This is a genomic window from Shigella flexneri 2a str. 301 (assembly GCF_000006925.2).
Classification (GTDB): domain Bacteria; phylum Pseudomonadota; class Gammaproteobacteria; order Enterobacterales; family Enterobacteriaceae; genus ECMA0423.
The window spans coordinates 979,601-1,094,943 of the sequence record NC_004337.2; the positions used below are offsets into that span (position 1 = coordinate 979,601).

Genomic DNA, 115,343 nt, shown 5'->3' on the forward strand with positions numbered 1-115,343 from the left:
GCCGGAATTGGCAGAAATGGTTTCGGCAACAATCAGCGTCAGCCACATCAGGCCCAACGCAAAACGCACGCCGACCATAATTGAGGGCAGGGCATCGGGCAGGATCACATGGATAAACAGCGGTATGCCGGATAATCCATAGCTACGCGCCATCTCCACCAGCCCGCGATCGATATTACGGATGCCATGCCAGGTGTTGATATAAATGGGGAACAGCGTACCGAGCGCCACCAGAAAGATTTTCGCGGATTCATCAATGCCAAACCACAAAATCACCAGCGGGATCAGCGCCAGATGCGGCACGTTGCGCAACATCTGAATTGAGGTATCCAGCAGCCTTTCTCCCCAGCGCGACAGTCCGCTAATCAGTCCCAGAATCAGGCCCAGCGATCCGCCAATTGAAAAGCCAATCAGCGCCCGCCAGGAACTGATCGCCAGATGCTGCCTGGATTTGCCCCTATATTTCCAGACATCTGTTATCACTTAACCCATTACAAGCCCGCTGCCGCAGATATTCCCGTGGCGAGCGATAACCCAGCGCACTATGCGGATGCCATTCGTTATAATGCTCGAACGCCTCTGCAAGGTTCTTTGCTGCCGTTAACCCGTCTGGTTTGGGCATGATACTGATGTAGTCACGCTTTATCGTTTTCACGAAGCTCTCTGCTATTCCGTTACTCTCCGGACTCCGCACCGCCGTGTTCTTCGGTTCAAGTCCCAACATCCGGGCGAACTGGCGTGTTTCATTAGCCCGGTAGCATGAACCATTATCCGTCAGCCACTCCACTGGAGACGACGGAAGATCGTTGCCGAAGCGGCGTTCCACCGCTCCCAGCATGACGTCCTGTACTGTTTCACTGTTGAAGCCGCCGGTAGTCACCGCCCAGTGCAGTGCCTCACGATCACAGCAGTCCAGCGCGAACGTGACACGCAGTCTCTCTCCGTTATCACAGCAGAACTCGAACCCGTCAGAGCACCATCGCTGATTGCTTTCTTTCACGGCTACTCTGCCTGTATGTGCCCGTTTCGATGGCGGTACAGCAGGTTTTCGCTCAAGCAACAGCGCATTCTGGCGCATGAGCCGGTAAACACGTTTGGCATTGATCGCAGGCATACCATCAAGTTCTGCCTGTCTGCGAAGCAGCGCCCATACCCGACGATAACCATACGTGGGCAGCTCTCCGATAACATGGTGTATACGGAGAAGCACATCCGTATCATCAGTGTGACGACTGCGGGGGCCATCCATCCAGTCATCGGTTCGTCTGAGAATGACGTGCAACTGCGCACGCGACACCCGGAGACAACGGCTGACTAAGCTTACTCCCCATCCCCGGGCAATAAGGGCGCGTGCGCTATCCACTTTTTTGCCCGTCCATATTCAACGGCTTCTTTGAGGAGTTCATTTTCCATCGTTTTCTTGCCGAGCAGGCGCTGGAGTTCTTTAATCTGCTTCATGGCGGCAGCAAGTTCAGAGGCAGGAACAACCTGTTCTCCGGCGGCCACAGCAGTAAGACTTCCTTCCTGGTATTGCTTACGCCAGAGAAATAACTGGCTGGCTGCTACACCATGTTGCCGGGCAACGAGGGAGACCGTCATCCCCGGTTCAAAGCTCTGCTGAACAATTGCGATCTTTTCCTGTGTGGTACGCCGTCTGCGTTTCTCCGGCCCTAAGACATCAATCATCTGTTCTCCAATGACTAGTCTAAAAACTAGTATTAAGACTATCACTTAAATAAGTGATACTGGTTGTCTGGAGATTCAGGGGGCCAGTCTACTGCCACAGTTCGCCGCTGGCGGAGAGCGTCCAGAACGCCGTCACCACTCCTTCCGGTGAAGGCAAAATACGCGTCGACAGCCAGCCAACCGAGGAGGCCAGTTGCCACACCGCCACGATGCCCACCGGTAAAAACCAGGGGGCAACGCGCAATAACCACTTCTTCACTGGCGTTGCCATCATCGTGTTCCTTAGCTTTGCGCGACTTTACGGGGGATAAAATCATTTGCCACCGCTTCGCCTTGCGGATTCAGCGGCTGCGGCTGGGGAATTTCCGGAATGGCGACATCCAGATGTGGGAACAGCAACTCGCCAACCCGATACGCTTCTTCCAGATGCGGGTAGCCCGAAAGCACAAAGCTGTCGATGCCAAGCGCGGCGTATTCGTTGATTCGCGCGGCGACCGTAGGACCATCGCCCACCAGCGCCGTTCCGGCACCGCCGCGCACTAAGCCAACGCCCGCCCATAAATTGGGGCTGATCTCCAGATTGTCGCGCTTGCCGTTATGTAGCGCCGCCATTCGCTGTTGTCCTACGGAATCCGTCCGGGCGAATGCGGCTTGTGCTTTGGCGATAGTCTCATCATCAAGATGCGAGATTAACCGCTCGGCGGCCTGCCACGCTTCGTCGTTAGTTTCACGAACAATCACATGCAGACGAATACCGAAACGAATTTTGCGCCCATACGCGGCAGCTTTCGCCCGCACTTGTTCGATTTTCTCTTTAACAAGTTCCGGCGGTTCGCCCCAGGTGAGGTAGAGATCAACTTGTTCTGCCGCCAGCTCCTGGGCGACATCTGACGATCCGCCAAAGTAAAGCGGAGGATAAGGCTGTTGAATCGGCGGGAAGAGCAGTTTTGCTCCGCGCACATGAATATGTTTACCGTTGAAATTGACGGTTTCCCCCAGCAATAAGCGCCGCCAGACCTGGGTAAATTCCGCCGAGGCTTCGTAGCGCTCGCTATGATCAAGGAACACGCCGTCGCCTGCCAGCTCTTGTGGATCGCTGCCTGTGACCAGATTAAACAACGCACGACCATTTGAGAGACGGTCAAGCGTGGCGGCCTGGCGGGCGGCAACAGTAGGTGAGGTTACGCTGGGACGCAGGGCGACAAGAAACTTCAGCCGCTGCGTCACCGGGATCATCGACGCTGCAACCAGCCACGCATCTTCACACGATCGCCCCGTTGGGATCAGCACACCGGTATAGCCCAGACGATCCGCCGCTTGCGCAATTTGTTGCAGATAACCGTGATCAACCGGGCGTGAACCTTCTTCCGTTCCCAGATAGTGCCCGTCACCGTGGGTCGGTAAAAACCAGAACATATTCAGACTCATAATTGTTTTCCTTCCAGTTGAGTGGGCTGCCAGATGCGCTGGCGAATATCGACTTTTTTCGGCACCAGACGGTTTTCATAAAACAGATCTGCCGTTTGCTGCTGTAAGGCGGCAACCTCGGCGTTAACCGGTTTGATGGTGGTAGGAGGGCGATGATCTAAGTAAGAGGCAATCACCGGTGCCGGTAAGCCCATCGTTTTTGCCAGTAAAGCGATGCTTTGTTCGCGCTGGCTGCGGGTTAACGCATCGGCCTCACTAAAGGTTGCCAGTACGCCCTGAATAAAAGCGCCGTTTTTTTCTGCATAGGGACGAGCTGCCAGATAAAACGATCCAGTTTGATTGAGATCGGTGCCGTCTTTCAGCACCCGCACGCCGCCCTGTAATAACGCAGCGGAGTAGTAGGGATCCCAGATAGCCCAGGCGTCAACGTTACCTTGCTGGAACGCGGCGCGGGCATCGGCAGGCGTCAGGTAAGTGGGCTGGATATCGGTGAATTTAAGTCCGGCCTGACGCAGTGCACGCAGTAAAAGGTTGTGTGAACTGGAACCTTTCTGAAAGGCAACTTTGTGACCTTTAAGATCGGCTACGGTTTTGATCGGGCTGTTTTCTGCCACCAGAATCACTTCGGCTTTGGGCTTCGGTGGCTCGACGCCCACATATACCAAATCAGCCCCGGCAGCCTGGGCAAAGATTGGCGGAATATCCCCGGTACTGCCGAGATCAATACTGCCAACGTTTAACGCTTCCAACATTTGCGGACCCGCGGGGAACTCCACCCAGGAGATTTTTGATTGCGGATAGCGTTTTTCCAGTAACTGGTGGCTTTTTGCCAGCACCATACCAATACTGCCTTTCTGATAGCCTATACGTAACGCTTCAGGCGAGGATTCTGCAGCAACCGCAAAAGTAGAGACGCTAAGCAATCCCGCCAGCGCCAGTTTAATGATGTTACGCATGGGCATTACCTCGCAGAGACAGAAGGTCAGGAACCTGAACATCGCGGCGGTGCAATGCCTGCCAGAAAGTTTCTAGCGCGGTATCAAGATGGGTTTGCAGATTTGGCGTGAACTGGGGTCTGTGATGGTAATCAATTAATTGTGAGTCATCGGCAAACACGCCGTGCAGGATCTCCTGAGCTTTCAGTGCGCTTAAAACTGGTTTAAGGGCATAATCGACCGCCAGCAGATGGGCCACGGTACCGCCCGTCGCCAGCGGTAGCACCACTTTGCCTTGCAAAGCGCGCTCTGGCAGCAGGTCGAGCAGGGTTTTCAGCGCGCCGGAATAGGCGGCTTTATACACAGGCGTGGCGACAATCAGCCCATCAGCCTGTTGCAGCTGTTCGGTGAAGGTCTTGAGTGCCGGACTATCGAAACGAGCATAAAGCAGATCTTCCGGGGCGAAGTTTTGCAGATTCCAGTGATAAACCTCTACATCTAGGCCATTTAGTTTTTCCCGCGCATATTCCAGCAAGGAGCTGGAGCGAGAAGGAAAGCGAGGACTACCCGCCAGGGTGATGACACGCATACTCTCTCCTTATAACCAATTGTTCTTTTTTTTGTTAACATTGATAACAATTCGGTCAGTCTGTCGGAGAGACAAGAAAATGTTAATGGTAAAGTTATTGCTCCAGCTTGTACCCTGGTAGCTGCGACGAAAGATTCAGTAGTCACATTGCCAAATGTCAGCGCCACCAAGTTGCAAACTAATGGAGCAGTCTCTGGCGTTAAAACTGATGTACCAATTGCCTTAGAAGGCTGTGATGTTACTGTAACTAAAAATGCGACGTTTACCTTTAGTGGTACGGCTGACGGCGTGCAACCTACAGCATTTGCCAACCAGGCTACCACCGATGCCACGCAAGCACCTTAAAATCACCATCAGGGTAATGCTGCCAACTTACTGATTTAGTGTATGATGGTGATTTTAAGGTGCTTGCGTGGCTTCCATTTCCATCAGATGTCCTTCCTGCTCCGCTACTGAAGGCGTGGTGCGTAACGGCAAAAGCACTGCCGGACATCAGCGCTATCTCTGCTCTCATTGCCGTAAAACATGGCAACTACAGTTCACTTACACCGCCTCTCAGCCCGGTACGCACCAGAAAATCATTGATATGGCCATGAATGGCGTCGGATGTCGCGCCAGTGCACGCATTATGGGCGTTGGCCTCAACACGGTTTTACGTCACTTAAAAAACTCAGGCCGCAGTCGGTAACCTCGCGCATACAACCGGGCAGTGATGTGATTGTCTGCGCTGAAATGGACGAACATTGGGGCTACGTCGGGTGCTAAATCACGTCAGCGCTGGCTGTTTTACGCGTATGACAGGATACGGAGGACGGTTGTGCCGCACGTCTTCGGTGAACGCACTCTGGCCACACTGGAGCGTCTTCTGAGCCTGCTGTCGGCCTTTGAGGTCGTGGTATGGATGACGGATGGCTGGCCGCTGTATGAATCACGCCTGAAGGGAAAGCTGCACGTTATCAGCAAGCGTTACACTCAGCGCATTGAGCGACATAATCTGAATCTGAGACAACATCTGGCAAGGCTGGGACGGAAGTCACTGTCGTTCTCAAAATCGGTGGAGCTGCATGACAAGGTCATCGGGCATTATCTGAACATAAGCAGCGACGAATGTTGCTCTACAAATGTATCTGCCAGATGGTTCTACATCGGTAACTCCCGGTACCGAAACGTCGAATATTCAGTTAGCGGATTCGGTAATGACTCCAACTTACTGATAGTGTTTTATGTTCAGATAATGCCCGATGGCCTTGTCATGCAGCTCCACCGATTTTGAGAACGACAGTGACTTCCGTCCCAGCCTTGCCAGATGTTGTCTCAGATTCAGATTATGTCGCTCAATGCGCTGAGTGTAACGCTTGCTGATAACGTGCAGCTTTCCCTTCAGGCGTGATTCATACAGCGGCCAGCCATCCGTCATCCATACCACGACCTCAAAGGCCGACAGCAGGCTCAGAAGACGCTCCAGTGTGGCCAGAGTGCGTTCACCGAAGACGTGCGCCACAACCGTCCTCCGTATCCTGTCATACGCGTAAAACAGCCAGCGCTGACGTGATTTAGCACCGACGTAGCCCCAATGTTCGTCCATTTCAGCGCAGACAATCACATCACTGCCCGGTTGTATGCGCGAGGTTACCGACTGCGGCCTGAGTTTTTTAAGTGACGTAAAACCGTGTTGAGGCCAACGCCCATAATGCGTGCACTGGCGCGACATCCGACGCCATTCATGGCCATATCAATGATTTTCTGGTGCGTACCGGGCTGAGAGGCGGTGTAAGTGAACTGTAGTTGCCATGTTTTACGGCAATGAGAGCAGAGATAGCGCTGATGTCCGGCAGTGCTTTTGCCGTTACGCACCACGCCTTCAGTAGCGGAGCAGGAAGGACATCTGATGGAAATGGAAGCCACGCAAGCACCTTAAAATCACCATCATACACTAAATCAGTAAGTTGGCAGCATTACCCACGTATCGAACCATCAATGACTACGGGGCGGAAACGCCGCAACTCAACTGTAAATCGTAAGCCGTCTTCAGTTAAGAGAGCGAGATGTATAGAACTCATCGACAACACAGCCTGTTAAGCTCTGGTGGAGTGCCATCGTTTATTGGTGGGCTGGTGGTGTTTGTGTCGGCAGCGTTCAATGCACAAGCTGAAACCTGGTTCGATCCTGCTTTTTTCAAAGATGATCCCTCAATGGTGGCCGATTTGTCTCGTTTCGAAAAAGGACAAAAAATAACGCCAGGGGTTTATCGTGTCGATATTGTTCTGAATCAGACAATTGTAGATACGCGCAACGTCAATTTTGTTGAGATAACGCCAGAGAAGGGGATTGCCGCCTGTTTGACGACTGAAAGCCTGGATGCAATGGGTGTTAATACTGATGCGTTTCCGGCTTTTAAACAACTGGACAAACAAGTGTGTGTGCCATTGGCGGAGATTATTCCGGATGCCAGCGTAACGTTTAATGTGAATAAACTCCGTCTGGAAATTTCAGTACCGCAAATCGCCATCAAAAGTAATGCCCGTGGTTATGTCCCCCCTGAACGTTGGGATGAAGGGATCAACGCGCTATTACTGGGATATTCGTTTAGCGGGGCTAACAGTATTCATAGCAGCGCAGACAGTGATTCTGGCGACAGCTATTTTCTGAATTTAAACAGTGGCGTTAATTTAGGCCCATGGAGATTACGCAACAATTCAACATGGAGTCGCAGTAGTGGCCAAACCGCAGAATGGAAGAATCTCAGCAGCTATTTGCAGCGGGCGGTTATTCCACTAAAAGGCGAACTGACCGTAGGTGATGATTATACTGCAGGCGATTTTTTCGATAGTGTCAGCTTTCGTGGTGTGCAGCTGGCGTCAGATGACAACATGCTGCCAGACAGCCTGAAAGGGTTTGCGCCTGTGGTGCGTGGTATCGCCAAAAGCAATGCCCAGATAACGATTAAGCAAAATGGTTACACCATTTACCAAACTTATGTATCGCCTGGTGCTTTTGAAATTAGTGATCTCTATTCCACGTCGTCGAGCGGTGATTTGTTAGTTGAAATCAAAGAAGCGGACGGCAGCGTCAATAGCTACAGCGTACCGTTTTCCAGCGTGCCATTACTCCAGCGTCAGGGGCGAATCAAATACGCGGTGACACTGGCGAAATACAGAACCAATAGTAATGAACAGCAGGAGAGCAAATTTGCCCAGACCACGTTGCAGTGGGGCGGACCGTGGGGAACGACATGGTATGGTGGTGGACAATATGCTGAATATTACCGTGCCGCCATGTTTGGTCTGGGATTTAACCTTGGCGATTTCGGAGCAATTTCGTTCGATGCGACCCAGGCGAAGAGTACGCTGGCAGACCAAAGCGAACATAAAGGTCAGTCATATCGTTTTCTGTATGCCAAAACGCTCAACCAATTGGGCACTAATTTTCAATTGATGGGCTATCGCTATTCGACGTCGGGTTTCTACACCCTTTCCGACACCATGTATAAACATATGGATGGCTACGAATTTAATGACGGTGATGATGAAGATACGCCGATGTGGTCGCGTTATTACAATTTGTTTTACACCAAACGTGGCAAACTGCAGGTCAATATCTCCCAGCAATTAGGCGAGTACGGTTCGTTTTATTTAAGTGGTAGCCAGCAAACTTACTGGCATACCGATCAACAGGATCGGCTATTACAGTTTGGCTACAACACGCAAATTAAAGATCTCTCGCTGGGGGTTTCCTGGAACTACAGTAAGTCCCGTGGTCAACCTGATGCTGATCAGGTGTTTGCACTAAATTTTTCCCTGCCGCTCAATCTGTTGCTCCCCAGAAGTAATGATAGCTATACCAGGAAAAAAAATTACGCCTGGATGACCTCTAACACCAGTATCGATAACGAAGGGCACATTACACAAAACCTGGGTTTAACGGAGACACTACTCGATGACGGTAACCTGAGCTACAGCGTGCAACAGGGATATAACAGCGAGGGGAAAACGGCTAATGGTAGCGCCAGCATGGACTACAAAGGGGCGTTTGCAGATGCCCGAGTGGGCTACAACTACAGCGATAACGGCAGTCAACAACAACTGAACTACGCTCTTTCAGGCAGTTTAGTTGCCCATTCACAGGGCATTACCCTGGGGCAATCGCTGGGGGAAACTAACGTGCTGATTGCAGCACCAGGCGCAGAGAATACTCGTGTGGCGAACAGCACCGGGCTGAAAACTGACTGGCGCGGATATACCGTTGTCCCCTATGCCACTTCTTATCGGGAAAATCGAATCGCACTTGATGCGGCATCGTTAAAACGTAACGTGGATCTTGAAAATGCAGTAGTCAACGTGGTTCCCACCAAAGGGGCGTTGGTTCTGGCGGAGTTCAATGCCCATGCGGGAGCAAGGGTATTAATGAAAACATCAAAGCAGGGTATACCGCTGCGTTTTGGCGCGATAGCGACGCTGGACGGCATACAGACTAATAGCGGCATTATTGATGATGATGGCTCGCTCTATATGTCCGGTTTGCCCGCTCAGGGAGCGATAACTGTACGCTGGGGCGAAGCTCCCGATCAAATTTGTCATATCAGTTACCAGCTTACCGAACAACAAATTAACTCTGCGATTACGCGAATGGATGCCATATGCAGATAATCTTTGGAGAAAAATGCGTGTTATTACTACGACTATTTTTTGCCGCCGTCTTAATGCTATGGTGCGCTCAAACTGCTGCTTATATCGGGCAGTGTCATACCACTCAGGGGAATCCGTATATTGGCGTCAATTTTGGCGTTAAAACTCTGGATGAAGAAGAAAATACGGCTGGAGTAGTTAAAGACAAATTTTATCAGTGGAACGAATCGAATGATTATTATGTTTCCTGTGATTGCGATAAAGACAATGTCAGAAGTGGCCGATGGGCATTCGCCGCGGATTCACCGTTAGTCTATTTAGGCGACAACTGGTACAAAATTAATGACTATCTTGCCGCCAAAGTTTTATTGCAGGTTAAAGGCAGTTCTCCTACTGCGGTTCCTTTCGAAAACGTGGGCACAGGGGCAGATACACGATGGCATATTTGCGATCCCGGCGGTCAACGTTTAGGTGGCCAGGGGGCTAGCGGTAATAGCGGTAGCTTTTCCCTGAAAATATTGCAGCCGTTCGTTGGTTCGGTCGTCATTCCTCCTATGGCGCTGGCGCGATTATTTGAATGCTACAACATACCCGCAGGTGATTCCTGCACGACTACTGGTACACCGGTTTTAGTGTATTACCTGTCTGGTACGATCAATTCACTTGGCTCATGTTCCGTCAATGCCGGAGAAACAATCGAGGTTGATCTGGGCGACGTATTTGCGGCTAACTTTCGTGTTGTAGGGCATAAGCCTCTTGGGGCCAGAACGGCAGAACTTGCAATTCCGGTCAGGTGTAACACGGGAAACGCAGGGTTAGTTAACGTCAATCTGAGTCTGACGGCAACCTCAGACCCCAGCTATCCCCAGGCGATTAAGACGTCACGTCCTGGCGTGGGCGTGGTGGTGACCGATAGCCAGCACAACATTATTTCCCCTGCTGGTGGGACACTACCGCTCTCTATTCCTGATGATGCAGACAGTATCCGCGAATGAATGTCTATCCAGTCAGCACGACAGGCGTACCACCAGAAACCGGGCGATTTGAAGCCACGGCAACGGTGAGAATAAATTTTGATTAACGCGTGAACGTATGAAGAAAAAAACGATATATCAGTGCGTTATTTTGTTCTTTAGCCTTCTTAACATCCATGTCGGGATGGCTGGGCCTGAACAAGTCAGTATGCATATTTATGGGAATGTGGTCGATCAGGGCTGTGATGTCGCCACCAAAAGTGCATTACAAAATATTCATATTGGTGATTTTAATATCAGTGATTTTCAGGCCGCGAATACCGTAAGCACTGCTGCTGATTTGAATATTGATATCACCGGTTGTGCCGCTGGTATTACTGGCGCGGACGTCCTTTTTAGCGGCGAGGCTGACACCCTTGCGCCGACACTGCTCAAACTAACTGACACAGGCGGAAGCGGTGGTATGGCAACGGGGATTGCCGTGCAAATTCTTGATGCGCAAAGTCAGCAAGAAATCCCGCTCAATCAGGTCCAGCCTCTTACGCCCTTAAAAGCCGGGGATAACACACTCAAATATCAACTTCGTTATAAGTCCACAAAGGCGGGAGCAACGGGCGGTAATGCGACGGCGGTTCTCTATTTTGATCTGGTTTACCAGTGAAGGAGTGATGTTGAAACGGATAATCTGGATTCTGTTCTTACTGGGATTAACGGGGGGCTGTGAGCTATTTGCCCATGATGGCACGGTCAACATTAGCGGATCGTTTCGCCGTAATACATGCGTGCTGGCACAGGATAGCAAGCAAATCAATGTGCAGTTAGGCGATGTCTCGCTGACACGTTTTTTTCATGGGAATTATGGCCCGGAGAAATCTTTCATCATTAATTTGCAGGATTGCGGAACAGATGTCAGCACGGTTGATGTCACCTTTTCAGGAACCCCCGACGGAGTGCAGAGCGAAATGCTGTCCATTGAAAGTGGTACGGATGCAGCCAGTGGGCTGGCAATTGCGATTCTGGATGATGCGAAGATATTGATTCCGCTTAACCAGGCGAGTAAAGACTACAGCCTACATAGCGGTAAGGTGCCATTAACTTTTTATGCGCAATTGCGACCTGTCAATAGCGATGTGCAGTCGGGTAAAGTGAATGCCAGCGCGACATTTGTACTTCATTATGACTAATACGTGGAACAGATTAGCGCTCTTGATTTTCGCCGTTTTATCGCTGCTGGTGGCGGGTGAATTGCAGGCAGGAGTGGTGGTCGGCGGAACGCGATTTATCTTTCCGGCAGACAGAGAATCGATATCTATTTTACTGACTAATACCAGTCAGGAATCTTGGCTTATTAACAGCAAAATCAATCGCCCAACGCGTTGGGCCGGGGGGGAAGCGTCGACAGTGCCAGCACTATTACTGGCCGCTCCGCCACTTATTCTCCTGAAGCCCGGTACTACAGGCACGTTGCGCTTGCTGAGAACGGAAAGCGACATCTTGCCTGTGGATCGCGAAACGCTATTTGAGTTAAGCATTGCCAGCGTGCCATCCGGCAAAGTTGAAAATCAGAGCGTAAAAGTGGCGATGCGCTCGGTATTTAAACTGTTCTGGCGACCCGAAGGTTTGCCGGGCGACCCGCTGGAAGCTTATCAACAATTACGCTGGACACGGAATTCGCAGGGTGTACAACTCACTAACCCAACGCCTTACTACATTAACCTGATTCAGGTGAGCGTAAATGGTAAAGCGTTAAGTAATGCGGGAGTCGTGCCGCCTAAAAGCCAGCGTCAGACAAACTGGTGTCAGGTAATAGCACCGTGTCATGTCGCCTGGCGGACGATAAATGATTACGGCGGGTTGAGTGCAAAGAAGGAGCAAAATCTGCCCTGAAACAGGTTCTGAAAACGTTTGCGTTTTTTTTGCCGCAGGTCAATTCCCTTTTGGTCCGAACTCGCACATAATACGCCCCCGGTTTGCACACCGGGAATCCAGGAGAGTTCATGTACTACCCCTTCGTTCGTAAAGCCCTTTTCCAGCTCGATCCAGAGCGCGCTCATGAGTTTACTTTTCAGCAATTACGCCGCATTACCGGAACACCGTTTGAAGCACTGGTGCGGCAGAAAGTGCCTGCGAAACCTGTTAACTGCATGGGCCTGACGTTTAAAAATCCGCTTGGTCTGGCAGCCGGTCTTGATAAAGACGGGGAGTGCATTGATGCGTTAGGCGCGATGGGATTTGGATCGATCGAGATCGGTACCGTCACGCCACGTCCACAGCCTGGTAATGACAAGCCGCGTCTCTTTCGTCTGGTAGATGCCGAAGGTTTGATCAACCGTATGGGCTTTAATAATCTTGGCGTTGATAACCTCGTAGAGAACGTAAAAAAGGCCCATTATGACGGCGTCTTGGGTATTAATATCGGCAAAAATAAAGATACGCCAGTGGAGCAGGGCAAAGATGACTATCTGATTTGTATGGAAAAAATCTATGCCTATGCGGGATATATCGCCATCAATATTTCATCGCCGAATACCCCAGGATTACGCACGCTGCAATATGGTGAAGCGCTGGATGATCTCTTAACCGCGATTAAAAATAAGCAAAATGATTTGCAAGCGATGCACCATAAATATGTGCCGATCGCAGTGAAGATCGCGCCGGATCTTTCTGAAGACGAATTGATCCAGGTTGCCGATAGTTTAGTTCGCCATAATATTGATGGCGTTATTGCAACCAATACCACTCTCGATCGTTCTCTGGTTCAGGGAATGAAAAATTGCGATCAAACCGGTGGCTTAAGTGGTCGTCCGCTTCAGTTAAAAAGCACAGAAATTATTCGCCGCTTGTCACTAGAATTAAACGGTCGCTTACCGATCATCGGTGTTGGCGGCATCGACTCGGTTATCGCTGCGCGTGAAAAGATTGCTGCGGGTGCCTCACTGGTGCAAATTTATTCTGGTTTTATTTTTAAAGGTCCGCCGCTGATTAAAGAAATCGTTACCCATATCTAATTATTTCTTCGAATTCCTCTTTATAAGATAATCAGGGCTTTATTTTCAGACCTGGTTGTTTTATATTCATCGTTGTTGCTTATTTAGACATTTTGTACTTTTATTGTTGAGGTTATTAAGCGAAGCGACAATGGATTGTGTTGCTGCGGTTTTATAGGGTAGGGGAGAGGCAGATGCGAATTAAACCAGACGATAACTGGCGTTGGTATTACGATGAAGAGCACGATCGAATGATGCTCGATTTAGCCAATGGTATGCTATTTCGCTCACGTTTTGCGCGCAAAATGTTGACTCCAGATGCCTTTTCTCCCGCAGGCTTTTGTGTTGATGATGCCGCGCTCTATTTCTCTTTTGAAGAAAAGTGCCGCGATTTTAATTTATCTAAAGACCAAAAAGCCGAACTGGTGCTGAATGCACTGGTAGCAATTCGTTATCTCAAACCGCAAATGCCGAAAAGCTGGCATTTTGTCTCCCATGGTGAAATGTGGGTGCCCATGCCGGGCGATGCGGCCTGCGTTTGGTTGAGCGATACTCACGAGCAGGTCAATTTGCTGGTCGTTGAATCTGGCGAAAATGCCGCGCTATGCCTGCTGGCACAACCCTGCGTTGTTATTGCGGGTCGCGCGATGCAGTTGGGCGACGCCATTAAAATCATGAACGACAGGCTGAAACCGCAGGTGAATGTTGACAGCTTCAGCCTCGAACAGGCAGTCTAACGCGTCAGCTTAAGGGCAGTCTTCGGTACACAGCTACAGCAAAGAATGGTGCCATCATCGCCCATTGCTGATTTTTTCAGCGGCGTGACTTCGCCTTCTAAAAGCTGAACACGGCAACTTCCACAAATGCCCGCGCGGCAAGAATAAGGGATACGAATTCCCTGATTTTCTAATTGCTCCAGCAACACTTGTTGGTTATTTCCACGAAATGCCTGTCCCTGCCAGTCAATATCTACATTTGCGTCCGGTTGTTGCGTGATGTTGGCGGTATCATCAGCGGCAGCTGCGCCGTAAATTTTTGCCGGAGCCGTTGCCAGAATTTCCACCTCATCGCCAACGCGAATCACGCCGCTATTACGGGCAATTAAATTCTGACCAAAATCGACATCGCCGTTATCCTGGGCAGTGCGGAAAGATTGCAATGTTTTTAATGGTTCGCCTGCCGGATGTTTTTGCCCTTTTTCTGGGCTGACGGTGGTGAAAATACAGCGGCTACAAGGTTTAACCACATCAAACACCACATCACCAATGCGAATCACTTTCCAGCTATCTTCTTCCCAGGCTGACGCGCCGGAAACCACCAGATTGGGGCGGAATTGCTCCATTTTTACACTGGCCGGACAACGTTGTTGGAGATCACGTAACGAGGCTTCGTTAGCAAGAAGGTAAGGATAGCCATCAGCAAATGACAGAGGTACAGTGTTGTGGCGTTTCACGCGCCGGGTCATTTGTGGCCCCACCCAGCGTAATTGCACTTCGCGGGAGAAAAATCCACTTAGCCATTTGTTGATCGCGTCTGGCGCAATTCGCGCGGTAAAATGTGTGCCCCAAACTTCGGTTGGTGCGTCTTGTGTGGCGAAATCAGCAAAACGAACATATGCGCTACTGCCATCTGGTGCGGTGAGATGCAAGCCATCATGCACAGGTGAAGGAGTAAACCGTACCATCTGGGGAAACTGGCGAGCGGTAATAAACGTACCGTCAGGTTCCGTGATCATAAAGATGCGATCGAAGGCCAGACCACTGACATCAGCCAGAGCATGTGTAAGACCAATGCCGCGCATCGATTTAACAGGATGAATAAAAAGCCGGGTTAATGTCGCCACGGTGCGGTCCTCAAATGAAAATAAGCCCTCAACTTTATGACATGACGCGCTTATTAGCTATAATGCGCAACAATTTTCTTAGCGCCTGTCCCGTTAGGCTATTTTATTTGTCAGTTTGGCCCTGGGTTGTGCTCGAAATCCTCACGTACTTGTGTACGCTCCGGTTTCTCCGCGCTCTCCATGTCCAGACTGACTGCAACAATTACGCCTACTGCGGTAGGCTCTTAGAGTAAAAGTGACGATATGAATTCTCTGTTTGCCAGTACGGCCCGTGGGCTGGAAGAGCTGTTAAAAACTGAACTGGAAAATCTGGGGGCCGTTGAATGCCAGGTGGTTCAGGGTGGGGTCCATTTCAAGGGCGACACACGGCTTGTTTACCAGAGCCTGATGTGGAGCCGCCTGGCCTCGCGTATTATGTTGCCGCTGGGCGAGTGTAAGGTTTACAGCGATTTAGACCTCTATCTCGGTGTTCAGGCGATCAACTGGACAGAGATGTTTAATCCTGGCGCGACCTTCGCTGTCCACTTCAGTGGTTTGAATGACACCATCCGCAACAGTCAGTACGGCGCGATGAAAGTGAAAGACGCGATCGTCGATGCTTTCACACGGAAAAATCTGCCGCGTCCAAATGTTGATCGCGATGCGCCGGATATCCGCGTTAACGTCTGGCTGCATAAAGAAACCGCCAGTATCGCTCTTGATCTGAGTGGTGATGGTTTACATCTGCGTGGCTATCGCGATCGTGCTGGTATTGCGCCGATCAAAGAAACCCTGGCAGCCGCTATTGTGATGCGATCCGGCTGGCAGTCAGGAACACCGCTGCTCGATCCGATGTGTGGTTCCGGTACGTTGCTGATTGAAGCGGCGATGCTGGCGACCGATCGCGCACCAGGCTTGCACCGTGGGCGTTGGGGCTTTAGCGGCTGGGCGCAGCATGATGAAGCTATCTGGCAGGAAGTGAAAGCGGAAGCGCAAACTCGCGCCCGTAAAGGCCTAGCTGAGTATAGCTCTCATTTTTACGGTTCGGACAGCGACGCACGGGTGATTCAACGTGCGCGCACTAACGCCCGTCTTGCGGGGATTGGTGAACTGATCACCTTTGAGGTGAAAGATGTCGCGCAACTGACCAATCCGCTGCCGAAAGGGCCGTACGGTACAGTGTTGAGCAACCCGCCATACGGTGAACGTCTGGACAGCGAACCGGCGCTGATTGCGCTGCATAGTCTGCTGGGCCGAATCATGAAAAACCAGTTCGGTGGCTGGAATCTCTCTTTGTTTAGTGCCTCGCCGGATCTGCTAAGCTGCCTGCAGCTGCGTGCAGACAAACAGTACAAGGCGAAAAACGGCCCGCTGGACTGCGTACAGAAAAATTACCACGTTGCCGAAAGCACACCAGACAGTAAACCGGCAATGGTAGCGGAAGATTACGCCAACCGCCTGCGTAAGAACCTCAAAAAATTCGAGAAGTGGGCACGCCAGGAAGGGATTGAATGTTACCGCCTGTATGACGCCGATCTGCCGGAATATAACGTTGCCGTTGACCGTTATGCCGACTGGGTGGTGGTGCAGGAGTATGCGCCGCCAAAAACTATTGATGCGCACAAAGCGCGTCAGCGTCTGTTCGATATTATCGCTGCAACCATTTCGGTACTGGGGATTGCGCCAAACAAACTGGTGCTGAAAACCCGTGAACGCCATAAGGGCAAAAACCAGTACCAGAAACTGGGCGAGAAGGGCGAGTTTCTTGAAGTTACCGAATATAACGCTCACTTGTGGGTGAACCTGACGGATTATCTCGATACTGGTCTGTTCCTCGATCACCGTATCGCCCGCCGTATGCTCGGTCAGATGAGCAAAGGCAAAGATTTCCTCAACCTGTTTTCTTATACCGGCAGCGCCACCGTGCATGCGGGATTAGGCGGTGCACGCAGCACCACCACCGTGGATATGTCGCGTACTTATCTGGAATGGGCAGAACGCAACCTGCGTCTGAATGGCCTGACTAGGCGTGCGCATCGCCTGATTCAGGCCGATTGCCTGGCGTGGCTGCGTGAGGCAAATGAACAGTTCGATCTGATCTTTATCGATCCGCCAACCTTCTCTAACTCAAAACGAATGGAAGATGCGTTTGATGTTCAGCGCGATCATCTGGCGCTGATGAAAGATTTGAAACGTCTGCTGCGTGCAGGTGGGACGATCATGTTCTCGAACAACAAACGTGGCTTCCGTATGGATCTCGACGGCCTGGCAAAACTGGGACTGAAAGCACAAGAAATTACGCAAAAAACGCTCTCCCAGGATTTCGCCCGTAACCGCCAGATCCACAACTGCTGGCTGATTACCGCAGCCTGAAAGGAATAGTAATGTCATTAATCAGTATGCATGGCGCATGGCTGTCGTTCAGCGACGCGCCGCTTCTCGATAACGCAGAACTGCATATCGAAGATAACGAACGTGTTTGTCTGGTGGGCCGCAACGGCGCAGGAAAATCGACGTTAATGAAAATCCTCAACCGTGAACAAGGGCTGGATGACGGTCGCATTATTTATGAGCAAGATTTGATTGTAGCTCGTCTGCAACAGGATCCGCCGCGTAACGTTGAGGGTAGCGTTTATGATTTCGTTGCCGAAGGCATTGAAGAACAAGCGGAATATCTGAAACGCTATCACGATATTTCGCGCCTGGTGATGAACGACCCGAGCGAGAAAAATCTCAACGAACTGGCGAAGGTTCAGGAACAGCTGGATCACCACAACCTGTGGCAGCTGGAAAACCGCATCAACGAAGTGCTGGCGCAACTGGGGTTAGATCCTAACGTTGCGCTGTCGTCGCTTTCCGGCGGCTGGTTGCGTAAAGCGGCATTAGGACGCGCGCTGGTGAGCAATCCGCGCGTATTGCTGCTGGACGAACCGACTAACCATCTGGATATCGAAACCATCGACTGGCTGGAGGGGTTCCTTAAAACCTTCAATGGGACGATTATTTTCATCTCCCACGACCGTTCGTTTATCCGCAATATGGCGACGCGCATTGTTGATCTCGATCGCGGCAAGCTGGTGACCTATCCAGGGAATTACGACCAGTACCTGCAGGAAAAAGAAGAAGCCCTGCGCGTGGAAGAACTACAAAATGCCGAGTTCGATCTCAAACTGGCGCAGGAAGAAGTGTGGATTCGCCAGGGGATCAAAGCACGCCGTACCCGTAATGAAGGCCGCGTACGCGCCCTGAAAGCGATGCGTCGCGAACGTGGTGAACGTCGCGAAGTGATGGGTACCGCAAAGATGCAGGTGGAAGAGGCCAGCCGCTCCGGTAAGATCGTTTTCGAAATGGAAGACGTTTGCTACCAGGTTAACGGTAAGCAACTGGTGAAAGATTTTTCTGCCCAGGTTCTACGTGGCGACAAAATTGCCCTGATTGGTCCGAATGGGTGCGGCAAAACCACGCTGCTGAAACTGATGCTCGGTCAGCTTCAAGCGGACAGCGGGCGTATTCACGTTGGCACCAAACTGGAAGTGGCTTATTTCGATCAGCACCGCGCGGAACTGGATCCCGATAAAACGGTGATGGATAACCTTGCCGAAGGTAAGCAAGAGGTGATGGTTAATGGCAAGCCACGCCACGTATTGGGCTATTTGCAGGACTTTCTGTTCCATCCGAAACGGGCGATGACGCCAGTACGTGCGTTTTCTGGCGGTGAGCGGAACCGCTTGCTGCTGGCGCGTTTGTTCCTCAAACCAAGCAACTTATTGATTCTTGACGAACCGACCAACGATCTTGATGTCGAAACGCTGGAACTGCTGGAAGAACTGATCGACAGCTATCAGGGCACGGTATTGCTGGTTAGCCACGATCGTCAGTTTGTCGATAACACCGTTACAGAATGCTGGATCTTCGAAGGCGGCGGTAAAATTGGTCGTTATGTTGGCGGTTATCATGATGCCCGTGGTCAGCAAGAACAATATGTGGCACTCAAACAGCCTGCGGTGAAAAAAAGCGAAGAAGCCGCCGCGCCAAAAGCAGAAACTGTAAAACGCAGCAGTAGCAAACTAAGCTATAAATTGCAGCGCGAACTGGAGCAGCTACCGCAATTGCTCGAAGATCTGGAGGCGAAGCTGGAAGCCCTACAGACGCAAGTGGCGGATGCTTCCTTCTTCAGTCAGCCGCATGAGCAGACGCAAAAAGTGCTTGCTGATATGGCTGCTGCAGAGCAGGAGCTGGAGCAAGCCTTTGAACGCTGGGAGTATCTTGAAGCGTTAAAAAATGGTGGCTGATCGCAAAATAGTCGATTTAAACAGAGACAGCTGACAACGGTAAAATTGCCTGATGAACTGGGTTTATCAGGCATGAAAACCAACACTTTGTTAGTCATCTGTAAAATAGCGCATCATTAAGGAGTACCAATGTGCGAACATCATCATGCCGCGAAGCACATCCTGTGCTCGCAGTGTGACATGCTGGTGGCGTTACCGCGCCTTGAGCATGGTCAGAAAGCGGCATGTCCCCGGTGTGGCACAACGTTAACCGTGGCGTGGGATGCCCCTCGGCAGCGTCCCACCGCCTATGCGTTGGCTGCACTGTTCATGCTGTTGCTGTCCAACTTGTTTCCTTTTGTGAATATGAACGTTGCAGGAGTTACCAGTGAAATTACATTACTGGAAATTCCCGGCGTGCTTTTTTCTGAGGACTACGCCAGCCTCGGCACCTTTTTCCTGTTGTTTGTGCAACTGGTTCCCGCGTTTTGTCTGATAACCATTCTGTTACTGGTGAATCGCGCGGAATTACCGGTCCGTTTAAAAGAGCAACTGGCACGGGTGCTTTTTCAACTCAAAACCTGGGGAATGGCGGAGATTTTCCTCGCGGGTGTGCTGGTCAGTTTCGTTAAACTGATGGCTTACGGCAGCATTGGGGTAGGCAGCAGCTTTCTCCCCTGGTGTTTATTTTGTGTCCTGCAACTGCGCGCTTTTCAGTGCGTTGATCGTCGCTGGTTATGGGACGACATCGCCCCGATGCCAGAACTGCGCCAGCCGCTAAAACCAGGCGTCACGGGGATACGTCAGGGGCTGCGTTCGTGCTCCTGTTGTACGGCAATCCTTCCTGCTGATGAACCCGTGTGCCCGCGTTGTAGTACCAAAGGGTACGTTCGGCGTAGAAACAGCCTGCAGTGGACACTCGCGCTGCTTGTAACGTCCATCATGCTGTATCTTCCGGCTAATATTTTGCCCATCATGGTGACGGATTTATTAGGCTCGAAGATGCCGTCGACGATTCTCGCTGGGGTCATTCTGTTATGGAGCGAAGGCTCTTATCCCGTCGCTGCGGTGATCTTTCTGGCCAGTATTATGGTGCCAACGTTAAAGATGATCGCCATCGCGTGGCTGTGTTGGGATGCCAAAGGGCATGGCAAGCGCGACAGTGAAAGAATGCATTTGATTTATGAAGTTGTTGAGTTTGTAGGCCGCTGGTCGATGATTGACGTTTTCGTTATCGCGGTGCTCTCGGCGCTGGTGCGTATGGGAGGTTTAATGAGTATTTATCCGGCAATGGGTGCATTAATGTTTGCTTTAGTCGTCATAATGACAATGTTTTCTGCTATGACGTTTGACCCGCGTTTGTCGTGGGATCGTCAACCTGAATCAGAGCATGAGGAGTCCTGACAGTATGGAATCTAATAATGGGGAAGCCAAAATCCAGAAAGTGAAGAACTGGTCTCCCGTGTGGATATTTCCTATCGTCACGGCGCTCATTGGGGCCTGGGTTCTTTTTTATCATTACAGCCATCAGGGACCGGAAGTGACCCTGATCACCGCGAATGCGGAAGGAATTGAAGGTGGCAAAACCACCATTAAAAGCCGTAGCGTTGACGTCGGCGTGGTTGAAAGCGCCACACTGGCTGATGATTTGACGCACGTTGAAATCAAAGCGCGGCTGAATTCCGGTATGGAAAAATTGCTGCATAAAGACACCGTCTTTTGGGTGGTGAAACCGCAGATTGGTCGCGAAGGGATTAGCGGCCTGGGAACGCTGCTGTCTGGAGTTTATATCGAACTGCAGCCAGGCGCGAAAGGCAGCAAAATGGATAAATACGATTTGCTGGACTCACCACCGTTGGCCCCGCCTGATGCGAAAGGTATCCGTGTGATTCTCGATAGCAAAAAAGCCGGGCAGCTCTCGCCAGGAGATCCGGTGCTGTTCCGTGGCTATCGGGTAGGTTCGGTTGAAACCAGCACCTTCGATACGCAAAAACGCAATATCAGTTATCAACTGTTCATCAATGCACCTTATGACCGACTGGTGACCAGCAATGTTCGCTTCTGGAAAGATAGTGGCATTGCGGTTGATCTGACGTCAGCGGGGATGCGTGTGGAGATGGGCTCATTGACAACGCTGCTTAGTGGCGGTGTTAGCTTTGATGTGCCGGAAGGTCTGGATTTAGGGCAGCCAGTGGCACCGAAAACAGCTTTCGTTTTGTATGATGATCAGAAGAGCATTCAGGATTCGTTGTACACCGATCACATTGATTATCTGATGTTCTTTAAAGATTCGGTACGCGGTCTGCAACCGGGAGCTCCGGTAGAATTCCGGGGTATTCGCCTGGGTACCGTAAGCAAAGTGCCATTCTTTGCGCCGAATATGCGTCAGACATTTAACGATGATTACCGTATTCCGGTACTGATTCGTATCGAGCCAGAGCGGCTGAAAATGCAGCTTGGCGAAAATGCGGATGTTGTTGAGCACCTTGGCGAATTGTTGAAACGTGGTTTACGCGGATCGCTGAAAACCGGAAACCTGGTCACTGGTGCACTGTATGTTGATCTCGATTTCTATCCAAATACGCCTGCAATAACCGGTATTCGTGAATTTAATGGTTATCAGATTATCCCGACTGTTAGCGGCGGCTTGGCGCAAATCCAGCAACGACTGATGGAAGCGTTGGATAAGATCAACAAACTGCCATTGAATCCGATGATTGAACAGGCAACCAGTACGCTTTCTGAAAGTCAGCGCACAATGAAAAACCTGCAAACGACGCTGGATAGCATGAACAAGATCCTCGCCAGCCAGTCGATGCAGCAGTTGCCGACGGATATGCAGTCAACGTTGCGTGAATTGAATCGCAGCATGCAGGGCTTCCAGCCTGGCTCCGCAGCCTACAACAAGATGGTGGCGGATATGCAGCGCCTTGATCAGGTGTTGCGAGAACTGCAACCGGTGCTGAAAACGCTCAATGAGAAGAGTAACGCGCTGGTATTTGAAGCGAAGGACAAAAAAGATCCAGAGCCGAAGAGGGCGAAACAATGAAAAAGTGGCTAGTGACGATTGCAGCACTGTGGCTGGCCGGATGCAGCTCCGGCGAAATTAATAAAAACTATTACCAGTTACCTGTGGTGCAGAGCGGTACACAAAGTACCGCCAGCCAGGGCAATCGTCTGTTATGGGTAGAGCAGGTCACTGTTCCTGACTATCTGGCGGGGAATGGTGTGGTTTATCAAACCAGTGATGTGAAGTATGTGATTGCCAACAACAACTTGTGGGCCAGCCCGTTGGATCAACAGTTGCGCAACACCCTGGTTGCCAACCTGAGTACGCAACTGCCCGGCTGGGTGGTTGCCTCCCAGCCTCTGGGAAGCGCCCAGGACACGCTCAATGTTACCGTAACGGAGTTTAACGGTCGCTATGATGGCAAGGTCATTGTCAGTGGTGAGTGGCTGTTGAACCACCAGGGACAACTGATCAAACGTCCGTTCCGTCTGGAAGGAGTGCAAACTCAGGATGGTTACGATGAGATGGTTAAAGTGCTGGCCGGTGTCTGGAGTCAGGAAGCCGCTTCTATTGCACAAGAGATAAAGCGTCTACCTTAATTATAAAGATTTGTAAATATAACCGTCTCCGGTATGTTGCCTGAGGCGGTTTTTTTGTTTCTAACGTGCGGAAAAATTTGTTCCTCTTCACATTTTTTGTACAACCGACATGCCCGTGTAGCTCACAAATATGACAGTGGCGTGAATTTTGCGCATTGACGGCAGTTATGATTCGCGGTATTGCTTAACTGTGATTGCACATTTAGTAATCACTGTTTTCTTTTCCACCAGAAACCAGTATGAGGGAAACGAGGCATGAAGAGACAAAAACGAGATCGCCTGGAACGGGCACATCAACGTGGTTATCAGGCCGGCATCGCCGGACGCTCAAAAGAAATGTGTCCCTATCAGACGCTGAGTCAAAGGTCACAATGGCTGGGAGGCTGGCGAGAAGCCATGGCGGACAGGGTAGTAATGGCCTGATTCTGTCTCTTTAAAAAGAAACCTCCGCATTGCGGAGGTTTCGCCTTTTGATACTCTGTCTGATGATAATCAGAAGGCAGACGTATCCTGGAACAGACCGACTTTCAGGTCGCTGGCGGTATAGATCAGACGACCATCAACCAGCACTTCGCCATCCGCCAGGCCCATAATCAGACGACGGTTAACAATGCGTTTAAAGTGAATACGGTAGGTCACTTTTTTCGCTGTCGGCAGTACCTGACCAGTGAATTTCACTTCGCCAACGCCCAGCGCGCGGCCTTTACCTTCGCCGCCCAGCCAGCCGAGGTAGAACCCTACCAGCTGCCACATTGCGTCCAGGCCCAGGCATCCCGGCATAACCGGATCGCCAATAAAGTGGCATCCGAAGAACCACAGATCCGGATTGATATCCAGTTCTGCTTCAACATACCCTTTGTCGAAGTTACCACCCGTTTCGGTCATTTTGACCACACGGTCCATCATCAGCATGTTCGGTGCTGGCAATTGCGGGCCTTTAGCGCCAAACAGTTCACCGCGACCAGAGGCAAGAAGGTCTTCTTTTGTATAGGATTCGCGTTTATCTACCATGTTCTCTTGTAAGCCTTATTTTATTGAAGCACGCAGGATAGCTAACACGTGTACGCTGAACAAGTCCGATCAGTTCGGAATAAACCAGTTCAGCCAACGTAATGGCCATGGAAAACGGTGACGTCCTTCCTGTTGCGATGCTTGCGCGATACGTTCCTGGATGGTTTGCATCAGCGTCGTTTGGCCTTCGCCATCCCACACCAGATTTAATAATAACGGCAGTGCGTCAGTCACATCGTCTACTGCCCAGATGGTGAATTTGCCTTCTTCTACCGCTTTCACCAGTTCACTGTGAAGACTTAAATGGCGAACGTTAGCAGTGGGGATAATGACACCTTGTTTCCCCGTTAACTCACGTTGCTGGCAAATAGCAAAGAAGCCTTCGATTTTCTCATTTAAACCACCGACCGGCTGGACGCGGCCGAACTGATCGACTGAACCTGTGATAGCGATACTCTGATTCACTGGCACATCAGCGAGGGCGCTTATCAGGGCGCAGAGTTCAGCCATCGAGGCACTATCGCCATCCACTTCACTGTATGACTGCTCAAATGTCAGCGATGCTGAGAAGGGGATCTGTTGCTCAAGCTGTAGTTCCGACATCAGGAACGCCTGCATGATCATCATCCCTTTCGCATGGATATTGCCGCCAAGCTCCGCTTTGCGTTCGATGTCGGTGAATTCACCATCGCCAATATGCACAACGCAGCTAATGCGAGAAGGTTCGCCAAAAGCGCGTGGATGACCCGGAAATTCAATGACCGAAAGGGCGTTAATTTGCCCGATGCGTTCGCCTTCGGTTTCAATCAGGATTTGCTCCTGAAGGATCTCATCCTGCATACGTTCAGCGAGGAAACCTTCGCGCCATTCACGCTGCTGCAGCATTAAGTTTAGCTGCTCGCCGGAGAAGGTGTCGCCATCACACAGGGAGGCGACCTCTTTACACTGGCGGAGGATCCACTGCGGGCTAAGCGGAAGTGTTTCTTGTTCACCGGTGTAGCGTGCTGCTTCGCGGATAAGTACCGGCCAAGCATCCGCTCCCGGGGCAGGTAAGTGATTATGTCTGGCGGTAAATGTCACCCAGCGACACCACTGGCTTACTGACTCCGCATCGACAATCTGCAGAGTATCTTCAAATTCGCTATAAATAGCCTGCTCTGAAAGCTCTGGCTCCATCTCCTGGAAATCAGCCAATGATTCGCGTTCGCCTACCAGAATGACTTTCAGCTTCAATGGCATTGAAGGCACAGAGACGGGGAGAGGGCGCGAAACATCAAACGCAACCCAGTCAAAACGCTCGCGGTTAACGATATTTTTCAGCCGCATCCACAGCAGAGGTTGCGCCAGCAGTGTACGCAAAGAGATGATGAGAATACCGCCATTTGCGTGATGCACCAGACCAGGCTGCAGGGTAATGTCGCCATTAAACTGGCGCAGGCAGCCAAAGAGTTGCTCCGCTTCTACCCAGTCGGCAGCGACAACTTGCGTTAAAGTCGCAAAATTATCATCTGCACTCACTGCGTGACGTAAGCGGATGGAGTGGCCGGAAACCTCATAGTGATCGCCCACCAGTTGGCCTGCATCGCTTTGTAGCGTACGCGCGGCATCGGCAATAAGATTCAGATACTCAGACTCTTCCGGGGCCTTAGCCAGCATAAAAGAGGAGGATGCTCGCGTATGCAGCAACTGCTCCAGCGCAAATTGCAGTCGCGGTTGAGTATCACTGAATAAAGGATCGTTTTCGTCAATCAAATGTGGCTGAGCAAATATTTCCTGATAGCTATCGGTATCAGGAACCAGGTCACGCCATGCAAGTTTCGTAATGGTCAAAGTTGATGTTTTTTAGTCTGTTGTCAAAGCCGCGATTATACCGTAACCGGCACTACAGCACACGTAGAAAGCACCGACAATACTCCTGGCTGGGCGTTAAAGCTCACAGGATGGAGATTCTTTTCTTCACTGGCCTAAAAAGCTGATATTCTGTAAAGAGTTACACGGTAACATTGAGATCGCTATGAAATATCAACAACTTGAAAATCTTGAAAGCGGTTGGAAATGGAAGTATCTGGTGAAGAAGCATCGCGAAGGGGAGTTAATTACCCGTTACATAGAAGCCAGTGCCGCCCAGGAAGCCGTCGATGTGTTGCTCTCGCTCGAAAATGAACCCGTGCTGGTAAATGGCTGGATTGACAAGCATATGAATCCGGAACTGGTCAATCGCATGAAGCAGACCATTCGGGCCAGACGGAAGCGCCATTTTAATGCGGAACACCAGCATACGCGCAAAAAATCGATCGATCTGGAATTTATTGTCTGGCAACGTCTGGCTGGTCTTGCACAGCGTCGCGGTAAAACGCTTTCTGAAACGATTGTTCAGCTGATTGAAGATGCGGAAAACAAAGAGAAAGTACGCGAATAAAATGTTCTTCTCTTAAGCAGGATCTGCAGGCATTGCTGGGTAAGGAATAACTGACGAAAGTCAGTTCAATTTACTAAAGGCAAAAAAAACCCCGCAGCAGCGGGGTTTTTCTACCAGACGATAACTTAAGCCTGCGGCTGAGTTACAACGTCTTTGATACCTTTAACTTCGATCTCTACGCGACGATCCGGAGCCAAGCAGTCGATCAGTGCAGCACGCTGTTTCACGTTGTCACAGGTGTTGCCAGTAACCGGGTTGGATTCGCCCATACCACGTGCGGAGATCTTGTCTGCCGGGATACCTTTGGAGATCAGGTAATCAACAACAGACTGAGCACGGCGCTCGGACAGACCCTGGTTGTAAGCGTCAGAACCGATGCGGTCAGTGTAACCCAGAACAACTACGGAACCGTCTTTCGGATCTAGGTTGCTCAGCTGGCTGTACAGCTGATCCAGAGCAGCCTGACCTTCCGGTTTCAGGGTTGCTTTGTTGAAGTTGAACAGAACGTCAGACTTCAGAGTGAAGTGCTTGGTCTGTACTTCCGGTGCCGGAGCTGGAGCAACTACCGGAGCTGCTTCGCCCTGACCGAAACGGTAGGAAACACCCAGGCTCAGCAGACCGTTGTCCGGACGAGTACCGATGGTGTTTGCGTCACCGATGTTGTTGGTCCACTGGTATTCCAGACGGGTAGCGATTTCAGGAGTGATCGCGTACTCAACACCACCTGCGAAAACCGGAGAAACGCCAGTGTCGTGGTCTTTAAAGGATGCGCCACCAGGTACGTTAGCCTTGGTGTCTGCACGCCATACCATACCACCCAGACGAGTGTAGATGTCCAGATCGTCAGTGATTGGGTAACCCAGTTTAGCGGTCAGCTGAACGCCCTGAGCTTTGTATGCGCCGTTGATGTTGTCGCCTTTGTACGGCATACGACCTAACCAGTCGTAACCCATTTCAAAACCAACATACGGGTTAACCTGGTAACCACCAAAAGCACCTGCACCCAGTTGGTTTTCGTGGGTCGGACCATTGTTAGGAATAAAACCAGTGTCATGGTACTGGGACCAGCCCAGTTTAGCACCAGTGTACCAGGTGTTATCTTTCGGAGCGGCCTGCGCTACGGTAGCGAAACCAGCCAGTGCCACTGCAATCGCGATAGCTGTCTTTTTCATTTTTTGCGCCTCGTTATCATCCAAAATACGCCATGAATATCTCCAACGAGATAACACGGTTAAATCCTTCACCGGGGGATCTGCTCAATATTAACTCTACCGATATCTTCGGCTTATGCCGAGCACCCCTGGCGATGTAAAGTCTACAACGTAGTTGAAAACTTACAAGTGTGAACTCCGTCAGGCATATGGAAAAAAAAGTCTTGTATAAGGTATGTTTAATCTTTTTGTCAGCGACAATTTACAGAAAAAAAACGCGGAAACCGCTTCAGACAAGCCTTCGCAAGGAAAATTAGTCACGACTGAAAGCATTGGCTGGGCGACAAAAAAAGTTCTAGGATTAATCCTAAATTTACTTAATGATACAAATTAGAGTGAATTTTTAGCCCGGAAAGTTGTCTCGTTGTGTGAGAGGATGCGCTTACCGGACGCATAATAAACCCCATAGCGTTACCTTCATTTGCCGCATCAACAAGTTCAGCATGCTCTTCTTCAGTCAAATCATCTGTCAACCAACCGATCACCACACTGTAATTGCCCGTGCGTAAAGCGCGAACCATTGACTCCACTGTGTGGCAAGGGGAGAGCTGGCTAATCTGCATTACTTTCGTTAAGGGTAGCCCAGATGCCTGAACCCATTCCCGACTCAGTTTTTGTTGCGGTGTTAACCAGAGTTGCCAGCGCGATTGCTGACCGAGTTGCTGTAACAATGGCAACAGTAGAAGTTGCGTCATCATGGGCTGATCTTCGCGATAGACAACTTCACTGATAAGCCCGGCTGTAGTGTTTTCCGTAGAGACACGCGCAATTTTACTTGCTGCGGATGAGAACGACGAAGAACGATGTGCATAGCCTGAAGTGTACATAATCAATCCAGCCCCTGTGAGTTACTGTATGGATGTGCAGTACATCCAGTGACAACAAAGATCAACCCTATTTTCGGAAAGAGCCTCGCAAATTTTGTCGTTGGTGACGGGAAAACATAAATTAATCTTGCCCCTTAAGAATAAGTTGCCTATTTTCGTAGTTAACGGATCCGTTAATGTGAATCATTCTTTTATGTTATGATTTTAAAAGGAATTTTATGAAAAGCCTCTCCTATAAGCGGATCTATAAATCACAAGAATACCTGGCAACGTTGGGCACAATTGAATACCGATCATTGTTTGGCAGTTACAGCCTGACCGTTGACGACACGGTGTTTGCGATGGTTTCTGATGGTGAGTTGTATCTTCGGGCTTGTGAGCAAAGTGCACAGTACTGTGTAAAACATCCGCCTGTCTGGCTGACATATAAAAAGTGTGGCCGATCCGTTACCCTCAATTACTATCGGGTTGATGAAAGTCTATGGCGAAATCAACTGAAGCTGGTGCGTCTGTCGAAATATTCTCTCGATGCAGCGCTGAAAGAGAAAAGCACGCGCAATACCCGGGAAAGACTGAAAGATTTGCCCAATATGTCTTTTCATCTGGAAGCGATTCTCGATGAGGTGGGTAGACTGGCCCCCTGAATCTCCAGACAACCAGTATCACTTATTTAAGTGATAGTCTTAATACTAGTTTTTAGACTAGTCATTGGAGAACAGATGATTGATGTCTTAGGGCCGGAGAAACGCAGACGGCGTACCACACAGGAAAAGATCGCAATTGTTCAGCAGAGCTTTGAACCGGGGATGACGGTCTCCCTCGTTGCCCGGCAACATGGTGTAGCAGCCAGCCAGTTATTTCTCTGGCGTAAGCAATACCAGGAAGGAAGTCTTACTGCTGTGGCCGCCGGAGAACAGGTTGTTCCTGCCTCTGAACTTGCTGCCGCCATGAAGCAGATTAAAGAACTCCAGCGCCTGCTCGGCAAGAAAACGATGGAAAATGAACTCCTCAAAGAAGCCGTTGAATATGGACGGGCAAAAAAGTGGATAGCGCACGCGCCCTTATTGCCCGGGGATGGGGAGTAAGCTTAGTCAGCCGTTGTCTCCGGGTGTCGCGTGCGCAGTTGCACGTCATTCTCAGACGAACCGATGACTGGATGGATGGCCGCCGCAGTCGTCACACTGATGATACGGATGTGCTTCTCCGTATACACCATGTTATCGGAGAGCTGCCCACGTATGGTTATCGTCGGGTATGGGCGCTGCTTCGCAGACAGGCAGAACTTGATGGTATGCCTGCGATCAATGCCAAACGTGTTTACCGGCTCATGCGCCAGAATGCGCTGTTGCTTGAGCGAAAACCTGCTGTACCGCCATCGAAACGGGCACATACAGGCAGAGTGGCCGTGAAAGAAAGCAATCAGCGATGGTGCTCTGACGGGTTCGAGTTCTGCTGTGATAACGGAGAGAGACTGCGTGTCACGTTCGCGCTGGACTGCTGTGATCGTGAGGCACTGCACTGGGCGGTGACTACCGGCGGCTTCAACAGTGAAACAGTACAGGACGTCATGCTGGGAGCGGTGGAACGCCGCTTCGGCAACGATCTTCCGTCGTCTCCAGTGGAGTGGCTGACGGATAATGGTTCATGCTACCGGGCTAATGAAACACGCCAGTTCGCCCGGATGTTGGGACTGTAATCTGGCGTTGCAGACGACCAATCTCTGGCAGTAATGCAATCAATAACCCAACTTGTTGTACGACCAGAGGTTCTTTGCTATCTGCCCGTGGTTCAAGTTGCTGCATCCGCTGTTTCAGGCCAGCTAATGCCTGATTGACGCGTTCTTCATCAGCAGGTTGATGATGTAACGCGTCATCAACATAGCAAACTGCGTCATCAAGAAACGCCAGAATTTCAGGATTAGTTAACTGCTCCCGGTGAGCACCGAGGGCTGAGATATAGCTGGTAAACGTATGGTTAAGGCACAGCAAGCGAAACGCGGCTTCGCGAATTTGCGGGGTAACGTTCGGTTCGCTGGACATATTTGATACCACCGACGCCAGTTCAGCATCACGGTTGTGTGCATCGCGGCGGGCAATACGATACGCCAGACGGTTATCACGCCCCTGATGGTATTGCTCCAGTATGGCATCGAGATAGCGACAGTTGGCCTCTGTGGCGCGTTCGAGCATTCGCGGCAGATTGCGAAACTTCCAGTCAGGCCAGATGTAGCTCACTGCCGCCCACGCAATGGCACAACCAATCAGCGTATCGATTACGCGAGGTAACGCTACTTCAAAACCTTCACCCAGTAAGTTAAAACACAGTAGCACCAAAAGTGTGATGAACATCGTTGCATGAGCGTATTGCACGTTACGGAAGGCAAAAAAGAGCACGCCGGTAATAACCAGCAGCACCAGCTGCCCTTCCAGTGATGGCACAAACCACAGCACAGGAATGCCAATCGCGATACCTACCAGCGTACCAATAATCCTTAACTTCAGGCGGTGGCGCGTGGCGTTATAGTTTGGCTGGCAGACAAACAAACTTGTCAGCAAGATCCAATACCCGTGATGCATTCCGGTTATTTGAATGATGGCGTAGCCGAAGCACAACACCAGCGACATTCTTACCGCATGACGGAAGAGGGCGGATTCCGGCGTGAAGTGACGGCTAAGACGCAGCCAGATATCACTCAATCCGTGCGGGCTGTCATCAGCGAGCTCATTTTCGTCATTATTACGGGGTAGTGCCTGGGCCTGTTCTGATTCAATTGTTGCCAGTTGGGCATCAATGGCGCGTAAATTGTTCAGCAAAAATCCCAGTGTTTTGAGTAAATCGGCGGGTGCGCCGTTATCGCGTATCCGCTCCAGCGCAGCATCAATATGCGTAAAAGCGCGCTCAAAATGCGGATCATGTTGATAAGACTGACGCAACAAAATACAGCGTGACAGTTGCTGGCACGCCTGGCCCTGCATCGACATCAGCCGCTGAAAACGGAACAGCACGTCGCTGTGGCGAAAATGTTCACGCAATGTTTGATACTGAATATGAGAAGAGCTGGCACGCTCGTGAATATCCTGTGCGACAAAGTAATAATGCAGCGTGCGACGCGTTCCCCGTTGACCACGATCGCCACGTAAGCGGGTCAGCAGCGAGAGTTTCGTCTGATTCAATGTCGCCATCAGCTGACCGTTGGCGAGAGCCAAATCGTACAGCGGTGCCTGGCTTTCATCTTCAATATCAGGATCAAACATGCGCGACTTGAGCTCAAGATAACGCGCCAGTTGTTCATAGCAACGCGCCAGGTTGTCCTGCAGCGGGCGGACCGGGAACAGCAGATGACCAATAAGTGTCAGGACGTTGTACCAGACGGCACCGGCCAGCAGATACATCGGCTGCTGATACCAGTGCTCATACAGTGATGTTCCCAACATAGTGTAAATGGCGATCAGCAATGCACCGAAGGCAATTGTTGCATAGCGTTGACCCAGACCGCCGAGCAAAATGAAGCCGCTGGTAGAGAGCGTTAAGCCAATCGCAAATAGCCAGGGCCAGGGAAACAGCAATTCTACTGAGGCCGAGGCGATAAAAAAGCAGAACAGCGTAATGATGAGGTTACGCAAACGTCCCGCCAGTCGGTCATCGAGATCGGTCAGCGCCGCTGCCACCATCCCCAGCGTTAGCGGAATCGTCAGTTTTACATCACCCAGCCACCACGGAAACGCTGTGGTTCCACAAAGCGCAATAAAAATACGCGCGTAATACAGCCAGGCGCTGTTCCAGGTATAGCGTTTGAGCAAAGGACTTAGCATAAAGGCCATATTAGTGGATTATTCAAAACGACGACGTGCATTGGCTTCACGCGCAGCTTGCGCTGTTTCTACCGATACCACGCGACGACCAACCGGCCATAGTGCAATAGCGGCAATTTTAAAGTTCGCAATGCCGACAGGAATGCCAATGATTGAAATACATTGTGCGATGCCCGTTGCAATGTGCATCAGGCATAACCACCAGCCAAAGAAAATCAGCCAGAAAATATTCAATACCGTACCGCCAGTATTCAGCAACACATTTTTGCCAGCCGGGTTCAGTTCATCGACATGAATAGCTTCATTGCCATAAGGCACCAGAGACAGTTTAGTGATCTCCCAGCAGGATCGTGTCAGCGGTAAGGTAAAAATCAGCACAATACTGACCAGAGTCGCCAACAGCCAGCCCAGAGTGGTGGCAAATCCGCCAAGCACAAAGTTCAGAATGTTCAAAACGGTACGCATAAAACCTCGCTTTACTGTGGTTTTCAGTAATGGGCGGCAATTGTAACGTTTTTTTGGGCTGGAGCACGTTTTCTCTGACGGTTACACTGATAAGAAATAATTTCGTGTGGATCTACAGAGTCATGGAACTGAAAGCGACAACGCTTGGAAAACGTCTGGCACAGCACCCTTACGATCGGGCGGTGATCCTCAATGCCGGGATTAAAGTCTCCGGCGATCGCCACGAATACCTTATTCCTTTCAATCAATTACTGGCGATTCACTGTAAGCGCGGTCTGGTATGGGGCGAGCTGGAATTTGTACTGCCGGACGAAAAAGTGGTGCGTCTGCACGGCACAGAATGGGGCGAGACGCAGCGTTTTTACCATCATCTTGATGCTCACTGGCGGCGGTGGAGTGGCGAGATGAGCGAAATTGCGTCTGGTGTTTTACGCCAGCAACTGGATTTGATTGCCACGCGCACTGGAGAAAATAAATGGCTGACGCGTGAGCAAACCTCTGGCGTTCAGCAACAAATCCGCCAGGCTTTGTCGGCGTTGCCGTTGCCGGTTAACCGACTGGAAGAATTCGATAACTGCCGTGAGGCGTGGCGTAAATGTCAGGCTTGGTTGAAAGATATTGAAAGCGCTCGGTTGCAGCATAACCAGGCGTATACCGAAGCCATGCTTACCGAGTATGCGGATTTTTTCCGCCAGGTCGAGTCTTCACCGCTGAATCCGGCGCAGGCCCGGGCAGTCGTTAATGGCGAGCATTCTCTGTTAGTGCTGGCTGGTGCAGGAAGCGGAAAAACGTCGGTGCTGGTGGCCCGTGCAGGCTGGTTGCTGGCGCGTGGTGAAGCGTCCCCTGAGCAAATTTTATTGCTGGCGTTTGGTCGCAAAGCCGCTGAAGAGATGGACGAGCGGATTCGCGAACGGCTACATACCGAAGACATTACCGCACGCACGTTTCATGCGTTGGCGCTGCATATTATTCAGCAGGGCAGCAAAAAAGTTCCGATAGTCAGCAAACTGGAAAATGATACCGCTGCCCGTCATGAACTCTTTATTGCTGAGTGGCGCAAGCAATGCAGCGAAAAGAAAGCGCAGGCGAAGGGCTGGCGGCAATGGCTGACGGAAGAAATGCAGTGGTCAGTGCCAGAAGGTAACTTCTGGGATGATGAAAAATTACAGCGTCGCCTTGCCTCTCGCCTCGATCGCTGGGTAAGTCTGATGCGGATGCACGGTGGTGCACAGGCAGAAATGATTGCCAGTGCACCCGAAGAGATTCGCGATCTGTTCAGTAAACGTATCAAGTTGATGGCCCCGTTATTAAAAGCCTGGAAAGGTGCGCTGAAGGCAGAAAACGCTGTCGATTTTTCGGGCCTTATTCATCAGGCGATTGTGATTCTGGAGAAAGGCCGCTTTATCAGCCCGTGGAAGCATATTCTGGTTGATGAATTTCAGGATATCTCGCCGCAGCGCGCAGCGTTGTTAGCGGCATTACGCAAGCAAAACAGTCAGACGACGTTGTTCGCCGTTGGTGATGACTGGCAGGCGATTTACCGATTCAGCGGTGCGCAAATGTCGCTCACCACCGCTTTCCATGAAAACTTTGGTGAAGGCGATCGCTGTGATTTAGACACGACTTACCGTTTTAACAGTCGTATCGGTGAGGTGGCAAACCGGTTTATTCAGCAGAACCCAGGCCAGCTGAAAAAGCCGCTAAACAGCTTAACCAATGGAGACAAAAAAGCCGTCACGTTATTGGATGAGAGTCAACTTGACGCTTTGCTGGATAAGCTCTCTGGTTATGCCAAACCGGAAGAGCGCATTCTGATCCTGGCGCGTTACCATCACATGAGGCCTGCCAGCCTGGAAAAAGCGGCAACACGCTGGCCGAAGTTGCAAATCGACTTTATGACCATTCATGCCAGCAAAGGGCAACAGGCGGATTACGTCATCATCGTTGGCTTGCAGGAGGGGAGTGGTGGTTTTCCGGCTGCGGCGCGGGAGTCGATTATGGAAGAGGCGCTACTGCCACCGGTTGAGGATTTCCCGGACGCTGAAGAACGGCGTTTAATGTACGTGGCGCTGACCCGGGCACGCCATCGGGTATGGGCACTGTTTAACAAAGAGAATCCCTCTCCCTTTGTGGAAATACTGAAAAATCTGGATGTGCCGGTGGCGAGAAAACCGTAAGAAACAGGTGGCGTTTGCCACCTGTGCAATATTACTTCAGACGGTCAGCGAGATAACGCTGATAATCGGGGATAAGAATATCGACCGCGTCGTTGAAATGCGGCGACTGGATAATGAAGTCTGCCGTTGCCACGTTGGTGGCGACCGGAATGTTCCATACCGTCGCCAGACGCAGCAAGGCTTTCACGTCAGGATCGTGCGGCACGGCATTTAGTGGATCCCAGAAGAATATCAATACATCAATTTTCCCTTCTGAGATCAATGCGCCAACCTGCTGGTCACCCCCCATTGGGCCACTCAACATCGCGTTGACGTTCATGCCGGTCGCGCGGGAAATCAAGTTACCGGTAGTGCCTGTTGCATACAGTACGTGTTGTTCCAGTAACGGTTGATGCCGTTCCACCCAGCTCATCAGCATTTGTTTGCAGTGATCGTGTGCCACCAGCGCAATATGTTTCCGCGCAGGTAAAGTGCGAGTCGTCAGTTCCATAATGTACATCCGTAGTTAACTTTCCTACAGATTACTGTAAGCACTTATCGCTGCAAGATAAAGACCGAAAAAGCCTGCGCACAGGCACAAAAATCTCAGGAAGATGGTTGTTTTTCCGCCCATTGCAGGAAAGTATTTCGCGTTTGTGGGTCAGCCAGTTTAAACCAATACTTCAGCCGTTGTTCTGTGAGCACCTGAGACTGCGGTGGAATAGCATCCAGCTCGGAAACACCCGAAAGCAGCGTACTGTCATCTGCCATCATCGTGGCAAATTGCGGTAGTGAAGCGCGTTTCGCGGATTTGTTATAGCGTTCAACCTCGACCTCATAATCAATCGTTTTTGCCGTTGAGGTAATGGCGAGAATATCCAGCTTTACCGGAATCGGCGTCGCATCGCCATCCAACAATTCAAGGCGCGGCGCGGCATCAAAATGGTTAGCTTCCCGCTCATTCTCCAGGCGAGGCAGGCGAAAATTGACCTGGTTGATGAGCTGGGTATTAAAACTGACCACCAGCGGTGGGGAGATATACAGCCGTTCTTCACTATTGGAAAGATGAATCGTCTTCTCAACGCGAAACACTAACTGATGCGGTCCATTGTCCAGTTCAATGCTGTCCGCACCGCGCAGCAGAGAGCTGGAAACCTTCTTGCCGTCGAGTACCAGAAGATCGACATCGGTTGAAAGCCGCAGCGTGGTGGCAAAAACGGATACCGGCAAACATAATGCAATCAAGGTGGTCACGATGCCGGTTTTCATAGGTAGCTCCTGTCAAAAGACCGCCCGAATAATAATGTGTCAAAATTTTTCTTTAATCATACTTACTAACATATAGACATATTTCCCGCTTTTGCTCTCATTCATTCGTATTAGCTGCATGGTTGGCATGTCGGCTTTGTCGTACACTTTGTTAAACAGTCTGGAGGAAATAATGAAAGAAACCGATATTGCAGGCATTTTAACGTCCACTCACACCATTGCGCTGGTGGGGGCAAGCGACAAACCCGATCGCCCCAGCTATCGCGTGATGAAATATCTACTCGACCAGGGGTATCACGTCATTCCGGTTTCGCCAAAAGTTGCCGGCAAAACGCTGCTGGGCCAGCAGGGGTATGGCACGCTGGCAGACGTTCCGGAAAAGGTCGATATGGTCGATGTTTTCCGTAATTCAGAAGCGGCGTGGGGCGTGGCACAGGAAGCTATTGCCATTGGCGCGAAAACCCTCTGGATGCAACTGGGGGTGATTAATGAGCAAGCGGCAGTACTGGCACGGGATGCCGGGTTAAATGTGGTGATGGATCGCTGCCCGGCTATTGAGATCCCTCGCCTGGGTCTGGCCAAATAAAAAATCCCCGGAAGGCAAAAACCTTCCGGGGATTTGTTCAGGGATTAGTTACGCAGACGCGGGGCCTGGAGTTGTTTGCGGATGGTCTGCGCCAGCTCATCCATGGATGGCTGTTCAGGATGTTCATCCTGCAATTCGCTACTTAGCTGGGCTTCAGCCAGGTAGGTATGAACCGGTAGGCCGTTATCGTCCTCCATCACCACGTGATACCACGGAGCGGCGCGAAGCTCGTCATTCACCGCCAGCTCATCGGGCGACGGTTCAGAGAGCGAATAAACCGGGTCGATATCCACGACCACTCCGAGATAACCTAACAGGGAATGGCGGACCTGCTGGCCGATACCGAATTTGCTGGCAATCATAGTCACCTCCCGGGAAATCTTTACCTTTGATATAAGGGTAAAATTCCACATTTCAAGTTACATGACGCGACAGGCAAACCCTTTCAGATATAGCCCTTCCGGGTAGGTAGCGATCACCGGATGATCGGCTGCCTGACGGAACTGCTCTATAAATTGTACATCACGACCGGCATCAATTGCGGCATCCGCGATGATTTTCTGAAATAAATCGCTGGTCATCAGACCGGAACAGGAGAAAGTCAGGAGAATACCGCCTTCATTCAGCAACTGAATCGCCAGCATGTTGATGTCTTTATAACCACGACACGCGCCCATCAACTGGCTTTTATTCTCAACAAACTTCGGCGGGTCCATCACGATAACGTCAAATTTTTCACCGCGATCGCGATAAGTACGCAGCAATTTAAAGACATCATCACGGACAAACTCAGCCTTGCTCAGATCCAGTTTGTTCAGCTCAACGTTCTGCCGTGCAATATCCAGCGCTTCCTGGGAGGTATCAACGCTGACAACCTGGCTGCAACCGCCCATCAGTGCCGATACGGCGAAACCACCGGTATAGGAGAAACAGTTCAGCACACGTTTATTTTCAACGTAGCGGCGGGTAGCCAGGCGGCTGTCTCGCTGGTCCAGATAGTAGGCCGTTTTGTGTCCGTGGTGAATATCCACCAGCAGGTTCATGCCGTGTTCTTCAATCGGCAGCAGGGCAGGCGGCAACTCGCCGGTGAGGAGGCCGTGGGTCAGCTCCATCCCTTCTTTTTTACGTACCGCAACATCGCTGCGATCGTAAATCGCACATTCCGGGTACAGCGTTTGCAGGGCAGTAATTAATGCCGCGCGCTGATATTCTGCGCCAGCACTCAGCAGTTGCAGCACCAGAAAATTACCGAAACGATCGATAGTAATACCCGGCAGGCCATCAGATTCTCCGGCGATTAAACGATAGCTGTCGAGGCCATCTTTTTGCGCCAGCCAGTCACGCCATTTTTGTGCTTGTTGCAAACGGCGGGAAAAAAAAGCAATGTCGATAGACTCAGACGGGTCAAACGTCCAGACGCGCGCCCGGATTTGCGAAGCTGGCGAATAAGCGCCGCGTGCTAACCATTTTCCCTGATGATCAACAATATCGATGGTTTCACCGAGGCTGGCTTTACCTTCCATGCGGGCAACGGCCCCGGAAAAGACCCACGGATGGCGACGAAGTAATGATTTTTCGCGCCCTTTGGCTAACACTAAACGTACACTCATAATTTACTTTTCTGTCGATGCAAAGAAATGGGCGTCATTGTCCGGAGTTTTCCATGGATTTGCAACGCGTCCATTAAGGATAAGGAGAGCAGCAATGTCGAAAATCTGCATAATTGCCTGGATTTACGGGCGAGTTCAGGGCGTAGGATTTCGCTACACCACACAGTACGAAGCGAAAAGACTGGGCTTAACCGGGTACGCCAAAAATCTTGACGATGGCAGCGTGGAAGTGGTTGCCTGCGGTGAAGAAGGGCAGGTAGAAAAATTAATGCAGTGGTTAAAGAGTGGCGGCCCGCGTTCTGCGCGTGTAGAACGGGTGCTCAGCGAGCCGCATCATCCCTCGGGGGAATTAACCGATTTTCGTATCCGTTAAATACATTTTACCGGTTTTGGCAGGCCAGCAATTTTGGTGGCTTGCTTAGCCGGGCCTTTCGGGAACAGTCGGTATAAATAGCGGCTGTTACCTTTTTCTTCACCAAATTTATTCGCCATCGCTTTTACCAGCATACGAATCGCCGGAGACGTATTAAATTCCAGGTAGAAGTCACGTACAAAACGCACCACTTCCCAGTGTTCTGGCGACAGCGAAATCCCTTCGTTCTCTGCAATCACCACTGCCAGCGGTTCACTCCACTGGCTGCTTTCTTTGAGATAGCCTTCGGTATCCGTTTCTATCTCTTTACCTTCGAAGATCAGCATAATTATTACTACCTTAATCAGACTGGCGGCAGTGTAACAAAAAACAAAGCCCCGCATAAAGCGAGGCTATGAAAGTGTTAGCGGGTGAGATTAATCGCGGCTGGCGAAGCCCAGAATGCTCAGTAGGCTGACGAAGATGTTGTACAGCGAAACATACAGGCTAACCGTGGCACGAATATAGTTCGTTTCACCGCCATGAATGATGTTGCTGGTTTCAAACAAGATAGCGCCAGAGGAGATCAGAATGAAGACCGCGCTGATCGCCAGATGCAGAGCAGGCAGTTGCAGGAAGATATTAGCAATCATACCAATCAGTACCACCACAATACCCGCCATCAGCATACCGCCGAGGAACGACATATCTTTGCGGGTGGTCAGCACATATGCAGAGCAGCAGAAGAACACTAACGCCGTTCCGCCCAGTGCCATAGCGATTACGTCACCCATTCCGGCAGACAGATAGGTGTTCAGAATTGGTCCGAGGATATAACCCAGAAAACCGGTAAAGGCGAATGCGGAGATAATCCCGGTCGGCTTATTCGCCGTTTTATAGGTCAGGAACATCAAACCATACATACCCACCAGAGTCAGAATCAGACCCGGAGATGGCAGCATCAGCACCGTACTGGCAGTTGCGGTAATCGCCGAAAAGGCCAGCGTCAGGCTCAGCAGAAAATAGGTATTACGCAGCACCTTATGGGTGCTAAGCAGTGATGTACGGTCATGTGAAGAACTAACAATACGATCCATTGAGTCACTCTCTATTACAGATGTAATTAATTAAGCAGCATAATGATAATGCGTAAGGGCACCCAGAAGTTTTACCCATCTTTACGCATTTGATCTGGAACAGGTTTAACAGCGGATTATCAGGTCATTAAGCAAATATAACGCCCTGAGAATTTCGACAGGCAAAAGAAAAAGGGGTTAGCATTTAGCTAACCCCTTATCTTATTTGGCGGAAGCGCAGAGATTCGAACTCTGGAACCCTTTCGGGTCGCCGGTTTTCAAGACCGGTGCCTTCAACCGCTCGGCCACACTTCCGGAATGACGCGCACTATAAACATCCCGATGCGGCGTGTAAACCCCTAATTTGTTTGTTTGCCTGAAAAACAGCCAAAAGTGCATTGATAGCGCGAAATAACAGCAGATTGATCATTTCATCACCATGAATTCCTTCTCTTTTACTCGTTTAGCAACCGGCTAAACATCCCCATCGCCCGGCTAAAGAAAAATAGGTCCATTTTTATCGCTAAAAGATAAATCCACACAGTTTGTATTGTTTTGTGCAAAAGTTTCACTACGCTTTATTAACAATACTTTCTGGCGACGTGTGCCAGTGCAGAAGGATGAGCTTTCGTTTTCAGCATCTCACGTGAAGCGATGGTTTGCCTTGCTACAGGGACGTCGCTTGCCGACCATAAGCGCCCGGTGTCCTGCCGGTGTTGCTAGGAGAAGAGACGTGCGATATGAATAACGAGGAAACATTTTACCAGGCCATGCGGCGTCAGGGCGTTACCCGGCGCAGCTTTCTCAAATATTGTAGTCTGGCTGCCACGTCGCTGGGATTAGGCGCGGGAATGGCACCAAAGATTGCCTGGGCGCTGGAGAACAAACCGCGCATTCCGGTGGTATGGATCCACGGTCTGGAATGTACCTGCTGTACCGAATCTTTTATCCGCTCCGCTCACCCACTGGCGAAGGACGTCATCCTTTCCCTGATTTCCCTCGATTACGACGATACCCTGATGGCTGCCGCCGGAACCCAGGCGGAAGAAGTCTTTGAAGACATCATCACGCAATATAATGGCAAATATATCCTCGCAGTAGAAGGTAATCCGCCGCTGGGCGAGCAGGGGATGTTCTGTATCAGCAGCGGTCGACCGTTTATTGAGAAACTCAAACGTGCCGCTGCCGGAGCCAGCGCGATTATCGCCTGGGGAACCTGCGCGTCCTGGGGCTGCGTGCAGGCCGCGCGACCTAATCCGACACAGGCAACGCCTATCGACAAAGTCATCACCGACAAACCCATTATCAAAGTACCTGGCTGCCCGCCGATCCCGGATGTGATGAGCGCCATCATTACTTACATGGTGACCTTTGATCGCTTGCCAGATGTCGACAGAATGGGTCGTCCACTGATGTTTTATGGTCAGCGTATCCACGATAAATGCTATCGCCGCGCTCACTTCGACGCCGGAGAGTTCGTCCAGAGTTGGGATGATGACGCTGCCCGCAAAGGTTATTGCCTGTACAAAATGGGCTGCAAAGGGCCTACCACCTATAACGCCTGTTCCTCCACACGCTGGAATGATGGCGTTTCTTTCCCAATCCAGTCTGGTCACGGCTGCCTGGGCTGTGCGGAAAATGGTTTCTGGGATCGCGGTTCGTTCTACAGCCGCGTGGTCGATATTCCGCAAATGGGTACTCATTCCACCGCCGATACCGTCGGTTTAACCGCGCTTGGCGTGGTGGCAGCAGCTGTTGGTGTGCACGCAGTTGCCAGCTCCGTTGACCAACGCAGACGTCATAACCAGCAACCTACAGAAACCGAACATCAGCCAGGCAATGAGGATAAACAGGCATGAGCACTCAGTACGAAACTCAGGGATACACCATCAATAATGCCGGACGCCGCCTGGTGGTCGACCCGATTACGCGCATCGAAGGCCACATGCGCTGTGAAGTGAATATTAACGATCAGAATGTGATCACCAATGCCGTCTCCTGCGGCACCATGTTTCGCGGGCTGGAGATCATCCTGCAAGGGCGCGACCCGCGCGATGCGTGGGCGTTCGTTGAACGTATCTGCGGCGTCTGTACTGGCGTACACGCCCTGGCTTCGGTTTACGCCATCGAAGATGCCATCGGTATTAAAGTGCCGGACAACGCCAATATCATCCGCAACATTATGCTGGCAACGCTCTGGTGCCACGATCATCTGGTGCACTTCTATCAGCTTGCCGGGATGGACTGGATCGACGTGTTAGATGCGCTGAAAGCCGACCCGCGAAAAACCTCCGAACTGGCGCAAAGTCTCTCCTCTTGGCCGAAATCATCCCCTGGCTATTTCTTCGACGTACAAAATCGCCTGAAGAAATTCGTTGAAGGCGGGCAGTTGGGGATCTTCCGCAATGGCTACTGGGGGCACCCGCAGTACAAACTGCCGCCAGAAGCCAACCTGATGGGCTTTGCCCACTATCTCGAAGCTCTCGATTTCCAACGTGAAATTGTCAAAATTCACGCGGTCTTTGGCGGTAAAAACCCGCATCCAAACTGGATTGTCGGTGGGATGCCTTGCGCCATTAACATTGACGAAAGCGGCGCGGTCGGGGCGGTCAATATGGAACGCCTGAACCTGGTGCAGTCGATTATCACCCGCACGGCAGACTTCATTAACAACGTGATGATCCCCGACGCCTTAGCCATCGGTCAGTTCAACAAACCGTGGAGCGAAATCGGCACGGGTCTTTCTGATAAATGTGTCCTCAGCTACGGCGCATTCCCGGATATTGCCAACGACTTTGGTGAGAAAAGTCTGCTGATGCCTGGCGGCGCGGTGATTAACGGCGACTTCAACAATGTGCTGCCAGTGGATTTGGTTGATCCGCAGCAGGTGCAGGAGTTTGTCGATCACGCCTGGTATCGTTATCCCAACGATCAGGTCGGGCGTCATCCATTCGATGGCATTACCGACCCGTGGTACAACCCCGGCGATGTCAAAGGCAGCGATACCAACATTCAGCAGCTGAATGAACAGGAACGCTACTCGTGGATCAAAGCGCCACGCTGGCGCGGTAACGCGATGGAAGTGGGGCCGCTGGCACGCACGTTAATCGCTTATCACAAAGGCGATGCTGCGACCGTTGAGTCGGTCGATCGCATGATGTCGGCGTTGAACCTGCCGCTTTCCGGTATCCAGTCAACGTTGGGCCGCATTTTGTGCCGCGCGCACGAAGCGCAGTGGGCCGCAGGTAAGTTGCAGTATTTCTTCGACAAGCTGATGACCAACCTGAAAAACGGCAATCTCGCCACTGCTTCCACTGAAAAATGGGAACCTGCAACCTGGCCGACAGAGTGCCGTGGCGTCGGCTTTACCGAAGCGCCGCGCGGAGCGTTAGGCCACTGGGCCGCCATTCGCGATGGCAAGATTGATCTCTACCAGTGCGTGGTGCCGACCACCTGGAACGCCAGTCCGCGCGATCCCAAAGGGCAGATTGGCGCTTATGAAGCGGCGCTGATGAACACCAAAATGGCGATCCCCGAGCAACCGCTGGAGATACTGCGTACTCTGCACAGCTTTGATCCGTGCCTCGCCTGTTCAACTCATGTGCTGGGCGACGACGGTAGCGAGCTGATCTCCGTGCAGGTGCGTTAACAGCGAAGGAGAATCATCATGCAACAGAAAAGCGACAACGTTGTCAGCCACTATGTCTTTGAAGCACCAGTTCGTATCTGGCACTGGCTGACGGTGTTATGCATGGCGGTGTTGATGGTCACCGGTTACTTTATCGGCAAGCCGCTACCTTCCGTCAGTGGCGAGGCGACGTATCTGTTCTATATGGGTTACATCAGGTTAATTCACTTCAGCGCCGGGATGATTTTTACCGTGGTCTTGCTGATGCGGATCTACTGGGCTTTTGTTGGCAATCGTTACTCCCGCGAGCTGTTTATCGTGCCGGTATGGCGTAAAAGCTGGTGGCAGGGCGTGTGGTATGAAATCCGCTGGTATCTGTTTCTGGCAAAACGTCCGAGTGCCGATATAGGCCATAACCCCATCGCCCAGGCGGCGATGTTCGGCTATTTCCTGATGTCGGTCTTTATGATCATCACCGGTTTTGCGCTGTACAGCGAACACAGCCAGTACGCTATTTTTGCGCCGTTCCGTTATGTGGTGGAATTTTTCTACTGGACGGGTGGCAACTCAATGGACATTCACAGCTGGCATCGGCTGGGGATGTGGCTGATTGGGGCGTTTGTGATCGGTCATGTCTACATGGCGCTGCGTGAAGACATCATGTCCGACGACACGGTGATCTCCACCATGGTCAACGGCTACCGTAGCCACAAATTTGGCAAAATAAGTAACAAGGAGCGTTCATGAGCGAGCAACACGTGGTGGTCATGGGGCTGGGCAACCTGCTGTGGGCCGATGAAGGCTTCGGCGTGCGGGTGGCGGAACGGCTGTATGCCCATTACCACTGGCCCGAGTATGTGGAGATTGTCGATGGCGGTACTCAGGGACTGAACTTGCTGGGGTATGTCGAAAGCGCCAGCCATCTGTTGATTCTCGATGCCATTGACTACGGGCTGGAACCTGGAACGCTGCGAACCTATGCCGGAGAACGCATTCCGGCCTATCTCAGCGCGAAGAAAATGAGCCTGCATCAGAACAGTTTCTCCGAAGTGCTGGCGCTGGCAGATATCCGCGGACATCTGCCAGCACATATTGCCCTCGTCGGGCTGCAACCCGCGATGCTCGACGACTACGGCGGCAGCCTGAGCGAACTGGCACGGGAGCAACTGCCCGCTGCGGAACAATCGGCGCTGGCGCAGTTGGCTGCGTGGGGAAGTGTGCCGCAACCGGCTAATGAATCGCGTTGTCTCAATTATGACTGTCTGTCGATGGAAAATTACGAAGGCGTTCGCTTGCGCCAGTACCGGATGACACAGGAGGAGCAGGGATGAGCAACGACACGCCATTTGATGCGTTGTGGCAACGAATGCTGGCGCGCGGCTGGACGCCGGTCAGTGAATCCCGTCTTGACGACTGGCTTACGCAAGCGCCAGACGGCGTGGTGTTATTAAGCAGTGACCCGAAACGCACGCCAGAGGTCAGCGATAATCCGGTAATGATTGGCGAATTACTGCACGAGTTTCCCGACTATACATGGCAGGTGGCGATTGCTGACCTTGAGCAGAGCGAAGCCATCGGCGATCGCTTTGGCGCCTTTCGCTTTCCTGCCACTTTAGTGTTTACCGGCGGAAACTATCGCGGCGTGCTGAATGGTATTCACCCGTGGGCGGAACTGATAAACCTGATGCGCGGGCTTGTCGAACCGCAGCAGGAGCGTGCCTCATGAGCGAAACTTTTTTCCATCTGCTGGGGCCAGGAACGCAACCGAACGATGACAGTTTCAGCATGAATCCACTGCCGATCACCTGTCAGGTGAATGATGAACCGAGTATGGCGGCCTTGGAGCAATGTGCTCACAGCCCGCAGGTGATTGCGCTGTTAAACGAGTTACAACATCAACTAAGCGAACGCCAGCCGCCGTTGGGCGAGGTGCTGGCAGTCGATCTGTTAAATCTCAACGCCGACGATCGTCACTTTATCAATACGCTTCTCGGGGAAGGGGAAGTGTCAGTGCGCATTCAGCAGGCTGACGACAGTAAAAGTGAAATACAGGAGGCGATCTTCTGCGGATTATGGCGGGTGCGCAGACGTCGCGGCGAAAAGTTGCTGGAGGACAAACTGGAAGCTGGCTGCGCGCCGCTGGCGTTGTGGCAGGCGGCAACGCAAAATCTCTTGCCGACAGATTCGCTGTTACCGCCGCCCATTGATGGCCTGATGAATGGCCTACCGTTGGCGCATGAGTTACTGGCACATGTACGTAACCCCGACGCGCAGCCGGACAGCATTAATCTGACGCAATTACCCATCAGCGAGGCTGATCGGCTTTTTCTCTCGCGTCTCAATGGGCCGGGAAATATTCAAATTCGTACCATTGGCTATGGCGAGAGCTATATCAACGCCACGGGGTTACGCCATGTCTGGCATTTACGCTGTACGGACACCTTAAAAGGCCCGTTACTGGAAAGTTATGAAATCTGCCCAATACCGGAAGTGGTGCTGGCAGCGCCAGAAGATTTGGTCGACTGTGCCATCAGGTTAACGAGGTATGTCAATGGCTGGCGGGAGCTGCACCCACGAAAAACGGGTGCGCAGACGTCGCGGCGAAAAGTTGCTGGAGGACAAACTGGAGGCTGGCTGCGCGCCGCTGGCGTTGTGGCAGGCGGCAACGCAAAATCTCTTGCCGACAGATTCGCTGTTACCGCCGCCCATTGATGGCCTGATGAATGGCCTACCGTTGGCGCATGAGTTACTGGCACATGTACGTAACCCCGACGCGCAGCCGCACAGCATTAATCTGACGCAATTACCCATCAGCGAGGCTGATCGGCTTTTTCTCTCGCGTCTCAATGGGCCGGGAAATATTCAGATTCGTACCATTGGCTATGGCGAGAGCTATATCAACGCCACGGGGTTACGCCATGTCTGGCATTTACGCTGTACGGACACCTTAAAAGGCCCGTTACTGGAAAGTTATGAAATCTGCCCAATACCGGAAGTGGTGCTGGCAGCGCCAGAAGATTTGGTCGACTCTGCGCAGCGGCTTAGCGAGGTATGTCAGTGGCTGGCGGAAGCTGCACCGACGTAAAAAGACGGTAAGTATCGCTTTCAGTCTTATGAATATCGCAATCGGCGAATACCTCTGGTCGTAGAGTTTCAGGATAAAGAGGGAGATCTAACATTATCGGGTTATTTTTCTCTCTTCGCCTACAGGAGTGCGCATGTGGGATGTCATTGATTTATCGCGCTGGCAGTTTGCTCTGACCGCGCTGTATCACTTTTTATTTGTACCCCTTACCCTGGGGCTGATTTTTTTGCTGGCTATCATGGAAACCATTTACGTGGTTACCGGCAAAACAATCTACCGCGATATGACGCGCTTCTGGGGTAAGCTCTTCGGTATCAATTTTGCTCTTGGCGTGGCTACCGGCCTGACCATGGAGTTTCAGTTTGGTACTAACTGGTCATTCTATTCCAACTATGTGGGCGATATTTTTGGCGCACCACTGGCGATGGAAGCATTAATGGCCTTCTTCCTCGAATCCACCTTTGTCGGGCTGTTCTTCTTCGGCTGGCAACGGCTGAATAAATACCAGCACCTGCTGGTGACGTGGCTGGTGGCGTTCGGTTCAAATCTCTCTGCATTGTGGATATTGAATGCCAACGGTTGGATGCAATACCCGACCGGTGCGCATTTTGATATCGACACCCTGCGTATGGAGATGACCAGCTTCAGCGAGCTGGTCTTTAACCCGGTCAGCCAGGTGAAATTTGTGCACACCGTCATGGCGGGCTACGTGACCGGGGCCATGTTTATTATGGCGATCAGCGCCTGGTATTTACTGCGCGGACGGGAGCGCGATGTCGCATTACGCTCGTTTGCCATCGGTTCCGTCTTCGGTACTCTGGCGATTATCGGTACCCTGCAACTCGGAGACAGTTCTGCGTATGAAGTCGCGCAAGTACAACCGGTAAAACTGGCGGCGATGGAAGGGGAGTGGCAAACGGAACCTGCTCCTGCACCGTTCCATGTGGTTGCCTGGCCGGAACAGGATCAAGAGCGTAACGCCTTTGCCATCAAAATTCCCGCGCTGCTAGGGATCCTCGCCACTCACTCATTAGATAAACCCGTGCCGGGTCTGAAGAATTTGATGGCTGAAACCTACCCACGCTTGCAACGCGGACGTATGGCCTGGCTGTTAATGCAGGAAATATCTCAAGGCAATCGTGAGCCGCATGTGTTGCAGGCATTCCGGGAGCTGGAAGGCGACCTTGGTTACGGCATGTTGCTCTCCCGCTATGCGCCGGATATGAATCATGTCACAGCCGCACAGTACCAGGCGGCGATGCGTGGCGCGATACCTCAGGTTGCGCCGGTATTCTGGAGTTTCCGCATCATGGTGGGCTGTGGTTCCCTGCTGCTACTGGTGATGCTGATTGCGCTTGTCCAGACGCTGCGTGGCAAAATCGACCAGCATCGCTGGGTGCTGAAAATGGCGCTCTGGAGTTTGCCGTTGCCGTGGATTGCGATTGAAGCCGGGTGGTTTATGACCGAGTTTGGTCGTCAGCCGTGGGCGATACAGGACATCTTACCGACATACTCCGCGCACTCCGCTTTAACCACAGGACAACTGGCTTTCTCACTGATCATGATCGTAGGGCTTTACACCCTGTTCTTAATCGCCGAAGTCTACCTGATGCAGAAATATGCCCGTCTGGGGCCGAGCGCGATGCAGAGTGAACAACCGACGCAGCAACAGGGGTAAAGGAGAAAATCATGTTTGATTATGAAACATTGCGCTTCATCTGGTGGCTGCTGATTGGCGTGATCCTGGTGGTCTTTATGATCTCCGACGGATTTGACATGGGGATCGGCTGTTTGCTGCCGCTGGTGGCGCGTAATGATGATGAACGCCGGATAGTGATTAATAGCGTTGGTGCGCACTGGGAAGGCAATCAGGTCTGGTTGATCCTCGCAGGTGGGGCATTATTTGCAGCCTGGCCCAGAGTGTATGCAGCGGCGTTTTCCGGCTTTTATGTGGCGATGATCCTGGTGCTGTGCTCGCTGTTCTTCCGTCCGCTGGCCTTTGATTATCGCGGAAAAATTGCCGATGCACGCTGGCGTAAAATGTGGGATGCCGGTCTGGTCATCGGCAGTCTGGTGCCGCCGGTAGTCTTCGGTATCGCCTTCGGCAACTTGTTGCTCGGCGTGCCGTTTGCCTTCACACCGCAATTACGCGTGGAGTATCTCGGCAGCTTCTGGCAACTGCTGACGCCATTCCCTTTATTGTGTGGTTTGCTCAGCCTTGGGATGGTGATTTTGCAAGGTGGCGTCTGGTTACAACTGAAAACTGTTGGTGTGATTCATCTGCGTTCACAGCTGGCGACTAAACGCGCTGCACTGTTGGTGATGCTGTGCTTTTTGCTGGCAGGTTACTGGCTGTGGGTCGGTATTGATGGCTTTGTACTGCTCGCCCAGGATGCTAACGGTCCTTCCCATCCGTTAATGAAACTGGTGGCAGTGCTACCTGGTGCCTGGATGAATAATTTCGTCGAATCGCCCGTTTTGTGGATCTTCCCGCTGCTGGGGTTCTTCTGCCCATTGCTGACGGTGATGGCGATTTATCGTGGTCGCCCGGGTTGGGGATTTTTGATGGCATCATTGATGCAATTTGGCGTGATTTTCACGGCAGGCATCACGCTGTTCCCCTTTGTCATGCCGTCAAGTGTGAGTCCAATCTCCAGCCTGACGTTGTGGGACAGCACTTCCAGTCAGCTGACGCTGAGCATTATGTTGGTAATCGTGCTGATATTTTTGCCCATTGTGTTGCTCTACACTCTCTGGAGCTACTACAAAATGTGGGGACGCATGACAACAGAAACTCTCCGCCGTAACAAAAACGAGTTGTACTAAGGAGCAGGAACATGTGGTATTTACTTTGGTTCGTCGGCATTTTGTTGATGTGTTCGCTCTCCACCCTTGTGTTGGTATGGCTGGACCCGCGTCTGAAAAGTTAACGAACGTAGGCCTGATGCGGCGCATTAGCATCGCATCAGGCAATCAATAATGTTAGATATGAAAAGCGGAAACATATCGATGAAAGCGATCTTAATCCCATTTTTATCTCTTCTGATTCCGTTAACCCCGCAATCTGCATTCGCTCAGAGTGAGCCGGAGCTGAAGCTGGAAAGTATGGTGATTGTCAGTCGTCATGGTGTGCGTGCTCCAACCAAGGCCACGCAACTGATGCAGGATGTCACCCCAGACGCATGGCCAACCTGGCCGGTAAAACTGGGTTGGCTGACACCGCGCGGTGGTGAGCTAATCGCCTATCTCGGACATTACCAACGCCAGCGTCTGGTAGCCGACGGATTGCTGGCGAAAAAGGGCTGCCCGCAGTCTGCTCAGGTCGCGATTATTGCTGATGTCGACGAGCGTACCCGTAAAACAGGCGAAGCCTTCGCCGCCGGGCTGGCACCTGACTGTGCAATAACCGTACATACCCAGGCAGATACGTCCAGTCCCGATCCGTTATTTAATCCTCTAAAAACTGGTGTTTGCCAACTGGATAACGCGAACGTGACTGACGCGATCCTCTGCAGGGCAGGAGGGTCAATTGCTGACTTTACCGGGCATCGGCAAACGGTGTTTCGCGAACTGGAACGGGTGCTTAATTTCCCGCAATCAAACTTGTGCCTTAACCGTGAGAAACAGGACGAAAGCTGTTCATTAACGCAGGCATTACCATCGGAACTCAAGGTGAGCGCCGACAATGTCTCATTAACCGGTGCGGTAAGCCTCGCATCAATGCTGACGGAGATATTTCTCCTGCAACAGGCACAAGGAATGCCGGAGCCGGGGTGGGGAAGGATCACCGATTCACACCAGTGGAACACCTTGCTAAGTTTGCATAACGCGCAATTTTATTTACTACAACGCACGCCGGAGGTTGCCCGCAGTCGCGCCACCCCGTTATTGGATTTGATCATGGCAGCGTTGACGCCCCATCCACCGCAAAAACAGGCGTATGGTGTGACATTACCCACTTCAGTGCTGTTTATTGCCGGACACGATACTAATCTGGCAAATCTCGGCGGCGCACTGGAGCTCAACTGGACGCTTCCAGGTCAGCCGGATAACACGCCGCCAGGTGGTGAACTGGTGTTTGAACGCTGGCGTCGGCTAAGCGATAACAGCCAGTGGATTCAGGTTTCGCTGGTCTTCCAGACTTTACAGCAGATGCGTGATAAAACGCCGCTGTCATTAAATACGCCGCCCGGAGAGGTGAAACTGACCCTGGCAGGATGTGAAGAGCGAAATGCGCAGGGCATGTGTTCGTTGGCAGGTTTTACGCAAATCGTGAATGAAGCACGCATACCGGCGTGCAGTTTGTAATGCATAAAAAAGAGCATTCAGTTACCTGAATGCTCTGAGGCTGATGACAAACGAAGAACTGTCTAATGCGTAGACCGGAAAAGGCGTTCACGCCGCATCCGGTCACTTTCAGTTTTACTCTTTCTCGGAGTAACTATAACCGTAATAGTTATAGCCGTAACTGTAAGCGGTGCTGGCGCGTTTAATCACACCATTGAGGATTGCGCCTTTAATATTAACGCCAGCCTGTTCCAGACGCTGCATTGACAAGCTCACCTCTTTGGCGGTGTTCAAGCCAAAACGCGCAACCAGCAGGCTGGTGCCGACAGAGCGTCCCACGACCGCAGCATTGCTCACCGCCAGCATCGGCGGCGTATCGACAATCACCAGATCGTAATGGTCGTTCGCCCATTCCAGTAATTGACGCATCCGATCGCGCATCAGCAGTTCAGACGGGTTAGGTGGCACCTGACCGCGAGTAATCACATCAAAGTCTCCTTTGCCAAAATGCTGGATCACTTTGTTGAGCTCATCTTTACCTGCCAGATATTCCGACAAGCCATGTTCATTACTCACGGTAAACAGGTTATGCGAATAACCACGGCGTAAGTCGGCATCAATAAATAACACTTTTTGATCGGACTGGGCGATCACCGCTGCCAGAGTTGAACTGACAAACGTTTTACCACTGTCTGGCGTCGCACCGGTGATCATCAGAATGTTATTCTCAGTCTCCATCATAGCGAAATGCAGACTGGTTCGTAGCGCACGTACGGCTTCCACAGCAGAATCCGCCGGGTTATCCACCGCCAGGAAGGGGATATTTTTAGTACGATGGCGCTGCTGATTAGAAAATAAATTTTTCTTACGCAGACGGGTGCGTTTATCCAGCCACTCGGACATTGGGATAGTGGAATAAACGCTGATGCCGTGCTCTTCCAGTTGTTCCGGGGCTTCTACACCACGACGCAACATCGCACGCGCCAGCACGGCACTCACCGAAATAAACAGGCCAAGAATAAAACCAAGCACCACATTCAACGCTTTTTTCGGTTTCACTGGCTGCGGCTGAGTGACTGCCGGGTCGATAATCCGCACGTTACCAATGGCACTGGATTTCGAAATACTCAACTCCTGCTGGCGGTTAAGTAATTGCAGATATACCGCACGGCCCGCTTCTACGTCACGACTTAAACGCAACACTTCCTGTTGGGTGGAAGGCATTGCCGATACCCGCTTATTCAGGCGTTTGCGTTCTTGCTCCAGCGTCTGGCGTTTTTCCAGCAGCGCACGATAAGTTGGGTGATCTTTCTTATACAGCTGGGAGATCTCTGCCTCGCGGAAGGTCAGCTCATTGAGTTGATTATCAACGTTCACAATCTGCTCAAGAACGGCTTTGGCTTCCAGGTTAAGGTCAACCGAATCGCGCTGCTGGCGATAAACGTTGAGTTTTTCTTCCGCCTGGTCCAGCTCGCTGCGCACTTCAGGTAACTGGCGCTGTAAGAATTCAAGGCTTTGTGAATCCTGCGCCGCCTGGCGAGCGATATTCTGTTGCAAATAGTTGTTAGCGATGCTGTTCAGAATACGAGTAATCAACTGGGGATCATCACCAGTCATGGTAAGTTCCAGCATCCCGCTTTCTTTACTGCGTTCGCTAACGGTAAAGGTTTCCTGCAATGCGTTAATCGCTTCCAGTTCGGTACGCTGGCTCAGGACAAACTGTGTTCCTGGTTTGGCCTTAATGTCCGCGATAGTCAGCGCAACGCCATCTTTTTCCAGACGCTGGCCGACCATACCATTGACGGTGAACTCTTCACCTTCCAGTGTATAGTGGCCGTTTTCCCCAACCGTGAGTGTCAGTTGCTGATCCTGACCATTCAGTTGTGGAATATGCATCCAGCTGATCGCCAGCTCACCTAGTTTTTCTTTGGTTAATCTCGCCCAGCCGCGACCCACAATCGGAAAATACTTCTGCTCAACTATGTCGCGCAGATTCAGTTCAGCAATGGTTTTACCGAGAATCATGCGCGATTGCAGCAGTTGGATCTCCGGTGCAGACTCGGGCGATGAGTTAGGGATCATATCGCTCAGGCCGCTGAGAATGGCGTTGCCCTGTTTTTGCTCAACCTGGACCAGAGTATCTGCCTGATAAATTGGTGTGCTTAACAGCGATCAGCGTGAATAACGCGGTCACGCTGATAATAAACTTACGGTGATCCCATAACTCGCCGACCAGACGAAGCAGATCGATCTCATTTTCCTGAGTGCTGCCTGGTGGCGTATTCATATTTTTAGTTGTCATCGTATTTTATAAACTCAAATTACCGGCTGAGGCGCTTCGCCCATTCCTGACTGGCGCGCTCCAACATACTGTAGACATGTTCAAATGCGTCCTGACTTTTACGATAGGGATCCGGGATCTCTTTCTGTTCCAGCCATTGCCCAAACAGCATTGTCTTCCCGCGGACCTCGGGAGCAATTGCGGTAACCTGAGCAATATGTTCCGACTCCATTGCCAGAATCAGATCGTAATTTCGTGCCATCTCAGCAGTGAGCTTACGTCCGGCATGTCCTTCAAGAGATACGCCATGATTAGCGGCAACATCTGCCGCTGTCGCATCTGCAGGGTGTTTTACCAGACCATGAACACCTGCCGATTTGACTTTTACGCCCGGCAGACGTTTACGCAGCAAGCGCTCGCCAATGGGCGAACGGCAAATGTTGCCGGTACAAACCACTAGGATTGAGTTAAATTTTAGTTGGGCCATGTTTGAATCCACCGTGAAGTCTCTGTCAGGTCATGCACCCCGGAAATCGTCGGTACCAGCAGAGAAATCACACGGTTCCAACGAGCCAGCGGCGCGGTAGTGACATAAACAATGTCGTAAGGTTCAAGCTGGAATTCCGTTCCGAGTATCATTGCCGATGCGTCCTTCGCATTCAGCTGATAAATATTGGCGATTTTGCCATTCTGCTTGTTTTGCGTTGCACGAATAACAAAAATCCCCGTCGCATCAGCGACATCCTGATTCATACCCTCAGCGTTACCCAGCGCTTCTGCCAGGGTCATACCGCTGCGGTCCATTTTCAGCGTGCTCTGTTTACCCACTTCACCCATCACGAAGACTTTCAGATCATCGTTGCGCGGAATAAATAAAATATCGCCCGGGTGCAGCAGTTTGTTCTGGCGCAAGTCGCCACGCTGCATCAGCGCATAGAGGTTCACTTTGGTCTTTACGCCATTCTGGGTGAGCACCACGTTGCGCCAGTCTGCATCTGCGGTCAGACCGCCCGCGGCGTTAATCGCATCCATGATGGTCAGAGGAATATTGGTAATCGGCTGCTGACCCGATTTGCTGACTTCGCCGGTGACGTACGCTTTTTGCGATCGGAACGCCGCGACGCTGACATCGACTTGCGGGCTTTCAATGACTGAATCGAGACGCGCTGTAATCTCGTTGCGTACCTGGGTAAGTGTTTTCCCGGCCACTTTCAGGCGACCAATATAGGGGTAGAAAATCGCACCATCGGCGTTAACCCAGTTGCCGGTATCACTGGCGCTACGGTATTGCCCTGCGGGGGTGGTTAGTTCCGGGTGATCCCAGACCGTAACCATCAACACATCACCAATCCCGATACGATATTCATAGTTTGCGATTTGCTGCTCCAGCTCCGGGTTAGCCTGCGACATAATCGGTTTGGCGCGCAGCTGATCAATCAATCCTGGCGTGACGGGATAGATATTGACCATTTTGTCCAGGTCATACTGATTGTCAGGTAGTTCAATGACATCCTTGTTACTGGTCGATAAATTCTGACCAGGAACAAGGGTACATGCTGTCAAAGACAGAACAGCCAATGTCAGTACCGAAAACTTAAAAATGTTCTTTTTCATTGGTTTATATTTATCAGTCAATGTAATGTTATGAATTACGTCAGGTTATTGTCCAACCGGTACTTCTCGCTCTGCCGTCATTGGATCGAGCTGGTATTTGCGTGACAGCATTTGTCCACCATCACGCGTCAATGGTGTCCACGAAACCACCGCGCGGTTGCGGTTAGGTCCAATGGTCATCAAGTCGAACGGAATCGAGATATAAAAACCTTTACTAAAGCCGCCTTCGCCGTAGTCATCTTTAGATACGTTACTGATTGCCGCCCATACCCCTACCGCCACGCCGCTGTCAAAGAGTTTGGCGACGTCGATCGTTGCGCCTTTATCTTTTGCCAGATATTGCCCAACGCTAAGTTTCATCAGTACGCCATTGAGCGTCGGCGGGTTCCAGTAAGCCGTCACGAAACCTGTGGGCGTGGAATAATCGGTGAAGCGCATCATGTTGTCCCAGTCACGCTGCTTCACGTAGTTAACGTCCACACCCAGCGCCCAGCTGGCATCTAGCGGGCGATAAAGAAGCTCGGAACCGACACCGGCATACATCGTTTCCAGATAACCGCCATACACCTGGCCATAGAAACCATTGCCTAAGTCGGCAAAGTAATTCGCTTGCAAGTTGTTGAGATAAACGTCATTGCGAACGTAATCACGGATATGCGTGCGCACGCGGGGCAGGGTAGAGTCCGCGGGTAACAGTGAAGACTTAAACTTGTCGTAGTTGTTGTAAATATTGGTGAAAATACCGTCATCAAGCAGCAGGTGGTCGGTAAACCAGTAGCGGGCGCTGGACATCAGCCCCAGCTGGAACATATAGAAATCTTCCGGGCCGCCCAGCGACTGTGAAAGTGTTGGGTTGAAAGAGTAGCTAAAGCGATCTTCACGAATACGGTAGCACCGACCAAAGGCAGAAAGATCTTCTGCTTCAACACGTTGTTGTTGCAGTTGCTCTGATTTACCAGGCGCTGTGCCGGCCAGCTGTTTGCGCAGGCTGGCTACGTCGGTTTCGGTAGTCACCATCGCCATATGCTCGCGCTTTTGCGTCACGCTAATCTTCTCAACGCCTTGCGGCAGGTTATTCACCAGAATCCGGTTGGCACGATCGACCGCTTCGCGAGAGTCACGGTATTTGTATTGCTGACCAGACATATACAGCGTCTTATCGCGTAGCTGAATTTCTGGCGCGTCAAAGCCCGCGTTATACTTCAGGGCGGTAAGTTGGTTTGCTACCGTGGTGTACTGCAAACCTTCAGACTCTGGCGCAGGCTGCCAGGCCGGTTTTGGCGTATCGCGTAGGGCAGGGCGCAGATCGTTGAAATTGGTCCGTAAAGTGAAACCAAACATCAACGTGTTTCCGCGTTCATAACTGAGGTTGAGGTCTGCCCAGCTGGCAGCGCGATAAACTGCACCGACGTTGAAATGGCTTGCCTGAGGCAGTTTGCCAGCGAAATCATTCTGGTAATTGTTGCCGTCGTATTCGAGTTTCAGACGCAGGGGATTCCACGGCGTTTGATACTCAATGCCGCCAAAGATGGAAGCCGGGCCACGAAAGATATCGCTAAAGCTGATATCGCCCGCATCGTGAGACTCTGCGCGATGACAATATTTATCGCTCACCCGGCAAAACGGGTTGGTAATATTGCCCGCATTACCGGCGTAGCCCCATGCCATCCCGAGGGTGAAATCAAATGGCCCCGCTTGCTTGCTGGCCACCAGATATTCACCGTCAAACAAACCCGTACCAGCAATATCACGTTTACCAAACGCCACTTGCGGTAGCCAGTAACCTTCTTCCCACAGGCGAAGTTTAAAATCGAATGATTTGTCTTTGTATGACTGATCGCCGCTGAAATCTTCCCACTGGCTATATTTGCGTGTGCGCACATCCGTATAACGAATGGTGCCTTCCAGCCATGGGAACAGCGCCACGGAGGTGGAGTAGAACCGGTATTGATCGTTATCCCGGTAGTTGACGCTGAATTCACCTTCCGGTGCGATGCGCGCATTTGGCATCTGCAACAATCCTGTGCCGCCAAAGTCTGATTGCGACGAACCCAGCGGATCCGGGTAGGTTAATACTTCAGCATGACAGGCACTGGAGACGGCAATGGCCAGGCAGCTTAAAAGATAAGAATTCTTCTTCATCAGTCAGGAACACGTTGCGTTAAAACAGACACAATCTGGTCATTTAAATCAGCATATTTTTCGGGCAGTACATGCGCAGAAAAGCCCAACCAAAGCTGGCTGCCAGGCGGTGGTTCCACATGTCTTTTATTCCACAGGGCAACAGGGGCGACGACAGTCTCACCCTCAGGCGTAATCACCATAACGTTATTCTTGTCTGCGCCTGCAAGGCGGGGGTGATCTTGCAGATAATCGGTAACGCTACGGCCTGCCTGCCAGGGCAATTGCCCAGCCCCAGAAACCGCACCCAGCAGAGTAATAGTCACCGGACGCTGTACGGTATAGAGCGTATAGTCCCCGACCAACGGGGGATTGCTGTTCTCATCCACTCGTACAAAATCAGGGTCCAGTTTGACCGGTAAGCGACCAGTGATATTGAGATTGAGTAACTGCTGGCGCACGGATTTAATCGTTGCCGCCACATCGTCGTCAGCTTCTGCTTCCCAGGAAGCAAGCTGTGCCATGACATGTTGGTAGTCTTTAAGCGCTTTAGCTTTCGCCGCAGAGTCGGTCAGCAAGGCACCAGGCCACCAGAGGCGATCGCGCAGTTGCGGTTGTGTCACCAACTGGACAACATTTTCCACGGGGCCAACGGAAAGTGTCTGTTGTTCGCTAGGCAGATAAATAGTCACCGTTCCTTGCGCAAAGGCATGGGGTGTCATTACGTAAAGTACGCTGGCAATGAAATACGACTGTAATTTATTCATGGTGCGGGTTTAAGAAACGTCATTTCTACGGGAATAACCCCTGCGCCTAACATTTGCCGACTTTGACGAACCTGGCCAGTAGCCGAATCGACCCAGAATGTGTTTTGCCACTGTTTTTCTGGCAGCGTGGAAGTCACCTCTTCCTGCCAGACATTACACAGCACATTGTGACCCGCAATATTCAGCGTCTCTAATCCAGCAAAGGAAAAAGTAGAACTTAGGGTCGCAGAGCGAAAATGGTTGTCTTCACTCCAGAGAATATCGCGCGTCCAGCGGCTGCCATCTTTTATTGCCAGCGCGTTACGCAGAGGGGCCCGCCCGGGATTTGTCACTTCCAGCAGATTATTATTAAGTTTGACGGTCTTTAAAAGACGTCCATTGTGGGTAACCAGCATGGCGTTATCCTGGGATAACCATTTGCTTTGTTCTTGTTCTATATATCCCAGTACCACAAAGATTCGTTGCCCTTCATTAAGGCGTAAATACATCGTGGAATAAGGCAACGCCTGGATCTGCTGAGCCGCTACAGTGATATCCTGATTATCGAAAAGGCTGGCGCGAAATGTATCGACCATACTTTGCTGGCTGTGCGTACATCCCGCAAGAAATAGTGCGAAAATCGATAAAATAAGAGGGCGCACCTTTAATCCTTGAAAGGTTAATTAAAAAAATGCAAATCTCTAAAGCCCGGTACGAATATCGCAACCGGGTATTATTTAACTTGAATTTCGACGCGTTTAAGCAGAATTAGCGCGTAGTGGACGTGGTGGTTGAGGTGTTATGAGAACCGCCATCGCCACTGTCATTTGCTGCAACTACTGCCAACGTCGCCACACCAACAGCCGTTGCCACACCGACAACTGTCGCCGTGCCGACAGCGCCAGCAGCCACGCCACTAGTGGTAGCCGCAGTCGTGGTTGCACCTGTAGTGGTCGTTGTGGTGCCAGTAGTACCCGTCGTTGCCTCGGTCCCGTTTGCTGCTTCAGGGGCAGCAAACGCAGCTGGCGTCGTCAACATGAAGGCCATAAGGATTGCAGAAAGCTTGTGTTTCATAACTTTTCCTTTATTCATCGCATGGACAATACGTACGCTTGAGATCAGGATTGTCTACTTTGAGTATAACATCCTTGTGAAATCTCCCTTTCCTCATACCGCTAGCACTATATACTGCGGGTGGGAAAGGCGCGCAGAGGGAAATATAAGATTGTTAACGATTTCCCTCTGGAAATACGACTTGTGAGCATAAGATAAATCTTAGAAAAATACGAATTAAAGATAAGAAAATTGTTACGAAAGCTATTAATTATTGTTGGTAATATAGTTTCAAGTGGTACTATAACTGGCTGTTAAATGGCATTTATAACTATTAGGTGCAGAGATATTCGCTTAAATGGATTAGTTTCTTAGTGGAAAAGTAACTGATGTTATAATGTATGGTGTTGACTATTGAACTATTCCAATAAAACCAGTCAGCTTTAAACAAGCAGCGTCATATTAAGAGAGATAAACATTTGCCGCTGTTGGTCCTCGCAGGCCATTTACGCGGCAAAATTCCACGCGTAATCCTGGTATAAGCACTTCTGCGTCGCGGGGAGTGAATGCGGAAATATGGACCTGGACTTCTTTACGACCGTCGGAGGGGATAATGAATCCTTTGCCGCTTTTGCGATCAAAGGTTTTGACAATTCCTGTCATTTTACGGGACAAACAAATTCCTTACTGAAAATACTGCGCTGCACTATACGGGGTTAATAAAATAAAGCCAGCGATATTTAAGACCGCCGGACGGCTAAAATAAAATTTGCTTAATCTCAATTATCATGCCTTAATAGCTGCGTCGGTTTGAAAGACAGACAGCATACAAAGTAGTTTACTAAAGCAGTTCTCATTATCAGGCATTATCCCCTTCTTTTGAGTCTCTCTCCTGAACACTAAGTGGTTTCTGTATTAAAGCCCTGTTTGCCGAAAGGCCCAAAATGAAGGAAGTAAAATATGTCTAATAAAATGACTGGTTTAGTAAAATGGTTTAACGCAGATAAAGGTTTTGGCTTTATCACTCCTGATGATGGCAGCAAAGACGTTTTCGTCCATTTCACCGCCATCCAGAGCAATGAATTCCGCACGCTGAACGAAAATCAGAAAGTTGAATTTTCTATTGAGCAGGGGCAACGTGGCCCCGCGGCAGCGAACGTTGTTACGCTCTAAGGTTGCCATTATTACTCAACATCTCCATTTCCGCTGTCCATGTTGTCATGGTTCACAGTACCGCACATCGGCATTCGATGTGACGGAGCGAAACCCTTTGGGCGCTAAGTGTATTTTTTGTAAATCGACTATGATCACCTTTGATAACGTCGCGCTGCAAATACGCACTGACCATGCGCCGCTGGATTTCACAAAATAATATCAGGCTCCCTCGTGGAGCCTTTTTTATATCTGCCTTATTTTTCTTCAACGCTGTATGTATAGTAAGCGATAACCTGTTGATTATTGAATCTTTCGGGAAGATGGCTTATAACATTTCTTACCTGACCAGGGTACCGGGAACCAACACCTTACTGGCGTGTTGCTGTCTTTCAAGACCAGACGAGGTTAACAGTGAATATTGAAGAGTTAAAAAAACAAGCCGAAACGGAAATCGCCGACTTTATCGCGCAAAAAATCGCCGAGCTGAACAAGAATACAGGGAAAGAAGTCTCTGAAATTCGCTTCATCGCACGAGAAAAAATGACCGGGCTTGAAAGTTATGATGTCAAAATCAAAATAATGTGATTTTGTGAACATCACCCCGTGCGAGGTGATGTTCCGCTTGTTGCTAATTTAGTGACCAATCATTGGCGCTTGTGGAATTAAGCGTCGGTACAATTCCTCCGGCACCGGGCTTTGCCATACTCCCGCATACATTGCGTAACCAATCACCGCAAACATAATCCCCAGAACCAGTAGCGTCATTAACCAGCCAGACAACGCAAAGGCTTTTTTATTTGCTGCAGGTTTTTGCAGTGAAAAGGTCAATGTTGAGGCTACCGGACATGACTCTACGCAAGTCATACAGCCGGTACATTCCACTGTTCGTACCTGAATTAATTTATCTACCGGGATCCGTGATGGGCACTTTTTTGCGCATTTGCCACAATCGATACAACTTTCGGCATTGCGACGAATCTTAAACGGCGACAATAGCGAAACCACGCCCATCAGCGCGCCATATGGGCAAAGATAACGACACCAGGCATGGCGAATAAACAGGCTGGCAATCAGCAAAACGGTCACGCTGATTAATGTCGCGGTCCCCATATGACGAAAGAAATCGAGCATTTTAACGTCCATCACCACGCTATAGGGCGACAACATAAAATAGTGAATCGCCTGAGCGGGCATCAATAACGCGATATAGAGAAATAAACTCAACAGCAAATACTTCACGCCGCGCAGAGGAATATCCAGCCAGCGGGGAAGGACACATTGCCGACCAAACAGTTTGTTACCGAGATCGCCGATTAATTCAGAAAGCGTACCAACCGGGCATAACCATGAGCAAAAGGCCTTTTTGAGTAATAGACTGATGACGATAAAAGCGACCAATAACAGCATCGCGGCGGCGTGGACGGACGGTAACTGACCTGTTGCAAGGCTATATTTCAGATTCATCAGACCGGCAATCGGTAGCCAGCCTTCGATACCTCCCGGTCTGGCGACAAATGTCGTACTACCTGCCGTTTCGTAATAGCGCACCCAATACCAGAACGTGATGGCAATATAAATATTCATTGCCAATAGTAAGAATTGCGTCGCTTTACGCCAGGTCGTGGCATTGCGCCAGTCATTCCACGGTAATTTGCCGCCCGTCGTGCCTGGCCGCCGCTGCCAGCGGGTTCTTTTTTTCTCTGCCATGATTTTGCCAGTCCGTTAAGTTGCATACCAAATGCCACTATTCTAGTTATTCTTAACTGGCTGATATTGATTCAAATCGCGTTCAGGTCTTTCTTATTCAATCATGCTTCCAGAGCGGCAACACTGCGTGTAATTTCTTCGTGTGGAAGGGGGGCAGATAATGGCTGCTGCTCCAGTTGTGCGCATAGCTGACTGGCGCTACGCATTCCCAGACTCGAGCAACTGCTTTTTAGCTGATGCGCGGCACGCTTTATTTTCTCGCTGTCCTGGCTGGCGCGGGCAATGTCGATTTCATCGAGAAGCGGCAGGGCATGTTGTTTAAATAATGCCAGCCATTCGTGGATCTTCTCCGTCCCCATTAACTGAGCGTCTTCATTGAGTTGCGAGACATCCAGTGGTAGATCGTTATTGGCTTGCAGTTGGAGATAGTGCGCCAGTAACTGACCGAGCACTTCACGCGGCACCGGTTTAGGGATAATCCCGCGAAATAGTGAACTGGTACGCTGGCGCAGCGTTTCGTCAATGACATGGGCGCTAAAGCCAATCAAAACCAGCGACGGATATTGCTGTGCCAGTTGCCGGGCAAGGGTAATGCCGTCGATATCCGGCAGATCAAAATCCACCAGTGCGGCAGCAAACGGTTCGCTATTTTGCAGTGTCTCTAAAGCCTGCGCGGCATTGCCAATAGCAACAACCTGCGCACCACTGGTGTTCAGCATCTCAACGGTAATTCGCTGGGTTAGCGGGTTATCTTCAATTAACAGCAAACGTAAACCGTCAAGACGCACCGCCTGATTGGCTGTTTTTGGCACGGGTGCAGTGGCAACACGTAACGGCAAGCGTAAACAAAAACAGCTTCCAACCTCCGGCGTGCTGGTGGCGCTCAGTTCGCCGCCCATCGCCTGGGCCAGACGGCTACTGATAGTCAGCCCCAGCCCGGTGCCGCCGCGTTTGCCGCTTACCTGCACAAATGGCTGGAAGATTTCTGCCAGTTTCGCGGGATCAATACCGCAGCCGCTGTCTTCCACTTCGACCAGCCATTGCTCGCCATCAGTGCGACTACGCAGGATAATGTGCCCTTCGTCAGTAAAACGCAGGGCATTGCTCAATAGGTTGGTAATGACCTGACGAATACGTCGTGGATCGCCCATTAACGCGCTCGGTACATCATCGGCAATTGCCGTTGCCAGGCGAATCGGGCGACCTTTCACCCGTCCGCTCATTAATTGCAGGGTACTTTCCAGCAGCGGGCGCGGTTCAAAGGGCTCATCGCTGACTGAAACATTTTTGCCACCTGCTTCGATAGCCGAATAATCGAGAATATCGTTGAGGATGGTCAGCAACGATTCGCCAGAGTCGGTAATCGCCTGCAAATCATCACGCTGGGCGTTAAGTGCGGGGTTATCTGCCAGCAGTTGAGCAGTGCCGAGAATACCGTACAGCGGTGTGCGGATCTCATGGCTCATCGCCGTCAGAAACGCCGATTTTGCCTGGCTGGCTTTTTCTGCTTCCGCCCGTGCCTGTCGGTGTTCTATCACCAGTTCCTGCAATTCAGCTGTACGCGCTTTGACCTGCGCCGCCAGCTGTTCGCGGTGGCGATTCAGTGCATGAACACTGCTGCGAAACGCATCCATCAGCCGCCCGATGGTATCCAGCTCCCGTACGCCAGCGGTTTCCGGGAAAGGGGAGTCAATATCACCGTCCAGCAGCCGTTGCAGCGCCTGCGTTTGTTCGGCAAGTGGACGCGTGAATGAGCGATAAACCACGCGCCAGAGGATCATAATCAGTGCGCAAAGTGAAACCATCCCCAGCAATAACAGGCTGTATTGCCCGCGTGCACTGGCTTTTTCCAGATGTGCCAGTCCATGCTGATTGTGCAGCTCAATGGTGTCGACCAGCTGACTGACTTCGCTACTAAACTGCGCGAACTGGGCGATATTATTTTGGGCGAGAGTTTGCAGGTGATTGCTGATTTCACTGTCCTGCTGGAACAGCGCCAACAGATCGCTATATTGGCTAACGGTAGTTAACGTTGTTGCGACCTGCGCACGAACTCCCGGATCTTCAATGCGTATTTGCCGACGTTGCAGAATTTTCACCGCATTATTGAGCTGCTTTTCCAGCGTTGGTGCATTTTTCTGGATCTGCTCCAGCCCCAGATTCATCACCATTTGCTGCACCCGCAGAGCGCTAAGGCGCAGTTCATTCATCTGGTTAACATACTCAAGATCGATATCAATCAGCCGATCGAGTGCACTTTCAGCAGCCTGACGCTGATCTTGTTCGATCAAATCGTAAATCCCGGCCTGGGTCGCTCCAGCGGAAGTTGTCGCATTATTCGCCTGACCTTGCTCCAGGCGTGCGATCTCATCGGCGGCAGCTATCTGCTGACTGAGTTGCCGTTGTTGCTGGCGTAGTTGCAGACGCCGCCCCACCAGTTCCCCTTGCTGACGTAATGAACGGGAGATCTCCTGCTCCTGTTGTTCAATAGCGGTGGTATCAAAACCTTGTTCCCGTAACGCTTGCAGCAACGCATTAATCTTCAGGCTTTATGCGGTGAGCATTCGCCCCTGCGCCTGCCACATCTTTTCGTTATCGGCACTGGTCAGGTTCTGCGCGGCGAAAAGTTCCCAGGCGCTGGCTTCGCTCAACTGGCGCGCCATATTCATGGTAGGAATCAATGCCTGAGTATTGTCTTTTTCCACCTGGCTGATAAAGCGCAGGTTGTACCATCCCACCAGGGTACTGGTCAGGGTTAACAGCGCCATCAGGGCAAAGCCCATCCAGAGTCTTCGGGTCAGGGTTAAATTCACGGTCGGTGCACTTAAGGTGAAAAAGGTTGAGTCGCAAAGTGGAATGCATCTAGCATAAAGCCTTATTATTGATGAGGCTATCATGCGCGTACTGCTATTTTTACTTCTTTCCCTTTTCATGTTGTCGGCATTTTCGGCTGATAACCTGTTGCGCTGGCATGATGCGCAGCATTTCACGGTGCAAGCCTCTATGCCGCTTAAAGCCAAACGCGTATGGAAACTGTGCGCGCTTTATCCCAGCCTGAAAGATTCATACTGGTTATCGTTGAACTATGGTATGCAGGAGGCTGCTCGCCGCTACGGTGTGGATTTAAAAGTGCTGGAGGCAGGCGGCTACAGCCAGTTGGCTACCCAGCAAGCACAAATCGACCAGTGTAAACAGTGGGGCGCAGAGGCCATTTTGCTCGGTAGTAGCACGACGTCATTTCCCGACCTGCAAAAGCAGGTAGCAAATCTGCCGGTGATCGAACTGGTAAATGCTCTTGATGATCCCCAGGTGAAAAGCCGCGTTGGTGTACCCTGGTTTCAGATGGGCTATCAACCTGGGCGATATTTGGTGCAATGGGCGCACGGTAAACCACTGAACGTGCTGCTGATGCCCGGACCCGATAACGCCGGGGGCAGTAAGGAGATGGTCGAGGGTTTTCGCGCAGCCATTGCCGGAAGCCCGGTGCGTATTGTTGATATTGCGCTTGGTGATAACGATATTGAAATCCAGCGCAACCTGTTGCAGGAGATGCTGGAACGCCACCCAGAAATCGACGTCGTTGCCGGAACGGCCATTGCGGCAGAGGCGGCAATGGGTGAAGGGCGTAACCTGAAAACGCCGCTTACCGTGGTGTCGTTTTATCTTTCACATCAGGTGTATCGCGGGCTGAAGCGGGGAAGAGTGATTATGGCTGCCAGCGATCAAATGGTCTGGCAGGGGGAACTGGCAGTTGAGCAGGCCATCAGGCAATTACAGGGGCAATCGGTGTCTGATAATGTCAGCCCACCGATTTTAGTTCTGACGCCGAAAAATGCCGACCGAGAACATATCCGCCGCTCGCTGTCACCGGGGGGATTTCGTCCGGTCTATTTTTATCAGCACACATCAGCGGCTAAGAAATAACCTTCACCATGTTGCGTCACCAGTAAATCCGCGCTGAGTTTATGACGTAAACGACGAATTAACACATCGACGGTGCGCAGGTCAGGGTTTTCCACCCGACGCGCAGAAAGCATACGCAGCAGACGCTCACGGCTGAGAATTTCGCCCGGATTAGTCACAAATGCCACCAACATTTCATACTCTGCGCGGGTCAGTTTAATCGGCTCGCCATCCCGCTCCAGCGTATGGCGCGACACATTCAGGCAATAACCCGCAAAGCGATAGCAGTAGTCCTGAGTGTGCGGTTGAGCTTGTCGCGCGAGGTCGATTCGCCAGAGCAGATTTTTCACCCGTACTACCAGTTCGCGCAGTTCCAGCGGTTTGGTGACGTAATCGTCTGCGCCCATTTCCAGCCCAACAATACGGTCAATCCGATCGCTGCGTCCGGTAACCAGAATAATCCCCACCGTTGAGCGTTCTCGCAGGGCGCGGGTTAACATCAGGCCATTTTCATCGGGTAAGTTGATATCCAGCAGAATTAAATCTACCGGCTGATTCTGCATAATTTCCCGTAGCCCGGCACCGCTCGCCGTAACGGAAACGGTATACCCCTCCTGAGTGAAGTAGGATTGTAATCGCGCCTGGGTAACCGGCTTATCTTCAACAATAACAATGTGATGTGGCATCAGAGGGTTTTACTCATTCTGTTCATATCTGTTCATATTTGCTCATTAAGATCGCTTCACTAAACCATAATTCTACAGGGGTTATTATGCGGAAACTCTGGAACGCGCTACGCCGACCCAGTGCTCGTTGGTCGGTACTGGCGCTGGTCGCAATTGGGATTGTGATTGGCATTGCGCTGATTGTATTGCCACACGTTGGGATCAAAGTCACCAGCACAACCGAATTTTGTGTCAGTTGCCACAGTATGCAACCGGTGTATGAAGAATATAAACAGTCGGTGCATTTCCAGAACGCCTCCGGCGTGCGAGCTGAATGCCATGACTGTCATATCCCGCCGGATATTCCAGGCATGGTGAAGCGCAAACTGGAAGCGAGCAACGACATTTACCAGACCTTTATTGCCCACTCCATTGATACACCTGAAAAATTCGAAGCCAAACGCGCGGAACTTGCCGAGCGTGAATGGGCGCGAATGAAAGAAAACAACTCGGCAACCTGTCGCTCCTGCCATAACTACGATGCGATGGATCATGCCAGGCAGCATCCTGAAGCGGCACGTCAGATGAAGGTGGCAGCGAAAGATAATCAATCCTGCATCGACTGTCATAAAGGTATTGCCCACCAGTTACCGGATATGAGTAGCGGCTTCCGTAAGCAGTTCGATGAGCTGCGCGCCAGTGCTAATGACAGTGGTGACACGCTGTACTCTATTGATATTAAGCCAATTTATGCGGCGAAAGGCGATAAAGAAGCCTCTGGTTCTCTGCTGCCTGCTTCGGAAGTGAAAGTCCTTAAACGTGACGGCGACTGGCTGCAAATTGAAATTACCGGCTGGACGGAAAGCGCCGGACGTCAGCGTGTACTCACCCAATTCCCAGGTAAACGCATCTTTGTTGCCTCGATTCGTGGTGATGTGCAGCAGCAGGTGAAAACGCTGGAGAAAACCACCGTTGCCGACACCAATACCGAGTGGAGCAAGTTGCAGGCCACCGCGTGGATGAAGAAAGGCGACATGGTGAACGATATCAAACCGATCTGGGCCTATGCGGATTCGTTGTACAACGGCACCTGTAACGAGTGCCACGGCGCACCGGAAATCGCCCACTTTGACGCTAACGGTTGGATCGGCACGCTCAACGGCATGATTGGCTTTACCAGTCTCGATAAACGTGAAGAACGCACTTTGTTGAAATATCTGCAAATGAATGCGTCTGACACCGCAGGTAAGGCTCACGGCGATAAGAAGGAAGAAAAATAATGAACAATAACGATCTCTTTCAGGCATCACGTCGGCGTTTTCTGGCACAACTCGGCGGCTTAACCGTCGCCGGGATGCTGGGGCCGTCATTGTTAACGCCGCGCCGTGCAACTGCGGCGCAAGCGGCGACTGAGGCTGTCATCTCGAAAGAGGGCATTCTTACCGGGTCGCACTGGGGGGCTATCCGCGCGATGGTGAAGGATGGTCGCTTTGTGGCGGCAAAACCGTTCGAACTGGATAAATATCCGTCGAAAATGATCGCCGGATTGCCGGATCACGTACACAACGCGGCACGTATTCGTTATCCGATGGTACGCGTGGACTGGCTGCGTAAGCGCCATCTGAGCGACACCTCCCAGCGCGGTGATAACCGTTTTGTGCGCGTGAGCTGGGATGAAGCCCTCGACATGTTCTATGAAGAACTGGAACGCGTACAGAAAACTCACGGGCCGAGTGCCTTGCTGACCGCCAGTGGTTGGCAATCGACGGGGATGTTCCATAACGCTTCGGGGATGCTGGCGAAAGCTATTGCCTTGCATGGTAATAGCGTTGGTACGGGCGGAGATTACTCTACCGGTGCTGCGCAGGTGATCCTGCCGCGCGTAGTCGGTTCAATGGAAGTGTATGAACAGCAAACCTCCTGGCCGCTGGTATTGCAGAACAGCAAAACCATTGTGCTGTGGGGCTCCGATTTGCTGAAAAACCAGCAAGCGAACTGGTGGTGCCCGGATCACGATGTTTATGAATATTACGAGCAGCTAAAAGCGAAAGTCGCCGCCGGTGAAGTTGAGGTCATCAGCATCGATCCGGTTGTCACATCCACCCATGAGTATCTGGGGCGCGAGCATGTGAAGCACATTGCGGTTAACCCGCAAACTGACGTGCCGCTGCAACTGGCGCTGGCACATACGCTGTACAGTGAAAACCTGTACGACAAAAACTTCCTCGCTAACTACTGTGTGGGTTTTGAGCAGTTCCTGCCGTATCTGCTGGGTGAGAAAGACGGTCAGCCGAAAGATGCCGCATGGGCTGAAAAACTGACCGGCATTGATGCCGAAACCATTCGTGGGCTGGCGCGGCAGATGGCGGCGAACAGAACGCAAATTATTGCTGGCTGGTGCGTGCAGCGTATGCAGCACGGTGAACAGTGGGCGTGGATGATTGTGGTTCTGGCGGCGATGCTGGGGCAAATTGGCCTGCCAGGTGGTGGTTTTGGCTGGCACTACAACGGCGCAGGCACGCCGGGGCGTAAAGGCGTTATTCTGAGTGGTTTCTCCGGCTCTACGTCGATTCCGCCTGTTCACGACAACAGTGACTACAAAGGCTACAGCAGCACTATTCCGATTGCCCGTTTTATCGATGCGATCCTCGAACCGGGGAAAGTGATCAACTGGAACGGTAAATCGGTAAAACTGCCGCCGCTGAAAATGTGTATTTTTGCCGGAACTAACCCATTCCATCGCCATCAGCAGATCAACCGCATTATTGAAGGCTGGCGCAAGCTGGAAACGGTTATCGCCATAGATAACCAGTGGACCTCAACCTGCCGCTTTGCCGATATCGTGCTGCCTGCGACCACGCAGTTTGAGCGTAACGATCTCGACCAGTACGGCAACCACTCCAACCGTGGCATTATCGCCATGAAACAGGTGGTGCCGCCGTAGTTCGAGGCGCGCAACGACTTTGATATTTTCCGCGAGCTGTGCCGTCGCTTTAATCGTGAAGAAGCCTTTACCGAAGGGCTGGACGAAATGGGCTGGCTGAAACGCATCTGGCAGGAAGGTGTACAACAAGGCAAAGGACGCGGCGTTCATCTGCCAGCGTTTGATGACTTCTGGAATAACAAAGAGTACGTCGAGTTTGACCATCCGCAGATGTTTGTTCGCCACCAGGCATTCCGCGAAGATCCGGATCTCGAACCGCTGGGCACGCCGAGTGGCCTGATTGAGATCTACTCGAAAACCATCGCCGATATGAACTACGACGATTGTCAGGGGCATCCGATGTGGTTTGAGAAAATCGAACGCTCCCACGGTGGGCCCGGCTCGCAGAAGTATCCGTTGCATCTGCAATCTGTGCATCCGGATTTCCGACTTCACTCGCAGCTATGTGAGTCGGAAACGCTGCGTCAGCAATATACGGTAGCGGGTAAAGAGCCAGTGTTCATTAACCCGCAGGATGCCAGCGCGCGCGGTATTCGTAACGGTGATGTGGTACGCGTCTTTAACGCTCGCGGTCAGGTGTTGGCAGGAGCAGTAGTTTCTGACCGCTATGCACCCGGCGTGGCGCGAATTCACGAAGGGGCATGGTACGATCCAGATAAAGGCGGCGAGCCTGGTGCGCTGTGCAAATACGGTAACCCCAACGTGCTGACCATCGACATCGGGACTTCGCAGCTGGCGCAGGCGACCAGTGCGCACACTACGCTGGTGGAAATTGAGAAGTACAATGGAACAGTGGAGCAGGTGACGGCGTTTAACGGCCCCGTGGAGATGGTGGCGCAGTGCGAATATGTTCCCGCGTCGCAGGTGAAATCATGACCACGCTGACAGCACAACAGATTGCCTGTGTTTACGCCTGGCTGGCGCAGTTGTTCTCCCGTGAACTGGACGATGAACAACTGACGCAAATCGCCAGTGCGCAGATGGCTGAATGGTTTTCGTTGCTGAAAAGCGAACCGCCGCTCACTGCGGCGGTGAATGATCTGGAAAACAGTATTGCCACGCTGGTAATGACTCCAACTTACTGATAGTGTTTTATGTTCAGATAATGCCCGATGACCTTGTCATGCAGCTCCACCGATTTTGAGAACGACAGTGACTTCCGTCCCAGCCTTGCCAGATGTTGTCTCAGATTCAGATTATGTCGCTCAATGCGCTGAGTGTAACGCTTGCTGATAACGTGCAGCTTTCCCTTCAGGCGTGATTCATACAGCGGCCAGCCATCCGTCATCCATACCACGACCTCAAAGGCCGACAGCAGGCTCAGAAGACGCTCCAGTGTGGCCAGAGTGCGTTCACCGAAGACGTGCGCCACAACCGTCCTCCGTATCCTGTCATACGCGTAAAACAGCCAGCGCTGACGTGATTTAGCACCGACGTAGCCCCAATGTTCGTCCATTTCAGCGCAGACAATCACATCACTGCCCGGTTGTATGCGCGAGGTTACCGACTGCGGCCTGAGTTTTTTAAGTGACGTAAAACCGTGTTGAGGCCAACGCCCATAATGCGTGCGCTGGCGCGACATCCGACGCCATTCATGGCCATATCAATGATTTTCTGGTGCGTATCGGGCTGAGAGGCGGTGTAAGTGAACTGTAGTTGCCATGTTTTACGGCAATGAGAGCAGAGATAGCGCTGATGTCCGGCAGTGCTTTTGCCGTTACGCACCACGCCTTCAGTAGCGGAGCAGGAAGGACATCTGATGGAAATGGAAGCCACGCAAGCACCTTAAAATCACCATCATACACTAAATCAGTAAGTTGGCAGCATTACCTGCCACGCTGACAGTACGTGACGATGCCCGTCTGGAACTGGCCGCTGACTTTTGCGGCCTGTTTCTGATGACCGACAAACAAGCGGCGCTGCCGTATGCATCGGCCTACAAACAGGACGAGCAAGAGATTAAACGCTTGTTAGTTGAGGCAGGGATGGAAACCAGTGGCAATTTCAACGAACCGGCAGATCATCTGGCGATCTATCTCGAGTTGTTGAGTTATCTGCATTTTTCGCTGGGAGAGGGGACCGTTCCTGCGCGAAGAATCGACAGTTTGCGGCAAAAAACACTGACGGCGCTGCGGCAATGGTTACCAGAGTTTGCTGCGCGTTGTCGACAGTATGACAGCTTTGGTTTTTACGCGGCACTAAGCCAGTTATTGCTGGTGTTAGTGGAGTGCGACCACCAAAACAGATAACGTCGTTTATGCGCCTGAAAAGACGCGTTTAGCGTCGCATCAGGCATTATGGCGCAGTTGCCGGATGCGTCATCACATCCGGCAAACACACATCACGGATGAGCTACAAACCGGGAAAGCCGCTGGCGTAGCAGGCGGTTTTCCTGCTTCAGGTGCGCAATATCATCCATTAACGTCAGCGCCACCGCGATCCCCGGCCAGTCCAGAGCCAGTTCATGACGCAGGCGTACCGCGCGTTGCACCACAATGGCGGCATGGTCGTCAAATACCCAGGTTGTTTCCTGGATCTCACGCGGTTCAACCACCCCCAAACCGACAATTTCATTCAACTCCTCTTCAGAGATGCCGGTATGCAGGCAAAATTCGGTAATAGTAAAAGTCACCGTAACATTAGCCATTATGCTTTCCCCCAATCTTTACGTGGATCAAAAGACGACTGGGCGTCTGCCAGTTGCTGCCACAGCGCGGCAGTGTTTTCATCCGGTTTCGGCGGCATCACGATTTTCAGTACCGCATACAGATCGCCGGTCTGTTTTTTGCTCACCAGACCTTTGCCTTTAACGCGCAATCGTTGCCCGGCCTGGCTGCCTGGCGGGATAGTCAGCAAAATGCTTTCTTTCAGTGTTGGAACGGTGACTTTAGTACCCAGCGCCGCTTCCCACGGGCTAACCGGCACCACAATTTCCAGATCCTGGCCGACAATATCGAACAGCGGATGTGGCGCAATATGAATCACCAGCCACAAATCGCCATTTGGACCGCCGTTTTCGCCCGGCGTCCCCTGGCCTTTCAGGCGGATGCGTTGACCATTGCCGACGCCTGCCGGGATCTTCACATTCAGCGTTTTCGGGATTTCCTGTTCGATCATGCCAAAGGCGTTATAAACCGGCAGGTTATAGCTGATGGTACGCTTATGCTCAGTAAGCGTTTCTTCGAGGAATACCGCCACTTCGATTTCAATATCGTGGCCACGTGCGGCGGGGCGTTGACGGCTCTGGCGGGCATGCTGACCGAAAATTGACGAGAAGATATCGTCAAAATCTTCGGCATTAAAACTCTGACCGTCGCCATGATGGAACTGACGGTTAAATTGCGGATCGTTGCGATGTTGCCACATCTGATCATACTCAGCGCGACGTTGTTCATCACTTAACACTTCCCAGGCTTCAGCGACCTCTTTGAAGCGGGCTTCGGCATCCGGTTCTTTGCTGACATCAGGATGGTATTTACGGGCCAGTCGACGATAGGCGGTCTTGATTGTCTTGAGATCGTCCGTCGGTTTCACGCCCATGATGGCGTAATAATCCTTTAATTCCATAGCGTTATCTCGCGTAAATCAACACAAATTGAAGGAACCCCTGTAAGGTAACTCCTATAAGTGTAGGGTAATCCTCAAAATTTCATATGCCAACACAGAATATGTTATTGAAATCATCGCGGAGAGGAGGTCGCCATCAAGATGGGTTGCTGAACATATTTTAAACAGGTGAAAAAGGGTGAGCGATTTTTGATAGTTGAACCAGGCACTTTAAGTTTAACTAGGGCGTCATTATTTATTAAATTTTATAGACGCTATATATGGGTAGTAATATACATGGAATTAGTTGCACTGCAAATAATTATTTGAAACAGGCCTGGAACGATATAAAAAATGAGTACGAAAAAAATCAAACATATTCAATCACGCTTTTTGAAAACACACTGGTGTGTTTTATGCGGTTGTACAATGAACTCAGACGTAAAGTAAATGAAGAGGATACTCCATGTCTGGAATGTGAATCACTAGAAAAAGAATTTGAGGAAATGCAGAATGATAATGATCTATCATTATTTATGAGAACATTGCGTACTAATGATACACAAATTTATTCAGGGGTTTCAGGAGGTATTACATATACTATACAATATGTTCAAGATGTTGATATTGTTAGAGTGTCCTTGCCGGGCAGAGGTTCAGAGTCTATCACAGATTTTAAAGGTTATTATTGGTATGGCTTTATGGAATATATTGAAAACATTAATGCGTGTGATGATGTTTTTTCTGAGTATTGTTTAGATAATGAAAATATGAGTATCCAGCCAGAACAGATAAATATGCCGGGAATATCTGATTTAGATACTGGTATTGATTTGTCTGGCATATCTTTTATTCAGAGTGAAATTAATAAAACATATGGATTAAAATACGCTCCAGTAGATGGCGATGGATATTGTCTGTTAAGAGCCATACTGGTTTTAAAAGAACATGAGTATTCATGGGCGCTGGGCAGCCATAAGACGCAAAAGCAAGTATACGAAGAGTTTATTAAAATTGTTGATAAACAAACGATCGAGGCTCTTGTTGATACGGCATTCTATAATCTCAGGGAAGATGTAAAGACATTATTTGGCGTTGATCTGCAATCTGACAACAAAATTCAGGGTGTGGGTAGTTTTATGTCATGGAGCTTTCTGTTTTTTAAAAAACAATTCATTGATAGTTGCTTGAATGACAAAAAATGCATACTGCATTTACCCGAGTTTATATTTAATGATAACAAGAATTTGCTTGCTTTAGATACCGACACGTCGGATAGGATTAAAGCGGTGAAGAATTTTCTTGCTGTTCTTTCAGATAGCATTTGCTCATTATTTATTGTTAATAGTAATGTGGCATCAATCTCCTTGGGAAATGAATCCTTTTCAACAGATGAAGATCTTGAGTATGGATATTTAACAAACACTGGCAATCATTATGATGTTTACCTCCCTCCTGAACTTTTTTCTCAGGCTTATAAGTTAAAAAATAAGGAAATGAATGCGCAACTTGACTATTTAAATCGTTATGCAACTTAATGGCAAAGGCATATGCTAAAAACCATTGTTATTAGTCTCACACTTTTTTATTGGTAAATATTGTCTCTGTATTGGTAACGCCGCAGATATTCTGTTTAGCCACAGGTGCAATTATCAGCGGCGTACGCGAGGCAGGGGCTAATCAGGCATAGTTTGCGTCAAACCTTGCCTGTTTTTGAAGATGTATATAGAAAAACAGGCGTTCAACAAGCCATTTTGCGAACCTGTTCCCGGAAAAAAGTCATATTTCTGTCACACTCTTTAATGATTGATAACAAAAGAGGTGCCAGGAATGAACAAAACGCTAATCGCCGCAACTGTGGCAGGGATAGTTTTACTCGCTTCAAATGCTCAGGCACAAACCGTACCGGAAGGCTATCAGCTACAGCAAGTGCTCATGATGAGCCGCCATAACTTACGTGCGCCGCTGGCGAACAATGGCAGTGTGCTGGAGCAGTCGACGCCGAATAAATGGCCCGAATGGGACGTCCCCGGTGGGCAACTCACCACCAAAGGTGGCGTGCTCGAAGTGTATATGGGCCATTACATGCGTGAATGGCTGGCAGAGCAGGGGATAGTGAAATCGGGGGAATGCCCGCCGCCGGACACCGTTTATGCCTATGCCAATAGTCTGCAACGTACCGTCGCTACCGCCCAGTTCTTTATTACTGGTGCATTCCCTGGGTGTGATATTCCTGTGCATCACCAGGAAAAAATGGGCACTATGGACCCAACCTTTAACCCGATGATCACCGATGATTCCGCCGCATTCAGTGAACAGGCGGTGGCGGCAATGGAGAAAGAGCTCAGCAAACTCCAGCTTACCGACAGCTACCAGCTACTGGAAAAAATCGTTAACTATAAAGATTCCCCTGCCTGTAAAGAGAAACAACAGTGTTCGCTGGTGGATGGCAAAAATACCTTTAGCGCCAAGTATCAACAAGAACCAGGTGTTTCCGGGCCGCTGAAAGTCGGCAACTCGCTGGTAGATGCGTTTACTTTGCAATACTACGAAGGTTTTCCGATGGATCAGGTGGCCTGGGGAGAAATCAAATCTGACCAGCAGTGGAAGGTATTGTCGAAGCTGAAAAACGGTTACCAGGACAGTCTGTTTACCTCACCGGAAGTGGCGCGCAATGTTGCGAAACCGCTGGTCAGTTATATCGACAAAGCCCTGGTCACCGATCGCGCCAGTGCTCCGAAAATCACGGTGTTAGTTGGGCACGACTCCAACATAGCCTCTCTGTTAACGGCGCTGGATTTCAAACCGTATCAGTTGCATGACCAGAACGAACGCACGCCGATTGGCGGCAAAATCGTTTTCCAGCGTTGGCATGACAGCAAAGCCAATCGCGATTTGATGAAAATTGAATATGTGTACCAGAGTGCGGAACAGTTACGTAATGCCGATGCGTTAACCCTGCAGGCACCTGCGCAGCGCGTGACGCTGGAATTAAGCGGTTGCCCGATAGATGCCAACGGTTTCTGCCCGATGGATAAGTTTGATAGCGTGTTGAATGAGGCGGTGAAATAACAGAAAACTCCCCCGCGAGAAGCGGGGGAGTCGCTGGTTAAACGTTTTTACGTTCGATGGTCTGTTCGCCCCAAAAAAGCGAATCTTTATCGGTCTTAGCAAAGGCTTTGACTAACACTTCATCACTACCTTCTTCCCAAATCTTTTCTGCCATTTTTTCGTCGTACCCGGCGACTTCGAAAATGGCCTCGGCTATTTCCGGCGACGTATTGCGCAGAGATGCCCATTCACCGACGTGATGAGCTTTCGCTTCTTGAGTTGGCATGCGTATCCTCCTGTTGAAGATTAGCCGTTAAGTTTAACTGCCAGACCTGCGACATATTCCCCTTGATAACGAGCAATAGACAGTTCTTCCTGGCTTGGCTGGCGTGAGCCGTCACCGCCTGCGATGGTGGTTGCGCCGTACGGCGTACCGCCGCGAACCTGTGAAACGTCAAATAATTCCTGCGCTGCGTAGCCAATGGGGACAATCACCATGCCGTGATGCGCAAGGGTCGTCCAGGTGGATGTGATGGTTTGTTCCTGACCGCCGCCAGTACCGGTGGAACTAAAGACGCTCGCCAGTTTTCCGTATAGTGCGCCGGAAGCCCACAGGCCGCCCGTCTGGTCGAGGAAGGTACGCATTTGACCGGACATGTTGCCAAAGCGGGTAGGTGTACCAAAAATAATGGCGTCGTAATCGGCCAGTTCTTGCGGGGTTGCAACCGGTGCAGTTTGCGTTTTACCGCCTGCTTTTTCAAATAATTGCGGCGGCATGGTTTCCGGTACACGCTTAACGACAACTTCTGCGCCATCCACTTTGCTTGCACCCTCAGCGACTGCGCGTGCCATCGTTTCAATATGTCCGTACATGGAATAATAAAGCACCAGAACTTTAGCCATTTCTAACCACTCCTCGTGTTATCTCTATTCCGTAGCGATTCGCTACCACTTATTTAAAGATAAGACGTCCTTTTCAGAGTGCAAATTTCACAACCACTTATTTGATTTATAACAACTTTCACAAGCACGTAATTTTGTCGCAAAATGACACATTTTTATCTCATCGCGTTTTTTTAATCATAAGAGCGGCTTATGGATAATTATTGGAGATGATATCTATTCTCGCTAAGAAGCTGTTGCAGGATATTACCAAACGCGGGTCTGTCCGCGTCAGTTCACTAAGCTTAGTCCCACGTAGCGAAAATATGGCAGCCGCCATACGCCGCGTTAATTCTATGCAATATGATGTCTATACCCAGACGGAGGTCAGTAATGGCAAACCATCGAGGCGGTTCCGGCAATTTTGCAGAAGACCGCGAAAGAGCATCAGAAGCAGGTAAAAAAGGTGGCAAGAGCAGTCACGGCAAAAGCGACAACTAGCCGGGCTAATCAATGACGAATGCATTTTTTTCTTAAGCTCGTCAAAAAGTCATCACCGCCGGTAACCCGGCGGTTTTCTGTTTATGGCTCCTGATGAACAACTTCTGGCGGTGGAACGTCAACCAACCTTCTGCTTAATAACGCATTGAGTAAAATCGCGCCAAAGGTTGCTGTACCGATCCCTCCCAACGTAAAACCGCCAAGCGTGAGAGCAAAATCACCCGCGCCCAGCACGAAGGTTACTGCGACCATAATCAAATTAGCGTTCTGGCTTAAATCGACACGGTTTTGTACCCATATCCTTGCGCCTGCGACGGCAATCAGCCCGAACACAACAATTGATGCACCACCAATCACCGCGGCCGGAATGGTATGGATCAGCGCGCCAAATTTCGGCGAAAAGCCCAACAGCATAGCGATGACGGCAGCTGCAACAAACACCAGCGTCGAGTAGACTTTTGTCACGGCCATCACACCGATATTTTCAGCATAGGTGGTGACGCCGCTACCGCCGACAGAGCCGGAAAGCATCGTTGCCAGACCATCACCGACGAATGCTCGCCCCATATACGGGTCCATATTGCGTCCGGTCATCCCGGCGACCGCCTTGAGATGACCTAAGTTTTCCGCCACCAGAATCACCGCCACGGGCGCAATCAACATCATCGCCTGGCCATTAAAACCAGGAGTGGAAAAATGCGGCAGACCGAACCAGGCAGCATAGCTGACGAGAGTAAAATCGACGGCTTTTCCCAGCCCTAAAACGTTGGTCATCACGCCATACAGCAGACAGGCGACAATTAATCCTACGAGAATCAATAACCGCTGGATCATGCCACGGGTAAACACCGCCACCAGCCCAATACACAGCACCGTCATTACCGCCATCCAGCTATCAAAGGCCGAAGCCGATACACTTTTCACTGCGATAGGCGCTAAGTTCAGGCCAATCGCCATCACCACCGCACCCGTCACCACCGGCGGCATTAGTCGTTCAATCCAGCGTGTACCAATTTTCATCACCACCAGGCCAATGACGGTATAAACCAGCCCACAGGCGATAATCCCGCCCAGCGCGATGCTGATATTCGGGTTAATGCCCTGACCGTTAAAGCCCGTCGCGGCAATCACCACGCCGACAAAAGCCGCGCTGGAGCCGAGATAACTGGGGACGCGCCCGCCGGTAATAAAGAAAAACAGTAACGTGCCGATCCCCGACATTAAAATGGAAAGATTGGGATCCAGCCCCATCAGAATCGGCATTAACACCGTCGCGCCAAACATCGCCACCGCGTGTTGAACGCCCATTACTGCCGTCTGAGCAAACGGCAATCGTTCATCCGGCGCGACCACGCCGCTCTCTGTAGAGGTCGATTTTAACTGCCAGTGAGGAAAACCGAACATTGCCATCAGCTGTCTCCTTAAGGAGGTTAACAAGCAGGGCGCATCAGCGCGTGATAACTGCGATCGAACCACACCAGCCCGTAGGGTGTGGTGTGACGATGAATCGCTTCGATGGCGCAAAACAGAATGTCGTGGGTGCCGACGCTCACCACCTGGCTGATACGGCAGTCAAACGAAACCAGAGCCTCTTCCAGTTGCGGGCATCCGGTCACACCCGTCTGCCAGCGGGCGGCGGCAAAGCGGTGTTCCATGGGCGTTTTGCCGCCAAAAAGATTTGAAAGCGGCTCCTGCCCGGCGCTCAGTGTATTTACACACAGCGTTCGATTTTCATTGAATACCGGCCAGACGGACGCCCCACGATTCAGGCACACCAGTAATGTGGGCGGCGTGTCGGTCACGCTGCAGACGGCGCTGGCGGTGAACCCGGCGCGCCCGGCTGGACCGTCCGTGGTGATGATATTGACCGCCGCGCCCATACAGGACATCGCATCGCGAAAGGTTTGTTGATCAACTATGTTCATAGTTTGCTCCTTACAACAGCCCGCAGGCTTCTTCAAAGGACAGACGTGGCAGGCGCGCAAAAAGTTTGCTGCTATCGCCATAGCCGATATTAATCAGCAGATTGCTCTTCAGCGTGCTGCCCGCAAAAAAGGCGTCGTCAACGTGTTGACGGTCAAAACCCGACATCGGGCCGGTATCCAGTCCCAGCGCACGGCAAGCGACGATCAGATAAGCCGCCTGCATGGAACTGTTGCGAAACGCTGTTTCTTCGGCAAGTTGTGGGCTGGAGGTAAACCAACTGCGGGCATCACCGTGGGGAAACAGTAGTGGTAACCGTTCATAAAATTCACTGTCCCAGGCGACGATAGCGGTGACGGGCGCGGTCAGGGTTTTTTGCAGATTGCCGCTGGAAAGCGCCGGGCGCAGACGTTCTTTTCCTTCTGCAGTGCGGATAAACACGATCCGTGCCGGAGAACAGTTAGCTGATGTCGGCCCCCATTTCATCAGGGCATAAAGCTCCTGTAACGTCTCATCGCTGACGGGTGTCTCCCGCCAGCCGTTGTGAGTGCGGGCATCGGTGAACAGGGTGCTAAGCGCACCTGGGCTAACGGCTTCGTTCATAGCAATTCCTTACAGGGCGGCTTCACGGTGATGTAACAGGCTGGCAAGCCCGTTGAGTAACAGAGCATTAAACGTTTCGGGATCGGTCACGTTGCAGGCGTGTCCGCCATAGGGCATCACCATTTTCTGGCTATCGGGCAGGGCGGCATGAAGTTCACTGGAACATGCTGTTGGCACCAGCAGATCATCACTGGCGCAGATGATTTGCACCGGGCAGCGGATGCGATCCGCATGGTGACTAAAGTCAGCGCGTTTGAGGGCGTTAAGTCGACGTAGTAAATTATTTTTGCCCTGAAAATGCGCCAGTGCCAGCGCGTCTTCTGCCTCCAGGCGAGGTGCGCGGGCCGCCATCCAGTCGGCGGGATAGAGGAACAACGGCTGCGCTTCCACCCATGCTTGCGCGCCGCCGCTATACAGTAATCGTTCGCGAACCTGAAAACAGCGGCGCGTATGGGCGTTTATTCGTAGCCAGCCGTTAACGCTGACCAGCATAGTTACCGACGCGGGATAATCCAGCGCCAGCTGCATCCCCACCAGCGCACCGAGCGCATGGCCGACCACCGCGTAACGCTCAATCCCTGCGGCTACCAGCGCCTGATGCAGTTCCGCTGCCATCTGGGCGATACTGTAATCTTCTGCCAGTGTGTCGGGATTATTGCCGGTGCCGCGCTGGTCGTAACAGACTACCTGATACTCCTGCTCCAGCACCGCCAGTTGCGGTAACCAGTAACTGCCGCTACCGCCAAGACCCGAAATCAACACCACTACGGGTGCATCAGCATAAGGGGGAGATGAGAGTGAAAGTTTCATCGCGGCCTCACTTGGCGATATGCGCAATTGTGGCGATTTCCACCAGCGCGTCAGGTTTTACCAGTCCGCACTGAATGTAGAATCGCGCCGGTTTATCACCCGGAAAAAACTCGGCGTAGATTTCGTTAATCGCGGCGTAATTTTTCCAGTCGGTAATAAAGATGCTGTTGAAGGTCACATCCGCCATCGTGCCACCCGCCGTCTCGATCACCTTGCGGATAGTTTCCAGAACGTGGCGGGTTTGCGCCTTTGGGTCATCGGCAAACAGCACGTTATTATGTTGATCAAAAGCCAGCGTACCGGAGACATACACCACGCCATCAGCCAGCGTGCCGGGAACGAAGGGGGCCAGCGGTGCGCTGCTGCCAGCGGGAATAATTACGGATTTTGGCATCGCTAAACTCCTTAAGCGATACGAGCAAAGGACGTGGGAGAAAGCGCGTCGCAGAACGTTTCGACGTCGCTGACCCAGCCAAAAAAGGTTTCGATATTGAACAACGCGGCTTTCTGTGCAAATTCCGGCCCCGCCTGGTGTGTTGCGTCTTCCAGCACCACGCCGAAATGCTCCAGAAAAAAGCCATCGCGTAGCGTCGATTCGACGCAGACGTTGGTAGCGATACCGGTGAAAACCAGATGGCGTATTCCACGGCTGCGTAAAATGCTGTCCAGCGGCGTATTGAAGAAACCGCTGTAGCGCGGCTTCGGCAGCACAATATCGCCAGGCTGCGGCACCAGTTCATCCACCAGTTGATAATCCCAGGAGCCTTTCGCCAGCAATTTCCCCTGCAGCTGCGGCTGCTTACGCATGGTTTTCAGGGCGTTCGATTTATGAAAATTCGGTGAGCCGGGGCCGCCAGCCTCGACATACTGTTCATCCCAGCCATTTTGAAACCAGATGATCAACATCCCTGCCGCTCGCGCTGCGGTCACAGCGGTTTGAATGTTGGCAATGACCGGGCGAGTGGTTGAGACATCAAACCCGGCGAGATCTAAGTAGCCGCCTGGCGTGGCATAAGCGTTTTGCATATCCACCACGATCTGCGCACTTTGCTGCGGATCGAAGGTAATGGCTTCCGGTCGAGCGGTTAAGGTTGTCATCATGCCACCTCCTGAGTCAGCGCAGAGAGATGGGCGCGGCACTGCATCAGTGGTTGAATGCGCTCGCCGAAGGTTTCGATTCCCGACAGAAAATCATCGAAGGTCAACAGCACGCCTTCTGCACCAGGCACGCTTGCGACTTCATCTAACATGCGCGCGACACTGGCGTAAGAACCGACTAACGTCCCCATATTGATGTTTACCGCCGAAGTGGGATCGGCCATCTGACGAACGTTGGTGTCAGTACCGGAGCGGGTATCTTTCTGACTTTGTTCGGTTAGCCAGCTTAACGCCTCTTCATCCGCGCCCGCTTTGTAGTGTTCCCATTTGGCGCGAGTGGCATCGTCGGTTTCATCGGCAATCACCATAAACAACACATAAGAGCCAACGTCGCGTCCGGTTTGCTCTGTGGCCTGTTTCATCCGCGCAGCGGTCGGGGCGAAAGCCGTGGGTGTATTTACGCCTTTGCCGAAACAGAAGTTGAAATCGGCATACTGGGCGGAGAACGCCATGCCAGCGTCGCTTTGCCCGGCGCAGATCACTTTCATGGGGATACTCGGTTGCGGACTGACGCGACAATCATTCATGGTGAAAAAATCGCCTTTAAAATCGCTTTTCCCCGTGCCCCACAGGTCGCGCAGCACCTGAACATATTCGGTGAGATAGTCGTAACGACGGGAGAAATAGTCATCGCCAGGCCAGATACCCATCTGCTCATACTCGGGCTTTTGCCAGCCAGTCACGAGGTTGACGCCAAAACGCCCGCCAGAGATGGAGTCGATGGTTGCGGCCATACGGGCGACGATTGCCGGAGGTAACGTTAAGGTGGCAGCAGTGGCGTAAATCTGAATGCGCGAGGTCACGGCTGCCAGACCCGCCATCAAGGTGAACGACTCAAGGTTGTGATCCCAGAACTCAGTTTTGCCGCCAAAGCCACGCAGTTTGATCATCGACAGGGCGAAATCGAAATGGTAATGCTCCGCTTTTTGCGCAATGGCTTTATTCAGTTCAAAGGTCGGCATGTACTGCGGCGCGTGGGTCGAAATGAGCCAGCCGTTGTTGCCAATAGGTACGAATACGCCAATTTTCATCATCAACCTCTCTTCGTCTCGTAAAGTGAAAGTCAGACGGGGCGCTGCATCCTGCATATCCTTTTCAGCCGCGTATTGGCTTGTTCGCAAAGCGGATGCCAGTTTTTAAAAAGTGAATATTATTAATGTGTTAGCATTGTGTTATCTAAAATATCTGGTAAAAAGTGGACTAAACGGTCAAAACAGTTGCACATAAAACATGCATCCGTGCGCGATGAGAGTGCAGAAGGTCGAGGCCGGGCGGGGGTTTTGCTATCCTGTTACCAATCTACAAGAGGGGAGAGCGCATGACGCAAGGCGCAGTGAAAACAACGGGTAAACGTTCGCGCGCAGTAAGCGCGAAGAAAAAAGCGATTCTTAGCGCAGCACTGGACACTTTTTCACAATTCGGTTTTCACGGCACAAGGCTGGAGCAGATCGCAGAGTTGGCGGGTGTTTCAAAAACCAATCTGCTGTATTACTTCCCGTCAAAAGAGGCGCTGTATATTGCCGTGCTGCGGCAGATTCTCGATATCTGGCTGGCACCGTTAAAAGCGTTTCGTGAAGATTTCGCCCCGCTGGCGGCGATAAAAGAGTACATCCGTCTGAAGCTGGAAGTCTCACGCGATTATCCGCAGGCTTCGCGCCTGTTCTGTATGGAGATGCTGGCAGGCGCGCCGTTGTTAATGGATGAACTGACGGGCGATTTGAAGGCATTAATTGATGAGAAATCGGCGCTGATTGCCGGTTGGGTCAAAAGCGGCAAACTCGCGCCGATTGATCCGCAGCATTTGATTTTTATGATTTGGGCTTCCACTCAACATTACGCCGATTTCGCCCCTCAGGTGGAGGCGGTGACAGGCGCGACGTTGCGCGATGAGGTATTTTTCAATCAAACGGTTGAAAACGTGCAGCGGATTATTATTGAGGGGATTCGACCACGTTAAAGATGACGGAGGAGGTTGTAACATCCTCCGGCTACCTGTTTAACCGATCGTCATTAAACTGGCGTTACCGCCAGCGGCAGCGGTATTCACACTCAGCGAACGGTTCATCGATAGGAATTAAAACCCCAAAAAGATTAAAAAAACACCACAAAACGGATGTTTCTTCAACACCACTTTTGCTCCATATGAACGGAACCGACGATTAAACTGGATGGCTCTGATTGATTCAGGGTATGAATGGCGGTTTTTTGCTCCGTTTCCCTCAAAATGGACGCAACTTCCCCTCTGCGGCTCTCAGCCGCACCACCGCATCCGGGCCAGCGGCTCATGCATCAGGACCTGCTCTGCCAGACGGTAGCCCCGCTTCAGCCCCGTAAAACGCATCTGACTCCCGCACAGCACGCACTTCAGCGGGTCAACCTTCAGTAACCTCTGATACATCCCTCTCCAGGTGATTTGCATCGCCGTTTTTCTCACTGTCTCCGTTATGATGTACACCACTTCTTCCAGTAACCGCCGTTTCGCCGGACTTAAAAAAACGTAGTACCTCACCATACGGAACCCCTTATCCGCCACATGCCAGGAGAACCTTTCCATGGACTCATCTCCACTCATCAACAGGTATTCTTCCCGTTTTGTTCGGTGACTGTTGTAACGCAGACCGATTTCATCCTGACCGGCATAATGCTCCAGACGACTCATCGGCACCGGTGGCTTTTTCAGGTAAGAGCCAAAGTACACCGCCACATGGGTGGCATTATCCATTACCCGGGATACGTTGACATTCCAGCCACGGCGGTAATGCGTGTCCAGGAAGCGATTCCATTCCCGTTTACTGCTTCCTTCTGCTGCCAGCGCATCCGGCATCACCAGGTAAGGGTATTTCCGTGACAGCAACCGTGTTATCCGGTAGCGCCACATGCTCATCACCTTACGGGCGTAAAAATACAGATTTTTCCAGGTGTGGCCCGACGTCACACCACCGGCAGTTGTCGATAAATGGATATGCGGATGCCACTGCTGGTCACGCCCCCATGTGTGGATCACCGTGAATATCCCCGGCTCCACATCTGCCTGATGGCAGATTTCCAGTATCACATCCGCTGCAATGCGGCTCATCTCTGCCAGTAACCACCGGTTGTGGAACACCAGGGACCAGTACTGGCAGGGAAGTGTGAACACAATATGCTGCCACGGGCAGTAGGGGACCAGGCTCAGCAGATACTGTATCCACTGTGCGCCAGCCTTCACCCCGCAGTGCGGGCAGGAGCGGCTTTTACACCGGAAGCAGACCTTTTTTGTATGGCAACAGTCCGGTGATGAACAACACCACTGCGTGTAGCCCATCAGTGTGGTCCCGCAGGCCATGATTTTTGTCACTGATTCAATTACCACCGGACGGACTGCCCCTTCCGGTTGTTTCTCCAGCCAGTTAAGCCAGCGGTTTCCCTGCTGAAAAATATCGGCAAAACGGGGGAGCATCAGAAGGGCGGGGCGACTCCGTCCGGCCAGTGAACCGTGCCACACTCCGGGCAGTACATACCGCCGGCGCTGATACCGGCAAGAATGGTCGCAAATTCCCGCTCCGTGCAGCGGGCGATTTCCGGATATCCTTCGTCATCAACACGTACAAACCAGAAGACCAGCTTTTTGTTTCCCGCATCCACAAAGAACGGAATATTCAGGTCTGCGCAGCATTCAACGGCATCGTCAAAACTATCAAAGCGCAGAACTTCTGCGTCTTCTTCGTCAAAAAAATCATCTTCGTGAAGCTTCACGACATAGCGGGGAAGTTTGCTTCTTTGAGAGGCGGGTTTACGTTTACGGGGTTTAGCTGAACGGGCCATATAACCACCTGAAAGACAATGACATTGCCTGTTTTTATAACGGTAATTGCAGACCATGACAAGCCGCAGCCGTCAGGCTGCCTACTCGGGGAATCTTCATTAACGAAACCACCGGCGAATTTCCGCAAAAAGAGCAGGAACTGTTTGAAGGTATCGTGGCGGTGATCGCCGTGGTGATCCTTACCTGGATGGTTTTCTGGATGCGCAAAGTGTCGCGCAACGTCAAAGTGCAACTGGAACAGGCAGTCGATAGCGCATTGCAGCGTGGAAATCATCATGGCTGGGCGCTGGTGATGATGGTCTTTTTTGCCGTTGCAAGGGAAGGGCTGGAGTCGGTCTTTTTCCTGCTGGCGGCATTTCAACAAGATGTCGGGATCTGGCCGCCGCTGGGTGCAATGCTCGGTCTTGCTACTGCCGTGGTGCTCGGCTTCCTGCTCTACTGGGGCGGTATTCGCCTCAATCTTGGTGCATTTTTTAAATGGACCAGCCTGTTTATTCTCTTCGTCGCCGCAGGGCTGGCGGCTGGTGCCATTCGCGCATTTCATGAAGCCGGATTGTGGAACCACTTTCAGGAAATCGCCTTCGATATGAGCGCGGTCCTCTCAACTCACTCGCTGTTTGGCACGCTGATGGAAGGGATTTTTGGCTATCAGGAAGCACCGAGCGTCAGCGAAGTCGCCGTCTGGTTTATTTATCTCATCCCGGCGCTGGTGGCATTTGCTCTGCCACCACGCGCAGGGGCGACAGCGTCTCGCTCCGCGTAACAAATACGACGCAAACTCTTGCTTAGTTACAACATACTTTAAAGGGATAGTCTCGTCATGACCATTAACTTCCGCCGTAACGCATTGCAGTTGAGCGTGGCTGCGCTGTTTTCTTCTGCTTTTATGGCTAACGCCGCTGATGTGCCGCAGGTCAAAGTGACCGTGACGGATAAGCAGTGCGAACCGATGACCATTACGGTTAACGCCGGGAAAACACAGTTCATTATTCAGAACCATAGCCAGAAGGCGCTGGAGTGGGAGATCCTCAAAGGCGTGATGGTGGTGGAAGAGCGGGAAAATATCGCCCCTGGTTTTAGCCAGAAAATGACGGCGAATTTACAGCCTGGCGAATACGATATGACCTGCGGTCTGCTGACTAACCCGAAAGGGAAGTTGATCGTCAAAGGTGAGGCAACGGCGGATGCGGCGCAAAGTGATGCGCTGTTAAGTCTTGGTGGTGCAATTACTGCATATAAAGCGTATGTCATGGCGGAAACCACGCAGCTGGTGACCGACACCAAAGCCTTTACCGACGCGATTAAAGCAGGCGATATCGAAAAAGCGAAAGCACTGTATGCGCCGACGCGCCAGCACTATGAGCGTATTGAACCGATTGCTGAACTGTTCTCCGATCTGGATGGCAGCATTGACGCCCGTGAAGATGATTACGAGCAAAAAGCCGCCGACCCAAAATTCACTGGTTTCCACCGTCTGGAAAAAGCATTGTTTGGCGACAACACCACCAAAGGGATGGATCAGTACGCTGAGCAGCTTTATACCGATGTGGTCGATTTGCAAAAACGCATCAGTGAACTGGCTTTCCCACCTTCAAAAGTGGTCGGCGGCGCAGCCGGACTGATTGAGGAAGTGGCAGCCAGCAAAATCAGCGGTGAAGAAGATCGCTACAGCCACACCGATCTGTGGGATTTCCAGGCTAACGTTGAAGGCTCGCAGAAAATTGTCGATCTGCTGCGTCCACAACTGCAAAAAGCCAACCCGGAACTGTTGGCAAAAGTCGATGCCAACTTTAAAAAGGTCGATACCATTCTGGCGAAATACCGTACTAAAGACGGTTTTGAAACCTACGACAAATTGACCGATGCCGACCGGAATGCGCTGAAAGGGCCGATTACTGCGCTGGCGGAAGATCTGGCGCAACTTCGCGGTGTGCTGGGACTGGATTAAGCGTTATGCAGTATAAAGATGAAAACGGCGTGAATGAACCGTCACGCCGACGTTTACTGAAAGGGATTGGTGCGCTGGCGGGAAGTTGTCCGGTCGCTCATGCACAAAAAACGCAAAGTGCACCGGGCACGCTTTCACCGGATGCACGCAATGAGAAACAGCCGTTTTATGGTGAGCATCAGGCAGGGATCCTGACGCCACAACAGGCCGCAATGATGCTGGTGGCGTTTGATGTGCTTGCCAGCGATAAAGCCGATCTTGAGCGGTTGTTTCGCTTGTTGACTCAGCGTTTTGCTTTTCTGAGTCAGGGCGGAGCAGCACCAGAAACGCCAAATCCGCGCCTGCCACCACTCGATTCCGGCATTCTTGGCGGCTACATTGCGCCCGATAATCTCACCATCACGTTATCGGTGGGTCACTCATTGTTTGATGAGCGCTTTGGCCTTGCGCCACAGATGCCAAAAAAGCTGCAGAAGATGACGCGTTTCCCCAACGACTCGCTGGATGCGGCGTTATGTCATGGTGATGTGTTGCTACAGATTTGCGCCAACACCCAGGACACGGTGAACCATGCGCTGCGCGATATCATCAAACACACGCCGGATTTGCTCAGTGTGCGCTGGAAGCGGGAAGGGTTTATTTCCGATCACGCGGCGCGTAGTAAAGGCAAAGAGACGCCGATTAATTTGCTGGGTTTCAAAGACGGCACTGCCAATCCCGATAGCCAGAATGATAAGTTGATGCAAAAAGTGGTGTGGGTAACGGCAGATCAGCAGGAGCCTGCGTGGACAATCGGTGGCAGCTATCAGGCAGTACGCTTGATTCAGTTTCGAGTGGAATTTTGGGACAGAACGCCGCTGAAAGAACAGCAGACGATTTTTGGCCGTGATAAGCAAACCGGTGCGCCGCTGGGAATGCAGCATGAGCATGATGTGCCTGATTACGCCAGCGACCCGGAAGGGAAGGTGATCGCGCTGGACAGCCATATCCGGCTGGCGAATCCCCGCACGGCGGAGAGTGAGTCCAGCCTGATGCTGCGTCGCGGCTACAGTTATTCGTTGGGGGTCACCAACTCCGGACAACTGGATATGGGGTTGCTGTTTGTCTGCTACCAACACGATCTGGAAAAAGGCTTCCTGACAGTACAAAAAAGGCTCAATGGCGAAGCGCTGGAGGAATACGTTAAACCTATCGGCGGCGGTTATTTTTTTTCGCTGCCGGGAGTGAAGGACGCGAACGATTATCTGGGAAGGGCGCTATTGCAGGTTTGAACGACGCAAATATGCCCGATGCGCAGGTTTATCGGGCATGAGTTTTGTGCACAAATTATTAATCACTTGTAGGTCGGGTAAGGCGTTCGCGCCGAATCCGGCAAACACGAGGCACATTTTACCAGCCCTGCGAATCCTGCGGAAAGCACACAGCTTTTTCCATCACTGTCATCACTCTGTCATCTTTCCAGTAGAAATTAATGTCACCGAAATGGGTGTTATCGTTAAATATAAGTGAATATATTGTTGCAATGAATGCGAGTTCTGTTGTACTTATTAAGTAGCAGCGGAAGTTCCCGGCAGTGATAGTCAGTCACTATGGAGATCGCGGATGGTAACGTCCTGTTCTGGACAATGTTTTGTTAAGCAACGCTCCACCACTCGCGGAGATTTCTCCTCCGGTAGCAACTTCGTCACTCTGTATTTTTCTCACTTCCTTTCTTTACTCGTGTTACCGACGCCGCAAACGGTGTGCGTAGCCGTTTTTCGGCATTTTATCCAAAAGCAAACTATGGCTTACAAGGAAGCCAACCCTCTGATGTTCGTGCGCATAATCGCGCTGCCAACGGCGCGTGTGATGAATACAAACAACTCAAGGTGCTCTCCATGGGAAGACAAAAAGCAGTGATCAAAGCTCGTCGCGAGGCAAAACGTGTGCTGAGACGGGATTCGCGCAGCCATAAGCAGCGTGAAGAAGAATCGGTCACCTCGCTTGTGCAGATGAGCGGCGTAGAAGCCATTGGTATGGCCCGCGACAGTCGCGATACCTCGCCCATCCTTGCGCGAAATGAAGCGCAATTGCACTATCTGCAGGCTATTGAGAGTAAGCAGCTGATATTCGCCACGGGCGAAGCCGGGTGCGGAAAAACCTGGATCAGCGCAGCAAAAGCGGCAGAGGCCCTGATACATAAGGATGTCGACAGGATTATCGTCACCCGTCCAGTTCTGCAAGCCGATGAAGATCTTGGCTTCTTACCTGGTGATATCGCAGAAAAGTTTGCTCCCTATTTTCGCCCGGTCTACGACTTGCTGGTCCGGCGCTTAGGGGCTTCCTTTATGCAGTACTGCCTGCGACCGGAAATAGGGAAGGTGGAAACCGCGCCGTTCGCCTATATGCGTGGACGTACCTTTGAAAATGCAGTTGTCATTCTTGACGAGGCGCAGAATGTGACTGCCGCGCAAATGAAAATGTTTTTAACCCGCCTCGGGGAGAACGTGACGGTTATCGTCAACGGTGATATCACGCAATGCGATTTGCCTCGCGGCGTGTGCTCCGGATTAAGTGACGCGCTGGAACGTTTCGAAGAAGATGAAATGGTTGGGATCGTCCGGTTCGGAAAAGAGGATTGCGTACGTTCGGCACTTTGCCAACGTACGCTGCATGCATACAGTTAAGTGTATTATCGGTGCAGAGCCCGGGCGAACCGGGCTTTGTTTTGGGTGTTTATGCCCGGACTAGCGCTTTTTCTGAAACTGATCCTACCCACGTAATATGGACACAGGCCTAAGCGAGGTTCTGGTTTTCAAATTGTTCCGGACTGAGGCCGCCACACCAACTGTGCCGCCGCCACCGATTGTAATCACATTCGATATAATTAAACACCGTTGCCCGCATTATTTCCCGGCTGATAAAGTGTTCTCCATGGATACATTCCACTTTCAGCGAATGAAAGAAGCTTTCCACGCAGGCATTATCGTAGCAGCAACCTTTTGCGCTCATACTTCCACGCAGATTATGCCGCTTCAGTTGCGCCTGATAATCTGCTGAACAGTACTGGCCTCCACGGTCCGTGTGAACGATAACGTTCCGGGGCCTCTTACGCCGCCACAGCGCCATCTGCAGGGCATCGCAGGCCAGTTGCGCCGTCATGCGTGGCGACATTGACCAGCCAATAACGGCACGTGACCACAGGTCAATGACCACTGCCAGATACAGCCAGCCTTCATCTGTACGTAAGTACGTGATGTCTCCTGCCCACTTCTGGTTCGGGCCACTGGCGTAAAAATCCTGCTCCAACAGATTTTCTGACACAGGCAGGCCGTGTGCGCGGTAGCTGACCGGGCTGAACTTCCGGGAGGCCTTTGCCCTCAGTCCCTGACGGCGCAGGCTTGCCGCCACGGTTTTTACGTTAAAGGGGTAACCCTGAGCACGCAGTTCATCCGTCAGGCGTGGGGCACCGTAACGCTGTTTTGACCGGGTAAAAGCCGCGAGGACAACGCTGTCGCAGTGTTGGCGGAACTGCTGACGCGTGCTTATCCTTGTCCGCCGCTGACACCACGTATACCAGCCGCTGCGGGCCACCCGGAGCACGCGGCACATTGCTTTGATGCTGAACTCAGCCTGATGTTTTTCAATAAAGACATACTTCATTTCAGGCGCTTCGCGAAGTATGTCGCGGCCTTTTGGAGGATAGCCAGCTCTTCATCCCGTTCTGCCAGCTGGCGTTTGAGACGTGCAATCTCGGTAGACATCTCCAGTTCACGTTCAGAAGACGTCTGCTGATTTTGCTGTTTACTGCGCCAGTTGTAGAGCTGTGATTCATACAGGCTGAGTTCACGGGCTGCGGCAGTAACACCGATGCGTTCAGCAAGCTTCAGGGCTTCACTGCGAAATTCAGGCGAATGCTGTTTACGGGGTTTTTTACTGGTTGATACTGTTTTTGTCATGTAAGTCACCTCTGACTGAGAGTTTACTCACTTAGCCGCGTGTCCACTATTGCTGGGTAAGATCAGGCGGTTAAAGGCATCAACCGCGAACAACTGCAGACGATGATTACGGAATCAGGCATTGCGCTGGATATTAGCTGTGATAACACGCCGCGCCAGCAGGTTATTGGGGGAACGCAGGCTGCGTTGAATGAATTTACCACGCTGCTGATGGCCGCTGGATACGAACCGGTTAAACTCGGTGTGAGCGGTGCCTGGCACACGCGTTTGATGGAAGACGGCGTTCAGGCAATGCGCGATTATCTTGCCGGACTGGATATCGCTTCGCCAGAGCATCAGGTTCTGATGAACGTAACAGCAAAAAGCGAGGTCGCTCCGTCAATTATCAAAGAAAATCTCTCATTACACTTAACTCATACGGTGAAATGGACTGAATCTCTCGATACATATTCTGAATATGCCAACCCCGGTAGCTTTCCTTGAAATAAGTAATAAGCCCTATTTGGGGAATATGTTAAATGATTTTGCTGGCGTGGATCAGCAACGAGTTATGCATTGTCGTAAAGCATTTAGTGATGCAAAGGTATTCAAATGATTCCTGATTATTTAACTTTTATTCGCTTTCAGGATAAACGAAATCTGATATACATTTATGCTATTGGACTTATTCTGATAGGCTTTTATTGGAAAAATGCAGGGTTTACTTTTCCATCAGAGGATATTGGTGTAGTTAGTGGGATTCTGGCCCTGGTGCTGTATAATTTTATTTTTGATCTCAAGGCGTACTGGGCTTATAAATGCGTCACGAAGAATATCGATTTTTCGTGGTTTAAGAAAAAGCAGAACCACAAAATAGAATTATTTCTTACACAACCTCTGGTGGCAGGATTTCTGTCGTTAATCATGTTGAGTGCAATGAGTTGGGGGCTATACCAGCTTCTACCCTCGTTATATGCGCTGTTCCTGATTTCGTTACTTGGGCCGTTGGTCATCTTTCTGCTGTTTCGGATGATCCGCACCAGTTATGTCAAGCAGGTCGCTATTTCAGTAGCGAAAAAAGTAAAATATAAAAGTCTGACTCGCTATGTGCTGCTTTCGGTGTGCATCTCAACGGTTGTTAACCTGCTTACTATCAGCCCGCTGCGTAACAGTGATTCTTTTGTGACAGAGGGGCAGTGGTTAACGTTTAAATCGATAATTGCATTGCTCATTCTTTGTGGCGTAGTGTTGGCGATTAATCTGTTTTTTCTGCGCTTCTCCAAGCGGCCCGCTTTTCTGGGCAGGTTTTTTTTGCAGGAAATCGATCTGTTTTTCTCCAGTGAAAATACGTTGTCGACCTTTTTTGCCAAGCCGCTTTGGCTTCGGTTATTCATATTGCGGGTTATTGAAATGATGTGGATTACGCTGGTGTCGGTATTGGCAACGCTTGTGGAATGGCGGATTTGGTTTGAAGCCTATTTTTTACTCTGCTATGTACCGTGCTTAATTTACTATTTTTTCCATTGTCGATTCCTCTGGCATAACGATTTTATGATGGCATGTGACATGTATTTCCGTTGGGGGCATTTTAATAAGTGAGGAAGTTACAGGAAGTGACCAGATAACGCATATATGTTCTGTACTATCTTACGCATTTTGATTGTTGACTGAGTAACCAGACAGTTGATGTGCACAATTTCCCCTCGCCCTAACAGACGTGGGCGGGGGCACCCGGTGTGTACAATATACGAAAAAAAAGCCCGTACTTTCGTACGCGCTCTTCTTTAAATATGGCGGTGAGGGGGGGATTCGAACCCCCGATACGTTGCCGTATACACACTTTCCAGGCGTGCTCCTTCAGCCACTCGGACACCTCACCAAATTGTCGTTCCTGTCTTGCTGGAACGGGCGCTAATTTAGGGAAATCATGACCTGAGGTCAACAAACTTTTTGAAAAAATCGCGCGTTTATTCAAACATTCAATCAATGTGTGGTTTTAATAAGCGAAATCTGCTTTTTTTGCCACCGACCACGGATTTGTTATGCTGGTGGCCTTTGTAGATCATAACGATAAGTGCGAATAAATTTCGCACAACGCTTTTCGGGAGTCAGTATGGATATCATCTTTTATCACCCAACGTTCGATACCCAATGGTGGATTGAGGCACTGCGCAAAGCTATTCCTCAGGCAAGAGTCAGGGCATGGAAAAGCGGAGATAATGACTCTGCTGATTATGTTTTAGTCTGGCATCCTCCTGTTGAAATGCTGGCAGGGCGCGATCTTAAAGCGGTGTTCGCACTCGGGGCCGGTGTTGATTCTATTTTGAGCAAGCTACAGGCACACCCTGAAATGCTGAACCCTTCTGTTCCACTTTTTCGCCTGGAAGATACCGGTATGGGCGAGCAAATGCAGGAATATGCTGTCAGTCAGGTGCTGCATTGGTTTCGACGTTTTGACGATTATCGCATCCAGCAAAATAGTTCGCATTGGCAACCGCTGCCTGAATATCATCGGGAAGATTTTACCATCGGCATTTTGGGCGCAGGCGTACTGGGCTGTAAAGTTGCTCAGAGTCTGCAAACCTAGCGCTTTCCGCTGCGTTGCTGGAGTCGAACCCGTAAATCGTGGCCTGGCGTGCAAAGCTTTGCCGGACGGGAAGAACTGTCTGCATTTCTGAGCCAATGTCGGGTATTGATTAATTTGTTACCGAATACCCCTGAAACCGTCGGCATTATTAATCAACAATTACTCGAAAAATTACCTGATGGCGCGTATCTCCTCAACCTGGCGCGTGGTGTTCATGTTGTGGAAGATGACCTGCTCGCGGCGCTGGATAGCGGGAAAGTTAAAGGCGCAATGCTGGATGTTTTTAATCGTGAACCCTTACCGCCTGAAAGTCCGCTCTGGCAACATCCACGCGTGACGATAACACCACATGTCGCCGCGATTACCCGTCCCGCTGAAGCTGTGGAGTACATTTCTCGCACTATTGCCCAGCTCGAAAAAGGGGAGAGGGTCTGCGGGCAAGTCGACCGCGCACGTGGCTACTAATAAAGCATCAGGATTCCTGCTATCCTTGGCGGGAATTGAATACAGGAGAGAGTTATGTATCCCGTCGACCTTCATATGCATACCGTTGCCAGCACACATGCATATAGCACATTGAGTGATTACATTGCCCAGGCCAAACAAAAGGGCATTAAACTTTTTGCGATCACCGATCATGGCCCGGATATGGAAGATGCGCCGCATCACTGGCACTTCATTAACATGCGTATCTGGCCGCGAGTGGTTGATGGGGTAGGGATCCTGCGCGGCATTGAAGCTAACATTAAAAATGTTGATGGTGAAATTGACTGCAGCGGTAAAATGTTTGACTCGCTGGATCTGATTATTGCCGGTTTTCATGAGCCGGTTTTTGCGCCACATGACAAAGCGACCAATACACAAGCGATGATCTCCACTATCGCCAGCGGCAATGTGCATATAATAAGCCATCCCGGAAATCCGAAATATGAAATAGATGTTAAAGCCGTTGCTGAAGCAGCCGCGAAACATCAGGTGGCGCTGGAAATCAATAATTCCTCATTTTTACACTCACGTAAGGGCAGTGAAGACAACTGTCGTGCGGTAGCTGCAGCGGTACGTGATGCTGGAGGTTGGGTGGCATTAGGCTCGGATTCTCACACCGCGTTTACCATGGGGGAATTTGAAGAGTGTCTTAAAATCCTCGACGCGGTAGATTTTCCGCTAGAGCGCATTTTGAATGTTTCTCCGCGCCGCTTACTGAACTTCCTTGAATCTCGCGGTATGGCACCGATTGCGGAATTTGCAGACCTTTAATTACTAGTAATGGAAATATATTAATGAACGAGTTTTCTATCCTCTGTCGTGTGCTGGGTTCGCTCTATTACCGCCAACCGCAAGATCCTTTACTGGTGCCGCTGTTTACTCTGATTCGTGAGGGGAAACTGGCTGCGAACTGGCCACTGGAGCAGGATGAGTTACTGACGCGTTTACAGAAAAGCTGTGATATGACGCAAGTCTCTGCCGATTACAATGCGTTGTTTATCGGCGATGAATGTGCCGTGCCGCCATATCGTAGCGCATGGGTTGAGGACGCAACGGAAGCGGAAGTGCGCGCTTTTCTTTCCGAACGAGGGATGCTACTGGCGGATACGCCAGCCGATCACATCGGCACATTGCTGCTTGCGGCTTCCTGGCTGGAAGATCAGTCAACGGAAGATGAGAGCGAAGCACTGGAAACACTGTTCAGTGAGTATCTGTTACCCTGGTGTGGTGCGTTCCTCGGCAAAGTGGAGGCCCATGCAACCACGCCTTTCTGGCGCACCATGGCACCGCTAACCCGTGATGCCATTAGTGCAATGTGGGACGAGCTGGAAGAAGATTCTGAAGAGTAAATGTGATCATCGTCACTCATAACTGCAACAGATAATTTGTTGTTGCATAAAATGTGTGCTCGATCTCATTCATGGCCGCGTTTTCTGCTATCATGCGCGGCATGAACATACTTCTCTCTATTGCAATCACAACAGGCATTCTCTCCGGTATCTGGGGATGGGTGGCTGTTTCCCTGGGCTTACTAAGCTGGGCGGGCTTCCTGGGCTGTACGGCCTACTTTGCTTGCCCGCAAGGTGGGCTGAAAGGGCTGGCGATCTCCGCTGCAACCCTGCTTAGTGGCGTGGTGTGGGCGATGGTCATTATTTACGGTAGTGCACTGGCACCACATCTGGAAATTCTCGGTTATGTCATAACCGGTATTGTCGCGTTTCTGATGTGTATTCAGGCCAAACAGCTGCTGCTTTCATTTGTTCCGGGGACGTTTATAGGCGCATGCGCGACGTTTGCCGGGCAGGGTGACTGGAAACTGGTGTTACCTTCGCTGGCGCTTGGGCTGGTATTTGGTTACGCAATGAAAAACAGCGGCCTGTGGCTGGCGGCGCGTAGTGCAAAGACGGCTCACCGTGAGCAGGAAATCAAAAATAAAGCGTGAGGGGCACTCACGCTTTCGCTTAAACAGTAAATGCCGGATTATTAATTCCGGCATTTTTATCTGTCAGGATTCCGGTGGAACCGACATATGGCGGTATTTCACCAGAATGTCATTCTGCCGTTCTGCTTTATTTTACAAATCCCACAGACCACGGTCGATACCATCATTAATCAGGAAAATGACCCCTGTTTCGATAGCCGACATCAGACACAGCATAACGGGTTCGTTTGAGGTGTAACCCACTTCCCCTTCCAGCAAGCGCTGGTAGTCAATAAAGCGGAAAACCCCGGCCTGAACTTCATAGGAAAGTATCGTCTTACTGGTGTTCACCGAGGAGAGGATCTCACCGGTACTCACATTGACGACACGCAGGTTCACGGCAATCTGATCGAGCTGGTATTGCGTGTCTGCACCGATCCCAAAATATCTTGCCCCAACACCGCCCGATTTAACGTTGCTTTCATAACCGATAATCGAACCTTCAACCATAATATTTGCCGCCGTTAAAGATTGCAGCGGGATTCGGTTATTAATGGCAACCGTGCCGTTTTCTTGTGCCGCACGAATAACCTTGCGCTCGTTAAGCAGGTTTTGTAAGCCCTGGCGCTTTGCGGAACAGCAGTGGAGAAGTTACTTGCCGGGTAGGGTTTAAATTGCCCGGTTTCGTCCTGAATGTTGTATACCGAAACAAAGATCTTACCCGTCGGCGCTGGCAGATGGGTCAAATCTTTGTAGCTCTGAGCACGAGGCATTAATGTCGGTCTGGCGGCTTCTTTAGGCGGGGCGGTTAAGCATCCGCTCAGTAACATGACGGCAACCAAAAGAAATAAGCGCTGCATGATTATTTTCCTTATGAAGCTGGGGCTTAAAAATCGGTTGAGTTATTCTGTAAACCCGAAACCTGGATGGTCGAGGTTTGTCCGGTTTTACGATCTGTCACGTTCAACTGCAATTGACCATCGCGGTTAGCAATATCAACAATATAATCGTTGGTCACCATGCGGCCCGGTTTACCGGTATTAATATTCGACAGTAGCCCACCTAAAATTTGTGACTGGATGGCCTGAGTAAAGTTATCTAACGCTGAGGGCTGAGAGATCCCCTCATAATTTCCCCAAAACGTAACCATGTGTGAATAGATTTTGAGTAAGCAGGGTTGCAGCCACGAGTGAGTCTTCCCTTGTTATTGTGTAGCCAGAATGCCGCAAAACTTCCATGCCTAAGCGAACTGTTGAGAGTACGTTTCGATTTCTGACTGTGTTAGCCTGGAAGTGCTTGTCCCAACCTTGTTTCTGAGCATGAACGCCCGCAAGCCAACATGTTAGTTGAAGCATCAGGGCGATTAGCAGCATGATATCAAAACGCTCTGAGCTGCTCGTTCGGCTATGGCGTAGGCCTAGTCCGTAGGCAGGACTTTTCAAGTCTCGGAAGGTTTCTTCAATCTGCATTCGCTTCGAATAGATATTAACAAGTTGTTTGGGTGTTCGAATTTCAACAGGTAAGTTAGTTGCTAGAATCCATGGCTCCTTTGCCGACGCTGAGTAGATTTTAGGTGACGGGTGGTGACAATGAGTCCGTGTCGAGCGCTGATTTTTTCGGCCTTTAGAGCGAGATTTATACAATAGAATTTGGCATGAGATTGGATTGCTTTTAGTCAGCCTCTTATAGCCTAAAGTCTTTGAGTGACTAGATGACATATCATGTAAGTTGCTGATAGGTTTCCAGTTTTCCGCTCCTAGGTCTGCATATTGTACTTTTCCTCTTACTCGACTTAACCAGTACCAACCCAGCTTCTCAACGGATTTATACCATGGCACTTTAAAGCCAGCATCACTGACAATGAGCGGTGTGGTGTTACTCGGTAGAATGCTCGCAAGGTCGGCTAGAAATTGGTCATGAGCTTTCTTTGAACATTGCTCTGAAAGCGGGAACGCTTTCTCATAAAGAGTAACAGAACGACCGTGTAGTGCGACTGAAGCTCGCAATACCATAAGCCGTTTTTGCTCACGGATATCAGACCAGTCAACAAGTACAATGGGCATCGTATTGCCCGAACAGATAAAGCTAGCATGCCAACGGTATACAGCGAGTCGCTCTTTGTGGAGGTGACGATTACCTAACAATCGGTCGATTCGTTTGATGTTATGTTTTGTTCTCGCTTTGGTTGGCAGGTTACGGCCAAGTTCGGTAAGAGTGAGAGTTTTACAGTCAAGTAAGGCGTGGCAAGCCAACGTTAAGCTGTTGAGTCGTTTTAAGTGTAATTCGGGGCAGAATTGGTAAAGAGAGTCGTGTAAAATATCGAGTTCGCACATTTTGTTGTCTGATTATTGATTTTTGGCGAAACCATTTGATCATATGACAAGATGTGTATCTACCTTAACTTAATGATTTTGATAAAAATCATTAGGGGATTCATCAGCGCTGAGGGTGTTTCAATACCAAAGTCATCGTTATAGCTCGGATCTTTATAAGAGTTTTGGGCCTGAGCGCTATTTAATAAAAAAGCGCCATTATTTGGGTTACCACCAAAGTTTGGATTACGGAACTGGAAAGTCATGGTTCCAGCCCAACTTAATGGCGAAATAAGCATGAGTAGAACTACTGCATGTTTGACACGCATTGCAGCCTCCGAACAATTTTTTATTTAGAATTCATCATGCGCCAAATCGTCCGTACTTAATAACGCCTGATTTATCTGGCGACGATTTAGTGCTTCTTCAGTTTGAATCAGTGCAAAGACGACAGTTTTCTCGGAGTCTCTTTTCAACGGGAATAAAAAAGTCTGGAAAATAACATCCTGATTGACCGTTATTGTGATCCAGCTTCCCCATCGTGCACTGGGCCTTTCATTAATCGTTAAGTTACCCGTATAGTCACTTTCCCATTTATCACTAAAGGCTCGGTAAAAATCATGGCCAATAGATGAAACAGTATGGTCAGTTAACAATCCCGGGACTTCTACCTCAACGGCGTGAAGATTCCCTGCGGCGAACAGAAATTCTGCCGCCACAATCCAGCGTAAATAACGTTTCATGGCTTTATCGCCTGAGGTTATCGTTTGCCCAGGAAACCGCTTGTGTCCGGTTTTTTACGGCTATCTTCTTGAAAAGATTATAAAGATGCGTTTTAACCGTATTTTCGCTGATGAACAACGAACGAGCGATCTCGTTATTAGACGCGCCGATACGCAGCTTATTCAGGATCTCTTTTTCCCGATGAGTAAGGAGGGCTGATTCCGTGCTGTTATAACGATAGTTACCAGAATGTGTAATCAGGTAACTGGCAAGCTTTTGCGTAAAGTAGCATTCGCCACGCAGGACGCCTTGCAACCCATTGACAACACGTTCTTGATCCTCCATGGCATAAAAAACGCCGTTGATATGAGGCCAGTTTTCAATGTCGCGGTACGGGTAATCTTCAGGCGTATTTAGCAACAATATTTTGATATTGTTGTTTTTCCTGCTCAAAGTATCCTGCCAATAATGGATAAGCTTTTTATCCGCTTCCATCATATCCAGAAGAATAATAGAGCCTGAAGAGATATCGTCCAGAGAACGTTGAATATTATGTAATTTTCCTGTAATTGCTAGCGATTGTTTAAGGTGCTGCAAGAGAGCTGTCGCCTGCAAAGAAGGTTTAGTGATCAACAATAATGTATGACCATGAATACTATGGACTTCATTAAACATGATGAAACCCCACTTTTTTATTGATCGCACACCTGACAGCTGCCTCTAAAATAGAAGCACCAGAAGTACTGACAGATGTTGCACTGCTGTGTGTAGTAATAAATCAGCCCTAAATGGGTAAAATATAAAACTAATGGATTACATCTGATTTCAATCTAGCCATTACAAATCTTAAATCAAGTGTTAAACATGTAACAAAATGTAACTCATTATATTAAAATGTTAACATTAAGGTTTTATTAAGTTTAGAAATGATAGAAAAGTTGTACATTTGGTTTTTATTGCACAATTTTAAAAAATCATACAAATGGTGCTAACTTACTAATAATACATATAAAAAATATTTCGGTGTAGTCCTTTCGTCATGTAAAACGTTTTTGTTTTTTCTCCACACCTCCGTGGACAATTTTTTTACTGCAAAAAGACGAGGTTTGTCACGGCTTGTGCGCAAGACATATCGCAGCAATCAGCGACGGGCAAGAAGAATGACTGTCTGGTGATTTTTGATAGCGGAAAACGGAGATTTAAGAGAAAACAAAATATTTTTTGCGTAGATAACAGCGTATTTACGCGGGTTTTAATACTTTGGTATGAACAAAAAAAGAAAAATACAACGCGCGGGTGAGTTATTAAAAATATTTCCGCAGACATACTTTCCATCGTAACGCAGCGTTAACAAAATACAGGTTGCGTTAACAACCAAGTTGAAATGATTTAATTTCTTAAATGTACGACCAGGTCCAGGGTGACAACATGAAAAACAAATTGTTATTTATGATGTTAACAATACTGGGTGCGCCTGGGATTGCAGCCGCAGCAGGTTATGATTTAGCTAATTCAGAATATAACTTCGCGGTAAATGAATTGAGTAAGTCTTCATTTAATCAGGCAGCCATAATTGGTCAAGCTGGGACTAATAATAGTGCTCAGTTACGGCAGGGAGGCTCAAAACTTTTGGCGGTTGTTGCGCAAGAAGGTAGTAGCAATCGGGCAAAGATTGACCAGACAGGAGATTATAACCTTGCATATATTGATCAGGCGGGCAGTGCCAACGATGCCAGTATTTCGCAAGGTGCTTATGGTAATACTGCGATGATTATCCAGAAAGGTTCTGGTAATAAAGCAAATATTACACAGTATGGTACTCAAAAAACGGCAGTTGTAGTGCAGAGACAGTCGCAAATGGCAATTCGCGTGACACAACGTTAATTACCATTCGACTTTTAAATCAATCCGATGGGGGTTTTACATGAAACTTTTAAAAGTAGCAGCAATTGCAGCAATCGTATTCTCCGGTAGCGCTCTGGCAGGTGTTGTTCCTCAGTACGGCGGCGGCGGTAACCACGGTGGTGGCGGTATGAGGTAGCCTGAGTTTAACGGACACTCCTTCCTGAAATAGAATGGCATCAGAAGGAGCTAATAATGAGCAGAAAAACCCAACGTTACTCTAAAGAGTTCAAAGCCGAAGCTGTCAGAACGGTTCTTGAAAATCAACTTTCGATCAGTGAAGGCGCTTCCCGATTATCTCTTCCTGAAGGCACTTTAGGACAATGGGTTACCGCCGCCAGAAAAGGGCTCGGTACTCCTGGTTCCCGCACGGTGGCTGAACTGGAATCTGAAATTCTGCAACTGCGTAAGGCGTTAAATGAAGCTCGCCTTGAGCGAGATATATTAAAAAAAGCAACAGTGTATTTTGCACAGGAGTCGCTGAAAAATACGCGTTAATCGAACAATGGCGACAACAATTTCCCATTGAAGCGATGTGTCAGGTATTTGGTGTATCCAGGAGCGGTTATTACAACTGGGTACAGCATGAACCCTCAGACAGAAAACAAAGTGATGAGCGGCTAAAACTGGAGATTAAGGTGGCACATATCCGCACTCGCGAAACATATGGAACCCGGCGGCTCCAGACGGAGCTGGCAGAGAATGGCATCATCGTTGGTCGTGACCGACTGGCACGTCTTCGTAAGGAGCTGAGGCTACGCTGTAAGCAGAAACGCAAGTTCAGAGCGACTACGAACCCGAACCACAATCTGCCAGTTGCGCCAAATCTGCTGAACCAGACGTTCGCTCCTACAGCACCAAATCAGGTCTGGGTGGCGGACCTGACGTATGTTGCCACACAGGAGGGATGGTTGTACCTCGCTGGCATCAAAGATGTTTATACGTGCGAAATTGTCGGCTACGCCATGGGAGAGCGCATGACAAAAGAGCTGACAGGTAAAGCCCTGTTTATGGCGCTCAGGAGCCAGCGCCCACCTGCCGGGCTAATCCACCACTCTGATCGAGGTTCACAGTACTGCGCATACGATTACCGGGTCATACAGGAGCAGTCTGGTCTGAAAACATCAATGTCGCGTAAAGGTAACTGTTACGACAACGCTCCGATGGAAAGCTTCTGGGGAATATCTCCCCGGCAGCCTTCAGGGAAAAATATCATCAGATGGCTGCTTAAAAAAGAACAAATGGTAGTGTCCGCTATTGCCAGTACACCTCAGTAATAATAGCGGCCCAAATTCAGAGCTGAACATTTACCAGTACGGTGGCGGTAACTCTGCACTTGCTCTGCAAACTGATGCCCGTAACTCTGACTTGACTATTACCCAGCATGGCGGTGGTAATGGTGCAGATGTTGGTCAGGGCTCAGATGACAGCTCAATCGATCTGACCCAACGTGGCTTCGGTAACAGCGCCACTCTTGATCAGTGGAACGGCAAAAATTCTGAAATGACTGTTAAACAGTTCGGTGGTGGCAACGGTGCTGCAGTTGACCAGACTGCATCGAACTCCTCCGTCAACGTGACTCAGGTTGGCTTTGGTAACAACGCGACCGCTCATCAGTATTAATACATCATTTGTATTACAGAAACAGGGCGCAAGCCCTGTTTTTTTTCGGGAGAAGAATATGAATGCGTTATTACTCCTTGCGGCACTTTCCAGCCAGATAACCTTTAATACGACCCAGCAAGGGGATATGTACACCATTATTCCTGAAGTTACTCTTACTCAATCTTGTCTGTGCAGAGTACAAATATTGTCCCTGCGCGAAGGCAGTTCAGGGCAAAGTCAGACGAAGCAAGAAAAGACCCTCTCATTGCCTGCTAATCAACCCATTGCTTTGACGAAGTTGAGTTTAAATATTTCCCCGGAAGATCGGGTGAAAATAGTTGTTACTGTTTCTGATGGACAGGCACTTCATTTATCACAACAATGGACGCCCTCTTCAGAAAAGTCTTAATTTGTTGAAATATCGAGCATAAGATGAATCTGGAGAGAATGGTCTGCTGCGAATCAGCCAACCTGAAAGTATGGATAACACAACCCTCAAGGATGACTAATCATTGAGGAAATAGAATAAATGTTCAGACCTTTTTTAGACTCTCTTATGCTCGGCAGTTTGTTTTTTCCTTTTATTGCCATTGCAGGAAGCACCGCGCAAGGGGGCGTGATCCATTTTTATGGCCAAATTGTGGAACCGGCATGTGACGTCAGCACCCAGTCATCACCCGTAGAAATGAACTGCCCACAGAATGGTTCTATTCCGGGCAAAACCTACTCCAGCAAAGCGTTAATGAGCGGCAATGTCAAAAACGCGCAAATAGCCTCAGTAAAAGTGCAGTATCTTGATAAACAGAAAAAGCTGGCTGTAATGAACATCGAATATAACTAAGTTTCTGAACAACTCACGTTGCTGAGCAGAAAAATGCGATTTAACCAAAAAGCCTGCTGTACACTTAAGAAACAAGAAGGTGTAAGGAGGCGTTATGAAAACGCGTATTCATGTTGTGCAGGGTGATATTACCAAACTGGCCGTTGATGTGATTGTGAATGCGGCTAATCCGTCATTAATGGGAGGCGGCGGCGTCGATGGGGCCATTCATCGCGCAGCGGGTCCGGCCCTGCTGGATGCCTGTTTAAAAGTCAGGCAACAGCAGGGCGATTGCCCTACGGGGCATGCCGTTATTACGCTTGCAGGCGATCTTCCCGCTAAAGCCGTAGTACACACCGTCGGGCCAGTCTGGCGTGGTGGGGAACAAAACGAAGACCAGCTTTTGCAGGATGCCTATCTGAATAGCCTACGACTGGTGGCGGCAAACAGCTATACGTCAGTGGCTTTTCCTGCAATCAGTACTGGGGTTTATAGTTACCCTCGTGCGGCAGCGGCTGAAATCGCAGTTAAAACCGTTTCAGAATTTATTACCCGTCACGCTTTACCCGAACAGGTATACTTTGTCTGTTATGATGAAGAAAACGCCCACCTCTACGAAAGACTCCTTACCCAACAAGGAGATGAATGATTTGCCCCGGCTGGCGAGCGCGGTGCTGCCACTGTGTTCGCAACATCCCGGTCAGTGTGGTCTTTTCCCTCTGGAGAAAAGTCTGGATGCGTTTGCCGCCCGGTATCGTCTGGCCGAAATGGCAGAGCATACGCTGGATGTTCAGTATTACATCTGGCAGGACGATATGTCGGGGCGGTTACTGTTTTCCGCCCTGTTAGCCGCAGCAAAGCGTGGCGTTCGCGTCCGTTTGTTGCTGGACGACAACAATACGCCCGGACTTGACGACATTTTGCGCTTGCTTGACAGTCATCCACGCATTGAAGTCCGGCTTTTTAATCCTTTCTCGTTTCGCTTGCTACGTCCGCTTGGATATATCACCGACTTTTCCCGTCTCAATCGCCGGATGCACAATAAAAGTTTCACTGTCGATGGCGTGGTTACCCTAGTGGGAGGACGAAATATTGGTGATGCCTATTTTGGTGCAGGGGAAGAGCCACTTTTTTCGGATTTAGATGTCATGGCAATAGGCCCCGTGGTAGAGGATGTTGCCGATGATTTCGCCCGCTACTGGTATTGCAAATCGGTTTCACCCTTACAGCAGGTGCTGGATGTCCCGGAAGGTGAAATGGCGGATCGCATCGAGTTACCCGCCTCCTGGCATAACGATGCCATGACGCATCGTTATTTACGCAAAATGGAATCCAGTCCATTTATAAATCATCTGGTTGATGGAACGTTGCCGCTTATCTGGGCGAAGACACGTTTATTAAGTGATGATCCGGCGAAAGGGGAGGGCAAGGCAAAACGGCATTCACTGTTACCGCAGCGCCTGTTCGATATCATGGGCTCACCCAGTGAACGCATCGATATTATCTCTTCCTATTTTGTACCGACACGCGCAGGTGTGGCGCAACTCTTACGGATGGTGAGAAAAGGGGTAAAGATTGCGATCCTAACCAATTCTCTTGCCGCTAACGATGTTGCTGTCGTCCATGCCGGATACGCGCGCTGGCGCAAAAAATTGCTCCGCTATGGCGTGGAATTATATGAACTCAAGCCGACGCGTGAACAAAGCAGTACGTTACACGATCGCGGCATAACCGGTAATTCCGGTGCCAGCCTGCATGCTAAAACTTTTAGCATCGATGGTAAAACGGTGTTTATCGGCTCTTTCAATTTCGATCCGCGTTCAACATTGCTCAATACTGAAATGGGCTTCGTGATAGAGAGCGAAACGCTGGCACAGTTAATTGATAAACGCTTTATTCAGAGCCAGTACGATGCGGCCTGGCAGCTCCGTCTGGACAGGTGGGGACGGATCAACTGGGTTGATCGTCATGCAAAGAAAGAGGTTATTCTCAAAAAAGAACCCGCCACCAGTTTCTGGAAGCGGGTTATGGTCAGACTGGCGTCGATATTGCCCGTGGAATGGTTATTGTAAATGTGGCTTAACGGGCTGGTGCTTTATCGTTCTCACGCTTAACAACCGGTTTACCAGAGAACAAAAACTTCAGTAACGGGATGCGTAAATGAATTTCATACAGAATTATCGCAATCCCTACTACGAATATCAGGCCACAGAGAAAACCAAGCCAGTTGGAGGTGATGTGCGGTGTAATGTATGCGCCGAAAAACAGCGTTAACGGGTGGTGAACCAGATAGATAAACAGCGATGCGTTAACAAAATAAGTCACCCGCGCTGACTGGAAGTTAAGCAAACGGTGGCCAAAGGAGAAGACCACATTCACCATCCACAGGCCGAGGACCATGGTGATCACCGACTCGGTTTCGTACATCCAGGCATCGCCACTGCCATAGCGCTGGTTGAGTAAATAAGCGACAAACGCCAATGCTGCAGCGAGGGTACAGCCACGAGACGGCGTGGTAAACAAGGCTTTAAGATGAGGGAAAATGAAAGCCAGTGCGCCGAGGATAAAGAACGGTAAATAAAATAGCGTTTGCATGACAATAAAATTGAACATGCCATTACTCAGAATGGGTGGATACACAATAAAAATCGTTCTTCTTATTACCGCATAGCCGATGCCGAGGCATAAAAAAATCACCGATAGTTTTACCATCGAGAATTTTTTATTCGTTTTATCAGAATTTTCTAAATTATTTCTGATGCGCTTAAATATCCATACACACAGCGTCGTCATGACTACTAACACCAGTAAAAACCACAGGTGTGATATTAATTCCCAGGCCAACGTATTATATTTGTCATACAATGATAGCCCAGGCCAACTTTCCGCTTTCCCTTTGACATATTGCAGCATAATAAATTGCGGTAATGTCAGTAGGGGGATGGCTGTTAACATCGGGATACCTACACGTTCGACACGTACTTTCCACCATTTTTTCAAGGGATAGCGTAAAAAAAGCATGTAGGAAAAGTATCCGGATATAACGAAAAATACCTGCATGCGGAACGAGTGGATGAAGTCATTAAAAAGGGTTAGCCACAATGACGGTTCGGCGCTATTCACATGCCATGTATGGCTCGAATAGATTAAAGAAATATGAAAAGGGATCCCTAACAACATCAGCCAGGCGCGGATGGAGTCGAGGAAATATTCACGTTGCGCGGGTACTGGATTCATATATGGTTAACTAATCTCGGATTTTTCGTCTTATCCCTGTCGGGTTATGCCTTTAGGCTTGTTGCCATAGCGACACCGACCTGACCGCGCCAGGCGCAGGCTTCAAGGTTTTTATGCATAGCATCATCGCTACCACTAACCAGAATGGAAGCGTCTGTAAGACGGTTGATAAATAAATTTGCTGGCAAACCCTACACGAAGTCGATGCTTCTGTCTTTAGGAGAAGCACGGAAAGTGAAAACGGTTGCAATCAGGTGCTTAATCCATGAGCCAGCGTGCTGAACGATACCGGGATTCAGTTGTCGGAATGGCTGGTTATCCATTAAAATAGATCGGATCGATATAAGCACACAAAGGGGGAAGTGCTTACTAATTATGAAACATAAACTACAAATGATGAAAATGCGTTGGTTGAGTGCTGCAGTAATGTTAACCCTGTATACATCTTCAAGCTGGGCTTTCAGTATTGATGATGTCGCAAAGCAAGCTCAATCCTTAGCCGGGAAAGGCTATGAGGCGCCTAAAAGCAACTTGCCCTCCGTTTTCCGCGACATGAAATACGCGGACTATCAGCAGATCCAGTTTAATCATGACAAAGCGTACTGGAACAATCTGAAGACCCCATTCAAACTCGAGTTCTACCATCAGGGTATGTACTTCGATACCCCGGTCAAAATAAATGAAGTGACTGCCACCGCAGTCAAACGAATCAAATACAGCCCGGATTATTTCACTTTCGGCGATGTTCAGCATGACAAAGACACGGTAAAAGACCTTGGTTTTGCCGGTTTTAAAGTGCTTTACCCGATCAACAGCAAAGATAAAAACGATGAAATCGTCAGCATGCTCGGGGCCAGCTATTTCCGCGTGATTGGTGCAGGTCAGGTTTATGGCCTTTCTGCCCGCGGCCTAGCAATTGATACCGCTTTGCCATCGGGTGAAGAATTTCCACGCTTCAAAGAGTTCTGGATCGAGCGTCCAAAACCGACTGATAAACGTTTAACCATTTATGCATTGCTTGACTCGCCGCGTGCGACAGGTGCTTACAAATTCGTGGTTATGCCAGGGCGTGACACGGTTGTGGATGTGCAGTCGAAAATCTATCTGCGCGATAAAGTCGGCAAACTGGGGGTTGCACCGTTAACCAGTATGTTCCTGTTTGGGCCGAACCAACCGTCGCCTGCAAATAACTATCGTCCGGAGTTGCACGACTCTAACGGTCTGTCTATCCATGCTGGTAATGGCGAATGGATCTGGCGTCCGTTGAATAACCCGAAACATTTAGCGGTCAGCAGCTTCTCCATGGAAAACCCGCGAGGCTTTGGTCTGTTGCAACGAGGTCGTGATTTCTCCCGCTTTGAAGATCTCGATGATCGTTACGATCTCCGTCCAAGCGCATGGGTGACTCCGAAAGGGGAGTGGGGCAAAGGCAGCGTTGAGCTGGTGGAAATTCCAACCAACGATGAAACCAACGATAACATCGTCGCTTACTGGACGCCGGATCAGCTGCCGGAGCCGGGTAAAGAGATGAACTTTAAATACACCATCACCTTCAGCCGTGATGAAGACAAACTGCATGCGCCAGATAACGCATGGGTGCAACAAACGCGTCGTTCAACGGGGGATGTGAAGCAGTCGAACCTGATTCGCCAGCCTGACGGTACTATCGCCTTTGTGGTCGATTTTACCGGCGCAGAGATGAAAAAACTGCCAGAGGATACCCCGGTCACAGCGCAAACCAGCATTGGTGATAATGGTGAGATAGTTGAAAGCACGGTGCGCTATAACCCGGTTACCAAAGGCTGGCGTCTGGTGATGCGTGTGAAAGTGAAAGATGCCAAGAAAATCACTGAAATGCGTGCTGCGCTGGTGAATGCCGATCAGACGTTGAGTGAAACCTGGAGCTACCAGTTACCTGCCAATGAATAAGACAACTGAGTACATTGACGCAATGCCCATCGCCGCAAGCGAGAAAGCAGCATTGCCGAAGACTGATATCCGCGCCGTTCATCAGGCGCTGGATGCCGAACACCGCACCTGGGCGCGGGAGGATGATTCCCCGCAAGGCTCGGTAAAGGCGCGTCTGGAACAAGCCTGGCCAGATTCACTTGCTGATGGACAGTTAATTAAAGACGACGAAGGGCGCGATCAGCTTAAGGCGATGCCAGAAGCAAAACGCTCCTCGATGTTTCCCGACCCGTGGCGTACCAACCCGGTAGGCCGTTTCTGGGATCGCCTGCGTGGACGCGATGTCACGCCGCGCTATCTGGCTCGTTTGACCAAAGAAGAGCAGGAGAGCGAGCAAAAGTGGCGTACCGTTGGTACCATCCGCCGTTACATTCTGTTGATCCTGACGCTCGCGCAAACTGTTGTCGCGACCTGGTATATGAAGACCATTCTTCCTTATCAGGGTTGGGCGCTGATTAATCCTATGGATATGGTTGGTCAGGATTTGTGGGTTTCCTTTATGCAGCTTCTGCCTTATATGCTGCAAACCGGTATCCTGATCCTTTTTGCGGTACTGTTCTGTTGGGTGTCCGCCGGATTCTGGACGGCGTTGATGGGCTTCCTGCAACTGCTTATTGGTCGCGATAAATACAGTATATCTGCGTCAACAGTTGGCGATGAACCATTAAACCCGGAGCATCGCACGGCGTTGATCATGCCTATCTGTAACGAAGACGTGAACCGTGTTTTTGCTGGCTTGCGTGCAACGTGGGAATCAGTAAAAGCCACCGGGAATGCCAAACACTTTGATGTCTACATTCTGAGTGACAGTTATAACCCGGATATCTGCGTCGCAGAGCAAAAAGCCTGGATGGAGCTTATCGCTGAAGTCGGTGGCGAAGGTCAGATTTTCTATCGCCGCCGCCGTCGCCGCGTGAAGCGTAAAAGCGGTAATATCGATGACTTCTGCCGTCGCTGGGGCAGCCAGTACAGCTACATGGTGGTGCTGGATGCTGACTCGGTAATGACCGGTGATTGTTTATGCGGCCTGGTGCGCTTGATGGAAGCCAACCCGAACGCCGGGATCATTCAGTCGTCGCCGAAAGCGTCCGGTATGGATACGCTGTATGCGCGCTGTCAGCAGTTCGCGACCCGCGTGTATGGGCCACTGTTTACAGCCGGTTTGCACTTCTGGCAACTTGGCGAGTCGCACTACTGGGGACATAACGCGATTATCCGCGTGAAACCATTTATCGAGCACTGCGCACTGGCTCCGCTGCCGGGCGAAGGTTCCTTTGCCGGTTCAATCCTGTCACATGACTTCGTAGAAGCGGCGTTGATGCGCCGTGCAGGTTGGGGGGTCTGGATTGCTTACGATCTCCCGGGTTCTTATGAAGAATTGCCGCCTAACTTGCTTGATGAGCTAAAACGTGACCGCCGCTGGTGCCACGGTAACCTGATGAACTTCCGTCTGTTCCTGGTTAAGGGTATGCACCCGGTTCACCGTGCGGTGTTCCTGACGGGCGTGATGTCTTATCTCTCCGCTCCGCTGTGGTTTATGTTCCTCGCGCTCTCTACTGCATTGCAGGTAGTGCATGCGTTGACCGAACCGCAATACTTCCTGCAACCACGGCAGTTGTTCCCGGTGTGGCCGCAGTGGCGTCCTGAGCTGGCGATTGCACTTTTTGCTTCGACCATGGTGCTGTTGTTCCTGCCGAAGTTATTGAGCATTTTGCTTATCTGGTGCAAAGGAACGAAAGAATACGGCGGCTTCTGGCGCGTTACATTATCGTTGCTGCTGGAAGTGCTGTTTTCCGTGCTGCTGGCTCCGGTACGCATGCTGTTCCATACGGTCTTCGTTGTCAGCGCGTTCCTTGGCTGGGAAGTGGTGTGGAATTCACCGCAGCGTGATGATGACTCCACTTCATGGGGCGAAGCGTTCAAACGCCACGGCTCACAGCTGCTGTTGGGGTTAGTGTGGGCTGTTGGGATGGCGTGGCTGGATCTGCGTTTCCTGTTCTGGCTGGCACCGATTGTCTTCTCGTTGATCCTGTCACCGTTTGTTTCGGTGATTTCCAGCCGTGCCACCGTTGGTCTGCGCACCAAACGCTGGAAACTGTTCCTGATCCCGGAAGAGTATTCACCGCCGCAGGTGCTGGTTGATACCGATCGGTTCCTTGAGATGAATCGCCAACGCTCCCTTGACGATGGCTTTATGCACGCAGTGTTTAACCCGTCATTTAACGCTCTGGCAACCGCAATGGCGACAGCGCGTCACCGCGCCAGTAAGGTGCTGGAAATCGCCCGTGACCGCCACGTTGAACAGGCGCTTAACGAGACGCCAGAGAAGCTGAATCGCGATCGTCGCCTGGTGCTGCTAAGCGATCCGGTGACGATGGCCCGTCTGCATTTCCGCGTCTGGAATTCCCCTGAAAGATATTCTTCATGGGTGAGTTATTACGAAGGGATAAAGCTCAATCCACTGGCATTGCGTAAACCGGATGCGGCTTCGCAATAAAAACGTAGTTGCCTGATGCGCTACGCTTATCAGGCCTACATCGTTCCTGCAATTTATTGATTTTGCAAGATTTTGTAGGTCGGATAAGGCGTTCACGCCACATCCGGCAAAAACAACGAGCCAATAAAAATACCGGCGTTATGCCGTAATGCCAGTCAGTTAAGCAACTGACTGGCTCTTTTTCGGGGCTGTGGGGTATTTCCAGGGCCTCTCCTTTACCACTCTCGATCGATAGGAATTAAAACCCCAAAAAGATTAAAAAAACACCACAAAACGGATGTTTCTTCAACACCACTTTTGCTCCATATGAACGGAACCGACGATTAAACTGGATGGCTCTGATTGATTCAGGGTATGAATGGCGGTTTTTTGCTCCGTTTCCCTCAAAATGGACGCAACTTCCCCTCTGCGGCTCTCAGCCGCACCACCGCATCCGGGCCAGCGGCTCATGCATCAGGACCTGCTCTGCCAGACGGTAGCCCCGCTTCAGCCCCGTAAAACGCATCTGACTCCCGCACAGCACGCACTTCAGCGGGTCAACCTTCAGTAACCTCTGATACATCCCTCTCCAGGTGATTTGCATCGCCGTTTTTCTCACTGTCTCCGTTATGATGTACACCACTTCTTCCAGTAACCGCCGTTTCGCCGGACTTAAAAAAACGTAGTACCTCACCATACGGAACCCCTTATCCGCCACATGCCAGGAGAACCTTTCCATGGACTCATCTCCACTCATCAACAGGTATTCTTCCCGTTTTGTTCGGTGACTGTTGTAACGCAGACCGATTTCATCCTGACCGGCATAATGCTCCAGACGACTCATCGGCACCGGTGGCTTTTTCAGGTAAGAGCCAAAGTACACCGCCACATGGGTGGCATTATCCATTACCCGGGATACGTTGACATTCCAGCCACGGCGGTAATGCGTGTCCAGGAAGCGATTCCATTCCCGTTTACTGCTTCCTTCTGCTGCCAGCGCATCCGGCATCACCAGGTAAGGGTATTTCCGTGACAGCAACCGTGTTATCCGGTAGCGCCACATGCTCATCACCTTACGGGCGTAAAAATGAAGATTTTTCCAGGTGTGGCCCGACGTCACACCACCGGCAGTTGTCGATAAATGGATATGCGGATGCCACTGCTGGTCACGCCCCCATGTGTGGATCACCGTGAATATCCCCGGCTCCACATCTGCCTGATGGCAGATTTCCAGTATCACATCCGCTGCAATGCGGCTCATCTCTGCCAGTAACCACCGGTTGTGGAACACCAGGGACCAGTACTGGCAGGGAAGTGTGAACACAATATGCTGCCACGGGCAGTAGGGGACCAGGCTCAGCAGATACTGTATCCACTGTGCGCCAGCCTTCACCCCGCAGTGCGGGCAGGAGCGGCTTTTACACCGGAAGCAGACCTTTTTTGTATGGCAACAGTCCGGTGATGAACAACACCACTGCGTGTAGCCCATCAGTGTGGTCCCGCAGGCCATGATTTTTGTCACTGATTCAATTACCACCGGACGGACTGCCCCTTCCGGTTGTTTCTCCAGCCAGTTAAGCCAGCGGTTTCCCTGCTGAAAAATATCGGCAAAACGGGGGAGCATCAGAAGGGCGGGGCGACTCCGTCCGGCCAGTGAACCGTGCCACACTCCGGGCAGTACATACCGCCGGCGCTGATACCGGCAAGAATGGTCGCAAATTCCCGCTCCGTGCAGCGGGCGATTTCCGGATATCCTTCGTCATCAACACGTACAAACCAGAAGACCAGCTTTTTGTTTCCCGCATCCACAAAGAACGGAATATTCAGGTCTGCGCAGCATTCAACGGCATCGTCAAAACTATCAAAGCGCAGAACTTCTGCGTCTTCTTCGTCAAAAAAATCATCTTCGTGAAGCTTCACGACATAGCGGGGAAGTTTGCTTCTTTGAGAGGCGGGTTTACGTTTACGGGGTTTAGCTGAACGGGCCATATAACCACCTGAAAGACAATGACATTGCCTGTTTTTATAACGGTAATTGCAGACCATGACAAGCCGCAGCCGTCAGGCTGCCTACTCGATAATTTAAGTTCAGCAGCAGTTAAAACAGCAGGTGTACTTATCAGCTTTCAGGCTGTACTATCCGCTTATCAGCGAGTAATGGAAGTTGGCCTTCAACGTGCAAGTGCTGAACGTTCAATTGATTTCGTATTTTCTAAAGATGCAAATCAAGTAAAAGATTTCACAAAGTCATTAGCTCAAACAACGGGTTTAGATATCGCTGAACTGCAATCACAGTTTGCTGGTTTCGGTGCTTCAGCTAGAGAGTCTCTAGGCATTCAAGGTTCTGAAGAACTTTTTAGAAATATGATTGGCTATTCTCGTCTGATGGGGCGAAGTGAAGAAGAGATTAAGCGAGCACTGACAGCATTATCACAGATGGCTGGTAAGGGTCAGATTATGGCTGAAGAGCTTAAGGGGCAACTAGCTGAAGCTGTTCCTGGTATGGTTCAGGTATTCGCTAAAGCAACCGGAAAGACTGAACAGGAATTATTTGATGCTATGAAGAAGGGGGCTTTAAAATCTGCCGATACTCTTCAGAAGGTCACTCAGGAACTGAATAAACAAATCACCGCTAAAGGTGGCTGGAAAGCTATTTCAGAAAGTACACAGGCACAACTAGGGAACTTGAAAAACTCTTGGAATACCACGCTTGATAGTATCTTCAGAGGTTCTGAAAATGGTCTGCAAGATTTTACAAGAAGCTTAACCAATCTTTTAAACGCTCTTGGTGGAAGTGGTAAGAGTCTTGGTGAATCTCTTGGTAGTCTCATGACTTCTATGTCACATGGTGTCGATTCATTGACCGATATTAGTTACAGGGTAAGGGCGTTCTTTGATGAGGTGACATTAGCTTACCGTCCACTAAATGACACTCAGAGGAAAATTGTTGATGGTTTATCTGATGGGTTAATTGATGGTCTGAAGATGCTTGCTGTGGCTGTTACTGCTCAAAAGGCTGCAAATGTAGCAGGAGGCTTGTTAAACCTTGCAAACGCTGTTACTTCATTCGGTGACGCTGTTAATAAAGCTAAAGCTGGCAAGGCTGGTTCTTCAGGTGGTGCGCTAAATAAAGTCGGTAGAGTTGTCCTTTATGCTGAGTTGGTAAATTTTGCTCTTGATAATTTAAACCCTGAAGCAGCTAAGAATCCGAACTTACATCAATCAGGTATTGGCACAGAAACAAACTTCAACCCTGAATACAAAGGTGATTCATCTAAGCCAATAGTTCTATCGCTGACTGGTTTAATGGTGCAACTAATAAAATTGCTAACTTCCAAGAACCGATGAATAACTTCGTAAATAACACACAATCAACTCCATCAGCTATCACAGGTGACATGGTTAATAGCAATGCTCAATTAGCTATGGCTGTATCAGAGTTAGGAAGAAAGGTAGACGCTTTAACAGCAGAAACTAAGAAGCCTTTATCAGTTAATATCACTGGTGAAGCAACTGTTAGACCGGATGCACCATCTTTCTTTAGCTTCAATCAATCAGCTAATGACCAATTCACGCAGGATATGCTCTTAAGTTCAAGCTATCCAGAGGAAGAATGATTTCTTATATATCCGTGTGCTACGTGAAATATTCTGAACAGATATACCCACTGAAAAATAGTGAACCGCCCCGGGTTTCCTGGAGAGTGTTTTATCTGTGAACTCAGGCTGCCAGATCATCGTTTCCGATGGAAGCATAATAAGCTTTTTCTGCTTCTGCCGGAGGGATGTGGCCCAGCCTTTCCAGCAATCGTCGATTGTTATACCAGTCCACCCACGTGAGTGTGGCCAGTTCCACTTCTGCACGGTTTTTCCAGCTCTTACGGTGTATTACCTCCGCTTTGTAAAGACCATTGATGCTCTCCGCCATCGCGTTGTCATACGAGTCGCCTGTACTTCCTGTTGATGCCAGTAATCCGGCTTCCTTAAGCCGCTGTGTGTAGGCCAGCGATACATACTGAGAACCTTTATCACTGTGATGGACCGTGCCGGACGGTCGACGGGCCCATAACGCCTGCTCCAGTGCATCCAGCACGAATGTCGTTTCCATGGACGATGAGACCCGCCACCCCACGATGTATCCGGCAAACACATCAATGATGAACGCCACATAGACGAAGCCCCGCCATGTGCTGACGTAAGTAAAATCAGCCACCCACAGCTGGTCAGGTCGTTCTGCCACGAACTGACGGTTTA

108 protein-coding genes, 2 tRNA genes, 7 pseudogenes and 19 other annotated features (3 of these 136 only partly in view) are annotated in these 115,343 nt (G+C 50.6%); of the genes and pseudogenes, 57 read left to right on the forward strand and 60 right to left on the reverse strand.

The window, feature by feature from the left end:
• The 7 genes from SF0931 to SF0937 all read right to left on the reverse strand — a co-directional run.
• Positions 1 to 483, reverse strand: the 5' portion of a protein-coding gene (locus SF0931; protein ID NP_706853.1) for a taurine transport system permease-like protein. The gene continues 171 nt to the left of window position 1, outside the view; 483 of the gene's 654 nt are visible here — the first part of the coding sequence; its start codon is at positions 481 to 483; its stop codon lies off the left edge, out of view.
• Positions 447 to 1,777: a mobile genetic element, on the reverse strand. Its footprint overlaps the gene before it by 37 nt.
• Positions 458 to 1,363: an IS2 transposase TnpB gene (locus SF0932; protein ID NP_706854.1), complete on the reverse strand. Its 906-nt coding sequence runs from the start codon at positions 1,361 to 1,363 to the stop codon at positions 458 to 460. (Overlaps the previous feature by 906 nt.) The genes SF0931 and SF0932 overlap by 26 nt, the downstream gene beginning before the upstream one ends.
• A complete protein-coding gene (locus SF0933) occupies positions 1,321 to 1,731 on the reverse strand; it encodes an IS2 repressor TnpA (protein NP_706855.3) in 411 nt (136 codons plus the stop codon). (Lies within the feature at positions 447 to 1,777.) The genes SF0932 and SF0933 overlap by 43 nt, the downstream gene beginning before the upstream one ends.
• A gap of 191 nt (positions 1,778 to 1,968) precedes the next feature.
• On the reverse strand, positions 1,969 to 3,114 hold the full coding sequence (gene ycbN, locus SF0934; RefSeq protein ID NP_706856.1) for an alkanesulfonate monooxygenase: 1,146 nt from the start codon (positions 3,112 to 3,114) through the stop codon (positions 1,969 to 1,971).
• The gene (ycbO, locus tag SF0935) at positions 3,111 to 4,112 is read right to left on the reverse strand and encodes a hypothetical protein (protein NP_706857.4); all 1,002 of its coding nucleotides are present in this window, start codon (positions 4,110 to 4,112) and stop codon (positions 3,111 to 3,113) included. The genes ycbN and ycbO overlap by 4 nt, the downstream gene beginning before the upstream one ends.
• The gene (gene ycbP / locus SF0936; RefSeq protein ID NP_706858.2) at positions 4,063 to 4,638 is read right to left on the reverse strand and encodes an NAD(P)H-dependent FMN reductase; all 576 of its coding nucleotides are present in this window, start codon (positions 4,636 to 4,638) and stop codon (positions 4,063 to 4,065) included. Before ycbP ends, ycbO begins: the two co-directional genes overlap by 50 nt.
• Positions 4,557 to 4,970 carry a hypothetical protein gene (locus SF0937; protein NP_706859.1) on the reverse strand — a complete coding sequence of 138 codons (414 nt, stop codon included), beginning with the start codon at positions 4,968 to 4,970 and terminating at the stop codon, positions 4,557 to 4,559. The genes ycbP and SF0937 overlap by 82 nt, the downstream gene beginning before the upstream one ends.
• A gap of 25 nt (positions 4,971 to 4,995) precedes the next feature.
• Positions 4,996 to 5,735, forward strand: a mobile genetic element (partial).
• On the opposite strand from SF0937, the gene insA (SF0938) reads away from it, so the two are divergent.
• The gene (gene insA, locus SF0938) at positions 5,051 to 5,326 is read left to right on the forward strand and encodes an insertion element IS1 protein InsA (RefSeq protein ID NP_706860.1); all 276 of its coding nucleotides are present in this window, start codon (positions 5,051 to 5,053) and stop codon (positions 5,324 to 5,326) included. (Overlaps the previous feature by 276 nt.)
• A gap of 95 nt (positions 5,736 to 5,830) precedes the next feature.
• Positions 5,831 to 6,598 (reverse strand) — a mobile genetic element.
• On the opposite strand, the gene insB (SF0939) is transcribed toward insA (SF0938), so the two are convergent.
• Together insB (SF0939) and insA (SF0940) are read right to left on the reverse strand one after the other, a co-directional pair.
• Positions 5,846 to 6,241, reverse strand: coding sequence for an insertion element IS1 protein InsB (gene insB, locus SF0939; protein ID NP_706861.1), 396 nt, complete (start codon positions 6,239 to 6,241; stop codon positions 5,846 to 5,848). It overlaps the preceding feature by 396 nt.
• Complete coding sequence (gene insA / locus SF0940; RefSeq protein ID NP_706862.1) at positions 6,268 to 6,543, reverse strand: insertion element IS1 protein InsA; 276 nt, start codon at positions 6,541 to 6,543, stop codon at positions 6,268 to 6,270. It lies within the feature at positions 5,831 to 6,598.
• An 85-nt stretch (positions 6,599 to 6,683) precedes the next feature.
• Here insA (SF0940) and ycbS point away from each other — a divergent pair.
• From ycbS to ycbW, 7 genes are all read left to right on the forward strand, one after another.
• Entirely contained in the window at positions 6,684 to 9,284 is a 2,601-nt protein-coding gene (gene ycbS, locus SF0941) for an outer membrane usher protein (RefSeq protein ID NP_706863.2), read from the forward strand.
• Complete coding sequence (locus SF0942; RefSeq protein ID NP_706864.1) at positions 9,275 to 10,258, forward strand: FimH-like protein; 984 nt, start codon at positions 9,275 to 9,277, stop codon at positions 10,256 to 10,258. The genes ycbS and SF0942 overlap by 10 nt, the downstream gene beginning before the upstream one ends.
• 97 nt (positions 10,259 to 10,355) lie before the next feature.
• Positions 10,356 to 10,898: a fimbrial-like protein gene (locus SF0943; RefSeq protein NP_706865.1), complete on the forward strand. Its 543-nt coding sequence runs from the start codon at positions 10,356 to 10,358 to the stop codon at positions 10,896 to 10,898.
• Complete coding sequence (locus SF0944) at positions 10,858 to 11,421, forward strand: fimbrial-like protein (RefSeq protein ID NP_706866.1); 564 nt, start codon at positions 10,858 to 10,860, stop codon at positions 11,419 to 11,421. Before SF0943 ends, SF0944 begins: the two co-directional genes overlap by 41 nt.
• The gene (ycbF, locus tag SF0945; RefSeq protein NP_706867.1) at positions 11,387 to 12,124 is read left to right on the forward strand and encodes a putativi pili assembly chaperone; all 738 of its coding nucleotides are present in this window, start codon (positions 11,387 to 11,389) and stop codon (positions 12,122 to 12,124) included. The genes SF0944 and ycbF overlap by 35 nt, the downstream gene beginning before the upstream one ends.
• Before the next feature lie 110 nt (positions 12,125 to 12,234).
• Positions 12,235 to 13,245: a dihydroorotate dehydrogenase 2 gene (gene pyrD / locus SF0946; protein NP_706868.2), complete on the forward strand. Its 1,011-nt coding sequence runs from the start codon at positions 12,235 to 12,237 to the stop codon at positions 13,243 to 13,245.
• A gap of 137 nt (positions 13,246 to 13,382) precedes the next feature.
• Positions 13,383 to 13,961: a hypothetical protein gene (ycbW, locus tag SF0947; RefSeq protein ID NP_706869.1), complete on the forward strand. Its 579-nt coding sequence runs from the start codon at positions 13,383 to 13,385 to the stop codon at positions 13,959 to 13,961.
• On the opposite strand, the gene SF0948 is transcribed toward ycbW, so the two are convergent.
• Positions 13,958 to 15,067 (reverse strand): hypothetical protein, encoded by a 1,110-nt coding sequence (locus SF0948; RefSeq protein NP_706870.1) that lies wholly within the window; start codon positions 15,065 to 15,067, stop codon positions 13,958 to 13,960. The two genes, ycbW and SF0948, sit on opposite strands and share 4 nt — an antisense overlap.
• 243 nt (positions 15,068 to 15,310) lie before the next feature.
• Between SF0948 and rlmL the strand changes: the two genes are divergently transcribed.
• The 6 genes from rlmL (at position 15,311) to SF953a (ending at position 23,349) form a co-directional block, all read left to right on the forward strand.
• Positions 15,311 to 17,419: a 23S rRNA m(2)G2445 methyltransferase gene (gene rlmL / locus SF0949; RefSeq protein NP_706871.1), complete on the forward strand. Its 2,109-nt coding sequence runs from the start codon at positions 15,311 to 15,313 to the stop codon at positions 17,417 to 17,419.
• A gap of 11 nt (positions 17,420 to 17,430) precedes the next feature.
• The gene (gene uup / locus SF0950) at positions 17,431 to 19,338 is read left to right on the forward strand and encodes an ABC transporter ATP-binding protein (RefSeq protein ID NP_706872.1); all 1,908 of its coding nucleotides are present in this window, start codon (positions 17,431 to 17,433) and stop codon (positions 19,336 to 19,338) included.
• 129 nt (positions 19,339 to 19,467) lie between these two features.
• Positions 19,468 to 20,721, forward strand: coding sequence for a paraquat-inducible membrane protein A (gene pqiA / locus SF0951; RefSeq protein ID NP_706873.1), 1,254 nt, complete (start codon positions 19,468 to 19,470; stop codon positions 20,719 to 20,721).
• Between the two features lie 4 nt (positions 20,722 to 20,725).
• Positions 20,726 to 22,366 carry a paraquat-inducible protein B gene (gene pqiB / locus SF0952; RefSeq protein ID NP_706874.2) on the forward strand — a complete coding sequence of 547 codons (1,641 nt, stop codon included), beginning with the start codon at positions 20,726 to 20,728 and terminating at the stop codon, positions 22,364 to 22,366.
• The gene (ymbA, locus tag SF0953) at positions 22,363 to 22,926 is read left to right on the forward strand and encodes a hypothetical protein (RefSeq protein ID NP_706875.1); all 564 of its coding nucleotides are present in this window, start codon (positions 22,363 to 22,365) and stop codon (positions 22,924 to 22,926) included. Before pqiB ends, ymbA begins: the two co-directional genes overlap by 4 nt.
• 255 nt (positions 22,927 to 23,181) lie before the next feature.
• Positions 23,182 to 23,349, forward strand: a complete 168-nt coding sequence (locus SF953a) for a ribosome modulation factor (RefSeq protein YP_008439237.1) — start codon at positions 23,182 to 23,184, stop codon at positions 23,347 to 23,349.
• Positions 23,350 to 23,418: 69 nt separating this feature from the next.
• On the opposite strand, the gene fabA is transcribed toward SF953a, so the two are convergent.
• Positions 23,419 to 23,937, reverse strand: a complete 519-nt coding sequence (gene fabA, locus SF0954; RefSeq protein NP_706876.1) for a 3-hydroxydecanoyl-ACP dehydratase — start codon at positions 23,935 to 23,937, stop codon at positions 23,419 to 23,421.
• A 69-nt stretch (positions 23,938 to 24,006) separates the two neighbouring features.
• Positions 24,007 to 25,767, reverse strand: coding sequence for an ATP-dependent protease (locus SF0955; protein NP_706877.1), 1,761 nt, complete (start codon positions 25,765 to 25,767; stop codon positions 24,007 to 24,009).
• Between the two features lie 184 nt (positions 25,768 to 25,951).
• Here SF0955 and ycbG point away from each other — a divergent pair, with 184 nt between their 5' ends.
• Positions 25,952 to 26,356, forward strand: a complete 405-nt coding sequence (gene ycbG / locus SF0956; protein NP_706878.1) for a Ter macrodomain organizer matS-binding protein — start codon at positions 25,952 to 25,954, stop codon at positions 26,354 to 26,356.
• A 125-nt stretch (positions 26,357 to 26,481) separates the two neighbouring features.
• Here ycbG and ompA read toward each other — a convergent pair whose 3' ends face one another.
• Positions 26,482 to 27,528, reverse strand: coding sequence for an outer membrane protein OmpA (gene ompA / locus SF0957; protein ID NP_706879.2), 1,047 nt, complete (start codon positions 27,526 to 27,528; stop codon positions 26,482 to 26,484).
• Between the two features lie 356 nt (positions 27,529 to 27,884).
• Positions 27,885 to 28,394, reverse strand: a complete 510-nt coding sequence (gene sulA, locus SF0958) for an SOS cell division inhibitor (protein NP_706880.2) — start codon at positions 28,392 to 28,394, stop codon at positions 27,885 to 27,887.
• Positions 28,395 to 28,612: 218 nt separating this feature from the next.
• Positions 28,613 to 29,038: a sequence feature (Similar to Escherichia coli K12 conserved hypothetical protein gi: 1787193 (210 aa). BLAST with identity of 99% in 137 aa. This CDS has been truncated. The sequence has been checked and is believed to be correct.), on the forward strand.
• Here sulA and SF0959 point away from each other — a divergent pair.
• Both SF0959 and SF0960 read left to right on the forward strand, forming a co-directional pair.
• A pseudogene (locus SF0959) lies at positions 28,613 to 29,038 on the forward strand. Its footprint overlaps the feature before it by 426 nt.
• Positions 29,023 to 30,086, forward strand: a mobile genetic element (partial). (Overlaps the previous pseudogene by 16 nt.)
• The gene (locus SF0960) at positions 29,069 to 29,479 is read left to right on the forward strand and encodes an IS2 repressor TnpA (protein ID NP_706881.3); all 411 of its coding nucleotides are present in this window, start codon (positions 29,069 to 29,071) and stop codon (positions 29,477 to 29,479) included. It overlaps the preceding feature by 411 nt.
• On the opposite strand, the gene SF0962 is transcribed toward SF0960, so the two are convergent.
• On the reverse strand, positions 30,050 to 32,215 hold the full coding sequence (locus SF0962; RefSeq protein NP_706883.1) for a hypothetical protein: 2,166 nt from the start codon (positions 32,213 to 32,215) through the stop codon (positions 30,050 to 30,052).
• Before the next feature lie 9 nt (positions 32,216 to 32,224).
• Positions 32,225 to 32,671, reverse strand: a complete 447-nt coding sequence (gene yccF / locus SF0963) for a hypothetical protein (protein ID NP_706884.1) — start codon at positions 32,669 to 32,671, stop codon at positions 32,225 to 32,227.
• A gap of 122 nt (positions 32,672 to 32,793) precedes the next feature.
• On the opposite strand from yccF, the gene helD reads away from it, so the two are divergent.
• Positions 32,794 to 34,848, forward strand: a complete 2,055-nt coding sequence (gene helD, locus SF0964) for a DNA helicase IV (protein ID NP_706885.2) — start codon at positions 32,794 to 32,796, stop codon at positions 34,846 to 34,848.
• A 31-nt stretch (positions 34,849 to 34,879) separates the two neighbouring features.
• On the opposite strand, the gene mgsA is transcribed toward helD, so the two are convergent.
• Positions 34,880 to 35,347, reverse strand: coding sequence for a methylglyoxal synthase (mgsA, locus tag SF0965; protein NP_706886.3), 468 nt, complete (start codon positions 35,345 to 35,347; stop codon positions 34,880 to 34,882).
• 86 nt (positions 35,348 to 35,433) lie between these two features.
• On the reverse strand, positions 35,434 to 36,096 hold the full coding sequence (locus tag SF0966) for a hypothetical protein (RefSeq protein NP_706887.1): 663 nt from the start codon (positions 36,094 to 36,096) through the stop codon (positions 35,434 to 35,436).
• A gap of 118 nt (positions 36,097 to 36,214) precedes the next feature.
• On the opposite strand from SF0966, the gene SF0967 reads away from it, so the two are divergent.
• A complete protein-coding gene (locus SF0967; protein ID NP_706888.1) occupies positions 36,215 to 36,682 on the forward strand; it encodes a hypothetical protein in 468 nt (155 codons plus the stop codon).
• Between the two features lie 44 nt (positions 36,683 to 36,726).
• Here SF0967 and yccV read toward each other — a convergent pair whose 3' ends face one another.
• The gene (gene yccV, locus SF0968; protein ID NP_706889.1) at positions 36,727 to 37,095 is read right to left on the reverse strand and encodes a heat shock protein HspQ; all 369 of its coding nucleotides are present in this window, start codon (positions 37,093 to 37,095) and stop codon (positions 36,727 to 36,729) included.
• Between the two features lie 6 nt (positions 37,096 to 37,101).
• A complete protein-coding gene (locus tag SF0970; protein ID NP_706890.1) occupies positions 37,102 to 38,292 on the reverse strand; it encodes a 23S rRNA m(5)C1962 methyltransferase in 1,191 nt (396 codons plus the stop codon).
• A 94-nt stretch (positions 38,293 to 38,386) separates the two neighbouring features.
• Between SF0970 and SF0969 the strand changes: the two genes are divergently transcribed.
• A complete protein-coding gene (locus tag SF0969; RefSeq protein ID NP_706891.2) occupies positions 38,387 to 38,665 on the forward strand; it encodes an acylphosphatase in 279 nt (92 codons plus the stop codon).
• On the opposite strand, the gene yccK is transcribed toward SF0969, so the two are convergent.
• From yccK to SF4464, 3 genes are all read right to left on the reverse strand, one after another.
• Positions 38,662 to 39,048: a sulfite reductase gene (yccK, locus tag SF0971; protein NP_706892.3), complete on the reverse strand. Its 387-nt coding sequence runs from the start codon at positions 39,046 to 39,048 to the stop codon at positions 38,662 to 38,664. The genes SF0969 and yccK overlap by 4 nt on opposite strands.
• A gap of 33 nt (positions 39,049 to 39,081) precedes the next feature.
• Positions 39,082 to 39,741: an HflBKC-binding inner membrane protein gene (gene yccA / locus SF0972; RefSeq protein ID NP_706893.1), complete on the reverse strand. Its 660-nt coding sequence runs from the start codon at positions 39,739 to 39,741 to the stop codon at positions 39,082 to 39,084.
• 206 nt (positions 39,742 to 39,947) lie between these two features.
• Positions 39,948 to 40,035, reverse strand: a tRNA-Ser gene (locus tag SF4464).
• A 425-nt stretch (positions 40,036 to 40,460) separates the two neighbouring features.
• Between SF4464 and hyaA the strand changes: the two genes are divergently transcribed.
• The 9 genes from hyaA to appA all read left to right on the forward strand — a co-directional run bounded on the left by hyaA (position 40,461) and on the right by appA (position 50,741).
• Positions 40,461 to 41,579, forward strand: coding sequence for a hydrogenase-1 small subunit (gene hyaA / locus SF0973; protein NP_706894.2), 1,119 nt, complete (start codon positions 40,461 to 40,463; stop codon positions 41,577 to 41,579).
• Positions 41,576 to 43,369, forward strand: coding sequence for a hydrogenase 1 large subunit (gene hyaB, locus SF0974; RefSeq protein NP_706895.1), 1,794 nt, complete (start codon positions 41,576 to 41,578; stop codon positions 43,367 to 43,369). Before hyaA ends, hyaB begins: the two co-directional genes overlap by 4 nt.
• Positions 43,370 to 43,387: 18 nt before the next feature.
• On the forward strand, positions 43,388 to 44,095 hold the full coding sequence (gene hyaC / locus SF0975) for a hydrogenase 1 b-type cytochrome subunit (RefSeq protein ID NP_706896.1): 708 nt from the start codon (positions 43,388 to 43,390) through the stop codon (positions 44,093 to 44,095).
• The gene (gene hyaD, locus SF0976; protein ID NP_706897.1) at positions 44,092 to 44,679 is read left to right on the forward strand and encodes a hydrogenase 1 maturation protease; all 588 of its coding nucleotides are present in this window, start codon (positions 44,092 to 44,094) and stop codon (positions 44,677 to 44,679) included. Before hyaC ends, hyaD begins: the two co-directional genes overlap by 4 nt.
• A complete protein-coding gene (gene hyaE, locus SF0977; RefSeq protein NP_706898.1) occupies positions 44,676 to 45,074 on the forward strand; it encodes a hydrogenase-1 operon protein HyaE in 399 nt (132 codons plus the stop codon). The genes hyaD and hyaE overlap by 4 nt, the downstream gene beginning before the upstream one ends.
• Positions 45,071 to 46,060, forward strand: a complete 990-nt coding sequence (gene hyaF, locus SF0978) for a Hydrogenase-1 operon protein hyaF (RefSeq protein ID NP_706899.1) — start codon at positions 45,071 to 45,073, stop codon at positions 46,058 to 46,060. Before hyaE ends, hyaF begins: the two co-directional genes overlap by 4 nt.
• 506 nt (positions 46,061 to 46,566) lie before the next feature.
• Positions 46,567 to 48,111: a cytochrome bd-II oxidase subunit 1 gene (gene appC, locus SF0980; protein NP_706901.2), complete on the forward strand. Its 1,545-nt coding sequence runs from the start codon at positions 46,567 to 46,569 to the stop codon at positions 48,109 to 48,111.
• 11 nt (positions 48,112 to 48,122) lie between these two features.
• Entirely contained in the window at positions 48,123 to 49,259 is a 1,137-nt protein-coding gene (gene appB / locus SF0981; RefSeq protein ID NP_706902.1) for a cytochrome bd-II oxidase subunit 2, read from the forward strand.
• Between the two features lie 183 nt (positions 49,260 to 49,442).
• A complete protein-coding gene (appA, locus tag SF0982) occupies positions 49,443 to 50,741 on the forward strand; it encodes a phosphoanhydride phosphorylase (RefSeq protein ID NP_706903.2) in 1,299 nt (432 codons plus the stop codon).
• A gap of 114 nt (positions 50,742 to 50,855) precedes the next feature.
• Here appA and SF0983 read toward each other — a convergent pair whose 3' ends face one another.
• The 8 genes from SF0983 to cspH all read right to left on the reverse strand — a co-directional run bounded on the left by SF0983 (position 50,856) and on the right by cspH (position 59,210).
• A complete protein-coding gene (locus SF0983; protein ID NP_706904.1) occupies positions 50,856 to 52,802 on the reverse strand; it encodes a hypothetical protein in 1,947 nt (648 codons plus the stop codon).
• Positions 52,803 to 53,041: 239 nt separating this feature from the next.
• Positions 53,042 to 53,500: a phosphatase gene (yccY, locus tag SF0984; protein NP_706905.3), complete on the reverse strand. Its 459-nt coding sequence runs from the start codon at positions 53,498 to 53,500 to the stop codon at positions 53,042 to 53,044.
• The gene (gene yccZ, locus SF0985; RefSeq protein ID NP_706906.2) at positions 53,476 to 54,615 is read right to left on the reverse strand and encodes a polysaccharide export protein Wza; all 1,140 of its coding nucleotides are present in this window, start codon (positions 54,613 to 54,615) and stop codon (positions 53,476 to 53,478) included. Before yccZ ends, yccY begins: the two co-directional genes overlap by 25 nt.
• 45 nt (positions 54,616 to 54,660) lie before the next feature.
• Positions 54,661 to 56,757, reverse strand: coding sequence for a hypothetical protein (ymcA, locus tag SF0986; protein NP_706907.1), 2,097 nt, complete (start codon positions 56,755 to 56,757; stop codon positions 54,661 to 54,663).
• Positions 56,757 to 57,503, reverse strand: a complete 747-nt coding sequence (gene ymcB / locus SF0987; RefSeq protein ID NP_706908.1) for a hypothetical protein — start codon at positions 57,501 to 57,503, stop codon at positions 56,757 to 56,759. Before ymcB ends, ymcA begins: the two co-directional genes overlap by 1 nt.
• Positions 57,500 to 58,144 carry a regulator gene (ymcC, locus tag SF0988; RefSeq protein ID NP_706909.1) on the reverse strand — a complete coding sequence of 215 codons (645 nt, stop codon included), beginning with the start codon at positions 58,142 to 58,144 and terminating at the stop codon, positions 57,500 to 57,502. Before ymcC ends, ymcB begins: the two co-directional genes overlap by 4 nt.
• Before the next feature lie 106 nt (positions 58,145 to 58,250).
• The gene (gene ymcD / locus SF0989) at positions 58,251 to 58,574 is read right to left on the reverse strand and encodes a hypothetical protein (protein NP_706910.2); all 324 of its coding nucleotides are present in this window, start codon (positions 58,572 to 58,574) and stop codon (positions 58,251 to 58,253) included.
• A 423-nt stretch (positions 58,575 to 58,997) separates the two neighbouring features.
• The gene (gene cspH / locus SF0990) at positions 58,998 to 59,210 is read right to left on the reverse strand and encodes a cold shock-like protein CspH (RefSeq protein NP_706911.1); all 213 of its coding nucleotides are present in this window, start codon (positions 59,208 to 59,210) and stop codon (positions 58,998 to 59,000) included.
• Positions 59,211 to 59,507: 297 nt separating this feature from the next.
• Between cspH and cspG the strand changes: the two genes are divergently transcribed.
• From cspG to yccL, 3 genes are all read left to right on the forward strand, one after another.
• Positions 59,508 to 59,708: a cold shock protein CspG gene (cspG, locus tag SF0991; RefSeq protein NP_706912.2), complete on the forward strand. Its 201-nt coding sequence runs from the start codon at positions 59,508 to 59,510 to the stop codon at positions 59,706 to 59,708.
• Between the two features lie 173 nt (positions 59,709 to 59,881).
• Complete coding sequence (ymcE, locus tag SF0992) at positions 59,882 to 60,112, forward strand: cold shock gene (protein NP_706913.1); 231 nt, start codon at positions 59,882 to 59,884, stop codon at positions 60,110 to 60,112.
• Positions 60,102 to 60,275 carry a hypothetical protein gene (gene yccL, locus SF0993; RefSeq protein ID NP_706914.1) on the forward strand — a complete coding sequence of 58 codons (174 nt, stop codon included), beginning with the start codon at positions 60,102 to 60,104 and terminating at the stop codon, positions 60,273 to 60,275. Before ymcE ends, yccL begins: the two co-directional genes overlap by 11 nt.
• A gap of 48 nt (positions 60,276 to 60,323) precedes the next feature.
• Here yccL and yccM read toward each other — a convergent pair whose 3' ends face one another.
• A complete protein-coding gene (gene yccM, locus SF0994; protein ID NP_706915.2) occupies positions 60,324 to 61,397 on the reverse strand; it encodes a hypothetical protein in 1,074 nt (357 codons plus the stop codon).
• A 101-nt stretch (positions 61,398 to 61,498) separates the two neighbouring features.
• Positions 61,499 to 63,928 carry a histidine protein kinase/phosphatase gene (locus SF0995; RefSeq protein NP_706916.1) on the reverse strand — a complete coding sequence of 810 codons (2,430 nt, stop codon included), beginning with the start codon at positions 63,926 to 63,928 and terminating at the stop codon, positions 61,499 to 61,501.
• A gap of 364 nt (positions 63,929 to 64,292) precedes the next feature.
• Here SF0995 and torT point away from each other — a divergent pair, with 364 nt between their 5' ends.
• Positions 64,293 to 65,321 carry a TMAO reductase system periplasmic protein TorT gene (gene torT / locus SF0996; protein ID NP_706917.1) on the forward strand — a complete coding sequence of 343 codons (1,029 nt, stop codon included), beginning with the start codon at positions 64,293 to 64,295 and terminating at the stop codon, positions 65,319 to 65,321.
• Here the strand turns inward: torT and torR are convergent.
• The gene (gene torR, locus SF0998; RefSeq protein ID NP_706918.1) at positions 65,294 to 65,986 is read right to left on the reverse strand and encodes a DNA-binding transcriptional regulator TorR; all 693 of its coding nucleotides are present in this window, start codon (positions 65,984 to 65,986) and stop codon (positions 65,294 to 65,296) included. The two genes, torT and torR, sit on opposite strands and share 28 nt — an antisense overlap.
• Positions 65,987 to 66,072: 86 nt before the next feature.
• Here torR and torC point away from each other — a divergent pair, with 86 nt between their 5' ends.
• Both torC and torA read left to right on the forward strand, forming a co-directional pair.
• On the forward strand, positions 66,073 to 67,245 hold the full coding sequence (gene torC, locus SF0997; RefSeq protein NP_706919.2) for a trimethylamine N-oxide reductase cytochrome c-type subunit: 1,173 nt from the start codon (positions 66,073 to 66,075) through the stop codon (positions 67,243 to 67,245).
• Positions 67,245 to 69,785 (forward strand) — a sequence feature (Similar to Escherichia coli K12 trimethylamine N-oxide reductase subunit gi: 1787231 (849 aa). BLAST with identity of 98% in 847 aa. This CDS contains an in-frame stop codon. The sequence has been checked and is believed to be correct.). It overlaps the preceding gene by 1 nt.
• Positions 67,245 to 69,785: pseudogene (gene torA, locus SF0999) on the forward strand. It overlaps the preceding feature by 2,541 nt. The gene torC and the pseudogene torA overlap by 1 nt, the downstream one beginning before the upstream one ends.
• Positions 69,782 to 71,158, forward strand: a sequence feature (Similar to Escherichia coli K12 part of trimethylamine-N-oxide oxidoreductase gi: 1787232 (200 aa). BLAST with identity of 97% in 459 aa. This CDS has been disrupted by insertion. The sequence has been checked and is believed to be correct.). (Overlaps the previous pseudogene by 4 nt.)
• Positions 69,973 to 70,740: a mobile genetic element, on the reverse strand. It overlaps the preceding feature by 768 nt.
• Here torA and insB (SF1001) read toward each other — a convergent pair.
• The 4 genes from insB (SF1001) to cbpA form a co-directional block, all read right to left on the reverse strand.
• On the reverse strand, positions 69,988 to 70,383 hold the full coding sequence (insB, locus tag SF1001) for an insertion element IS1 protein InsB (protein NP_706920.1): 396 nt from the start codon (positions 70,381 to 70,383) through the stop codon (positions 69,988 to 69,990). Its footprint overlaps the feature before it by 396 nt.
• Positions 70,410 to 70,685 carry an insertion element IS1 protein InsA gene (gene insA / locus SF1002; protein ID NP_706921.1) on the reverse strand — a complete coding sequence of 92 codons (276 nt, stop codon included), beginning with the start codon at positions 70,683 to 70,685 and terminating at the stop codon, positions 70,410 to 70,412.
• Positions 71,159 to 71,250: 92 nt before the next feature.
• Positions 71,251 to 71,556 (reverse strand): chaperone-modulator protein CbpM, encoded by a 306-nt coding sequence (gene yccD, locus SF1003; protein ID NP_706922.2) that lies wholly within the window; start codon positions 71,554 to 71,556, stop codon positions 71,251 to 71,253.
• Positions 71,556 to 72,476: a curved DNA-binding protein CbpA gene (cbpA, locus tag SF1004; RefSeq protein ID NP_706923.1), complete on the reverse strand. Its 921-nt coding sequence runs from the start codon at positions 72,474 to 72,476 to the stop codon at positions 71,556 to 71,558. The genes yccD and cbpA overlap by 1 nt, the downstream gene beginning before the upstream one ends.
• 260 nt (positions 72,477 to 72,736) lie before the next feature.
• On the opposite strand from cbpA, the gene yccE reads away from it, so the two are divergent.
• Together yccE and agp are read left to right on the forward strand one after the other, a co-directional pair.
• Positions 72,737 to 73,993 carry a hypothetical protein gene (gene yccE / locus SF1005; RefSeq protein NP_706924.1) on the forward strand — a complete coding sequence of 419 codons (1,257 nt, stop codon included), beginning with the start codon at positions 72,737 to 72,739 and terminating at the stop codon, positions 73,991 to 73,993.
• A gap of 292 nt (positions 73,994 to 74,285) precedes the next feature.
• Positions 74,286 to 75,527: a glucose-1-phosphatase/inositol phosphatase gene (gene agp / locus SF1006; protein ID NP_706925.2), complete on the forward strand. Its 1,242-nt coding sequence runs from the start codon at positions 74,286 to 74,288 to the stop codon at positions 75,525 to 75,527.
• Positions 75,528 to 75,564: 37 nt separating this feature from the next.
• Here agp and yccJ read toward each other — a convergent pair whose 3' ends face one another.
• From yccJ to SF1015, 9 genes are all read right to left on the reverse strand, one after another.
• Positions 75,565 to 75,792 carry a hypothetical protein gene (gene yccJ / locus SF1007; RefSeq protein NP_706926.1) on the reverse strand — a complete coding sequence of 76 codons (228 nt, stop codon included), beginning with the start codon at positions 75,790 to 75,792 and terminating at the stop codon, positions 75,565 to 75,567.
• A 20-nt stretch (positions 75,793 to 75,812) separates the two neighbouring features.
• The gene (gene wrbA, locus SF1008; RefSeq protein ID NP_706927.1) at positions 75,813 to 76,409 is read right to left on the reverse strand and encodes an NAD(P)H:quinone oxidoreductase; all 597 of its coding nucleotides are present in this window, start codon (positions 76,407 to 76,409) and stop codon (positions 75,813 to 75,815) included.
• Positions 76,410 to 76,970: 561 nt separating this feature from the next.
• On the reverse strand, positions 76,971 to 78,365 hold the full coding sequence (gene ycdG, locus SF1009; RefSeq protein ID NP_706928.1) for a transporter: 1,395 nt from the start codon (positions 78,363 to 78,365) through the stop codon (positions 76,971 to 76,973).
• On the reverse strand, positions 78,320 to 78,778 hold the full coding sequence (locus SF1010) for a hypothetical protein (RefSeq protein NP_706929.2): 459 nt from the start codon (positions 78,776 to 78,778) through the stop codon (positions 78,320 to 78,322). Before SF1010 ends, ycdG begins: the two co-directional genes overlap by 46 nt.
• 46 nt (positions 78,779 to 78,824) lie before the next feature.
• Positions 78,825 to 79,415, reverse strand: coding sequence for a malonic semialdehyde reductase (locus tag SF1011; protein NP_706930.1), 591 nt, complete (start codon positions 79,413 to 79,415; stop codon positions 78,825 to 78,827).
• A gap of 9 nt (positions 79,416 to 79,424) precedes the next feature.
• Positions 79,425 to 80,225: an acetyltransferase gene (locus SF1012; protein NP_706931.2), complete on the reverse strand. Its 801-nt coding sequence runs from the start codon at positions 80,223 to 80,225 to the stop codon at positions 79,425 to 79,427.
• Between the two features lie 7 nt (positions 80,226 to 80,232).
• Positions 80,233 to 80,619, reverse strand: a complete 387-nt coding sequence (locus SF1013; RefSeq protein NP_706932.1) for a hypothetical protein — start codon at positions 80,617 to 80,619, stop codon at positions 80,233 to 80,235.
• Between the two features lie 11 nt (positions 80,620 to 80,630).
• Positions 80,631 to 81,365: a synthetase gene (locus SF1014; RefSeq protein ID NP_706933.1), complete on the reverse strand. Its 735-nt coding sequence runs from the start codon at positions 81,363 to 81,365 to the stop codon at positions 80,631 to 80,633.
• Positions 81,323 to 82,471, reverse strand: coding sequence for a hypothetical protein (locus tag SF1015; protein NP_706934.2), 1,149 nt, complete (start codon positions 82,469 to 82,471; stop codon positions 81,323 to 81,325). The genes SF1014 and SF1015 overlap by 43 nt, the downstream gene beginning before the upstream one ends.
• A 230-nt stretch (positions 82,472 to 82,701) precedes the next feature.
• Between SF1015 and ycdC the strand changes: the two genes are divergently transcribed.
• Positions 82,702 to 83,340 carry an HTH-type transcriptional regulator RutR gene (ycdC, locus tag SF1016; RefSeq protein NP_706935.1) on the forward strand — a complete coding sequence of 213 codons (639 nt, stop codon included), beginning with the start codon at positions 82,702 to 82,704 and terminating at the stop codon, positions 83,338 to 83,340.
• 106 nt (positions 83,341 to 83,446) lie between these two features.
• Positions 83,447 to 85,275 (reverse strand) — a mobile genetic element.
• On the opposite strand, the gene SF1017 is transcribed toward ycdC, so the two are convergent.
• Both SF1017 and SF1018 read right to left on the reverse strand, forming a co-directional pair.
• Positions 83,635 to 84,822 carry an insertion sequence IS91 transposase gene (locus SF1017; protein ID NP_706936.1) on the reverse strand — a complete coding sequence of 396 codons (1,188 nt, stop codon included), beginning with the start codon at positions 84,820 to 84,822 and terminating at the stop codon, positions 83,635 to 83,637. Its footprint overlaps the feature before it by 1,188 nt.
• Positions 84,822 to 85,244: an insertion sequence IS91 protein gene (locus tag SF1018; protein NP_706937.1), complete on the reverse strand. Its 423-nt coding sequence runs from the start codon at positions 85,242 to 85,244 to the stop codon at positions 84,822 to 84,824. It lies within the feature at positions 83,447 to 85,275. The genes SF1017 and SF1018 overlap by 1 nt, the downstream gene beginning before the upstream one ends.
• 67 nt (positions 85,276 to 85,342) lie before the next feature.
• Between SF1018 and SF1019 the strand changes: the two genes are divergently transcribed.
• The 4 genes from SF1019 to SF1022 all read left to right on the forward strand — a co-directional run bounded on the left by SF1019 (position 85,343) and on the right by SF1022 (position 89,802).
• Positions 85,343 to 85,951 (forward strand): cytochrome, encoded by a 609-nt coding sequence (locus SF1019; RefSeq protein ID NP_706938.1) that lies wholly within the window; start codon positions 85,343 to 85,345, stop codon positions 85,949 to 85,951.
• Positions 85,952 to 86,008: 57 nt separating this feature from the next.
• Positions 86,009 to 87,136 carry a hypothetical protein gene (ycdO, locus tag SF1020; RefSeq protein ID NP_706939.1) on the forward strand — a complete coding sequence of 376 codons (1,128 nt, stop codon included), beginning with the start codon at positions 86,009 to 86,011 and terminating at the stop codon, positions 87,134 to 87,136.
• 5 nt (positions 87,137 to 87,141) lie between these two features.
• Positions 87,142 to 88,407 (forward strand): hypothetical protein, encoded by a 1,266-nt coding sequence (gene ycdB, locus SF1021; protein NP_706940.1) that lies wholly within the window; start codon positions 87,142 to 87,144, stop codon positions 88,405 to 88,407.
• Positions 88,408 to 88,878: 471 nt separating this feature from the next.
• Positions 88,879 to 89,802 (forward strand): hypothetical protein, encoded by a 924-nt coding sequence (locus SF1022; protein NP_706941.1) that lies wholly within the window; start codon positions 88,879 to 88,881, stop codon positions 89,800 to 89,802.
• Between the two features lie 79 nt (positions 89,803 to 89,881).
• Positions 89,882 to 91,139: a mobile genetic element, on the reverse strand.
• On the opposite strand, the gene SF1023 is transcribed toward SF1022, so the two are convergent.
• Together SF1023 and SF1024 are read right to left on the reverse strand one after the other, a co-directional pair.
• On the reverse strand, positions 89,912 to 90,778 hold the full coding sequence (locus SF1023; RefSeq protein NP_706942.1) for an insertion sequence IS3A transposase InsF: 867 nt from the start codon (positions 90,776 to 90,778) through the stop codon (positions 89,912 to 89,914). (Overlaps the previous feature by 867 nt.)
• Entirely contained in the window at positions 90,775 to 91,083 is a 309-nt protein-coding gene (locus SF1024; protein NP_706943.1) for an insertion sequence IS3 transposase InsE, read from the reverse strand. (Lies within the feature at positions 89,882 to 91,139.) Before SF1024 ends, SF1023 begins: the two co-directional genes overlap by 4 nt.
• Positions 91,140 to 91,344: 205 nt before the next feature.
• Positions 91,345 to 91,669: a sequence feature (Similar to Escherichia coli K12 conserved hypothetical protein gi: 1787266 (108 aa). BLAST with identity of 99% in 108 aa. This CDS ontains frameshift. The sequence has been checked and is believed to be correct.), on the forward strand.
• On the opposite strand from SF1024, the pseudogene SF1025 reads away from it, so the two are divergent.
• Positions 91,345 to 91,669, forward strand: a pseudogene (locus SF1025). It overlaps the preceding feature by 325 nt.
• Positions 91,666 to 92,652: a hypothetical protein gene (gene ycdU / locus SF1026; RefSeq protein ID NP_706944.1), complete on the forward strand. Its 987-nt coding sequence runs from the start codon at positions 91,666 to 91,668 to the stop codon at positions 92,650 to 92,652. Before SF1025 ends, ycdU begins: the two are co-directional and overlap by 4 nt.
• Before the next feature lie 192 nt (positions 92,653 to 92,844).
• Here the strand turns inward: ycdU and SF4465 are convergent.
• Positions 92,845 to 92,932 (reverse strand) — tRNA-Ser (locus SF4465).
• A gap of 195 nt (positions 92,933 to 93,127) precedes the next feature.
• Positions 93,128 to 94,105: a sequence feature (Similar to Escherichia coli K12 dehydrogenase gi: 1787270 (326 aa). BLAST with identity of 99% in 326 aa. This CDS contains an in-frame stop codon. The sequence has been checked and is believed to be correct.), on the forward strand.
• Here SF4465 and ycdW point away from each other — a divergent pair.
• The 4 genes and pseudogenes from ycdW to ycdZ all read left to right on the forward strand — a co-directional run bounded on the left by ycdW (position 93,128) and on the right by ycdZ (position 96,068).
• A pseudogene (ycdW, locus tag SF1027) lies at positions 93,128 to 94,105 on the forward strand. Its footprint overlaps the feature before it by 978 nt.
• 54 nt (positions 94,106 to 94,159) lie before the next feature.
• Positions 94,160 to 94,897: a hydrolase gene (ycdX, locus tag SF1028; RefSeq protein ID NP_706945.1), complete on the forward strand. Its 738-nt coding sequence runs from the start codon at positions 94,160 to 94,162 to the stop codon at positions 94,895 to 94,897.
• A gap of 23 nt (positions 94,898 to 94,920) precedes the next feature.
• Entirely contained in the window at positions 94,921 to 95,475 is a 555-nt protein-coding gene (gene ycdY / locus SF1029; protein NP_706946.1) for an oxidoreductase subunit, read from the forward strand.
• A 71-nt stretch (positions 95,476 to 95,546) separates the two neighbouring features.
• Entirely contained in the window at positions 95,547 to 96,068 is a 522-nt protein-coding gene (ycdZ, locus tag SF1030; protein ID NP_706947.2) for a hypothetical protein, read from the forward strand.
• Positions 96,069 to 96,131: 63 nt separating this feature from the next.
• Positions 96,132 to 96,907 (reverse strand) — a sequence feature ('Similar to Escherichia coli K12 curli production assembly/transport component, 2nd curli operon gi: 1787274 (278 aa). BLAST with identity of 97% in 257 aa. This CDS contains an in-frame stop codon. The sequence has been checked and is believed to be correct.').
• Here the strand turns inward: ycdZ and csgG are convergent.
• The 4 genes and pseudogenes from csgG to csgD form a co-directional block, all read right to left on the reverse strand.
• A pseudogene (csgG, locus tag SF1031) lies at positions 96,132 to 96,907 on the reverse strand. Its footprint overlaps the feature before it by 776 nt.
• Before the next feature lie 251 nt (positions 96,908 to 97,158).
• Positions 97,159 to 98,487: a mobile genetic element, on the reverse strand.
• A complete protein-coding gene (locus tag SF1032; RefSeq protein ID NP_706948.1) occupies positions 97,172 to 98,380 on the reverse strand; it encodes an insertion element iso-IS10R transposase in 1,209 nt (402 codons plus the stop codon). Its footprint overlaps the feature before it by 1,209 nt.
• Positions 98,488 to 98,712: 225 nt before the next feature.
• Positions 98,713 to 99,102, reverse strand: coding sequence for a curli assembly protein CsgE (gene csgE / locus SF1033; protein NP_706949.1), 390 nt, complete (start codon positions 99,100 to 99,102; stop codon positions 98,713 to 98,715).
• 4 nt (positions 99,103 to 99,106) lie between these two features.
• Positions 99,107 to 99,757 (reverse strand): DNA-binding transcriptional regulator CsgD, encoded by a 651-nt coding sequence (gene csgD, locus SF1034; RefSeq protein ID NP_706950.2) that lies wholly within the window; start codon positions 99,755 to 99,757, stop codon positions 99,107 to 99,109.
• Between the two features lie 753 nt (positions 99,758 to 100,510).
• Between csgD and csgB the strand changes: the two genes are divergently transcribed.
• The 6 genes from csgB (at position 100,511) to ymdC (ending at position 105,481) form a co-directional block, all read left to right on the forward strand.
• Positions 100,511 to 100,966: a curlin minor subunit CsgB gene (csgB, locus tag SF1035; protein NP_706951.2), complete on the forward strand. Its 456-nt coding sequence runs from the start codon at positions 100,511 to 100,513 to the stop codon at positions 100,964 to 100,966.
• A 40-nt stretch (positions 100,967 to 101,006) separates the two neighbouring features.
• Positions 101,007 to 102,603, forward strand: a sequence feature ('Similar to Escherichia coli K12 curlin major subunit, coiled surface structures; cryptic gi: 1787279 (152 aa). BLAST with identity of 98% in 532 aa. This CDS has been disrupted by insertion. The sequence has been checked and is believed to be correct.').
• Positions 101,116 to 102,166, forward strand: a mobile genetic element (partial). (Overlaps the previous feature by 1,051 nt.)
• Positions 101,180 to 101,482, forward strand: a complete 303-nt coding sequence (locus SF1037) for an insertion sequence element IS600 transposase (protein NP_706952.1) — start codon at positions 101,180 to 101,182, stop codon at positions 101,480 to 101,482. (Overlaps the previous feature by 303 nt.)
• Positions 102,158 to 102,257: a mobile genetic element (partial), on the forward strand.
• Positions 102,604 to 102,665: 62 nt before the next feature.
• The gene (csgC, locus tag SF1039) at positions 102,666 to 102,998 is read left to right on the forward strand and encodes a curli assembly protein CsgC (RefSeq protein ID NP_706954.2); all 333 of its coding nucleotides are present in this window, start codon (positions 102,666 to 102,668) and stop codon (positions 102,996 to 102,998) included.
• A gap of 120 nt (positions 102,999 to 103,118) precedes the next feature.
• On the forward strand, positions 103,119 to 103,430 hold the full coding sequence (locus SF1040) for a hypothetical protein (protein NP_706955.1): 312 nt from the start codon (positions 103,119 to 103,121) through the stop codon (positions 103,428 to 103,430).
• A 94-nt stretch (positions 103,431 to 103,524) separates the two neighbouring features.
• Positions 103,525 to 104,058, forward strand: coding sequence for an RNase III inhibitor (locus tag SF1041; RefSeq protein ID NP_706956.1), 534 nt, complete (start codon positions 103,525 to 103,527; stop codon positions 104,056 to 104,058).
• Positions 104,000 to 105,481, forward strand: coding sequence for a synthase (gene ymdC / locus SF1042; protein ID NP_706957.2), 1,482 nt, complete (start codon positions 104,000 to 104,002; stop codon positions 105,479 to 105,481). Before SF1041 ends, ymdC begins: the two co-directional genes overlap by 59 nt.
• 7 nt (positions 105,482 to 105,488) lie before the next feature.
• Here the strand turns inward: ymdC and mdoC are convergent, their stop codons facing one another.
• Positions 105,489 to 106,646, reverse strand: a complete 1,158-nt coding sequence (mdoC, locus tag SF1043; RefSeq protein NP_706958.2) for a glucans biosynthesis protein — start codon at positions 106,644 to 106,646, stop codon at positions 105,489 to 105,491.
• A gap of 393 nt (positions 106,647 to 107,039) precedes the next feature.
• On the opposite strand from mdoC, the gene mdoG reads away from it, so the two are divergent.
• Entirely contained in the window at positions 107,040 to 108,575 is a 1,536-nt protein-coding gene (gene mdoG / locus SF1044) for a glucan biosynthesis protein G (protein ID NP_706959.2), read from the forward strand.
• Positions 108,568 to 111,111, forward strand: a complete 2,544-nt coding sequence (mdoH, locus tag SF1045) for a glucosyltransferase MdoH (protein ID NP_706960.2) — start codon at positions 108,568 to 108,570, stop codon at positions 111,109 to 111,111. The genes mdoG and mdoH overlap by 8 nt, the downstream gene beginning before the upstream one ends.
• A 227-nt stretch (positions 111,112 to 111,338) precedes the next feature.
• Positions 111,339 to 113,167, reverse strand: a mobile genetic element.
• Here the strand turns inward: mdoH and SF1046 are convergent.
• Together SF1046 and SF1048 are read right to left on the reverse strand one after the other, a co-directional pair.
• Complete coding sequence (locus SF1046; RefSeq protein ID NP_706961.1) at positions 111,527 to 112,714, reverse strand: insertion sequence IS91 transposase; 1,188 nt, start codon at positions 112,712 to 112,714, stop codon at positions 111,527 to 111,529. (Overlaps the previous feature by 1,188 nt.)
• Positions 112,714 to 113,136: an insertion sequence IS91 protein gene (locus SF1048; RefSeq protein ID NP_706962.1), complete on the reverse strand. Its 423-nt coding sequence runs from the start codon at positions 113,134 to 113,136 to the stop codon at positions 112,714 to 112,716. (Lies within the feature at positions 111,339 to 113,167.) Before SF1048 ends, SF1046 begins: the two co-directional genes overlap by 1 nt.
• Here SF1048 and SF1047 point away from each other — a divergent pair.
• Positions 113,098 to 114,707: pseudogene (locus SF1047) on the forward strand. The gene SF1048 and the pseudogene SF1047 overlap by 39 nt on opposite strands.
• 61 nt (positions 114,708 to 114,768) lie before the next feature.
• Positions 114,769 to 115,343 (reverse strand) — a mobile genetic element (it continues 731 nt past the right edge of the window).
• On the opposite strand, the pseudogene SF1049 reads toward SF1047, so the two are convergent.
• Positions 114,811 to 115,343, reverse strand: a pseudogene (locus SF1049) (it continues 351 nt past the right edge of the window). It overlaps the preceding feature by 884 nt.

Coding starts and splice junctions, on each gene's coding strand:
- ycbN (NP_706856.1), bottom strand. CDS start 3,114: ATGAGTCTGAATATGTTCTGGTTTTTACCGACCCACGGTGACGGGCAC.
- ycbO (NP_706857.4), bottom strand. CDS start 4,112: ATGTTCAGGTTCCTGACCTTCTGTCTCTGCGAGGTAATGCCCATGCGT.
- ycbP (NP_706858.2), bottom strand. CDS start 4,638: ATGCGTGTCATCACCCTGGCGGGTAGTCCTCGCTTTCCTTCTCGCTCC.
- ycbS (NP_706863.2), top strand. CDS start 6,684: ATGTATAGAACTCATCGACAACACAGCCTGTTAAGCTCTGGTGGAGTG.
- SF0942 (NP_706864.1), top strand. CDS start 9,275: ATGCAGATAATCTTTGGAGAAAAATGCGTGTTATTACTACGACTATTT.
- SF0943 (NP_706865.1), top strand. CDS start 10,356: ATGAAGAAAAAAACGATATATCAGTGCGTTATTTTGTTCTTTAGCCTT.
- SF0944 (NP_706866.1), top strand. CDS start 10,858: ATGCGACGGCGGTTCTCTATTTTGATCTGGTTTACCAGTGAAGGAGTG.
- ycbF (NP_706867.1), top strand. CDS start 11,387: ATGCCAGCGCGACATTTGTACTTCATTATGACTAATACGTGGAACAGA.
- pyrD (NP_706868.2), top strand. CDS start 12,235: ATGTACTACCCCTTCGTTCGTAAAGCCCTTTTCCAGCTCGATCCAGAG.
- rlmL (NP_706871.1), top strand. CDS start 15,311: ATGAATTCTCTGTTTGCCAGTACGGCCCGTGGGCTGGAAGAGCTGTTA.
- uup (NP_706872.1), top strand. CDS start 17,431: ATGTCATTAATCAGTATGCATGGCGCATGGCTGTCGTTCAGCGACGCG.
- pqiA (NP_706873.1), top strand. CDS start 19,468: ATGTGCGAACATCATCATGCCGCGAAGCACATCCTGTGCTCGCAGTGT.
- pqiB (NP_706874.2), top strand. CDS start 20,726: ATGGAATCTAATAATGGGGAAGCCAAAATCCAGAAAGTGAAGAACTGG.
- ymbA (NP_706875.1), top strand. CDS start 22,363: ATGAAAAAGTGGCTAGTGACGATTGCAGCACTGTGGCTGGCCGGATGC.
- SF953a (YP_008439237.1), top strand. CDS start 23,182: ATGAAGAGACAAAAACGAGATCGCCTGGAACGGGCACATCAACGTGGT.
- fabA (NP_706876.1), bottom strand. CDS start 23,937: ATGGTAGATAAACGCGAATCCTATACAAAAGAAGACCTTCTTGCCTCT.
- ycbG (NP_706878.1), top strand. CDS start 25,952: ATGAAATATCAACAACTTGAAAATCTTGAAAGCGGTTGGAAATGGAAG.
- ompA (NP_706879.2), bottom strand. CDS start 27,528: ATGAAAAAGACAGCTATCGCGATTGCAGTGGCACTGGCTGGTTTCGCT.
- sulA (NP_706880.2), bottom strand. CDS start 28,394: ATGTACACTTCAGGCTATGCACATCGTTCTTCGTCGTTCTCATCCGCA.
- SF0962 (NP_706883.1), bottom strand. CDS start 32,215: ATGGCCTTTATGCTAAGTCCTTTGCTCAAACGCTATACCTGGAACAGC.
- yccF (NP_706884.1), bottom strand. CDS start 32,671: ATGCGTACCGTTTTGAACATTCTGAACTTTGTGCTTGGCGGATTTGCC.
- helD (NP_706885.2), top strand. CDS start 32,794: ATGGAACTGAAAGCGACAACGCTTGGAAAACGTCTGGCACAGCACCCT.
- mgsA (NP_706886.3), bottom strand. CDS start 35,347: ATGTACATTATGGAACTGACGACTCGCACTTTACCTGCGCGGAAACAT.
- SF0966 (NP_706887.1), bottom strand. CDS start 36,096: ATGAAAACCGGCATCGTGACCACCTTGATTGCATTATGTTTGCCGGTA.
- SF0967 (NP_706888.1), top strand. CDS start 36,215: ATGGTTGGCATGTCGGCTTTGTCGTACACTTTGTTAAACAGTCTGGAG.
- yccV (NP_706889.1), bottom strand. CDS start 37,095: ATGTGGAATTTTACCCTTATATCAAAGGTAAAGATTTCCCGGGAGGTG.
- SF0970 (NP_706890.1), bottom strand. CDS start 38,292: ATGAGTGTACGTTTAGTGTTAGCCAAAGGGCGCGAAAAATCATTACTT.
- SF0969 (NP_706891.2), top strand. CDS start 38,387: ATGTCGAAAATCTGCATAATTGCCTGGATTTACGGGCGAGTTCAGGGC.
- yccK (NP_706892.3), bottom strand. CDS start 39,048: ATGCGGGGCTTTGTTTTTTGTTACACTGCCGCCAGTCTGATTAAGGTA.
- yccA (NP_706893.1), bottom strand. CDS start 39,741: ATGGATCGTATTGTTAGTTCTTCACATGACCGTACATCACTGCTTAGC.
- hyaA (NP_706894.2), top strand. CDS start 40,461: ATGAATAACGAGGAAACATTTTACCAGGCCATGCGGCGTCAGGGCGTT.
- hyaB (NP_706895.1), top strand. CDS start 41,576: ATGAGCACTCAGTACGAAACTCAGGGATACACCATCAATAATGCCGGA.
- hyaC (NP_706896.1), top strand. CDS start 43,388: ATGCAACAGAAAAGCGACAACGTTGTCAGCCACTATGTCTTTGAAGCA.
- hyaD (NP_706897.1), top strand. CDS start 44,092: ATGAGCGAGCAACACGTGGTGGTCATGGGGCTGGGCAACCTGCTGTGG.
- hyaE (NP_706898.1), top strand. CDS start 44,676: ATGAGCAACGACACGCCATTTGATGCGTTGTGGCAACGAATGCTGGCG.
- hyaF (NP_706899.1), top strand. CDS start 45,071: ATGAGCGAAACTTTTTTCCATCTGCTGGGGCCAGGAACGCAACCGAAC.
- appC (NP_706901.2), top strand. CDS start 46,567: ATGTGGGATGTCATTGATTTATCGCGCTGGCAGTTTGCTCTGACCGCG.
- appB (NP_706902.1), top strand. CDS start 48,123: ATGTTTGATTATGAAACATTGCGCTTCATCTGGTGGCTGCTGATTGGC.
- appA (NP_706903.2), top strand. CDS start 49,443: ATGAAAGCGATCTTAATCCCATTTTTATCTCTTCTGATTCCGTTAACC.
- SF0983 (NP_706904.1), bottom strand. CDS start 52,802: ATGATCCCTAACTCATCGCCCGAGTCTGCACCGGAGATCCAACTGCTG.
- yccZ (NP_706906.2), bottom strand. CDS start 54,615: ATGAAAAAGAACATTTTTAAGTTTTCGGTACTGACATTGGCTGTTCTG.
- ymcA (NP_706907.1), bottom strand. CDS start 56,757: ATGAAGAAGAATTCTTATCTTTTAAGCTGCCTGGCCATTGCCGTCTCC.
- ymcB (NP_706908.1), bottom strand. CDS start 57,503: ATGAATAAATTACAGTCGTATTTCATTGCCAGCGTACTTTACGTAATG.
- ymcD (NP_706910.2), bottom strand. CDS start 58,574: ATGAATAAAGGAAAAGTTATGAAACACAAGCTTTCTGCAATCCTTATG.
- cspG (NP_706912.2), top strand. CDS start 59,508: ATGACTGGTTTAGTAAAATGGTTTAACGCAGATAAAGGTTTTGGCTTT.
- ymcE (NP_706913.1), top strand. CDS start 59,882: ATGCGCCGCTGGATTTCACAAAATAATATCAGGCTCCCTCGTGGAGCC.
- yccM (NP_706915.2), bottom strand. CDS start 61,397: ATGGCAGAGAAAAAAAGAACCCGCTGGCAGCGGCGGCCAGGCACGACG.
- torT (NP_706917.1), top strand. CDS start 64,293: ATGCGCGTACTGCTATTTTTACTTCTTTCCCTTTTCATGTTGTCGGCA.
- torR (NP_706918.1), bottom strand. CDS start 65,986: ATGCCACATCACATTGTTATTGTTGAAGATAAGCCGGTTACCCAGGCG.
- torC (NP_706919.2), top strand. CDS start 66,073: ATGCGGAAACTCTGGAACGCGCTACGCCGACCCAGTGCTCGTTGGTCG.
- yccD (NP_706922.2), bottom strand. CDS start 71,556: ATGGCTAATGTTACGGTGACTTTTACTATTACCGAATTTTGCCTGCAT.
- cbpA (NP_706923.1), bottom strand. CDS start 72,476: ATGGAATTAAAGGATTATTACGCCATCATGGGCGTGAAACCGACGGAC.
- yccE (NP_706924.1), top strand. CDS start 72,737: ATGGGTAGTAATATACATGGAATTAGTTGCACTGCAAATAATTATTTG.
- agp (NP_706925.2), top strand. CDS start 74,286: ATGAACAAAACGCTAATCGCCGCAACTGTGGCAGGGATAGTTTTACTC.
- yccJ (NP_706926.1), bottom strand. CDS start 75,792: ATGCCAACTCAAGAAGCGAAAGCTCATCACGTCGGTGAATGGGCATCT.
- wrbA (NP_706927.1), bottom strand. CDS start 76,409: ATGGCTAAAGTTCTGGTGCTTTATTATTCCATGTACGGACATATTGAA.
- SF1010 (NP_706929.2), bottom strand. CDS start 78,778: ATGTCCTGTATGGGCGCGGCGGTCAATATCATCACCACGGACGGTCCA.
- SF1011 (NP_706930.1), bottom strand. CDS start 79,415: ATGAACGAAGCCGTTAGCCCAGGTGCGCTTAGCACCCTGTTCACCGAT.
- SF1012 (NP_706931.2), bottom strand. CDS start 80,225: ATGAAACTTTCACTCTCATCTCCCCCTTATGCTGATGCACCCGTAGTG.
- SF1013 (NP_706932.1), bottom strand. CDS start 80,619: ATGCCAAAATCCGTAATTATTCCCGCTGGCAGCAGCGCACCGCTGGCC.
- SF1015 (NP_706934.2), bottom strand. CDS start 82,471: ATGCAGGATGCAGCGCCCCGTCTGACTTTCACTTTACGAGACGAAGAG.
- ycdC (NP_706935.1), top strand. CDS start 82,702: ATGACGCAAGGCGCAGTGAAAACAACGGGTAAACGTTCGCGCGCAGTA.
- SF1017 (NP_706936.1), bottom strand. CDS start 84,822: ATGCTCCCCCGTTTTGCCGATATTTTTCAGCAGGGAAACCGCTGGCTT.
- SF1018 (NP_706937.1), bottom strand. CDS start 85,244: ATGGTCTGCAATTACCGTTATAAAAACAGGCAATGTCATTGTCTTTCA.
- ycdO (NP_706939.1), top strand. CDS start 86,009: ATGACCATTAACTTCCGCCGTAACGCATTGCAGTTGAGCGTGGCTGCG.
- ycdB (NP_706940.1), top strand. CDS start 87,142: ATGCAGTATAAAGATGAAAACGGCGTGAATGAACCGTCACGCCGACGT.
- SF1023 (NP_706942.1), bottom strand. CDS start 90,778: ATGAAGTATGTCTTTATTGAAAAACATCAGGCTGAGTTCAGCATCAAA.
- ycdU (NP_706944.1), top strand. CDS start 91,666: ATGATTCCTGATTATTTAACTTTTATTCGCTTTCAGGATAAACGAAAT.
- ycdX (NP_706945.1), top strand. CDS start 94,160: ATGTATCCCGTCGACCTTCATATGCATACCGTTGCCAGCACACATGCA.
- ycdY (NP_706946.1), top strand. CDS start 94,921: ATGAACGAGTTTTCTATCCTCTGTCGTGTGCTGGGTTCGCTCTATTAC.
- ycdZ (NP_706947.2), top strand. CDS start 95,547: ATGGCCGCGTTTTCTGCTATCATGCGCGGCATGAACATACTTCTCTCT.
- SF1032 (NP_706948.1), bottom strand. CDS start 98,380: ATGTGCGAACTCGATATTTTACACGACTCTCTTTACCAATTCTGCCCC.
- csgE (NP_706949.1), bottom strand. CDS start 99,102: ATGAAACGTTATTTACGCTGGATTGTGGCGGCAGAATTTCTGTTCGCC.
- csgD (NP_706950.2), bottom strand. CDS start 99,757: ATGTTTAATGAAGTCCATAGTATTCATGGTCATACATTATTGTTGATC.
- csgB (NP_706951.2), top strand. CDS start 100,511: ATGAAAAACAAATTGTTATTTATGATGTTAACAATACTGGGTGCGCCT.
- SF1037 (NP_706952.1), top strand. CDS start 101,180: ATGAGCAGAAAAACCCAACGTTACTCTAAAGAGTTCAAAGCCGAAGCT.
- csgC (NP_706954.2), top strand. CDS start 102,666: ATGAATGCGTTATTACTCCTTGCGGCACTTTCCAGCCAGATAACCTTT.
- SF1040 (NP_706955.1), top strand. CDS start 103,119: ATGTTCAGACCTTTTTTAGACTCTCTTATGCTCGGCAGTTTGTTTTTT.
- SF1041 (NP_706956.1), top strand. CDS start 103,525: ATGAAAACGCGTATTCATGTTGTGCAGGGTGATATTACCAAACTGGCC.
- ymdC (NP_706957.2), top strand. CDS start 104,000: ATGATGAAGAAAACGCCCACCTCTACGAAAGACTCCTTACCCAACAAG.
- mdoC (NP_706958.2), bottom strand. CDS start 106,646: ATGAATCCAGTACCCGCGCAACGTGAATATTTCCTCGACTCCATCCGC.
- mdoG (NP_706959.2), top strand. CDS start 107,040: ATGATGAAAATGCGTTGGTTGAGTGCTGCAGTAATGTTAACCCTGTAT.
- mdoH (NP_706960.2), top strand. CDS start 108,568: ATGAATAAGACAACTGAGTACATTGACGCAATGCCCATCGCCGCAAGC.
- SF1046 (NP_706961.1), bottom strand. CDS start 112,714: ATGCTCCCCCGTTTTGCCGATATTTTTCAGCAGGGAAACCGCTGGCTT.
- SF1048 (NP_706962.1), bottom strand. CDS start 113,136: ATGGTCTGCAATTACCGTTATAAAAACAGGCAATGTCATTGTCTTTCA.